This window comes from Pseudomonas poae RE*1-1-14, from assembly GCF_000336465.1.
GTDB classification, from domain to species: Bacteria; Pseudomonadota; Gammaproteobacteria; order Pseudomonadales; family Pseudomonadaceae; genus Aquipseudomonas; species Aquipseudomonas poae.
In genome coordinates, this window is the sequence record NC_020209.1 from 1,774,465 (window position 1) to 1,889,807 (window position 115,343).

At 61.1% G+C, this 115,343-nt stretch carries 97 protein-coding genes, 1 tRNA gene and 5 pseudogenes (2 of these 103 only partly in view); 52 read left to right on the forward strand and 51 right to left on the reverse strand.

Features of this window, described 5'->3' with window-relative positions; all coding sequences use genetic code 11:
* Nucleotides 1-230: the 3' portion of a UvrD-helicase domain-containing protein gene (locus H045_RS08000; protein ID WP_015371983.1), read on the forward strand. The gene continues 2,218 nt to the left of window position 1, outside the view; 230 of the gene's 2,448 nt are visible here — the last part of the coding sequence; its start codon lies beyond the left edge, outside the window; its stop codon occupies nucleotides 228-230.
* A gap of 44 nt (nucleotides 231-274) precedes the next feature.
* On the opposite strand, the gene H045_RS08005 is transcribed toward H045_RS08000, so the two are convergent.
* Entirely contained in the window at nucleotides 275-547 is a 273-nt protein-coding gene (locus tag H045_RS08005; RefSeq protein WP_003230123.1) for a DUF1652 domain-containing protein, read from the reverse strand.
* Nucleotides 548-1,144: 597 nt separating this feature from the next.
* On the opposite strand from H045_RS08005, the gene H045_RS08010 reads away from it, so the two are divergent.
* The 8 genes from H045_RS08010 to H045_RS08045 all read left to right on the forward strand — a co-directional run bounded on the left by H045_RS08010 (nucleotide 1,145) and on the right by H045_RS08045 (nucleotide 15,168).
* Nucleotides 1,145-2,578 (forward strand): serralysin family metalloprotease, encoded by a 1,434-nt coding sequence (locus tag H045_RS08010; protein WP_015371984.1) that lies wholly within the window; start codon nucleotides 1,145-1,147, stop codon nucleotides 2,576-2,578.
* Between the two features lie 49 nt (nucleotides 2,579-2,627).
* Nucleotides 2,628-2,996: a protease inhibitor Inh/omp19 family protein gene (locus tag H045_RS08015; RefSeq protein WP_003230127.1), complete on the forward strand. Its 369-nt coding sequence runs from the start codon at nucleotides 2,628-2,630 to the stop codon at nucleotides 2,994-2,996.
* A gap of 101 nt (nucleotides 2,997-3,097) precedes the next feature.
* Complete coding sequence (locus tag H045_RS08020; protein WP_015371985.1) at nucleotides 3,098-4,849, forward strand: type I secretion system permease/ATPase; 1,752 nt, start codon at nucleotides 3,098-3,100, stop codon at nucleotides 4,847-4,849.
* Nucleotides 4,846-6,147, forward strand: coding sequence for an HlyD family type I secretion periplasmic adaptor subunit (locus tag H045_RS08025; protein ID WP_003230131.1), 1,302 nt, complete (start codon nucleotides 4,846-4,848; stop codon nucleotides 6,145-6,147). The genes H045_RS08020 and H045_RS08025 overlap by 4 nt, the downstream gene beginning before the upstream one ends.
* A 2-nt stretch (nucleotides 6,148-6,149) precedes the next feature.
* Entirely contained in the window at nucleotides 6,150-7,493 is a 1,344-nt protein-coding gene (locus H045_RS08030; protein ID WP_015371986.1) for a TolC family outer membrane protein, read from the forward strand.
* 22 nt (nucleotides 7,494-7,515) lie between these two features.
* Complete coding sequence (gene eprS / locus H045_RS08035) at nucleotides 7,516-10,473, forward strand: autotransporter serine peptidase EprS (RefSeq protein ID WP_015371987.1); 2,958 nt, start codon at nucleotides 7,516-7,518, stop codon at nucleotides 10,471-10,473.
* A 91-nt stretch (nucleotides 10,474-10,564) separates the two neighbouring features.
* Nucleotides 10,565-13,663, forward strand: a complete 3,099-nt coding sequence (locus H045_RS08040) for an autotransporter serine protease (protein ID WP_015371988.1) — start codon at nucleotides 10,565-10,567, stop codon at nucleotides 13,661-13,663.
* Nucleotides 13,664-13,743: 80 nt separating this feature from the next.
* Entirely contained in the window at nucleotides 13,744-15,168 is a 1,425-nt protein-coding gene (locus tag H045_RS08045) for a polyurethane esterase (protein WP_015371989.1), read from the forward strand.
* A 123-nt stretch (nucleotides 15,169-15,291) separates the two neighbouring features.
* On the opposite strand, the gene H045_RS08050 is transcribed toward H045_RS08045, so the two are convergent.
* Nucleotides 15,292-15,516, reverse strand: coding sequence for a YgdI/YgdR family lipoprotein (locus H045_RS08050; RefSeq protein WP_003230142.1), 225 nt, complete (start codon nucleotides 15,514-15,516; stop codon nucleotides 15,292-15,294).
* Between the two features lie 186 nt (nucleotides 15,517-15,702).
* Here H045_RS08050 and H045_RS08055 point away from each other — a divergent pair, with 186 nt between their 5' ends.
* Together H045_RS08055 and H045_RS08060 are read left to right on the forward strand one after the other, a co-directional pair.
* On the forward strand, nucleotides 15,703-17,352 hold the full coding sequence (locus H045_RS08055; protein ID WP_015371990.1) for a VRR-NUC domain-containing protein: 1,650 nt from the start codon (nucleotides 15,703-15,705) through the stop codon (nucleotides 17,350-17,352).
* Complete coding sequence (locus H045_RS08060) at nucleotides 17,349-19,616, forward strand: ATP-dependent DNA helicase (protein WP_015371991.1); 2,268 nt, start codon at nucleotides 17,349-17,351, stop codon at nucleotides 19,614-19,616. The genes H045_RS08055 and H045_RS08060 overlap by 4 nt, the downstream gene beginning before the upstream one ends.
* A gap of 264 nt (nucleotides 19,617-19,880) precedes the next feature.
* Here H045_RS08060 and H045_RS08065 read toward each other — a convergent pair whose 3' ends face one another.
* Nucleotides 19,881-20,831: an alpha-E domain-containing protein gene (locus H045_RS08065; RefSeq protein ID WP_003230148.1), complete on the reverse strand. Its 951-nt coding sequence runs from the start codon at nucleotides 20,829-20,831 to the stop codon at nucleotides 19,881-19,883.
* A gap of 2 nt (nucleotides 20,832-20,833) precedes the next feature.
* A complete protein-coding gene (locus H045_RS08070; RefSeq protein WP_003230151.1) occupies nucleotides 20,834-22,243 on the reverse strand; it encodes a circularly permuted type 2 ATP-grasp protein in 1,410 nt (469 codons plus the stop codon).
* A 658-nt stretch (nucleotides 22,244-22,901) separates the two neighbouring features.
* Between H045_RS08070 and H045_RS08075 the strand changes: the two genes are divergently transcribed.
* From H045_RS08075 to H045_RS25200, 3 genes are all read left to right on the forward strand, one after another.
* Complete coding sequence (locus H045_RS08075; protein ID WP_003230153.1) at nucleotides 22,902-23,447, forward strand: hypothetical protein; 546 nt, start codon at nucleotides 22,902-22,904, stop codon at nucleotides 23,445-23,447.
* Between the two features lie 84 nt (nucleotides 23,448-23,531).
* Nucleotides 23,532-23,744 (forward strand): hypothetical protein, encoded by a 213-nt coding sequence (locus H045_RS08080; RefSeq protein WP_003230154.1) that lies wholly within the window; start codon nucleotides 23,532-23,534, stop codon nucleotides 23,742-23,744.
* A gap of 11 nt (nucleotides 23,745-23,755) precedes the next feature.
* Nucleotides 23,756-23,923 (forward strand): hypothetical protein, encoded by a 168-nt coding sequence (locus H045_RS25200; RefSeq protein WP_015371992.1) that lies wholly within the window; start codon nucleotides 23,756-23,758, stop codon nucleotides 23,921-23,923.
* Here the strand turns inward: H045_RS25200 and H045_RS08085 are convergent.
* The 5 genes from H045_RS08085 to H045_RS08105 form a co-directional block, all read right to left on the reverse strand.
* The gene (locus tag H045_RS08085) at nucleotides 23,914-25,266 is read right to left on the reverse strand and encodes a cation:proton antiporter (protein WP_015371993.1); all 1,353 of its coding nucleotides are present in this window, start codon (nucleotides 25,264-25,266) and stop codon (nucleotides 23,914-23,916) included. The genes H045_RS25200 and H045_RS08085 overlap by 10 nt on opposite strands.
* A gap of 95 nt (nucleotides 25,267-25,361) precedes the next feature.
* The gene (locus tag H045_RS08090; protein WP_015371994.1) at nucleotides 25,362-29,093 is read right to left on the reverse strand and encodes a DUF8038 domain-containing protein; all 3,732 of its coding nucleotides are present in this window, start codon (nucleotides 29,091-29,093) and stop codon (nucleotides 25,362-25,364) included.
* Between the two features lie 156 nt (nucleotides 29,094-29,249).
* Nucleotides 29,250-30,497 (reverse strand): EAL domain-containing response regulator, encoded by a 1,248-nt coding sequence (locus H045_RS08095; RefSeq protein ID WP_015371995.1) that lies wholly within the window; start codon nucleotides 30,495-30,497, stop codon nucleotides 29,250-29,252.
* Between the two features lie 9 nt (nucleotides 30,498-30,506).
* Nucleotides 30,507-30,890: a response regulator gene (locus tag H045_RS08100; RefSeq protein ID WP_003230164.1), complete on the reverse strand. Its 384-nt coding sequence runs from the start codon at nucleotides 30,888-30,890 to the stop codon at nucleotides 30,507-30,509.
* Nucleotides 30,875-32,215 (reverse strand): sensor histidine kinase, encoded by a 1,341-nt coding sequence (locus tag H045_RS08105; RefSeq protein ID WP_015371996.1) that lies wholly within the window; start codon nucleotides 32,213-32,215, stop codon nucleotides 30,875-30,877. Before H045_RS08105 ends, H045_RS08100 begins: the two co-directional genes overlap by 16 nt.
* A gap of 605 nt (nucleotides 32,216-32,820) precedes the next feature.
* Between H045_RS08105 and H045_RS08110 the strand changes: the two genes are divergently transcribed.
* A complete protein-coding gene (locus H045_RS08110; RefSeq protein ID WP_015371997.1) occupies nucleotides 32,821-33,804 on the forward strand; it encodes a GlxA family transcriptional regulator in 984 nt (327 codons plus the stop codon).
* 599 nt (nucleotides 33,805-34,403) lie between these two features.
* Here H045_RS08110 and H045_RS08115 read toward each other — a convergent pair.
* The 3 genes from H045_RS08115 to H045_RS08125 are packed head-to-tail and all read right to left on the reverse strand — an operon-like array spanning nucleotide 34,404 to nucleotide 37,574.
* Entirely contained in the window at nucleotides 34,404-35,651 is a 1,248-nt protein-coding gene (locus H045_RS08115; protein WP_015371998.1) for an NAD(P)/FAD-dependent oxidoreductase, read from the reverse strand.
* Nucleotides 35,652-35,664: 13 nt separating this feature from the next.
* Complete coding sequence (locus H045_RS08120) at nucleotides 35,665-36,609, reverse strand: dihydrodipicolinate synthase family protein (protein WP_015371999.1); 945 nt, start codon at nucleotides 36,607-36,609, stop codon at nucleotides 35,665-35,667.
* A gap of 17 nt (nucleotides 36,610-36,626) precedes the next feature.
* Nucleotides 36,627-37,574 carry a 4-hydroxyproline epimerase gene (locus H045_RS08125; RefSeq protein ID WP_015372000.1) on the reverse strand — a complete coding sequence of 316 codons (948 nt, stop codon included), beginning with the start codon at nucleotides 37,572-37,574 and terminating at the stop codon, nucleotides 36,627-36,629.
* A 203-nt stretch (nucleotides 37,575-37,777) separates the two neighbouring features.
* Between H045_RS08125 and H045_RS08130 the strand changes: the two genes are divergently transcribed.
* Nucleotides 37,778-38,542, forward strand: a complete 765-nt coding sequence (locus H045_RS08130) for an AraC family transcriptional regulator (RefSeq protein WP_015372001.1) — start codon at nucleotides 37,778-37,780, stop codon at nucleotides 38,540-38,542.
* An 18-nt stretch (nucleotides 38,543-38,560) separates the two neighbouring features.
* On the opposite strand, the gene bamA is transcribed toward H045_RS08130, so the two are convergent.
* Complete coding sequence (bamA, locus tag H045_RS08135; protein WP_015372002.1) at nucleotides 38,561-40,927, reverse strand: outer membrane protein assembly factor BamA; 2,367 nt, start codon at nucleotides 40,925-40,927, stop codon at nucleotides 38,561-38,563.
* A 154-nt stretch (nucleotides 40,928-41,081) separates the two neighbouring features.
* On the opposite strand from bamA, the gene H045_RS08140 reads away from it, so the two are divergent.
* The 3 genes from H045_RS08140 to H045_RS08150 all read left to right on the forward strand — a co-directional run bounded on the left by H045_RS08140 (nucleotide 41,082) and on the right by H045_RS08150 (nucleotide 43,583).
* Entirely contained in the window at nucleotides 41,082-41,765 is a 684-nt protein-coding gene (locus H045_RS08140; protein WP_003230175.1) for a response regulator transcription factor, read from the forward strand.
* On the forward strand, nucleotides 41,762-43,045 hold the full coding sequence (locus H045_RS08145; RefSeq protein WP_041931464.1) for a HAMP domain-containing sensor histidine kinase: 1,284 nt from the start codon (nucleotides 41,762-41,764) through the stop codon (nucleotides 43,043-43,045). The genes H045_RS08140 and H045_RS08145 overlap by 4 nt, the downstream gene beginning before the upstream one ends.
* 67 nt (nucleotides 43,046-43,112) lie before the next feature.
* The gene (locus tag H045_RS08150; RefSeq protein ID WP_003230179.1) at nucleotides 43,113-43,583 is read left to right on the forward strand and encodes a hypothetical protein; all 471 of its coding nucleotides are present in this window, start codon (nucleotides 43,113-43,115) and stop codon (nucleotides 43,581-43,583) included.
* A gap of 12 nt (nucleotides 43,584-43,595) precedes the next feature.
* On the opposite strand, the gene H045_RS08155 is transcribed toward H045_RS08150, so the two are convergent.
* Nucleotides 43,596-44,504 carry a LysR family transcriptional regulator gene (locus H045_RS08155; RefSeq protein WP_003230182.1) on the reverse strand — a complete coding sequence of 303 codons (909 nt, stop codon included), beginning with the start codon at nucleotides 44,502-44,504 and terminating at the stop codon, nucleotides 43,596-43,598.
* Between the two features lie 106 nt (nucleotides 44,505-44,610).
* Here H045_RS08155 and H045_RS08160 point away from each other — a divergent pair, with 106 nt between their 5' ends.
* The 3 genes from H045_RS08160 (at nucleotide 44,611) to treS (ending at nucleotide 49,498) form a co-directional block, all read left to right on the forward strand.
* Complete coding sequence (locus tag H045_RS08160; RefSeq protein ID WP_015372005.1) at nucleotides 44,611-45,996, forward strand: MFS transporter; 1,386 nt, start codon at nucleotides 44,611-44,613, stop codon at nucleotides 45,994-45,996.
* The gene (locus tag H045_RS08165) at nucleotides 45,993-47,267 is read left to right on the forward strand and encodes a glucarate dehydratase family protein (RefSeq protein WP_015372006.1); all 1,275 of its coding nucleotides are present in this window, start codon (nucleotides 45,993-45,995) and stop codon (nucleotides 47,265-47,267) included. Before H045_RS08160 ends, H045_RS08165 begins: the two co-directional genes overlap by 4 nt.
* A gap of 164 nt (nucleotides 47,268-47,431) precedes the next feature.
* Entirely contained in the window at nucleotides 47,432-49,498 is a 2,067-nt protein-coding gene (gene treS / locus H045_RS08170) for a maltose alpha-D-glucosyltransferase (RefSeq protein ID WP_003230188.1), read from the forward strand.
* A gap of 28 nt (nucleotides 49,499-49,526) precedes the next feature.
* Here the strand turns inward: treS and H045_RS08175 are convergent, their stop codons facing one another.
* Complete coding sequence (locus H045_RS08175) at nucleotides 49,527-49,847, reverse strand: hypothetical protein (RefSeq protein ID WP_015372007.1); 321 nt, start codon at nucleotides 49,845-49,847, stop codon at nucleotides 49,527-49,529.
* Nucleotides 49,844-53,218, reverse strand: a complete 3,375-nt coding sequence (gene ligD / locus H045_RS08180) for a DNA ligase D (protein ID WP_015372008.1) — start codon at nucleotides 53,216-53,218, stop codon at nucleotides 49,844-49,846. Before ligD ends, H045_RS08175 begins: the two co-directional genes overlap by 4 nt.
* A gap of 154 nt (nucleotides 53,219-53,372) precedes the next feature.
* Between ligD and H045_RS25620 the strand changes: the two genes are divergently transcribed.
* Nucleotides 53,373-53,495, forward strand: coding sequence for a hypothetical protein (locus H045_RS25620; RefSeq protein WP_003230191.1), 123 nt, complete (start codon nucleotides 53,373-53,375; stop codon nucleotides 53,493-53,495).
* A 46-nt stretch (nucleotides 53,496-53,541) separates the two neighbouring features.
* Here H045_RS25620 and H045_RS08185 read toward each other — a convergent pair whose 3' ends face one another.
* On the reverse strand, nucleotides 53,542-54,201 hold the full coding sequence (locus H045_RS08185; protein ID WP_041931465.1) for a glutathione S-transferase family protein: 660 nt from the start codon (nucleotides 54,199-54,201) through the stop codon (nucleotides 53,542-53,544).
* A gap of 508 nt (nucleotides 54,202-54,709) precedes the next feature.
* Here H045_RS08185 and H045_RS08195 point away from each other — a divergent pair.
* The gene (locus H045_RS08195) at nucleotides 54,710-56,563 is read left to right on the forward strand and encodes an ABC transporter ATP-binding protein (protein ID WP_041931466.1); all 1,854 of its coding nucleotides are present in this window, start codon (nucleotides 54,710-54,712) and stop codon (nucleotides 56,561-56,563) included.
* A gap of 69 nt (nucleotides 56,564-56,632) precedes the next feature.
* On the opposite strand, the gene ppk2 is transcribed toward H045_RS08195, so the two are convergent.
* Nucleotides 56,633-57,550 (reverse strand): polyphosphate kinase 2, encoded by a 918-nt coding sequence (gene ppk2, locus H045_RS08200; RefSeq protein ID WP_003230195.1) that lies wholly within the window; start codon nucleotides 57,548-57,550, stop codon nucleotides 56,633-56,635.
* A 186-nt stretch (nucleotides 57,551-57,736) separates the two neighbouring features.
* Here ppk2 and pstS point away from each other — a divergent pair, with 186 nt between their 5' ends.
* From pstS to H045_RS08230, 6 genes are all read left to right on the forward strand, one after another.
* Complete coding sequence (pstS, locus tag H045_RS08205; RefSeq protein ID WP_003230196.1) at nucleotides 57,737-58,765, forward strand: phosphate ABC transporter substrate-binding protein PstS; 1,029 nt, start codon at nucleotides 57,737-57,739, stop codon at nucleotides 58,763-58,765.
* A 74-nt stretch (nucleotides 58,766-58,839) separates the two neighbouring features.
* A complete protein-coding gene (gene pstC, locus H045_RS08210) occupies nucleotides 58,840-59,808 on the forward strand; it encodes a phosphate ABC transporter permease subunit PstC (protein ID WP_003230197.1) in 969 nt (322 codons plus the stop codon).
* Nucleotides 59,805-60,698, forward strand: a complete 894-nt coding sequence (gene pstA, locus H045_RS08215) for a phosphate ABC transporter permease PstA (protein ID WP_003230198.1) — start codon at nucleotides 59,805-59,807, stop codon at nucleotides 60,696-60,698. Before pstC ends, pstA begins: the two co-directional genes overlap by 4 nt.
* A 76-nt stretch (nucleotides 60,699-60,774) precedes the next feature.
* A complete protein-coding gene (gene pstB / locus H045_RS08220; protein WP_049818560.1) occupies nucleotides 60,775-61,536 on the forward strand; it encodes a phosphate ABC transporter ATP-binding protein PstB in 762 nt (253 codons plus the stop codon).
* A gap of 97 nt (nucleotides 61,537-61,633) precedes the next feature.
* Nucleotides 61,634-62,332, forward strand: coding sequence for a hypothetical protein (locus tag H045_RS08225; protein ID WP_003230201.1), 699 nt, complete (start codon nucleotides 61,634-61,636; stop codon nucleotides 62,330-62,332).
* A complete protein-coding gene (locus H045_RS08230; protein WP_003230202.1) occupies nucleotides 62,332-62,880 on the forward strand; it encodes a hypothetical protein in 549 nt (182 codons plus the stop codon). Before H045_RS08225 ends, H045_RS08230 begins: the two co-directional genes overlap by 1 nt.
* Here H045_RS08230 and H045_RS08235 read toward each other — a convergent pair.
* Genes H045_RS08235 through H045_RS08275 form a run of 9 tightly spaced genes read right to left on the reverse strand, consistent with a single transcriptional unit; the run spans nucleotide 62,869 to nucleotide 71,497 of the window.
* Nucleotides 62,869-63,951: a protein-glutamate methylesterase/protein-glutamine glutaminase gene (locus tag H045_RS08235; RefSeq protein WP_015372012.1), complete on the reverse strand. Its 1,083-nt coding sequence runs from the start codon at nucleotides 63,949-63,951 to the stop codon at nucleotides 62,869-62,871. The genes H045_RS08230 and H045_RS08235 overlap by 12 nt on opposite strands.
* Nucleotides 63,952-64,446, reverse strand: a complete 495-nt coding sequence (cheD, locus tag H045_RS08240; RefSeq protein ID WP_015372013.1) for a chemoreceptor glutamine deamidase CheD — start codon at nucleotides 64,444-64,446, stop codon at nucleotides 63,952-63,954.
* Nucleotides 64,443-65,252 (reverse strand): CheR family methyltransferase, encoded by an 810-nt coding sequence (locus tag H045_RS08245; RefSeq protein WP_003230208.1) that lies wholly within the window; start codon nucleotides 65,250-65,252, stop codon nucleotides 64,443-64,445. The genes cheD and H045_RS08245 overlap by 4 nt, the downstream gene beginning before the upstream one ends.
* 9 nt (nucleotides 65,253-65,261) lie before the next feature.
* The gene (locus H045_RS08250; protein WP_015372014.1) at nucleotides 65,262-65,801 is read right to left on the reverse strand and encodes a chemotaxis protein CheW; all 540 of its coding nucleotides are present in this window, start codon (nucleotides 65,799-65,801) and stop codon (nucleotides 65,262-65,264) included.
* A 36-nt stretch (nucleotides 65,802-65,837) separates the two neighbouring features.
* Nucleotides 65,838-67,493, reverse strand: a complete 1,656-nt coding sequence (locus H045_RS08255) for a methyl-accepting chemotaxis protein (protein WP_003230212.1) — start codon at nucleotides 67,491-67,493, stop codon at nucleotides 65,838-65,840.
* A 29-nt stretch (nucleotides 67,494-67,522) separates the two neighbouring features.
* Complete coding sequence (locus H045_RS08260) at nucleotides 67,523-69,556, reverse strand: chemotaxis protein CheA (RefSeq protein WP_015372015.1); 2,034 nt, start codon at nucleotides 69,554-69,556, stop codon at nucleotides 67,523-67,525.
* A gap of 40 nt (nucleotides 69,557-69,596) precedes the next feature.
* Complete coding sequence (locus H045_RS08265) at nucleotides 69,597-69,884, reverse strand: STAS domain-containing protein (protein ID WP_003230216.1); 288 nt, start codon at nucleotides 69,882-69,884, stop codon at nucleotides 69,597-69,599.
* Between the two features lie 25 nt (nucleotides 69,885-69,909).
* Nucleotides 69,910-70,278, reverse strand: coding sequence for a response regulator (locus H045_RS08270; RefSeq protein WP_003230217.1), 369 nt, complete (start codon nucleotides 70,276-70,278; stop codon nucleotides 69,910-69,912).
* Between the two features lie 10 nt (nucleotides 70,279-70,288).
* Complete coding sequence (locus tag H045_RS08275) at nucleotides 70,289-71,497, reverse strand: methyl-accepting chemotaxis protein (RefSeq protein ID WP_015372016.1); 1,209 nt, start codon at nucleotides 71,495-71,497, stop codon at nucleotides 70,289-70,291.
* A gap of 450 nt (nucleotides 71,498-71,947) precedes the next feature.
* Here H045_RS08275 and H045_RS08280 point away from each other — a divergent pair, with 450 nt between their 5' ends.
* Nucleotides 71,948-72,313, forward strand: a complete 366-nt coding sequence (locus H045_RS08280; RefSeq protein WP_003230219.1) for a histone-like nucleoid-structuring protein, MvaT/MvaU family — start codon at nucleotides 71,948-71,950, stop codon at nucleotides 72,311-72,313.
* A gap of 45 nt (nucleotides 72,314-72,358) precedes the next feature.
* On the opposite strand, the gene H045_RS24415 is transcribed toward H045_RS08280, so the two are convergent.
* Nucleotides 72,359-72,490, reverse strand: coding sequence for a DUF2256 domain-containing protein (locus H045_RS24415; RefSeq protein WP_003230793.1), 132 nt, complete (start codon nucleotides 72,488-72,490; stop codon nucleotides 72,359-72,361).
* 216 nt (nucleotides 72,491-72,706) lie between these two features.
* Between H045_RS24415 and H045_RS25205 the strand changes: the two genes are divergently transcribed.
* From H045_RS25205 to H045_RS08300, 6 genes and pseudogenes are all read left to right on the forward strand, one after another.
* Nucleotides 72,707-72,865, forward strand: a complete 159-nt coding sequence (locus H045_RS25205; RefSeq protein WP_003230791.1) for a hypothetical protein — start codon at nucleotides 72,707-72,709, stop codon at nucleotides 72,863-72,865.
* Nucleotides 72,866-73,018: 153 nt separating this feature from the next.
* A pseudogene (locus H045_RS24420) lies at nucleotides 73,019-73,414 on the forward strand (POTRA domain-containing protein); the annotation flags it as partial.
* A gap of 16 nt (nucleotides 73,415-73,430) precedes the next feature.
* Nucleotides 73,431-80,588 carry a hemagglutinin repeat-containing protein gene (locus tag H045_RS25455; RefSeq protein WP_015372018.1) on the forward strand — a complete coding sequence of 2,386 codons (7,158 nt, stop codon included), beginning with the start codon at nucleotides 73,431-73,433 and terminating at the stop codon, nucleotides 80,586-80,588.
* Between the two features lie 54 nt (nucleotides 80,589-80,642).
* The gene (locus H045_RS25460) at nucleotides 80,643-82,895 is read left to right on the forward strand and encodes a DUF637 domain-containing protein (RefSeq protein ID WP_236277927.1); all 2,253 of its coding nucleotides are present in this window, start codon (nucleotides 80,643-80,645) and stop codon (nucleotides 82,893-82,895) included.
* 8 nt (nucleotides 82,896-82,903) lie between these two features.
* Nucleotides 82,904-83,296, forward strand: coding sequence for a hypothetical protein (locus H045_RS08295; RefSeq protein ID WP_041931611.1), 393 nt, complete (start codon nucleotides 82,904-82,906; stop codon nucleotides 83,294-83,296).
* Nucleotides 83,275-83,700, forward strand: a pseudogene (locus tag H045_RS08300) (DUF637 domain-containing protein); the annotation flags it as partial. The gene H045_RS08295 and the pseudogene H045_RS08300, both read left to right, overlap by 22 nt.
* A 44-nt stretch (nucleotides 83,701-83,744) precedes the next feature.
* Here the strand turns inward: H045_RS08300 and tnpC are convergent.
* On the reverse strand, nucleotides 83,745-85,256 hold the full coding sequence (gene tnpC, locus H045_RS08305; RefSeq protein ID WP_015372022.1) for an IS66 family transposase: 1,512 nt from the start codon (nucleotides 85,254-85,256) through the stop codon (nucleotides 83,745-83,747).
* 18 nt (nucleotides 85,257-85,274) lie between these two features.
* Nucleotides 85,275-85,634, reverse strand: a pseudogene (gene tnpB / locus H045_RS25465) (IS66 family insertion sequence element accessory protein TnpB).
* 84 nt (nucleotides 85,635-85,718) lie between these two features.
* Here tnpB and H045_RS08315 point away from each other — a divergent pair.
* From H045_RS08315 to H045_RS25760, 4 genes and pseudogenes are all read left to right on the forward strand, one after another.
* Nucleotides 85,719-87,431: pseudogene (locus H045_RS08315) on the forward strand (DUF637 domain-containing protein); the annotation flags it as partial.
* Complete coding sequence (locus tag H045_RS08320) at nucleotides 87,431-87,715, forward strand: hypothetical protein (RefSeq protein WP_015372025.1); 285 nt, start codon at nucleotides 87,431-87,433, stop codon at nucleotides 87,713-87,715. The pseudogene H045_RS08315 and the gene H045_RS08320, both read left to right, overlap by 1 nt.
* Nucleotides 87,716-87,763: 48 nt before the next feature.
* Nucleotides 87,764-88,015 carry a hypothetical protein gene (locus tag H045_RS25470; protein WP_176717687.1) on the forward strand — a complete coding sequence of 84 codons (252 nt, stop codon included), beginning with the start codon at nucleotides 87,764-87,766 and terminating at the stop codon, nucleotides 88,013-88,015.
* Nucleotides 88,016-88,338: 323 nt separating this feature from the next.
* Nucleotides 88,339-88,512: pseudogene (locus H045_RS25760) on the forward strand (toprim domain-containing protein); the annotation flags it as partial.
* 199 nt (nucleotides 88,513-88,711) lie between these two features.
* Here H045_RS25760 and H045_RS08325 read toward each other — a convergent pair.
* From H045_RS08325 to H045_RS08340, 4 genes are all read right to left on the reverse strand, one after another.
* A tRNA-Leu gene (locus H045_RS08325) sits at nucleotides 88,712-88,798 on the reverse strand.
* A 133-nt stretch (nucleotides 88,799-88,931) separates the two neighbouring features.
* Nucleotides 88,932-89,459 (reverse strand): DinB family protein, encoded by a 528-nt coding sequence (locus tag H045_RS08330; RefSeq protein ID WP_015372028.1) that lies wholly within the window; start codon nucleotides 89,457-89,459, stop codon nucleotides 88,932-88,934.
* A 40-nt stretch (nucleotides 89,460-89,499) separates the two neighbouring features.
* A complete protein-coding gene (locus tag H045_RS08335; protein WP_015372029.1) occupies nucleotides 89,500-90,111 on the reverse strand; it encodes a LysE family transporter in 612 nt (203 codons plus the stop codon).
* A 39-nt stretch (nucleotides 90,112-90,150) separates the two neighbouring features.
* Nucleotides 90,151-91,434, reverse strand: a complete 1,284-nt coding sequence (locus tag H045_RS08340) for an arsenic transporter (protein WP_015372030.1) — start codon at nucleotides 91,432-91,434, stop codon at nucleotides 90,151-90,153.
* Nucleotides 91,435-91,686: 252 nt separating this feature from the next.
* Here H045_RS08340 and H045_RS08345 point away from each other — a divergent pair, with 252 nt between their 5' ends.
* Complete coding sequence (locus H045_RS08345; protein ID WP_015372031.1) at nucleotides 91,687-91,902, forward strand: hypothetical protein; 216 nt, start codon at nucleotides 91,687-91,689, stop codon at nucleotides 91,900-91,902.
* Nucleotides 91,903-91,988: 86 nt separating this feature from the next.
* On the forward strand, nucleotides 91,989-92,342 hold the full coding sequence (locus H045_RS08350; protein WP_003230773.1) for a hypothetical protein: 354 nt from the start codon (nucleotides 91,989-91,991) through the stop codon (nucleotides 92,340-92,342).
* 149 nt (nucleotides 92,343-92,491) lie between these two features.
* On the opposite strand, the gene H045_RS08355 is transcribed toward H045_RS08350, so the two are convergent.
* From H045_RS08355 to H045_RS08400, 11 genes are all read right to left on the reverse strand, one after another.
* Nucleotides 92,492-93,196, reverse strand: a complete 705-nt coding sequence (locus H045_RS08355; RefSeq protein ID WP_015372032.1) for a YoaK family protein — start codon at nucleotides 93,194-93,196, stop codon at nucleotides 92,492-92,494.
* Between the two features lie 403 nt (nucleotides 93,197-93,599).
* A complete protein-coding gene (locus H045_RS08360; RefSeq protein WP_041931612.1) occupies nucleotides 93,600-95,234 on the reverse strand; it encodes an ABC-F family ATP-binding cassette domain-containing protein in 1,635 nt (544 codons plus the stop codon).
* 124 nt (nucleotides 95,235-95,358) lie between these two features.
* On the reverse strand, nucleotides 95,359-96,375 hold the full coding sequence (locus H045_RS08365) for a DNA topoisomerase IB (protein WP_015372034.1): 1,017 nt from the start codon (nucleotides 96,373-96,375) through the stop codon (nucleotides 95,359-95,361).
* 73 nt (nucleotides 96,376-96,448) lie between these two features.
* Nucleotides 96,449-97,528 carry a molybdenum ABC transporter ATP-binding protein gene (gene modC / locus H045_RS08370; RefSeq protein WP_015372035.1) on the reverse strand — a complete coding sequence of 360 codons (1,080 nt, stop codon included), beginning with the start codon at nucleotides 97,526-97,528 and terminating at the stop codon, nucleotides 96,449-96,451.
* A gap of 5 nt (nucleotides 97,529-97,533) precedes the next feature.
* Nucleotides 97,534-98,214 carry a molybdate ABC transporter permease subunit gene (gene modB / locus H045_RS08375; protein ID WP_015372036.1) on the reverse strand — a complete coding sequence of 227 codons (681 nt, stop codon included), beginning with the start codon at nucleotides 98,212-98,214 and terminating at the stop codon, nucleotides 97,534-97,536.
* The gene (gene modA, locus H045_RS08380; RefSeq protein ID WP_015372037.1) at nucleotides 98,215-98,967 is read right to left on the reverse strand and encodes a molybdate ABC transporter substrate-binding protein; all 753 of its coding nucleotides are present in this window, start codon (nucleotides 98,965-98,967) and stop codon (nucleotides 98,215-98,217) included. It abuts the gene before it with no gap.
* Nucleotides 98,968-99,063: 96 nt separating this feature from the next.
* Entirely contained in the window at nucleotides 99,064-100,122 is a 1,059-nt protein-coding gene (locus H045_RS08385; RefSeq protein WP_003230758.1) for an NAD(P)H-dependent flavin oxidoreductase, read from the reverse strand.
* A 70-nt stretch (nucleotides 100,123-100,192) separates the two neighbouring features.
* On the reverse strand, nucleotides 100,193-101,224 hold the full coding sequence (gene ada, locus H045_RS08390) for a bifunctional DNA-binding transcriptional regulator/O6-methylguanine-DNA methyltransferase Ada (RefSeq protein WP_015372038.1): 1,032 nt from the start codon (nucleotides 101,222-101,224) through the stop codon (nucleotides 100,193-100,195).
* Between the two features lie 75 nt (nucleotides 101,225-101,299).
* Nucleotides 101,300-101,965, reverse strand: a complete 666-nt coding sequence (gene alkB, locus H045_RS08395) for a DNA oxidative demethylase AlkB (RefSeq protein ID WP_015372039.1) — start codon at nucleotides 101,963-101,965, stop codon at nucleotides 101,300-101,302.
* A 4-nt stretch (nucleotides 101,966-101,969) separates the two neighbouring features.
* Nucleotides 101,970-102,137, reverse strand: coding sequence for a hypothetical protein (locus tag H045_RS25245; protein WP_015372040.1), 168 nt, complete (start codon nucleotides 102,135-102,137; stop codon nucleotides 101,970-101,972).
* Nucleotides 102,138-102,162: 25 nt separating this feature from the next.
* Nucleotides 102,163-102,465 carry a DUF1883 domain-containing protein gene (locus H045_RS08400; protein ID WP_003230751.1) on the reverse strand — a complete coding sequence of 101 codons (303 nt, stop codon included), beginning with the start codon at nucleotides 102,463-102,465 and terminating at the stop codon, nucleotides 102,163-102,165.
* A gap of 212 nt (nucleotides 102,466-102,677) precedes the next feature.
* Here H045_RS08400 and H045_RS08405 point away from each other — a divergent pair, with 212 nt between their 5' ends.
* Nucleotides 102,678-103,028: a hypothetical protein gene (locus H045_RS08405; RefSeq protein WP_003230749.1), complete on the forward strand. Its 351-nt coding sequence runs from the start codon at nucleotides 102,678-102,680 to the stop codon at nucleotides 103,026-103,028.
* A gap of 91 nt (nucleotides 103,029-103,119) precedes the next feature.
* Nucleotides 103,120-103,350: a hypothetical protein gene (locus H045_RS08410; protein ID WP_015372041.1), complete on the forward strand. Its 231-nt coding sequence runs from the start codon at nucleotides 103,120-103,122 to the stop codon at nucleotides 103,348-103,350.
* A gap of 11 nt (nucleotides 103,351-103,361) precedes the next feature.
* Here H045_RS08410 and H045_RS08415 read toward each other — a convergent pair whose 3' ends face one another.
* Together H045_RS08415 and H045_RS08420 are read right to left on the reverse strand one after the other, a co-directional pair.
* The gene (locus tag H045_RS08415) at nucleotides 103,362-103,643 is read right to left on the reverse strand and encodes a hypothetical protein (RefSeq protein ID WP_015372042.1); all 282 of its coding nucleotides are present in this window, start codon (nucleotides 103,641-103,643) and stop codon (nucleotides 103,362-103,364) included.
* Between the two features lie 143 nt (nucleotides 103,644-103,786).
* Nucleotides 103,787-103,972 carry a hypothetical protein gene (locus H045_RS08420; RefSeq protein ID WP_003230745.1) on the reverse strand — a complete coding sequence of 62 codons (186 nt, stop codon included), beginning with the start codon at nucleotides 103,970-103,972 and terminating at the stop codon, nucleotides 103,787-103,789.
* A gap of 241 nt (nucleotides 103,973-104,213) precedes the next feature.
* Between H045_RS08420 and galU the strand changes: the two genes are divergently transcribed.
* On the forward strand, nucleotides 104,214-105,053 hold the full coding sequence (gene galU / locus H045_RS08425; protein ID WP_003230743.1) for a UTP--glucose-1-phosphate uridylyltransferase GalU: 840 nt from the start codon (nucleotides 104,214-104,216) through the stop codon (nucleotides 105,051-105,053).
* Nucleotides 105,054-105,160: 107 nt separating this feature from the next.
* Nucleotides 105,161-106,519, forward strand: a complete 1,359-nt coding sequence (gorA, locus tag H045_RS08430; RefSeq protein WP_015372043.1) for a glutathione-disulfide reductase — start codon at nucleotides 105,161-105,163, stop codon at nucleotides 106,517-106,519.
* On the opposite strand, the gene H045_RS08435 is transcribed toward gorA, so the two are convergent.
* Nucleotides 106,520-107,527 carry a DNA-binding protein gene (locus H045_RS08435; protein ID WP_015372044.1) on the reverse strand — a complete coding sequence of 336 codons (1,008 nt, stop codon included), beginning with the start codon at nucleotides 107,525-107,527 and terminating at the stop codon, nucleotides 106,520-106,522.
* 170 nt (nucleotides 107,528-107,697) lie between these two features.
* Between H045_RS08435 and H045_RS08440 the strand changes: the two genes are divergently transcribed.
* From H045_RS08440 to ahpF, 3 genes are all read left to right on the forward strand, one after another.
* Nucleotides 107,698-108,630: a site-specific integrase gene (locus H045_RS08440; protein ID WP_003230740.1), complete on the forward strand. Its 933-nt coding sequence runs from the start codon at nucleotides 107,698-107,700 to the stop codon at nucleotides 108,628-108,630.
* 133 nt (nucleotides 108,631-108,763) lie between these two features.
* On the forward strand, nucleotides 108,764-109,327 hold the full coding sequence (ahpC, locus tag H045_RS08445) for an alkyl hydroperoxide reductase subunit C (RefSeq protein WP_003191303.1): 564 nt from the start codon (nucleotides 108,764-108,766) through the stop codon (nucleotides 109,325-109,327).
* Between the two features lie 124 nt (nucleotides 109,328-109,451).
* Nucleotides 109,452-111,017, forward strand: a complete 1,566-nt coding sequence (gene ahpF / locus H045_RS08450; protein ID WP_015372045.1) for an alkyl hydroperoxide reductase subunit F — start codon at nucleotides 109,452-109,454, stop codon at nucleotides 111,015-111,017.
* 50 nt (nucleotides 111,018-111,067) lie between these two features.
* Here the strand turns inward: ahpF and gloA are convergent, their stop codons facing one another.
* Entirely contained in the window at nucleotides 111,068-111,589 is a 522-nt protein-coding gene (gene gloA, locus H045_RS08455; protein WP_015372046.1) for a lactoylglutathione lyase, read from the reverse strand.
* 176 nt (nucleotides 111,590-111,765) lie between these two features.
* Between gloA and H045_RS08460 the strand changes: the two genes are divergently transcribed.
* Nucleotides 111,766-112,302: a DUF4946 domain-containing protein gene (locus tag H045_RS08460; protein ID WP_015372047.1), complete on the forward strand. Its 537-nt coding sequence runs from the start codon at nucleotides 111,766-111,768 to the stop codon at nucleotides 112,300-112,302.
* A 110-nt stretch (nucleotides 112,303-112,412) separates the two neighbouring features.
* Here the strand turns inward: H045_RS08460 and H045_RS08465 are convergent, their stop codons facing one another.
* Nucleotides 112,413-112,778, reverse strand: coding sequence for a histone-like nucleoid-structuring protein, MvaT/MvaU family (locus tag H045_RS08465; protein WP_015372048.1), 366 nt, complete (start codon nucleotides 112,776-112,778; stop codon nucleotides 112,413-112,415).
* Between the two features lie 196 nt (nucleotides 112,779-112,974).
* The gene (locus tag H045_RS08470; protein ID WP_015372049.1) at nucleotides 112,975-114,516 is read right to left on the reverse strand and encodes an EAL domain-containing protein; all 1,542 of its coding nucleotides are present in this window, start codon (nucleotides 114,514-114,516) and stop codon (nucleotides 112,975-112,977) included.
* Nucleotides 114,517-114,916: 400 nt separating this feature from the next.
* Between H045_RS08470 and hppD the strand changes: the two genes are divergently transcribed.
* A protein-coding gene (gene hppD / locus H045_RS08475) for a 4-hydroxyphenylpyruvate dioxygenase (RefSeq protein WP_003230731.1) crosses the window boundary here: on the forward strand, nucleotides 114,917-115,343 show its beginning. It continues 650 nt past the right edge of the window; only the first 427 of its 1,077 coding nucleotides appear in the window; it begins with the start codon at nucleotides 114,917-114,919; its stop codon lies off the right edge, out of view.

Here is a 115,343-nt window from a genome sequence, read left to right on the forward strand (position 1 = left end):
ACAAGAACCAGGTGTACCGCATGGCAGGCCTGGGCAAGGCAGGCGACAACGAGCCCTATGACACGGCGCAAAAAGATGAAGTGCTGCGCCTGGCGTATGTCGGCATCACCCGGGCTGTCAGCCATTGCTACTGGTACGTGGAAAAGCCCGAAGGCGCGGCGGTGAATGTGCCGAGGGCATCCGAGCGGGTAGACGGCAAAAAGGCGTTTTTCGATGATCAGCGGATTTGAAAGTAAGTTGGTCAATGTGGGAGGGGCAAGCCCCTCCCACCTGTTCACGCCCGTAAAGACTGTGGCGGCACAAACGACGCCAGCTCATCCTCGATCGCTTCGATAATGCGCTCTACATCGGCAGCGTTCATCACCGAGGCGCAGGGAATGCCGGCAATCGCAATCAGCGTCTCGCCGCTTGCGCGGTCGAACAGGCGGGCGACCATGCTGCCGGGCGCGTCCATGCTGCCCTCGAAGCCGGTTGGATGAAAATGCCAGCGCATCAGTTGACAGGCATTCGGGAACGTTACTTTGTTCATGTTGCCCACCTTGTTCATTGAGCACTTCCTTTAGCTCGCGGCAGGAGCCAGAACCCTCTGTGGTCATGGCGCAGAAGCTTAAAAATAGCATCCGTTTGCGGTGTCCAGGTGAGATTTTTCGCGCCGTTGGGCGGTTCTTCACCTTCGCATTGACCTGGGTCATGCAACGCACGCCGGGTCAGGTCTCCAGGCAGGTCCAGCACGTAAAACCGACTCAGTTAACGGGTTAAGTTATTTGTCCCGGTAATAGGGGGCAATCGCCACCATAAATAATAAGTAGTGGCTCTTTAATGTTGCCAATGACACCGTGACAATAATTGGATCCATTATTTGCCTGTGCACTGTAAGTTGATGCCCGTGCCAGCTATTTAATATTTAAATAACAGCGCGGTGTATTTTGTAGGACAAAAAACCACGTCCCCCAATAAACATTGCTCGTTACTTGTGCAGGATGAATCTTCTGCACATTCTGATTGCAGAAATAGATGTAGACGAAAGATTTCAAGTTGTGTCAGTTTTCTTACGCCTTCAAAAGAGGCGAGTGATAGGACGATCTCGCCCGCGAGGTTCCTATCGACCCAAGACTGATGCACTTGCAAACAAGGAAGTACGTTTATGTCAAAAGTAAAAGACAAAGCTATTGTCTCTGCCGCTCAGGCCAGTACCGCCTACTCGCAAATCGATAGCTTCAGCCATTTGTATGACCGTGGCGGCAACCTCACGGTCAATGGCAAACCGTCCTACACCGTGGACCAGGCAGCGACCCAGCTGCTGCGGGACGGCGCGGCATACCGCGACGCCGATGGCAACGGCAAGATCGATCTCACCTACACCTTCCTGACCTCGGCCACCACGAGCACCCTGAATAAACACGGGATCTCGGGTTTCAGCCAGTTCAGCGCCCAGCAGAAAGCACAGGCAGCGCTCGCCATGCAATCCTGGGCGGACGTGGCCAAGGTCACCTTCACCGAGAAGGCCAGCGGTGGTGATGGCCACATGACTTTCGGTAACTACAGCGGCGGCCAGGATGGCGCAGCGGCCTTCGCCTACCTGCCCGGCACCGGCGCAGGCTACGACGGCACCTCGTGGTACCTGACCAACAACAGCTACACGCAGAACAAGACGCCGGACCTGAACAATTACGGACGGCAGACCCTGACCCACGAGATCGGCCACACCCTGGGCCTGGCTCACCCTGGCGACTACAACGCCGGGAACGGCAACCCGTCCTACAAAGACGCGACCTACGGACAGGACACGCGTGGCTACAGCCTGATGAGCTACTGGAGCGAGAGCAACACCAATCAGAACTTCAGCAAAGGCGGGGTTGAAGCCTATGCCTCCGGCCCGCTGATCGACGATATCGCGGCGATCCAGAAGCTCTACGGTGCCAACTTCGCCACCCGCGCGACCGACACCACCTATGGTTTCAACTCCAACACTGGGCGTGATTTCCTCAGCGCAACCTCCAACGCCGACAAACTGGTGTTCTCGGTCTGGGACGGTGGCGGCAACGATACCCTGGACTTCTCCGGGTTCACCCAGAACCAGAAGATCAACCTCAATGAGACCTCGTTCTCTGACGTTGGCGGCCTGGTGGGCAACGTGTCCATTGCCAAGGGCGTGACCCTCGAGAACGCATTCGGTGGCGCGGGCAACGACCTGATCATCGGCAACAATGCCGCCAACCTGATCAAGGGCGGGGCCGGCAACGACCTCATCTACGGCGGTGGCGGTGCCGATCAGTTGTGGGGCGGCGCGGGCAATGACACCTTCGTGTTCGGCGCCAGTTCCGACTCCCGGCCAGGGGCTGCGGACAAGATCTTCGACTTCACCAGCGGTGTGGACAAGATCGACCTGTCCGGCATTACCAAAGGCGCGGGCCTGAGCTTCGTCAATGCGTTCTCCGGGCATGCTGGCGATGCGGTGCTGACCTACGCCTCAGGCACCAACCTGGGCACGTTGGCCGTCGACTTCGCCGGCAAGGGTGTGGCGGATTTCCTCGTCACCACCGTTGGCCAGGCCGCTGTCAGCGACATCGTGGCGTGATGCACGGGCGCGGCGCTTCGGCGCCGCGCTTGCGGGCGGGAGCGTAAAGATGCAGTGGTTTTCCAAATTGATCACCAGTGTTGTACAGGTGATGTTCGTGTCGGCAGGAGCCCACGCAATGGCGAGCAGTCTGGTTTTACCCACCCCCGCGCAGTTGGCGGGGCACTGGGAATTGAAGCAGCAGGATCAGGTATGCAGCCTGGAATTACTGGAGCAGGCCAACGCCCTGGGTGGCGATGTGGCGTGTGTGGCTCGTTGGCTGGGCGACAAGCCCTTGAGCTGGTCACCCACCCCGGACGGGATCTGGTTGATGAATGCCGAAGGCAGCGGTATTACCCACTTGAATCGTCAGCGCGAAGGTGAGTACGAAGGCCGCACTCAATCCGGCGGCGTTGTGGTATTGCAGCGCAAACCTTAGTTACCGTTATAAGCCTATAACTTGATTGATTAGTTGACTGGCCCTGATGAAGGGTTGCGCCAACTAGTGCGCGTAGTTTGCTTCAAGGAAGATAAGAAGATATGGCCAGGCCCCTTACCGTTGCACCCTTGTTCAAGGCGCTGGGTGAATACAAGAGCATCTTGATCAGTATCGGTTGTTTCACCGCCTTGATTAACCTGTTGATGCTGGTGCCGTCGATTTACATGCTGCAAGTCTATGACCGCGTGCTGTCCTCCCAGAATGAAACCACGCTGGTGATGTTGACGCTGATGGTGGTCGGCTTCTTCGCGTTTATTGGTCTGCTCGAAGTCATTCGCAGTTTTATCGTGATCCGCATTGGCAGTCATCTGGAGCGGCGTTTCAACTTGCGCGTCTACAAGGCCGCCTTTGAACGCAACCTGCACAGCGGGCAGGGCCATGCCGGGCAATCCCTGGGTGATCTGACCCATATCCGCCAGTTCATCACCGGGCCTGCGTTGTTCGCGTTTTTCGATGCGCCGTGGTTTCCCATCTACCTGTTCGTGATTTTCCTGTTCAACGTGTGGCTGGGGGTGCTGGCTACGGCCGGTGCGGCGTTGCTGATTGGCCTGGCCTGCCTCAACGAATACCTGACCAAAAAGCCGCTGGGCGAGGCCAGTGGCTTCTCCCAGCAGTCGACCCAACTGGCCACCAGCCATTTACACAATGCCGAAACCATTCAGGCCATGGGCATGCTCGGTGCGTTGCGCACCCGTTGGTTTGCCGTGCATTCGCAATTTCTCGGCCTGCAAAACCAGGCCAGCGACACCGGTTCGGTGATCACCTCCCTGAGCAAATCCCTGCGCCTGTGCCTGCAATCGCTGGTGCTGGGACTGGGCGCGTTGTTGGTGATCAAGGGCGATATGACCGCCGGCATGATGATCGCCGGTTCCATCCTGATGGGCCGCGTACTCAGCCCCATCGACCAGTTGATCGCGGTGTGGAAGCAGTGGAGTTCGGCCAAGTTGGCCTATCAGCGTCTTGATGAGCTGTTGCGCGCCTTCCCGCCGGAGGGCGAGCAGATGGCCTTGCCGGCGCCCAACGGTCAGGTGAGCTTCGAAGACGTCAGCGCCGGCCCGCCGGGGCTGCGTCTGGCAACGCTGCAGCACGTCAGTTTCACCCTTGGCGCCGGTGACGTGCTGGGCGTGCTGGGCGCCTCGGGTTCCGGCAAGTCCACCCTGGCGCGGGTGCTGGTGGGGGTGTGGCCGACCCTGGCCGGCACGGTGCGCCTGGACGGCGCGGATATTCACCGCTGGGACCGTGACGACCTTGGCCCGCACATTGGCTACCTGCCCCAGGACATCGAGCTGTTCAGCGGCAGCATTGCCGACAATATCGCGCGTTTTCGCGAGGCCGACCCGGCGTTGGTGGTGAAGGCGGCGCAACAGGCCGGCGTGCATGAGCTGATCCTGCGCCTGCCTCAGGGTTACGACACGGTGCTGGGGGATCACGGCGGCGGCCTGTCCGGCGGCCAGAAACAGCGGGTCGCCCTGGCCCGCGCGCTGTACGGCGGGCCGCGCCTGATCGTGCTGGATGAACCCAACTCCAACCTCGACACCGTCGGTGAAGCCGCGCTGGCCAGCGCCATCGTGCAGATGAAAGCCCAGGGCAGCAGCGTGATTCTGGTCACGCACCGTTCCTCGGTGCTGGCCCAGGCCGACAAACTGCTGGTGCTCAACGAAGGGCGCCTGCAGGCGTTCGGGCCTAGCCAGGACGTGTTGCGCGCGTTGTCCGGCCAGCAGGAAGCGCCGAAGGAAAAACCCGGTGTCAGTTTCAGCCGCCAGTATCAAGCCGGAAGGAATCCAGGCGCATGAGCAGTATTACGTTCGAACAACGCGACGCCCGCTTTTTCACCCGCATGGGGTGGCTGCTGACAGTAGTCGGCGCGGGAGGGTTCTTCCTCTGGGCGAGCCTGGCACCCCTCGATCAGGGCATCCCCGTGCAGGGCACGGTGGTGGTGTCCGGCAAGCGCAAGGCGGTGCAAAGCGTCAGCCCCGGCGTGGTCAGCCGGATTCTGGTGCGCGAAGGCGAGACGGTCAAACAGGGCCAGCCGCTGTTTCGGCTCGACCAGACCCGCAACCAGGCCGACGTACAGTCACTGCAAGCCCAGTACCGCATGGCCTGGGCCAGCGTGGCGCGCTGGCAGAGCGAGCGCGACAACCGAGCGGCGATCACCTTTCCCGCTGAGCTGAGCGCCAACCCCGACCCGGCGCTGGCCCTGGTACTGGAAGGCCAGCGTCAACTGTTCAGCAGCCGCCGCGAAGCCTTCGCCCGTGAACAGGCCGGCATCCGCGCCAACATCGAGGGCGCCAGCGCGCAGTTGAACGGTATGCGCCGCGCTCGCACCGACCTGACCGCCCAGGCCCAATCCCTGCGCGACCAACTGGCCAACCTGCAACCGTTGGCCGACAACGGCTACATCCCGCGCAACCGGCTGATGGACTACCAGCGCCAGCTCTCCCAGGTGCAACAGGACCTGGCGCAGAACAGCGGCGAAAGCGGCCGGGTGGAGCAGGGCATCCTTGAATCCAGGCTCAAACTGCAGCAGCACAGCGAGGAGTACCAGAAGGAGGTGCGCAGCCAGCTGGCCGACGCGCAATTGCGCAGCCTCACCCTGGAACAGCAATTGACCTCCGCCGGTTTCGACCTGCAACACAGCGAGATCAACGCGCCGGCCGATGGCATCGCGGTCAACCTCGGCGTGCACACCGAAGGCGCCGTGGTGCGGGCCGGCGAAACCCTGCTGGAAATCGTGCCCCAGGGCACGCGTCTGGAAGTGGAAGGGCACTTGCCGGTGCACCTGGTGGACAAGGTCGGCACCCACCTGCCGGTGGATATTCTGTTCACCGCCTTCAACCAGAGCCGCACCCCGCGCGTGCCGGGGGAGGTGAGCCTGATTTCCGCCGATCAGATGCTCGATGAAAAGACTGGCGCGCCGTATTACGTGCTGCGCACCACCGTCAGCGAGGCTGCGCTGGAAACACTCCACGGCCTGGTGATCAAGCCCGGCATGCCCGCCGAGATGTTCGTGCGCACCGGCGAGCGTTCGTTGCTCAATTATCTGTTCAAGCCGCTGCTGGACCGCGCCGGCTCCGCGTTGACCGAGGAATGAGCATGAAGCCCGTATGCCTCGCTTTGCTGTTGAGCTGCGCCAGTGCCCAGGCCGCGATGGGCCCGTTCGATGTGTACGAGCAGGCCCTGCGCAACGATCCGGTGTTCCTCGGCGCGATCAAGGAGCGCGACGCCGGCCTGGAAAACCGCACCATTGGCCGCGCCGGCCTGCTGCCTCGGCTGTCCTACACCTACAACAAGGGCCGCAACAACTCCGAAGCGCACCTGCCTGACGGGCGCGGCGGCAGTTATCGCGACGACCGCAACTACAACAGTTACGGCTCCACCTTCAGCCTGCAACAGCCGCTGTTCGACTATGAAGCCTATGCCAACTACCGCAAGGGCGTGGCCCAGGCGCTGTTTGCCGACGAAAGTTTTCGCGAAAAGAGCCAGGCGCTGTTGGTGCGTGTGCTGAGCTACTACACCCAGGCGCTGTTTGCCCAGGACCAGATCGACATTGCCCGCGCCAAGAAGAAAGCCTTCGAGCAACAGTTCCAGCAGAACCAGCACCTGTTCCAGCAGGGCGAAGGCACACGCACGGACATTCTCGAAGCCGAATCCCGTTACGAATTGGCCACCGCCGAAGAAATCCAGGCGCTGGACGAACAGGACGCGTCCCTGCGCGAGCTGGGCGCGCTGATCGGCGTGCAGAGTGTCGACATCCACGACCTGGCGCCGTTGAATCAGGGTTTTGGCGCCTTCACCCTCACGCCCGCCAACTACGACACCTGGCACGAACTGGCCCTGAGCAACAACCCCACGCTCGCGTCCCAGCGCCAGTCCCTGGAAGTGGCGCGCTACGAAGTGGAGCGCAACCGCGCCGGGCACTTGCCCAAGGTCACCGCGTATGCCAGCTCGCGTCAGCAGGAGTCCGACAGCGGCAACACCTACAACCAGCGCTACGACACCAACACCATCGGCGTCGAAATCAGTGTGCCGTTGTATGCCGGCGGCGGCGTGTCGGCATCCACCCGTCAGGCCAGCCGTGCCATGGAACAGGCCGAGTACGAGCTGGAAGGCAAGACCCGCGAAACCCTGATCGAACTGCGGCGCCAGTTCAGTGCGTGCCTGTCGGGGGTGAGCAAGCTGCGCGCCTATCAAAAGGCCCTGGCGTCGGCCGAAGCGCTGGTGGTCTCGACCAAGCACAGCATCCTCGGCGGCGAGCGGGTCAACCTCGACGCGCTCAACGCCGAGCAACAGCTCTACAGCACCCGCCGCGACCTGGCCCAGGCGCGTTACGACTACCTGATGGCCTGGACCAAGTTGCATTACTACGCGGGCAATTTGCGTGACACCGACCTTGCGAAAGTGGATGAGGCCTTCGGCCCTGTGAACCAACGCCCATAACAACACACACAGGATGGCTCTGATGATCACCGATTCGTCGCGTTTCAAACCCTTTACCGCAGGCTCCCTGCTGCTGTTGTCCGTTGCGGCGCAGGCGCAATACACCGAGACCGGCCAGCCCGGCAACCCCGCCAGCTGGCGCTCCGCCGAGTTCCAGAGTGACTGGGGCCTGGGGCGCATGAAGGCCGATGAAGCCTACGCCGCCGGCATCAACGGCAGCGGGGTAAAGATCGGCGCGCTGGATTCGGGCTTCGATGCCAGTCATCCAGAGGCTTCCACCGATCGCTTTCACCCGGTCACCGCCACCGGCACGTACCTGGACGGCAGCGCATTCAGCACCACCGGCGCGCTCAACCCCAACAACGATTCCCATGGCACCCACGTCACCGGCACCATGGGCGCCGCCCGTGACGGCGTCGGCATGCACGGCGTGGCTTACAACGCGCAGGTCTATGTGGGCAACACCAACGCCAACGACAGTTTCCTGTTCGGCCCCACGCCCGACCCCAGGTATTTCAAGACCGTGTACAGCGCCCTGGTGGACTCGGGCGTGCGCGCCATCAACAACAGCTGGGGCAGTCAGCCCAAGGACGTCAGCTACCAGACCCTCGGCGACCTGCACGCCGCCTATGCCCAACACTACAACCGTGGCACCTGGCTGGACGCGGCGGCCGATGTGGCCAGGGCTGGGGTGATCAATGTGTTCAGCGCCGGCAACAGCGGCTACGCAAACGCCAGCGTGCGTGCCGCGCTGCCGTACTTCCAGCCAGACCTGGAAGGACACTGGCTGGCCGTATCAGGCCTGGATATCGCCAATAACCAGAAGTACAACAAATGCGGAGTCGCCAAGTACTGGTGTATTTCCACCCCCGGTGCGCTGATCAACAGCACCATTCCCGGTGGCGGTTACGGGATCAAATCCGGCACCTCGATGTCAGCGCCCCATGCCACCGGCGCGCTGGCGCTGGTGATGCAGCGCTACCCCTACATGAGCAACGAGCAGGCCCTGCAGGTGCTGCTGACCACCGCCACCCAGCTCGACGGTTCGCTCACCCAGGCGCCCAACACCACCGTAGGCTGGGGTGTGCCCGACCTGGGCCGGGCAATGCACGGACCGGGGCAGTTGCTTGGCGCGATGAATGTGAGCCTCGCCGCCGGGCAGGGCGATGTGTGGAGCAATGGCATCTCCGACCAGGCGCTGATCCAGCGCCAGGCCGAGGACCGCGCCGAACAGGCGGCCTGGCAGCAAACCTTGCGCGACAAGGGCTGGCAAAACAGCGTGGGCGCCAATGCCAGCCAGCAGGACCAGACCGATTACGCGGTAGGCACGGCACGCGATCAGGCCGCCGCGCGGCGCCTGTATGAAGGCAGCCTGATCAAGTCTGGCGCGGGCACGCTGGTGCTCAGCGGCGACAGCACCTATCGCGGCGCAACCGTCGTCAACGGCGGGCTGCTGGCGGTCAATGGCTCGCTCACCTCGGCGGTCACCGTCAACGACAGCGGCACCCTCGGCGGCTCCGGGCGTATCGCTGCGCTGTCCGTGAACAGCAGCGGGCGCGTGGCGCCGGGCAATTCCGTGGGCACCTTGCAGGTGGCGGGCGACGTCAACCTGGCGGCGGGCTCCACCTATGCAGTGGAACTGACCCCCAGCAGCAGCGACCGCATCGTCGCTGGCGGCCGCGCGATCCTTGGCGGTGGCAACGTGACCCTGGCCCTGGAAAACAGCCCGACCCTGCTCAGCGCGGCGCAGGCTCAAAGCCTGGTTGGCCGCCAATACGACATCCTGCAAGCAGCCGGCGGCATTCAGGGGCAGTTTGGCCAGGTGTTGCCCGATTATCTGTTCCTCGGTGGGCGTCTCGATTACGCCGCCACGGGCGTACAGCTGAACGTGGTGCGTAACGACGCAACCTTCGCCAGCGTCGCCGCCAACCGCAACCAGCGCGCCGTGGCCACGGCCGCCGAGCAGCTTGGCGCGGGCAACCCGGTGTATGAAAGCGTGCTGCGCTCCGACTCCCAGGCAGGCGCGCAACAAGGCTTGCAGCAGTTGTCCGGAGAAATCTACCCGGCAGTGGGTGCCATGCTCATCAACGACAGCCGCCAGGTGCGCGACGCTGTGGGTGAGCGCCTGCGCCATGTGCCGGTCACCGGCGAGCGCAACCTGTGGCTCAAGGCCCTGGGCGCCTGGGGCAAGAGCGACAACCGTAGCGAAACCGCCGGCTCCACCACCTCCCTCGGCGGTCTGCTGCTGGGCGTGGACGGCGCGCTGGATGAGCAGACCCGCGTCGGCGTGGTCGCCGGCTACAGCGACAGTTCGCTGAACCTGGGCAACGGCAGCCATGGCTCCGCCGCTGTCGACAGCTATCACCTCGGCGCCTATGCCGGGCGTGAAATCGGCGCCTGGCGCCTGAGCCTCGGCGGCGCGTACGGCTGGCACCGTGGCGACGTGAAGCGTGACCTGCAATACGGCGACGTCACCGGCAAGCAAAAGGCCAAGGTGGACGCGCGCAGTGCCCAGCTGTTTACCGAAGCCGCGTACCGCCTGCAACTGCAACCGCTGGCACTGGAACCGTTCGCCAACCTGGCCTACGTGCATCTGGACAGCGATTCCTTCCACGAAAAAGGCGATGCGGCGGCGCTGGAGCGTGGCAGTGACCGACGTGATGCGGTGCTGAGCACCCTGGGGCTGCGTGCGCTGAAAACCCTCGCGCTCAACGACCACCAGCAGCTTGAGCTGTCTGGATCGCTGGGCTGGCAACACAGCCTGACCGCCGTCGAATCCGAAGAACATCTGGCGTTCGTGGCCGGCGGCCCGTCGTTCGCCGTGCGCAGCGCGCCGTTGCTGCGCGATGCAGCGCTGGTGGGCGTGCAGGCCAGCCTGGCACTGAACAACGCGACCCGGGTCAACCTCGACTACAACGGGCAGTTGGGCGGCAGGGCGAAAACCCAGGGCGTAGGCCTGAGCCTGAACTGGCAGTTCTAAGGCACAGCATGAAGCCAGTTCCCACAGGGATCGGCGCTGTTATGGAAAAGCGATTTACACATTGGCAATAAGAAAACTAAGGAAGGTCACCGTGAACACACGCAAGTCAGGGTTAACAACCGCCATTCACGCAGCCTTGCGCCACCCGCGCAGCGCGCCCTATGGCGCATTGCTGTGCTGCCTGGCCAGCCTGGGCACCGCCCACGCCGCCCCCTATGTGGAAACCGGCAAGCCAGGCGATGCCGCCAGTTGGCGCAGCGCTGAGTTCAAGGCCGACTGGGGCCTGGGCGCGGTGCATGCCGATACCGCGTATGCCGCCGGCTACAGCGGCAAGGGCGTGAAACTGGGCATTTTCGACCAGCCGGTGTACGCCGCGCACCCGGAGTTTGCCAGCCCCGACAAAGTGGTGACGATTGTCACCGAGGGCATCCGCCAGTACACCGACCCGTATATCCCGGTAAAAGCCGGCGATGCGTTCCGCTATGACGGCACGCCGTCACTGGGTTCCAACGGCAAACTGGGCAACCACGGCACCCACGTCGGCGGGATCGCCGCAGGCAACCGCGACGGTGGGCCGATGCACGGCGTGGCGTACGGTGCGCAGATCATCAGCGCCGAGAACGGCGACCCGGGCCCCGAAGACGGCATCATCCTTGGCAACGATGGCGCCGTGTACAAGGCCGGCTGGGACGCCCTGGTGGCCAGCGGCGCGCGCATCATCAACAACAGCTGGGGGATTGGCATTGGCGATCAATACGCCAAGGGCGGACGGGATCCGGCGTTTCCCAATTTCACCGTGAATGAAGCCCAGGCGCAGTTCAATAACATCCGCCCGATCCTCGGCACCATCGCCGGCGGTGCCTACCAGGGCGCGATCGATGCCGCGCGCAGCGGCGTGCTGACGATCTTCGCCGCCGGCAACGACTACAACCGCAACAACCCGGATGCGATTTCGGGCCTGGCGTACTTCGTGCCGGAGATTGCGCCCAACTGGCTGTCGGTGGCCGCCTTGCAGCAAAACCCGGACACCGCGAGCGCCAACCCCTATGTGATCAGCACCTTTTCTTCGCGCTGCGGCTATGCGGCGAGCTTCTGCGTGTCGGCCCCCGGCACGAAAATCTTCAGCTCGGTGATCAACGGCACCAACCTGGACAACCTCACCACCGACTACGCCAACTTCAACGGCACCTCCATGGCCGCGCCCCATGTGGCGGGGAGTGCGGCGGTGCTGATGGAGCGCTTCCCGTACATGAGCGGCGATCAGATCGCCACGCTGCTCAAGACCACCGCCACCGACCTCGGCGCGCCGGGCATCGATTCGCTGTACGGCTGGGGCATGATCAACCTGGGCAAGGCCATCAACGGGCCGGGCATGCTGGTGACCGCCGAGGATATTCCGGCCGAGTTTCGCATCGACGGCGCCTACGGCAGCGGGCAGTTCGTCGCCGACCTGCCGGGTATCGGCGCGGTGGTGGATGCCGGCAAACCCACGCAGCGGGTGTGCACCGATGTGCATTGCGGGCTGGACGTGTGGAGCAATGACATTGCCGGCCATGGCGGCCTGACCAAGCTGGGCATCGGCACCCTGGTGCTGAGCGGCACCAACACCTACAGCGGCCCGACCCTGGTCAATCAGGGGCGGCTGGCAATCAACGGCTCGCTGACCTCGGACGTCACCGTCAGCCAGAGCGGCGTGGTTGGCGGCTCCGGGCGCATCGGTTCGCTGCTGGCCAAAAGCGGTGGCACCGTGGCGCCGGGCAACTCCATTGGCACGCTGAACGTGGCCGGTGATGTGACCTTCGACGCAGGCTCCACCTACGCCGTGGAACTGTCACCCACCCGCAGCGACCGCATTGTGGCCGGAGGCACCGCCACGCTCAACGGCGGCACCGTGACCCTGGCCCTGGAAAACAGCCCGACGCTGCTCAGCACAGCGCAGGCGCAAAGCCTGATCGGGCGCCAGTACAACATCCTGCAAGCGGCCGGTGGCATCAATGGCCGTTTTGCGGCGGTACTGCCCGACTACCTGTTTATCGGCGGCAACCTGAACTACGGCGCCAACGGCGTGCAACTGGATGTAGCGCGCAACGCCAACAGCTTTGCCAGCGTGGGTGTCACCGATAATCAGCGTGCCGTGGCCGCAGCGGCCGAGCAGTTGGGCGCGGGCAATGCCGTGTACGAAAGCCTGCTGCTGTCGCCAACCGCCGCGTCGGCCCAGGGCGCTTTTCAGCAACTGTCGGGGGAAATCTACCCGGCGTTGGAGACGGCCCTGGTCAACGACAGCCGTTACGTGCGTGAGGCCGTGGGCGAGCGCTTGCGCAACGGTGAGATGGGCGCCTCCAGCGACACCGTCGACAGCCGTGGCAACGTCTGGGTCAAGGCCCTCGGTGCCTGGGGCAAGACCGACAGCCGCAGCGACACAGCGGGTTACACCACGTCCATCGGCGGCATGCTCGCCGGGGTTGACGGGGCACTGGATGAGTCCACCCGCATCGGCCTGGTGGCGGGCTACAGCGACACGTCACTGAACATGGGCAGCGACACCCATTCGCGCGCGTCGGTCGACAGCTACCACTTCGGTGCCTATGCCGGGCATGAGATCGGCGCCTGGCGCTTGAGCGGCGGCGCGACCTACAGCTGGCACCGCGCCGACGTGAAGCGCGACCTGCAATACGGCGACGTTGCCGGCAAGCAGAAAGCCAAGGTCGATGCCCGCAGCACGCAAGTGTTCACCGAGGCAGCCTACCGCGTGAATCTGCCGGCGCTGGCGCTGGAGCCCTTTGGCAACCTGGCCTACGTGCACCTGGACAGCGACGGTTTTACCGAGAAGGGCGATGCCGCCGCATTGAAAAGCGCTGACGACACCCGCGACCAGGTGCTGAGCACTCTGGGCCTGCGTGCGTTGAAGACCTTCAATGTCAATGATCACCAGCAACTGGAGGTGTCCGGCACCCTGGGCTGGCAGCACAACCTCAGCAGCACCGATTCCGAGCAGCACCTGGCATTTGCCTCGGGCGGCCCCTCGTTTGCGGTGCAGAGTGCGCCGATGGTGCGTGATGCAGCGCTGGTTGGCGCACGAGTGAGCCTGGCGCTGAGCAAGGATGCGCGGGTGAACTTCGACTACAACGGCCTGTTGGCCAGCAAGGAGAAGGTCCACGGGGTGGGGTTGAGCCTCGACTGGGCGTTCTGACGCGTGAAGCGTTCCCGCGCCTGGCGCGGGAGCGATCGATTGGCTTTCTCGACAACATCAACAAAAGAGAGGCACGAGCGATGGGTATCTTTGACTATAAAAACCTCGGCACCGAGGGCTCCAAGGTGTTGTTCGCCGATGCGATGGCGATCACGTTGTACACGTATCACAATCTGGACAACGGCTTTGCCGTGGGCTATCAGCACAATGGCCTGGGCCTCGGCTTGCCCGCCACGCTGGTGGGTGCGTTGCTCGGCAGCACCGATTCCCAGGGAGTGATTCCCGGCATCCCGTGGAATCCGGACTCGGAAAAAGCGGCCCTGGACGCGGTGCACGAGGCCGGCTGGACGCCGATCAGTGCCGCGGCCCTGGGCTACGCCGGCAAGGTCGACGCCCGAGGCACTTTCTATGGCGAAAAGGCCGGCTACACCACGGCGCAGGTCGAGGTGCTGGGCAAGCACGATGATGCTGGCAAGCTGCTGGAAATCGGCATCGGTTTTCGCGGCACCTCCGGCCCTCGGGAAAGCCTGATCAGCGACTCCATCGGCGACCTGGTCAGCGACCTGCTGGCGGCGCTGGGTCCCAAGGATTATGCAAAAAACTATGTGGGTGAAGCCTTCGGCGGTTTGCTCAAGAACGTCGCCGACTATGCCGGCGCCCATGGCCTGACCGGCAACGATGTGCTGGTCAGTGGCCACAGCCTGGGCGGGTTGGCGGTCAACAGCATGGCCGACCTGAGCAGCAATAAATGGTCAGGTTTCTACAAGGACGCCCACTACGTGGCCTATGCGTCACCGACCCAGAGTGCCGGCGATAAGGTGCTCAATGTCGGTTTTGAGAACGACCCGGTCTTCCGCGCGCTGGACGGTTCATCGGTCAACTTCGCGTCCCTGGGCGTGCACGACAAACCCCATGAGTCGACCACCGACAATATCGTCAACTTCAATGATCACTACGCCTCGACGCTGTGGAACGTGCTGCCGTTTTCCATCGCCAACCTGCCCACCTGGTTCGCGCACTTGCCCAGCGGCTATGGCGACGGCATGACGCGCATCCTGGAGTCCGGGTTCTACGAGCAGATGACGCGCGACTCCACAGTGATCGTCGCCAACCTGTCGGACCCGGCACGGGCCAACACCTGGGTGCAGGACCTCAACCGCAATGCCGAACCGCACAAGGGCAACACCTTCATCCTCGGCAGCGACGGCAACGACCTCATCCAGGGTGGCAAGGGCGCGGACTTTATCGAGGGGGGTAAAGGCAATGACACAATCCGCGACACCAGCGGGCATAACACCTTTCTGTTCAGCGGGTCGTTCGGCCATGACCGGGTCATCGGCTATCAGCCCAGTGACACGCTGGTGTTCAGCGGTGTGCAGGGCAGCACGGATTACCGCGATCACGCCAGGGTGGTCGGCGCCGATACGGTGCTCAGCTTTGGGGGGGATTCGGTGACGCTGGTGGGGGTGGCGAGTTTGTCGGGGGAGGGGATTGTGATCAGCTAAGGACTGAATGCGGTTGAAACGGTATGAAGAGCTTTGAACGCAATGCTTAAAGCAATGAGAATCAAAGGTGGGAGGGGGCTTGCCCCCTCCCACAAAGTGCCGCGCTTCCACAGCATCTAGAGGCTAGTCTTCCTTGCGCACCGTGGCCACGTCATCAGCCTTGATGCGCATGCGCTTGCCGGCAATATCCGTGAACTCGTAAAAACCGTCGGCGGTCTTGGCGTTGGGGGCGTCCTTGGTCAGGTATTGCGTGCCGTTTTGCAGCGTGACGACCGTTTGCGTGGCGCAACCGGCCAGCAGCAGAAAAGTGAGTGCAACCAGTGGCAGACCCAAATTCTTCATGTTCATAACCCTTACCTTAACTCTGAAAAGTCCCGCAACAGCTGGCTGCGGGCCATAAATGCTACGCCATGGATCCCCCTATCTGATCACTTTTATACAAAAAGTTGCGTGCGCCATTTATCTATTACCGATTGCAACAACGCCTGTGTAGCGGCACTCTGTATGCATAACCAGTATTTGATTGTTTGCGCCATGGCCAACCCCCTCGACGATCCCCTGTATTACCTGCACAACTTCCGCCAAGTGCTGCATTGGCTGGGGCAACGCTATGCCGATCTGCTGGATGCCGACGAACAGCATTTCATTCAGCAATTCGACAGGTTGCCGCAGCCGTCCCAGGCGTTGTTGGTGCGCATGGTGATGCGCAAGGGCGTGCATTTTCGCGCGGGCAAGCTCAATTACGTGGAAATCGGTTGCCCCCATGCGGCGGCTGCGCCATTGCTCGGGCTGGGCTGGGTGCAAGACCGAAGCCCGTTGGGGTTTGAGGTGCTGTTCAGCCTGCTGCAAAAAAGCGAACTGCTCGCGGCGTTCAAGCCGTGGATCGAACACCCCAGGGGCAACAAGGCCGATTGGCTGGAACACCTGGCCGAGCAGTTCCCCGATAGCCGCAGTTTTGCCCAGTGGTGCCCGGCGCTGCCCGACACCCTCTACAGCCTCACCGTGATGCACCTGTGCGACCGCCTGCGCCTGATGTTCTTCGGCAATTTGCATCAGGACTGGTCCGAGTTCGTGCTCGCCGACCTGGGCATTCATACCTACGAAAAAGTTGCCTTCTGCGACGAATCACGAGGCCTGCGCAGCCGTGATGACGTGCATGGCTATTTGTTTTTGCAGCAATGCCTGGAGGCTTTCGAGACGGGCGAAGCGGTGGAAGAGGTGCTAGAGCAGATCGCCACGCTGAAAACCGATAATCCCTGGCTGGAAAAACGCCGCGCCAAGCTGCTGTTCCAGATCGGTCAACTGTGCGAGCGCAGCGCCGAACTGGTATTGGCCGAGCAGATCTACCGGGCGTGCAGCCACCCCGGCGCCCGTGCACGGCTGATCCGCGTGCTGGAACGCCAGGAGGCCTATGCTCAGGCCATGGCCCTGGCATGCCTGGCGCAGCAGGCTCCGCACAGCGCGGCCGAGCAGCAACACCTGCTGCGGGTGCTGCCGCGCCTGCGCCGCAAACTGGGCGAGCCGGCGATGCCCAAGGCCAGGCCGCGTCCGGTCACGCGGCTGGACCTGGCGCTGGCGGTGCCGACGCCTGTGATGTCGGTGGAATACTGCGTGCAGGCGCACCTCAGCGAGCCAGACGCCCCGGTGCATTACGTGGAAAACGGGTTGATCAATTCACTGTTCGGCTTGCTCTGCTGGGACGTGATTTTCGCGCCGCTGCCGGGGTCGTTTTTTCACCCGTTCCAGCGTGGGCCTGCGGATTTGCACAGCGAAGATTTCCATCAGCGCCGTGCGCCGCTGTTTTCCGCGTGTTTCGAGCAACTGCAGGATGAGCGCTACAAGGCCAGTATCCGCCAACGCTATGTGGAGAAGTGGGGCATCCAGTCGCCGTTCGTGTTCTGGAACCTGCTCAGCGAAGAGTTGCTGGAACAGGCGCTGACCTGCCTGCCCGCCGAGCACCTGCGCTACTGGTTCGAACGCCTGCTGCTGGATATTCGCGCCAACCGCACCGGGATGCCGGACCTGATCCAGTTCTGGCCGGCGCAGAAGACCTACCGCATGATCGAGGTCAAGGGCCCCGGCGACCGCTTGCAGGACAATCAATTGCGCTGGCTGGAATTCTGCGGCGAGTACCAGATGCCGGTCACCGTCTGCTACGTGCGCTGGGCGGAGCAACCCGCTTGAGCTACAGCGTGGCCGTGCGGGCGCTGTGTGAGTTCACGGCCAAGGTCGGTGACCTCGACCTGCGCTTTACCCCGTCGCCCAGTGCCCAGGAAGGCATTATCGGCCACCGCACGGTGGCGTCCCGGCGCAGTGCGCATTACCAGAACGAAGTGGCCCTGGAGGGCGAATACCAGCAGCTCAGGGTACGGGGCAGGGCGGACGGCTACGACCCCGACAGCAATCGCCTGGAAGAGGTAAAGACCTATCGCGGCGACCTCGATGCCCAGCCTGCCAACCATCGGCTGCTGCATTGGGCGCAGGTCAAGGTGTACGGCTGGCTGATGTGCCAGAAGCTGGGGCTGAGCGAGATCAACCTGGCGCTGGTGTATTTCGATATCGTCGGCGAGGGCGAAACCCTGCTCAGCCAGCCCTTCCAGGCGGTGCAGCTCGAAGCGTTCTTCAATCAGCAATGTGCCGTGTTCCTCGACTGGGCACACCTGGAAATGCAACACCGCCAGGCCCGTAACCAGGCTGCGCAAGCCCTGGCATTTCCCCATGCAGCGTTTCGCCCCGGTCAGCGCGTGCTGGCCGAGACGGTGTACAAGGCGGTGAGCACCGGCCGCTGCCTGATGGCCCAGGCGCCGACCGGCATCGGCAAGACCGTCGGCACGATTTTCCCGCTGCTCAAGGCCCTGGCGCCCCAGCAATTGGACAAATTGTTCTTCCTCACCGCCAAGACGCCCGGGCGCAAGCTGGCCCTGGATGCCGCGCAGGTCTTGTACGACAGCCATCCGGAGTTACCGTTGCGTGTGCTGGAACTGGTCGCGCGGGACAAGGCCTGCGAGCACCTGGACAAGGCCTGCCACGGCCAATCGTGCCCATTGGCGAAGGGCTTTTATGATCGCCTGCCAGACGCCCGCGCCGCTGCATCCAGGGTGCGCCTGCTCGACCAGCGCAACCTGCGCGAGGTGGCCCTGGCCCATGACGTGTGCCCTTATTACCTGAGCCAGGAAATGGCGCGCTGGAGCGACCTGGTCGTCGCCGACTACAACTACTATTTCGATTTTGGCGCCATGCTCTTTGGCCTGGCCCAGCTCAACCAATGGCGCGCCGCCGTGCTGGTTGACGAAGCCCACAATCTGGTCGAACGGGCCCGTGCGATGTACAGCGCGAGCCTCGATCAGTACAGCCTCAAGACCTTGCGCGACACGGCGCCGGAGCCCCTGAAGAAACCCTTGCAGCGCCTCAACCGTGAATGGAATGCGCTGCACAAGGACCAGGTCGCGCCGTATCAGGCCTATGCAGCGCGGCCGGAAAAGCTGCTGCAGGCACTGAGCCTGTGCGTCGGCGCCATGGGCGACTATTTCAACGAGCGCCCCGAGGCCCTCAGCGGTGAGCTGCAGACCTTCTATTTCGCGGCGTTGCAATTTGCCAAGGTGGCTGAGCTGTTCAATGAACACTTCATCTTCGACATCAGCAAGCGTCAGCTCACCGGCAAGCGCAGCAGCTCGACCCTGTGCCTGCGCAACGTGGTGCCCGCCCCATTCATTGGCCCCAGGCTGACCGCCGCGCGCAGCAGCGTGCTGTTTTCCGCGACCCTGAGCCCCAGGCATTACTACGCCGACCTGCTGGGCCTGCCAGCGGACACCGCTTGGGTGGATGTGGAGTCGCCGTTCAAGGCCGAGCAGTTGCAGGTGCACATTGTCGAGCGCATCTCCACGCGCTTTGTGCATCGCAAGGCGTCGCTGGAGCCCATCGTCGAACTGATCGCGCGGCAGTTCACCGCGCAACCGGGCAACTACCTGGCGTTTTTTTCAAGCTTCGATTACCTGCAACAGGTCGCCCAACTGCTGGCCGAACGGCATCCGCAGATAGCCCTGTGGCTGCAGTCGCGCGGCATGGCCGAGGCCGAGCGCCAGGCATTTCTCGACCAGTTCACCCAGCACAGCCAGGGCATCGGCTTTGCCGTGCTGGGCGGCGCGTTCGGCGAAGGTATCGACCTGCCTGGCGCGCGCTTGATCGGCGCGTTCGTGGCGACCCTGGGCCTGCCTCAACTGAACCCGGTCAATGAGCAGATGAAGCTGCGCATGGGTGCGATCTTCGGCGCCGGTTATGACTACACCTATCTGTACCCCGGGCTTCAGAAAGTGGTGCAGGCGGCGGGCAGGGTGATTCGCAGCCAGCAGGATCGCGGCGTGGTGATGCTGATCGACGACCGCTTTGGCGAGGCGCGGGTGCGGCAGTTGTTGCCCAAGTGGTGGGCAGTGCAGTCCACCGGCGTCTGATGGTTTCAGGCAGCCACATTCCTGTGGTGGGTGGGCTTGTTGTGGCGAGCGGGCTTGCCCCAATGCCGTTCAGTTAAGCGCAGATTCCCTGTGGCGAGCAGGCTTGTCCTGCGTTGGGCTGCGCAGCAGCCCCAAAACCAGGCGCTGAGCCGTATCAGGTACACCGCGTTTTGCTGGATTGGGGGCGCTGCGCACCCCAACGCGGGGCAAGCCCGCTCGCCACGGAGCGCTGCGCAACCTCCCTCATTGAGTTCGAGGTGGGCGTCAGACCACTTCCAGGTAGGAACTCTGGATGGCGCGGGCCAGTTCGCGCACGGTGTCGATGAACTCGATCAAGCGTGTGTGCAGGCCGTCTTCCAGAATCTCGTCGATGCCGGTGTAGCGCAGCCGCGCCTCGAACTCCGCCGCCAGGCGCTGCGCGGTGCGGCCGTAGCTGCCGGGCAGGTCGGCGAGGATCTGGCTGAGTTCCTCGATACAGGCGTGCAATGAGCGCGGGACATCGCTGCGCAACAGCAGCAGTTCGGACACCGAGCGCGCGTTGAGGGCGTTCGGGTACAGCTCGGTATAGGCCTCGAAAGACGACAAGGCGCGCAGCAGGGCGCTCCACTGGTAGTAACCACGTGCCGACAGGTCGCTGACTTCTTCGGACTCTTCGCCGAACATCTCGTAGCGCGCATCCAGCAGGCGCAGGGTGTTGTCGGCGCGCTCGACAAAGGTGCCCAGGCGAATGAAGCGGTAGGCGTCATTGCGCATGATGGTGCCCGAAGTGGCGCCGCGAAACAGGTGCGAACGCTGCTTGACCCAGTCGCAGAAGTGGCTGATGCCATGCCGCGCCAGGCCGCCTGCGGCGATGCTGCGCATTTCCAGCCAGGTGGCGTTGAGGTTTTCCCACATGTCGGCGGTGATGCGCCCGCGTACCGCATGGGCATTGCCGCGTGCGGCGCGCAGGCAGTTATAGATGCTGGCCGGGTTTTCTTCGTCGAGGGCGAAGAAGTGCAGCATGCGCTCGGCGTCCAGGGTCTGGTGGCGCTCCAGGTAATTCTCCAGCGTGCCGCTGCTGAGCAGCGACATGGCCAGTTCGTCGAGGCCGTCGCTGCGCCCGGCCTGGGGCATCAGCGACAACGAATAACTGACTTCGAGCATGCGCGCCAGGTTTTCGGCGCGCTCCAGGTAACGTGACATCCAGTACAGATCTGCGGCGGTTCTACTCAGCATATTCAGTCCTCCACCACCCAGGTGTCCTTGGTTCCGCCGCCCTGCGACGAGTTGACGATCAGCGAGCCTTCACGCAGCGCCACCCGCGTGAGACCACCGGGCACCAAGCGGGTTTCCTTGCCCGAGAGCACAAAGGGTCGCAAGTCGATGTGCCTTGGCGCGATGCCGTTTTCGACGAACGTGGGGCAGGTGGACAGGCTCAGGGTCGGTTGCGCGATGTAGGCGTGAGGGCGCGCCTTGATGCGTTGGCGGAAGTCCTCGATCTCGGCGGCTGTGGAGGCCGGGCCCACCAGCATGCCGTAGCCGCCGGAGCCCTGGGTTTCCTTGACTACCAGCTCGCCGAGGTTGGCCAGTACGTGGGACAGTTCTTCGGGTTTGCGGCACTGGAAGGTCGGTACGTTCTGCAGGATCGGTTCTTCGTCCAGGTAAAACCTGATCATCGCCGGCACGTAGGGGTAGATCGACTTGTCATCGGCCACGCCAGTGCCGATGGCGTTGGCCAGCACCACATTGCCCGCGCAATAGGCAGCCACCAGGCCGGGCACGCCGAGCATGGATTCGGCATTGAACGCCTGCGGGTCGAGGAATGCGTCGTCGATGCGGCGGTAGATCACGTCGACGGCCTTGGGCCCGTCGGTGGTGCGCATGAACACCTTGAGGTCGTGCACGAACAGGTCGGCGCCTTCCACCAGTTCCACGCCCATTTCCCGGGCCAGAAAGGCGTGCTCGAAAAACGCACTGTTGAAGCGGCCAGGGGTCAGCACCACCACGTTGGGGTTGTCGAGGCGGCTGGAACTCTTGAGCGTCTTGAGCAGCAGGTTGGGGTAATGGTCCACCGGCGCGATGCGCTGTCGGGCGAACACTTCAGGGAACAGGCGCATCATCATCTTGCGGTCTTCGAGCATATAGCTCACGCCGCTGGGGGTGCGCAGGTTGTCTTCGAGCACGTAGTAGGTGCCGTCGCCGTCGCGCACCAGATCGACGCCGGAGATGTGCGAGTAGATGTCGCGGTGCAGGTCCAGCCCGACCATTGCCTTTTGATAGCCTTCGTTGCCCAGCACCTGGTCCGCCGGAATGATGCCGGCCTTGATGATGCGCTGGTCGTGGTAGATATCGGCGAGGAACATGTTCAGCGCGTTGACGCGCTGGATACAGCCGCGCTCGATCACGCTCCATTCGCTGGCGGGAATGCTGCGCGGGATGATGTCGAAGGGGATCAGGCGCTCGGTGTCCTGTTCATCGCCGTACAGGGTGAACGTGATCCCGGCGCGGTGAAACAGCAAGTCAGCCTCACGGCGACGCTGGGCCAGCAGTTCCGGCGGCGTATTGGCCAGCCAGCGGGAGAAATCCTGGTAGTGCGCACGGCACTCGCCGTTCGCGTCATTCATTTCGTCAAAGAAAGATCGAGCCATTCCGGTACCTTGTCAGTGCCCAGGGGTGCATGGGTGGCACTGCCGCTTTTAAAAACGCAATTTTTTATGAGCCCGTGGCGCAGGGTGCCAACAGGCCTGGTCCTTTCTTTCTTGTGGGGGTGGCTCTGGGTCGGGGGGTAACGCTTGCTCCTGTTTACGGGCAGATGAAAGGGTTAAGCAATGCATGTGCCGCAATGGCCTCAAGGCGCTGATTACTTGTGGCGAGCGGGCTTGCCCCGCGTTGGAGTGCGCAGCGCTCCCGTTTTTTTGGGGCCGCTACGCAGCCCAACGCGGGGCAAGCCCCAACGCCGTTCAGTTAAGCGCAGATTCCCTGTGGCGAGCAGGCTTGCCCTGCGTTGGGCTGCGCAGCAGCCCCAAAACCAGGCGCTGAGCCGTATCAGGTACACCGCGTTTTGCTGGATTGGGGGCGCTGTGCACCCCAACGCGGGGCAAGCCCGCTCGCCACAATAAGCCCACACATTTTCCTTAACTGAACGGCATTACGGCTTGCCCGCTCGCCACGGAATCCCGTTCGCCACGATGGGGCGTTCCACTCTCACATCGCTCGCGCAGTGCTCTTTAATGGTGCGTAACTAACTTGAACTTCGCACACGCCCGATTCTTCTAATTGGCATTCGACCATCTGCGGAGTACCTTCGTGCCAACCATCATCTCGCCCGATACCCCGGAATCGGCCCTGACCGACCACAGCGAGCACAACGCCAAGATCTTCGGTTCGCCCAAGGACCGCCTGGACTTCTATCGCCGCGAAATCCAGTACGAAACCAGTATCCTCGCCAACCGCACCGATGCTTACCTCACCGCGCAGTCATTCCTAGTGATTGCCTTTGTCTCCGGCATGGGCAACCTCAACCCGGAGTGGGGCAAGCTGTTTACCCTGGTGGTGCCGGTGTTTCTGGTGGCGCTGGGCATCCTGAGTTCGCTGAACGCCTGGCCGGGCATCCGCGCGGCGTATGAAATCATCGACCACTGGCACTACAAGCAGAGCGAACTGCTGCGCAGCGAACCGGTGATGGGCATGGCCTACGATGATTCGCCGCTGTTTTCCGAAATGGAGTCGTCCCACAAGGGCTATCGCAAGTCGTTGCTGTTCTCCATGCGGGCGCCGTGGCTGTTCATGGTGTTCTGGCTGGTGCTGGGCATTTATGCGTTCTACATCCAGGTCGATAATCCGATCCGCTGAGCAATCGGAAGGAACTTCGCGCGCCGCTGCGGCACCTTAGTTTTACGCAGCAAAGATTTTCCCAAACCTGCGAAGAGGTGCCCCATGAACACCAGTAACGACCCGCAAATCAGCAACCGTAACGACCCGGCCATCGATGGCGGCGAGCCGGCCCCCGGCAGCGCTGTCAATGCGCCCAAGGACCCAACGCCCGACAGCGACCCCAAGGCGCAGGAGAATGAGTTCAGCCCGGATTTCGAGCCTGAGCCCGAAGCCAAGCCTGAAACCGATGCCGATATCGACACCCAGGGCGGTTAGAGGAGAAGGCCATGTCAAAAGAATTGGATGTGGAAGAAGACGAACCCAACGATCCGGGCAATGAAGACCCGGGCTCGTTGATGGACGATGCCACCGTGCCGCTCAATGATGATGCCACCGTGCCTCTCAACGATCTGGATGACGCGGCAGACGTCGGCAATATTGAGAATCAGGACTGACCCTTCGCCCTGGCGCGTCGTTCATACCAAGCCAGCATCGGCTGGGTACTCAGGCCATGAACGACGATGCTCAGGGCAATCACCGACACGGTAAGGTTCACCGCCACGGCGCTGCCGGTGCCGATCAGCCCATGGTTGAGGGCGTAGAACAGGTAGTAGATGCTGCCGATGCCGCGAATCCCGAACCAGCCCATCAGGCTGCGTTGCTGACGGTCGACCAGGCTGCCCCATGGCATGGCGAATACGCTGACCGGGCGAATCACGCAGAACAGCAATGCCGCGACCAACAGCGCGCGCCAGTCCCAATGGCTGACCAGCACAATGCCCAGGACGGTCACCAAAAACACTTCCATCGAGCGTTCCACCAGGCTGCCGAACGAGAGCATGTCACCCATCATCACGCCTGCTGCAATCTGCGTGTCGGCCAGGTCGCTGACGTCACCTTGCAGGGCGCGGTCCGGCTCCACCTCCAGATGACCCACCACGGGCAGTGCCAGGTGCTCGGCGGGTGTTTTGGCGTTGCCAGTGGATTTGAATTCAGCCTGGCGCAGCCCGAGGCCGGCGGCAAACACCGACAGAAAACCATAGCCGCCTATTGCTTCGGCGGCCACGTAGGCCAGTGCGATCAGCGCCAGGGTCAGGTAATCATTGGGCGACAGGGTGCTGTCGTCATTAGTGATGCGCAGCCACAAGGTGACGCGGCCAATGCCTCGGCCCATCCAGTAACCCACCAGCAATCCTGCCGGCACTGCCCAGATCAGGTTTTTCAGGACCCAGCCGCCGAGCCAGTCGCCGTCGAAACCACCATGCTGCATGAACAGCAGGCTGAAGATCACGAAAGGGAAGGCGGTGCCGTCATTCAAGCCGGCCTCGCCCGAGAGGCCAAAGCGCAGCGCGTCATAGTCCTGGGCGTTGTTGACCTGCACCAGGCCTGCCAGCACCGGGTCGGTGGGCGCCAGGATCGCCCCCACCAGCAGTGACACGCCCCACGACAATTGCAGCAGGTAATGCAGCGCCAGGCAGGTGCCGAGGATCGTCAGCAGCATCACCGGCCCGGCCATGCCGAACGCAATGCGCCACAGCCGATGGGTGAGTGGCAGGCGTAACTTGAGGCCGCTGACAAACAGCGAAAACAGCACGGCGACTTCGGTCAGGTGCTCCATCCAGCGCGCGGAACCCTTGATGTTCAGGTGCAACAGGTCGACTCCCAGCGGACCAATCGCGACGCCCAGCAACAGGCACACCGCCGAGGTGGTCACCGGCATCCAGCGCAGGTAGGAGGAGGTGAGGGCGAGGGTGAGCAATACGGCGCCGAGTACGGCCAACCATAGAATGAATGTCATTGAGCGTGTACCGGGCGTTGGTGTATGCAAGTTGGAGGGCTGCGCCCGGGTGCGGGTTCAAAGTGATTCCATTCACTTTGAGGGATGAGGCAGGCTCAGGCGGCGCGACGCCTGATGCTGGACTCCAGGGTGCTGGAAGGAGTGAACACCATGTCGTAGCCGCCGCCGTCATCCATGAAGCGTTGAATGCCGGCCTGCTGTTCGCGACCCAACGCATAGACGTTAGCCGTGCCTGCGGTGGCAGGCTGCAGCCTGGTGCCACCTAAGGCGTGGTCCAGCGACAGAGAGTTGGAGTGGTACAGGTACAATTGGCCGTCCGGGGCTTTTTGAATATAGGCAGCGTGCACGATTTTGTCCTTGTTATAGCCGCGCCGGCTGACAAAGGTAACGATGCCTGATTCGGTAATGTCGGCCGCATCAAAACTGCTCTTCAGGGTGTCCGGGCGGATTTTCATCATGCGGTTATAGGTCTGTGATCCGCCATTGAGTACTTCGGGAATGATCATTTTGAACGCCGTGTCAGTGATCTTTCTATCGGCCTGGGCGGTGCGTAACGCGGTCGCATAACAAATGTCCAGCTGGGTGTTCTTATCCAGTTTTTTATACAACGTCTTCATGTTTTCGCTGAGTTCACCGCTGGAAAGCACCTTGTCCTGAAAGTTCTGTAGCGGCGGCCCGAAGGGTTTTTGCGTGGCTGGGTTGATGGCGTGCCATTGACCGGTCACTTCATCCAGCTTCGCGAGTGCGCCAACATCACTTGCGCCGTTGACGCCCTTGAGTGTGCCTTGGGCGATATTCGGTTTTTTCGTCAGTGCGGCGATATCAACCTTCGTCAACGCTGCACGCGCGCGGGAAACGCCATGGCGGCCTAGCTTGAAAGCCCCTCGCGCCAGGTCATCAAGACCGCTCAAAGGGTTAAGCGCGCCTACCGTCGCACGGCCGAGGATTTTGCCCGCATGGACGACCCTGGATAATGCCGAAGCGCCGACTGACAGAGCTTTTGCTCCCTTCAAGGCCGAGCCCAGGCCGACCGCAAAACCGAAGATGTCGAAGGCCAGGTCCACAAAGCCTTCAAGGGTTTTTCCGTCGATGAAGTTCTTGATCGCCGACCGGAACGGGATCAGGTTGAGCACAATCTCTTCGACAATTCTGTAAGTGGGCACTTGCGTTTCAAAGGTTGTCGCGCCTTTGGCGTAGCGCTTTACCGCAGGCAGCTCCATGTCTGCGATGACCGCTTCGGCGAGGTAGCGGGTGCGTTCACTGCCGTAGCTGTAGGGCGCGCCGTGTTCGCCCTTTTTTTCATCCGTCTGCCCGGATGCAAACTCCCCGCCAGGCGTTACAGCGTCGTATCTTTTTCCTTTGGAGGGAAACCAACCGTCGGTGGGTTGGTGTTCCTTGTAGACCATGCCCGGTCGCTTGGTGATGCTGCCCCTCAATCGGTTGATGGCATACGTCACCGATTTGCCGTTGCGCACGGTTTCGACAAGTACAGTGCCTTTTTCAACCGGGAGTGGATGATCGTTTCGCCAGTAGTCGATTTCCGTACGGACGGTTATTTTTCCAAACTCCAGATTTTTTCGGTCTTCCAATGGCAGGTTTGAAACCAGGGTTTTTATTTGCGCCGCGGTCGTCTTTTTTACCGCGTTCTCGTAATCGGCAAATGCTGTTTCGAACGGCTGCCGTGGGGAGGGTAAATCCTTGATTTTTGCCAGCACATCTTTGATGTCGATCCCTTTTGACAGGGTGTTCCAAGTGCCGGGCGTAAATTTGTCGCCGACCGGTAATGAGATCAACCCGGGTATGAGTGTCAGCCAATACACCCCATCACTCAGATTTCCATCCGGCGCGTGCCGCAGAAAGCGGCCATCGATAAACAGATCCAATATCGAGTAGGGCCCCGGGAAGTCCTTGTTGGAGGGTTTGAGCTCAATGCATTTTGCTTCGAACAGTTTCGGGTCCATGTCCGGCAGGGCTGTCTTTAACTGTTCCAGTGCGAGCGCGCTGGTGGTGGGCATGGGCGGAATCTGCGTTTCTGCGGCTTCGCGCAGTTCGCGTATCTGGTTGTTGAAGGCGTTACAGACTTCGGTTATCGCACGTTCGGTCGACGGATAGCGCATGCCGTTTGCGACAGCCCAGTCCTTGATCGCAGCTTGCTGGGCTGCGTACTCGACCTGGCGTTCGTGATCGTTAATAGGGGCGACGCTGGCATGCAGCATGACCTGCGCATAGCTCATCGTGGCCGTCGCTCCGGGCGCTTTTGCTTCGATGCGGGCGACAGCGGTGGTAAAGCTGACCCAACTGTGGGAGCCGACCTTCACCTGTTCGGGGATGTCCTTGACGAGAAACTGCGGCGCTCGGCTGGCCAGCATCAGGTGAGCCCGGAGCATTGCCGTGTCGGCGGACTCGGCGTTGCCATTGGCGAGCAAGTGCTCAGCGAGTTCCGTGACGATGATCGAGGGCGTCTTGTCGGCGTTTTTCGCGGTGACCAGTGTGTAGCCTTCGATATGGGGCTGTGGCGAGTGAGTGGTTTCGCCTTCAATCTCGGTGCTGCTCTCCAGGTTCATGGCTGCCAGCAGCCAGTCTTCGGGGCTGCCCTTGATGGCGAGCCGCTCAAAAAACGCCTGAATGGCCTCGCCCAGTGCCTTGCCTCTGGGAGAATTGAGCAGGTTATCAATCAACCGTCCTGGATCGCGCAGTTCTGCCGGGGAAACGGATTGGCCACCCAGCAGGTGAGTGAGGACAGTTTCATCGGCAGGCACTTTCGCAGTGCCGAGTCGGGCCGAGTGTATGACTTGCTTGAGTTGACGCTGTCTGTCTTGCTCAAGGGGGGCGGGCCAGGCCAGTGCGCCACCCAGATTACCCTGGGCCGGTGAGGTGAGGGCGGGTGTGGCCAGGGCTGTCGCCAGGTTCTCCAATTGCTCATGATTGTTTGGAATGTCCCAGCCATGGTCCTTGAGCAGTTGCAAAAGGCTGACCTGGTTCCATGTGCCGGTTTTATCCGGGTAGTAGGAGGCGTTCCTGGACAGATGAACAGGCTCTTTCAATTTTTTCGCGATGTGCCCGTCATCGTCGATGCCATTTTTTTTCACGGTGTCCGCCAGGTGTTGCAACGTGGTGGCGGCAACGTGGCGGGTATGGATATCGGCGAGCACTGACTTCTGTGTCTGCAATGCATCTTCACTGCGCGCACCGATCAACGCTTGGCGGGTGCTCGGGTCAAGTGGTTTGAAGCCCTTTTCACGCTCGAGGGTTTGCGCGCGTTGGTGTTTTTCGAATGGCGTCAGCCCCTGGGCCTCTTGATAAAAGCGGCCGACGATCCACCACGGCACCGGTTGATCGACCTGGGTAACAGGCGGCTTGAAGGCGGTACCCACGTCGAGCACGCGCGTGGCGTCGATAATGGGTCTGCTGATCGCGCGCCAATGAGCATCGTCCTGTCCTACCGTGTGCAGTTTGCCCTTGACCATGAAGGCGATTTCGCCTTTCTGTGGATCAAGCGTAATCGTGGCCGGGTTGATGCGGTTGTCCTTGATCCACTGGCGCACATCGGTGGATTGAAACGCATCACGTAATTGGCCCCACCACTGGCCGAAGGTGGAGTGGGGAGGCACGTAATTAATGGTGGGCATTGTGCTGCTTTGGGCTGCAACAAGCAGCGCCGTGCGGTAGCGCATGGCCAGTTCGCGGTCACCATTGGCGCGAGAAATGCTCGTTTCGGGCGGCGCCTGGGTGTTGTGCCATGGTTTGGAAAGTGGCTGCGAGAGGGAGGGTGTAGACGTTGGCAACGGCTGACTGAACACCTGGTTATGGTAGGAGAGTCTTTGCATGAAGGGCGCCTTCAGATTGAGTGGTATCAATCCTCTGTAGTGTCCGCCGCGCCATTGATTCCCTCGCTGGACCGCGCGTTAATGACCTTGTGTTTCGATTCGAACATGAGCCTGCTTCAGGCGGTCGCATTGCTGCGACAAGCAGACCTGCTGTGCTTACTTGATCCGGTCCAGCAACAGTCGCTCCAGCGTTTCCACCGGCAACGGCCGGCTGAACAGATACCCCTGAATCTGGTCGCAGCCGGCTTCTTTCAGAAACGTCAACTGCGCCTGGGTTTCGACCCCTTCGGCGACGACCCGCAGATTGAGGCTGTGGGCCAGTTCGATGATCGTGCGCGTGATTGCCGCATCCTGCGGGTTGGTGGTGACTTCGCGGATGAACGCGATGTCGATCTTCAGCGTGTCGATGGGGAAACGTCGCAGGTACGCCAGGCTCGAGTAGCCCGTGCCGAAGTCATCGATGGAAATTTTCACGCCCAGGGTGCGCAGCCGTTGCAGGCTGGCGATGGTGTGCTCGGTGTTTTCCATCAGTGAGCTTTCGGTGAGCTCTACTTCCAGCCAGTGTGCCTCGACCCCGGTGGTGTCCAGAATGCGCTCGATATCGGCGATCAGGTTGCCCTCGATCACTTGATGCCCCGACACGTTGACCGACACTTCCACCGCACCAATGCCGTTGAGCTGCCAGGTGGCGATCTGTTGGCACACACGCTCGATCACCCAGCGGCCCACCGGCACGATCAGGCCAAGGTCTTCCAGTACCGGCACGAACACGGCGGGTGAAACCGGGCCATAGCCGGGTCGATCCCAACGCAGCAACGCCTCAAGGGCGCAGACTTCGCCGCTGGCCAGCTCGACCTTGGGCTGGTAGTGCAGGGCAAACTCGTTGCGTTCAACCGCCGCACGCAAGGCGTATTCCAGGTCTTGACGGGCCAGGTCGTGCACGTTCATCTGCGCGCTTGGACTGGTGTGTTTCAACAATTGCTGTTCAAGCATCAGGCTGTGCTGTTTGAGCAGGTCACCGTGGGCTTTGAGTCGCAGCAGGTTGCGCACCCGCAGCCACAGCTCCAGGCGCTCCACCGGCTTGGTGATGAACTCCTCGGCGCCGCTTTCCAGGCCGCTGACCCGGGCCTCGGATTCACTGAGCGCCGAGAGCATGATGATGGGGATATTCGCGGTGGCGGGATTGCCCTTGAGCTGGCTGGCCACTTCGTAGCCGTCCATGCCGGGCATCATGACGTCCAGCAACACCAGGTCAGGCGGGCTGCTGGCCACCAGGTGCAGGGCCTCTTCGCCGCTGGCGGCGCTCAGGGTCAGGTAGCCCTCGTGGTGCAGCAGGGTTTCCAGGAGTTTGCGTATGTGAGCGTCGTCGTCAACTATCAACAGCGTTGCGGGTGAGCTGGCCATGGAGAGGACTCATGCTAGAGGTGTAATGGACGGGTTCAGCAGGGTGTCGATCACCTGGTACAGCTCCTTGTAGCGCAGGGGTTTGATCACATAGGCGTCGCAACCGGCCAGGCGGGTTTTTTCCCGATCCTCTTTCATGGCCATGGCGGTGAGGGCGATCACCGGGATATGCGCGGTATGTGGGTCTTGCTTGAGCAAGCGTGTGGCAGCCAGGCCGTCCATGCCAGGCAGTTGAATGTCCATCAGAATCAGCGCCGGTTGTTGCTCGCGCGCCATGGTCAGCCCGCTTTCGGCGTCGGCGGCCCACACCACGCTGTGGCCGGCATTCACCAACAGCAGGCGAGCCAGACGCATATTGGCTTCGTTGTCTTCGACGATCAGGATTGCGGCCATGTGGCCTCCAGAGTTCGGTGCAGCGGCAGCCACACCACAAAACGCGCGCCGAGGCCTGCGTGGCTGGCCACGGCGACGCTGCCGCCATGCAGGTCGGTCAACTGCTTGACCATCGCCAGACCAAGACCTGTGCCTTCGAATTTGCGCGCCAGGCTGCTGTCGATCTGGCTGAAGGCCTTGAACAGCTTGCCCATGTCATCCCTGGCAATACCGATGCCGGTATCGCTGACGCTCAATTCGAGGAACTCTGTGTGCGTACTGGGCGGCAGTGCAAAACCGTGCACCGGCCAGTCGCCGGGCACCAGGCCGACTTGAGCGCGGCTGACTTCGCGCACGGCCAGGGTTACCGAGCTGCCGTGCTCGCTGAATTTGACCGCGTTGGCCAGCAGGTTGTAGACGATCTGCTTGGTCTTGCGCAGGTCCAGCTCCAGCCAGCCGAAATCGTCCGGGCTGTCGAGTTTCAACTGGATACGCTGCAGCGCGGCTTTTTCGCGCACGATCAACAGGCTGTTGGCCAGCAGGCCCGACAGTTCAACTGCTTCCAGCTCCAGGTCCATCATCCCGGCCTCGACTTTGGACAGGTCGAGAATGTCGTTGATCAGCGACAGCAGGTGCTGGCCGCTGGTAAAAATGTCGCCGATGTATTCGCGCTGGGTGTCGCTCATGTCGCCCACCAGCCCATCCTTGAGCGCTTCGGAAAAACCGATCACCGCGTTCAGCGGCGTGCGCAGTTCATGGGACATGGTGGCGAGGAATTCGGATTTCATGTGGCTGGCGTGTTCCAGCTCCAGGTTCTTTTCTTCGAGGGCGCGTTCGAAACCCTTGCGCTCGGCTTCTTCCTGTTTGCGTGCGGTGTTGTCGGTGCCGATCAGCAGGTAGCCGATGATCATGTCGCTGCGGTTGCGCAGCGCTGTCACCGAGACCATGGCCGACAGGCGACTGCCATCCTTGCGGATATACGTCAGCTCGTAGATGTCTTCGATACCGCGCGAGGCCTTGAACACCAGCGCCTCAAAGCCCGGTGTGATAGGCGTGTCGAGTTCCAGGCTGAGCGCGGCGGCGCGGGTGATCAGCTCAACGGGGTCGGAAATATCGGCCGGGGTGATGCGGTTGACCACATCGGCGGCGGCATAACCGAGCATGCGTTCGGCGCCGACGTTGAAGATCTGGATCACACCCTTTTCGTCGGTGGCGATGCTGGAGAAATACGCGCTGTTGAAGATGGCGTCCTGCAGCGCGCCGGTCTTGAGCAGGGTTTTCTGGCGTTTGAACTCGACGATCTTTTCCGCGCGCGATTGCGGCGGTGTGGGTAGCGGTGTGTCCATCGCTTGTGCGTTCCGTGCTATTCAGGCCCGACATCGAAAAGGCCGACGCCGCAGAGCATGCTCACAGAAGATCGCGTGCGGGCGATGATGAGGAGATGAGGTCTTTGGACAATAGCAGAGATTATGGCGTTTTGATGGCCGAATACGCACTGGCGGCATTTTTTCGCCCTCAATTGAATGTCGCCACCGCCCCCAACGTGTAATGACTGCCAGGGTTGGAAGATGTCGGCAAGAGAGTAGGCCGACGATCCTTACACCGGCGATATGGTCGCCAGCAGGCCAATGCCAATAGTCAGTACCAAAAAGCCGAACAGGAACAGTGCCATCTTGGTCATGAGGCCTCCGAAAAGTTGGATGACAGAAATGTCGGGTTGGCGCCATTGTCGGTCCGCTGCGGCTTTCAGTACAGAGGCAGGTAGCGAATAAAAAACCATATCAGATTGTGGTTTGTTGAATGACGCAAGGCGTTGAGCTGGGGCCTGTTTACCGGCAAGCTGCAGGTTCCGGTTGAGACAGCCGGCCCATTTGCCCCTAAGATGGCGCCCACGGGATCAACAATAAAAGTGGGCCACCCCTCGATGGAAAGACGTCAATTCAGCGGCGGCATGAAAGGCAAGAATCTGCGTTACCTCAACGAAAACCCTGGGCAACTGGCATCGGTCACTCGCGTCGGCTTTTTGTTGCTTGAACACTTCTCCCTGCCGGCATTCACCCAGACGCTCGATACCCTGGTCACGGCCAACCTGCTGCGCCCCGAGCTGTTCGCCTCGCGCACCTTCGGCTGGGGTGAGGGCGAAGTCATCAGTGACCTGGGCCTGGTGATTCGTCCCGACGCCGCACTCGACGCGGCGGCGTTGCATGACGTGGACCTGCTGGTGATATGCGGCGGTTTTCGCACGGAGCTCAAGGCCAGCGAAGACTTCATCCATCTGCTGCGCAGCGCCGCTGAACAAGGCATCAGTCTTGCCGGGTTGTGGAACGGCTCCTGGTTCCTGGGGCGCGCCGGGTTGTTGCAGGGTTATCGCTGCGCAATCCATCCAGAGCATCGGCCGGCACTTGCCGAAGTGTCCAAGGCAGCCCAGGTCACCAGTGAACCCTTCGTCATCGACCGCGACCGGCTCACCGCCTCCAGCCCTTCGGGCGCCTTCCACATGGCGCTGGACTGGATCAAGAGCCTGCATGGCAAGGCGTTGGTTGAAGGCATCGAAGATATTCTGGCTTTCGAGGAATCACGCTATCGGCGCATCAAACCGACCGAGAACGTCTGCGTCAGCGCGCCGCTGCGCGAAGTGGTCAAGTTGATGGATGCCAACCTTGAGGAACCCCTCGAACTCGACCAGCTTGCCGTCTACGCCGGCCGTTCCCGGCGCCAGCTCGAACGGCTGTTCAAGGAGCAACTGGGCACCACGCCGCAGCGCTATTACATGGAGCTGCGTGTCACCGAGGCGCGACGGTTGTTGCAGCACACCGAGTTGTCCCAGGTGGATGTGCTGGTGGCGTGCGGGTTTGTATCGCCGAGTCATTTCAGCAAGTGTTACAGCGCGTATTTCGGATATCGCCCCTCCAAAGAGAAGCGGTTGGTGAAGTAGGGCGGACCTACTGGTAGAAGGGCTCTGGTTGCGAATTTCACTTGGTCCAAATGTGGGAGGTGGCTTGCTCCCGATAGCGGTGTGACGGTGTACATATCCGTTCCTGCGGTAACGGCGGCGTAGGGTTCCGCCCTTACGGCGGGTCACTTTTGTAAAGGCACAAAAGTAACCAAAAAGCCTCCGCCCCACCACTCGGCACCTCGCCTGGGCTCGGTGTACCCGAATACAGGTTTGAATCCGTGGGCCGCCGCCACGCGCCATCCATGGCGCGGGGCGGCTAACCCGGCGTCCTGCCGGGTTACCCACGGATTCAAACCTGCATTCGGCCAGCGTGGTTGAAGGGGCGCCCCAGATCAAGATCAAGAGCGCGGCGGCCTGAAAGCCGACCGGTATGGGGTGTGAACGCGATCAAATGTGGGAGCTGGCTTGCCTGCGAAGGCGCCGGTCCAGCACACATTGATGTTGACTGACCCACCGCTTTCGCGGGCAACTCGCACCGCCGCTCCTACAGGGAATCTGCGCTTAACTGAACGGCATTGGGGCAAGCCTGCTCACCACAGTAAGGCCCGCTTCCAGAGTTTAACTGTGATTTTTATCCCTCAGAACCTTGAAAGACGGTACGACGCCCATTGCGGCGTGTTCCGGTGCGACACCATTTGCCCAATCATCTGCGCTGTCACCGCCGCCTGGGTCAACCCCAGATGCTGGTGGCCGAACGCAAGCAGTACCTTGCCCTCGCAGACTTGATCAATGATCGGCAGCGAGTCCGGCAGTGACGGCCGAAATCCCATCCAGGGGGTGGCGTCGTGGCGATTCAAGTCTTCGCGAAACAGGCCCTGGCTCAGACGGTGAAGTTGCCATGCGCGCTCCATGTTGGCGGGGCGGTCGAGTCCGGCGAACTCCACCGTGCCGGCCAGGCGCAGGCCGCTGCTCATGGGGGTCATGATGAATTTGCGTTCCAGCGAGGTGACAGCAAACGGCAGCCGGTTATGTTCGTTGGGCAGCATCAGGTGGTAGCCGCGTTCCGTGTCCAGTGGCACTTTCTTGCCGGTCAGGGCCGCCGTCAGTTTGGCGGAGTGGGCGCCGCAAGCAATCAGCACCTGCCGTGCGGTGAGGGTGCCCTGGTCGGTCGTCAGTGTGACGCTATCGCCTTCGACGCGTCCATCGAGCACCTTGCGCTGGATAAATCGCACGCCGCCGGCCTTGGCGGCGTTGACCAGCGCGAGGACCACTTGGTAGGGGTCGATAACGTGCCCGGTACCAGGAAAAAACAAACCGCCCTGAATGCGCTCACTCAACTGCGGCGCACCGGCTCGGACTGCATTGCCTGACCAGAACGTCACCGGCACGCCTTGCTGTTGCATGCGCTGCTGCAAGGCATCGATGACGTTTCGCGAGGCGGTTCGCTCGAATACCAATAATGAGCCGTCGTTGCGCAGCAGTTGTGGCTGTTCAATGGATTCAAGCAGGCGGCGCCATGCGTCAAGGCTGCCTTCATTCAGGGCCCGAAGGCCTTCTACGGTGCGTTGATAACGGTCCGTTTGCAGGTTGAGCAGTAGCCGGGTGAACCAGGGCAGGGCACGTGGCAGGTATTTCCAGTCCAGACGCAGCGGGCCCGTGGGGTCCAGCAACATGGCGGGCAGTTTTTTGAGGATTGCCAGGTCGGCGATGGGAAACACCTGCTCGGTGGCCAGGTGACCGGCGTTGCCGTATGAGGCGCCCATGCCCGGTTGCTGCGAGTCGATCACCAGCACCTGGCGTCCTTGTCGCGAGAGTTGCAGGGCGCAGGCAACGCCGATAATGCCGGCTCCGACGATGGCGATGTCTGGCGGCGTGTGGTCGCACATGGCCTGCTCGCTCCTACACCGACACCTCGGTCGACCAATTGGCATACCAGCGGCGAAACAACCTGTATTGCTGTTCGGCATAGTGTCGCTGGGCATTGCTGAGCTCATCGGTCTCGTTGAAGTGCAACGCGTAACCCTGATCCCCGTTGAGTACCATCAGGTGCTTGTAATACAGCACCAGGTCGCAGCCTTCATCGAAGGACGACAGCACCGCCAGCGCTGTTTCGAGCTCGCGGGCCAGGCGAGCGGCCTTGGCGTCGCCCAGGGCGGCCTTCTTGCTCAGCGCCACCAGTTGCAGCACTTCTCGCGGCAAGGCGTTGCCGACGCCGGTGATGGCACCGGTGGCGTTGCAATTGACGAATCCATGCACCACTTGGGTGTCGACGCCGACCATCAGCGACACGTTGTCGTCCTGGGACGTGATGTTTTCTGCGGCGTAGCGCAGGTCGGCGGCGCCGCCGAACTCCTTGAAGCCGATCAGGTTTGGGTGTTGCCGGCGCAGTTCGAAGAACAGCTCGGCACGCGTTGCGAAGCCGTAGTAAGGGCTGTTGTAGATCACCGCCGGCAGGTTCGGCGCCGCATCGAGAATGGCTGCGAAGTGAGCCTTTTGCGCGGTGGCAGAGGCTCCGCGGGACAGTACGCGGGGAATCACCATCAGGCCATGGGCGCCGACCTTGGCGGCATGGGCTGCATGGGCCACGGCCTCACGGCTGTTCACCGCGCCAGTGCCGACGATGGTTGGCACACCGGCGGCCACCAGGCGCGCCACGCCTTCCTGACGCTGGGCTTCACTCAGCAGCGGCCAGTCCCCCATCGAGCCGCAATACACCACGGCGCTCATGCCGATATCGATCAGCTCGCGGCCCTTGGCGACCAGTGCGTCGAAGTCGGGCGTGCGCGCCGGGGTGCAGGGCGTCATGAGTGCAGGCATGCAGCCGCTGAAGATGTTGTGGGTCATTGTCGCAACTCCTTGTGTCAGACGAGTAGGGTCGGGGCGCAGATGCCCCAGGCAAAAGGGTCTTGCTCGTCGATCAGCAGCACGCTGTCGGCGGTCACATAAGCGCGGCCAGTGATGAACGGGCGCACCTGTTCGCCGTCCCATTGATAACGGCCTTCGAATTGGCTGCCGGTAATGCCGGCCTGCAACCAGATGTCGCCCTCAGCGAGTTTGCCGTCGGCGGCCAGGCAAGCGAGCTTGGCGCTGGTGCCGGTGCCACAGGGCGAGCGGTCGTAGGCTTTGCCTGGGCACATGACGAAGTTGCGGCTGTCGGCCTGGGGGTCATCGGCAAACAATTCGACATGGTCGATCAGCGCACCCTCCGCCCCGTGAATGCCTTGGTCCTGGAGGGCCTTGAGCAGCGTCCAGGTGTAGTGGCTGAGCGCCTCGACATTGCTCATATGCAACGCCTGGCCGTGGTCCGATACCAGGAAAAACCAGTTGCCGCCCCAGGCGATATCGCCATGTACCACGCCATGGCCGGGAACCTGCACTGCAACCTGTTTGCGGTAGCGCCAGGCAGGCACATTGCGCAGGGTGACGGTGCCATCGGTGTGCAGCGTGGCGGTTACGGTTCCGACTGGCGTGTCGATAAGGTGGTCGCCGGGGCCGATATGCCCGAGAAAATGCAAAGAAGCTACCAGGCCGATTGTGCCGTGGCCGCACATGCCGAGGTAACCGGCATTGTTGAAGAAAATCACCCCGCAGGTGGCACCTGGCGTCACCGGCTGGCAATACAGCGCCCCCACCAGTACATCGTTGCCGCGCGGCTCCAGCAGGCAGGCGCGGCGCCATTGATCGTGGTGCGTGCGCAGGCTGTCGAGCTGGGCGGCGAGGGTGCTGCCGGCCAGTGCAGGAAAACCGTTGAGGACCAGGCGTGTGGGTTCGCCGCCGGTGTGGGAGTCGATGACATGCAGTCGTTTCATGGAGCGCTCCGTCAGTGCACGTTGCCGGTAGAAGTCATGGCAGCGTTTTCTTGTGACTGGCATAGCCTGAACGCGTTGACCGCATGTCGATTGATGTTTTGCTCAACTGCGCATGACGATTTCGGCACAATGGCCGTGCTCGACAAGGCCACTGGCATGGGGCAATCTGCTGGACGTCGACGTATGAAGGGGCGGTCAAAGTCATGTTGCACAGCGCGTTTACGACCTTTCTCCAGAGCAGTCGCCCCAAGAGCATCGAACACTTGCTGGCCGGCGTGGCGCAGTTGTTACCGCTGCTGGATGTGATCCCCAATGCGACGATTTTCATCAAGGACAGCGACGCCCGCTACTTACTCGCCAACCGCACGCTGGTGCAGCGTTGCGGCCTCAAGCAGATGCAGGCGCTGTTGGGCAAGACCAGCGCCGAAGTGTTTCCCGTACAACTGGGGCCTGGCTACACCGAGCAGGATCGGCGCGTATTGCAAGCGGGCGTTGTGCTTGAAGACCAGCTCGAATTGCACCTCTATGGCACTCACGAACCCGGCTGGTGCCTTACCCACAAATGGCCTCTGTACAACGATGTCGGCCAGATCATGGGCCTGGCGGGTATTTCGGTCGACCTGCAATCAGCCAGCGAATCCCATCCGGCCTACCAGCGGCTGGCGGCGGTTGACGAACACATTCGCGCACATTTTCACCGCCGTGTACCTCTCGTGGAACTGACGCGCATCGCCGGAATTTCCGTGGCGCAACTGGAGCGCTACTGCAAGCGCGTGTTCCAGCTCACGCCCCGGCAGATGATCCAGAAGGTGCGTCTGGAGCATGCTCATCGACTGTTGCTGCACTCCGAGCTGCCGATCACCGAGGTAGCGTTGCAGTGCGGGTACACCGATCACAGTGCTTTTACCCGCCAGTTCAAATCCTCCACCGGGTTCACCCCGAGTCAGTATCGACAAGCCTCCAGGTGAGCTTTTCAATAAGTGCGTTCAGAAACTCTGTCCCAGAGAGAACTGGAATATCTGCGTATCTGCGTTTTCAGGGGTGCGAATCGGATAGGCAAGGTTGACGCTCAGCGGGCCCAGGGGGCTGTACCAGGTCACGCCGACACCCACCGAGCTGGCCATCTGGCCGAGCCCGATGGTGCCGCATCCCTGGGTCGTACTCACGTAGCATTTGTCTGCATAGACGCTGCCCACGTCCCAGAACACCGAGGTGCGCAAGGATTTGGTGTCTTTGACGAAGGGGACGGGGAACAGGTATTCCATGCCGCCCGTGATCAGGACATTGCCGCCCAGCGCATCGCGGTCGCGGTCGGTGTAGTACGCCTGACCCTGGCGGGAATAGGCTCCGGTCGCCGGTGTGCTGCGGGGGCCAAGGGTGCCGCTTTTGAAACCGCGCACAGAGCCTTCGCCACCGGCGGTGTAGTTTTCATAGAAGGGCAGACCGTCGGTGGAACCGTAGCCATTGGCATAGCCGAGCTTGGTATGCAGTCGCAGGGCGGTCTGAGCGCTCAGCGGCACGAAGGTCTGGCCGGCATAGTCGAGTTTGTAGAAGCTCAGGTCGCTGCCGGGCACCGTCACCGTCATGTTCAAGCTCTGCGAATGCCCGCGTGTCGCCAGGATGCCTTTGTTCAGGGTCGATTCAGACCAGCCGAGTTCCGCCTTGAAGTTGGTGAACGCTTTGCCCTCACGGCCAATGAATTCATAGATTTCATCGGCGCTGTAGGTCCCCGGCTCGATACTGTCGCGTTGTGCCGTAAGGCCGAAACTCAAACGTGACGTTTCGCTGATCGGGTAGCCGATTTTCGTGCCCAGGCCAAAACTGTTGAGCGCGTAATAGGAGCGTCCATTGTCGTAGTAATTGTTGTAATCGGTCTTGCTGTAGAAACCGTTGTAACCCAGGCTGACCCCGTCCCTGGTGAAGTAGGGGTCGGTAAAGCCAAGGTTGTATTTGCTCTGATAAGTGGAACGGGTCAAGCCCAGGCTGGCGTAATTCCCGGTGCCTAGAAAGTTGCGCTGGCTGATCGAGCCGCTCAGGATCAGCCCGGCGCTTTGGGCGAACCCGACACTGGCGGTGATGGAACCGGACGATTGCTCCTCCACGCTGTAGTTCACGTCCAACTGGTCGTCCGTGCCCGGTACTGGCGGCGTCTCGACATTGACTTCCTTGAAGAATCCCAGGCGCTCAAGACGCACCTTGGACTGGTCGATGAGGAACGTGGATGCCCATCCTCCTTCCATCTGGCGCATTTCGCGACGCAGCACCTGATCCTGGGTTTTGGTATTGCCGCGAAAATTGATGCGATTCACGTAGGCGCGCTTGCCGGGGTCGATGGCAAACACCAGGCTCACCGTGTGATCGTCCTCGTGCACCTGGGGTACGCCATTGACGTTGGCGAATGTGTAGCCTTCATTGCCGAGGCGGCGGGTGATCAGCTCGGACGTGGTGGTCATCAGTTGCCGTGAAAACACCTGGCCCTTGCGCACCAGCAGCAGTGACTGCACCTGGTCCTCGGGGATTTTCAGGTCGCCGCTGAGTGTGACGTCGCGAATCCTGTAGCGGCTGCCCTCGTGGATGTTGACCGTGATGTAGACGTGCTTTTTGTCCGGCGTGAGGGAGACCTGGGTGGAGCTGATATCCATGTTGATATAGCCACGGTCCAGGTAATAGGAGCGAAGCCGTTCAAGGTCGCCGGAGAGCTTCTCGCGGGCGTATTTGTCATCGTTCCTGAAGAACGACAGCCAGTTGCTGGTCTTCAGGGTGAATTGATCGGCCAGTTCTTCGTCGTTGAATACCGTGTTGCCGACCACGTTGATATGGCTGATGGCGGCCACCGCGCCTTCATCGATGGTGACCTTGAGCTCGACCCGGTTGCGTGGCAGGGTGACCACTTGCGCCTCGACCGAGGCCGAGTATCGCCCTTGTGCAACGTACTGGCGGGCCAGCTCGTTGCGCAGGCCTTCGAGGGTGGCGCGTTGGAAAATCTCTCCTTCGCCCAGGCCGGCCTGTTTCATGCCTTTGAGCAGATCGTCGGTGGCGATTGCCTTGTTGCCTTCAATCGTGATGCTGGAAACCGTTGGTCGTTCAACGACATTGATGATCAGCACGTCGTTTTCCCGTGCCAGCTGGATGTCCTGAAACAATCCGGTCTTGAACAGCGCGCGCGTGGCCTGCGCCAGCTGGCGGGCGTCCGCCTCCTCACCTATGTTTAGTGGCAGTGCGCCGAAAACGCTGCCTGCCGAGACCCGTTGCAGGCCGTTGATACGGATATCCGAAATCGTCAGGGTTTGGGCCTGTAGCAATGAAATATCAAGCAATAGCGCAACCGTGCAGAGCAAGCGCGAAGAAATCATCAAAATCTTTCCAGAACACATCGACGGCGCAGCATAAGAGCGCCGTGGGTATGGTGCGGTTAACCCAATGTCAAGTTAGGTAAAGGTTGCATTGAGGTCATGACGCTGGTCAGCGAAAACCGATAATGTGCGCACCCTGACCCGGGAGCTGGCGATGATTTCAGTACTGTTGGTTGATGACGATGAAGACCTCACCGCAATGCTCAGGCAGTACCTGGCGCGTGAAGGCTTTGACGCGACCGCCGTGCATACCGGCGAGGAGGGTGAGGAGCAGGCGCTGTCGGGCCGTTACAGCATTGTGGTACTGGACGTGATGTTGCCGCAGTTGTCCGGGATAGAGGTACTGCGGCGCATTCGCGCCGTCAGCCAGGTACCGATCGTGCTGCTCACGGCCCGTGGCGACAATATCGACCGCATTGCCGGCCTGGAGCTTGGCGCGGACGACTATGTACCCAAACCCAGTTCCCCCGGAGAGCTGGTGGCGCGTCTGCGCGCCATCATGCGGCGAGTGCAGCCGGCGGAAAGCCCGACGGTGGACGTCATTCGCAGCGGTGAACTGGTGTTGTGGCCGGCCAGGCGCGAAGCCCGGTGGCAAGGCGCTGAGCTGGGTGTTACCAGCACCGAGTTCAGCCTGCTGGAGGAACTGGCCCGATGCGCGGGTCAGGTCGTGAGCAAGACCGACCTGTCGCTCAATGCCCTGGGATGCCCGCTGAAGCGCTATGACCGACGTATCGACGTGCACATCAGCAGCATTCGCCAAAAGCTGGGGCCGCGCAGCGACGGCAAGGCCTGGATCCAGAGCGTGCGCGGTCTCGGCTATCAGTTGATTGTCGAATGATGAAGCCCAGCCGGCTGTTCTGGAAACTGTTCCTGGCGTTCTGGCTGGCAACGAGCCTGACCTTTTTTGCCGGGGTCGGGGTGCATGAGGTGGAAACCTTCGAGCCGGACGACCCTCACTTGAAGGTCATCATGGCCAGCGAGGCCGCGCTGCTGCGCCAATTCGGCGTCGAATCGGGGGCCGAGCTGCTGTCGACCTGGCGACGTCCGCCCGATCAGGCCATTGGCGTGTATGACAATGCCGGGCAACTGTTGGCCGGCGCGGCTGTGCTGTCGCCCGCCTATGAGCAGACGGTGATCAGCAAGGAAGGTCTCATCCTGTCGCTGCGCTCCACCCACCCGATCAGCTATGAACACAGCGGCCTCGGCCTGCAGGTGCCGCTGATCATCGGCACCTTGATGAGCGCATTGTTCAGCGGGTTTCTGGCCTACTACCTGGCATGGCCCCTGGCCAGTTTGCGTCGCGCGATGGGTGAGGTGGCCCAGGGCCGTTTCGATGTTCGGGTCAAACCGATGATGGGCAATCGTCGTGACGAAATTGTCGACCTGGCCGGCGACTGCGACCGCATGGCCAACCAGCTCAAGCTGCTGGTGCAAGCCCAGCAACGCCTGCTTCACGATATTTCCCACGAGCTGCGTTCACCACTGACGCGCATGCGCGCGGCCATCGGGCTGCTGCGCCAGGACAGCGAGCGCGTGGCCATGCTTGAGCGTATCGAGCGAGAGTCCGAGCGCATGGATGCCCTGATCGAAGCGCTACTGACCCTGGCGCGCCTGCAAGGGCGGCCCGAGAGCATCCATCGCGAACCTTTCGACATCAGTGAGTTGCTGGCGATGATCGTTGAAGATGCGCAATTCGAGGCCGACATCAAAGGTTGTAGCGTTGAGCTACAGGGAGGCCCGCCGTTTGTTGCCTGCGTCAATGGCGAGCTGATGTACCGCTGCTTCGAGAACGTGATACGCAACGCCGTGCGCTACACCCGGCCGGAGACCACGGTGCAGGTATCCACCCGGCTCAGTGCCGATGCGCAGCAACTGTGCGTGCGCATCACCGATCAGGGGCCGGGCGTGGACGAGAGCCGACTGCAGAGCATCTTTGAGCCGTTCGAACGCGGCAGCGACGACACCAGCGTCGGCTTTGGCCTGGGTTTGGCGATTGCCTACAGCGCCCTGGAAATGCACCAGGGCAGCATCGTCGCGCGCAATGAGCAGAGGGGTGGCTTGACCGTGGAAATCTGCCTGCCCAGGGCACGATCTTTACGCGAAATTACACTCGCTTGACGGCTCTGTACTTGCCACCTCATTAGACTCTGCGCTCGGCAACGCCATTGGTTGAGTAGAGGCAGCGATGTTCCAGGTACATAAAAAAGGATTTGTTTCTGGCAAAAAAATGATCGATGGGCTGGTGCCCTATGACTTTTTTTGCGAAGACAATCCGACGATCAATCTATTCGTGTTCACCGGTGCCGCCGGTCAAGGCAAAACCATCGAGGCGCCGACACTGTGGGGGTTTACCCGCCTGGAACGCTTTGAGGCAATGGCCAGCGCATTGTTGGCCAACAAACGCGACGACGGCTGGTTTCAAAGTGTCAATGTACTCACCGGCCCCGTCCAGAACGGCACCCTGGGGGTGAAATTCCAGCGCGTGCACAAGATCATCAAGCATGCCGACACTGCAGTGCCTTCTGCGCGCAAAGTGGATTACGAAATCCATACCGACGACGGCGACATCTATTTCACCCGACGGCCACTGTCGGCCGACCTTGCGCAAACCGTCATTTACGCGGCGGACCACACCAGTGCGCAACCGCCCGCCTGATCAAGCTCAAGCTCAGTGGCCACTTTCCCATCCGCCATGCACTGCCTTGCGAATAGCCTCCAGCAGCATGGCAAACGCCGGATTGTCATTGTGTTCGCGCCAGATCAGGTGCAGTTCGCTCTGCACACCTTCCCCAAGATCGATCTCGCGAAAGACCACATTCTTGAACACCACACTGCTGGCGCAACGCGGCACCAGCGCCAGGCCCATGCCGGCGTTGACCAGCGCCAGAATGGTCAGGGAGGAACCCAGCCATTGCACGTACTCCGGCGCCACGCGGGCTGAGCGCAGCATGCCCGTGAGCAGTTCGTTGAACGGCGGATAGGCCGAGTGGGCATACATCAGGAAGGGCTGGGCATCCAGGTCCTGCACCGAGACGTGCTCGGCCTGGGCCAATGGATGCCGGCAGTGCACGGCCAACACGAAGGGTTCGCGCACCAGGCATTCGGTGGCGTAGCCGGGCTCCAGCAGGGGCGCGCGCACGATACCCAGGTCAATGCGGCGCGCGCGCAGGGCTTCATGCTGCTGATAGGTATTCATCTCGGCCAGGTCAATGCGCACATGGGGCTGCTTGAGCCGCGCTTCGGCGATGACCTTGGGCAGGAATTCATACACCGCGCTGCCCACGAAGCTGATGTTCACTGTGCCGATATCCCCTTCGGCGAAGCGCCGGGCGGTCACGGCGGCTTGTTGGGCGCGTTCGAGCAGGTTCTGCGCTTCGACGAAAAAAGCCCGGCCTGCGGCGGTGAGCGTGACGCTGCGGGTAGTGCGGGTGAACAGCTCCACCCCAAGGTGATGCTCCAGCAACTGGATCTGCCGGCTCAAGGGCGGCTGGGTCATGTTCAAGCGCTCCGCGGCACGGCGAAAGTTGAGTTCGGTGGCCACGGTGGTGAAGCAACGTAATTGAGTCAGCTCGAACATTGATCTAATCCAGGTATCAATCGAATGCCAAGTTAGATTAGACGGGATCAATATCGGGCGTCCATCATCCCTGCGTCCCTATAAAAATAATCAACGGGAGTCGCCCTTGAATACCGTTCAGAGTTCGCCCGACCCAACCGTGCTTGCCCGCGCGGCGGCCAAGGTCAAGCGTCACGTCCTGCCGCTGTTTGTGGTGATGTTCATCGTCAACTACATCGACCGGGTCAACATCGGTTTTGTGCGCAGCCACCTGGAAACCGACCTGGGCATTGGTGCCGCCGCCTACGGCCTGGGCGCGGGTTTGTTCTTTATCGGCTACGCGCTGTTCGAAGTGCCGTCCAATCTGCTGTTGCAGCGCTACGGCGCCCGCGCCTGGTTGACCCGCATCATGTTCACCTGGGGCGCGGCCGCCATGGCCTTTGTGCAGGGCGAAACCAGTTTCTATGTGCTGCGCTTTATTCTCGGCGCCGCCGAAGCCGGGTTCTTCCCCGGCATCATCTACTACTTCACCCAGTGGCTGCCGGCCAGTGAGCGCGGCAAGGCCATGGCGATTTTCCTCAGCGGTTCGGCCATCGCCTCGGTGATTTCCGGTCCGGTTTCAGGCGCGCTGTTGAGTGTGAGTGGCCTGAGCCTGCATGGCTGGCAGTGGATGTTCCTCATTGAAGGTTTCGCCTCGATCGTGCTCTGCGGGTTTGTGTGGTTCTGGTTGCAGTCCCATCCCCGTCAGGCCAGTTGGCTCAGCGACGAAGAAAAACAGGCACTGGTCGGTGCCATTGCGCTCGAACAGCTGGCACGTGAGGCCGCGCAGGCGAGCCGGCCGTCGATGTTCAAATTGCTGGCCGACAAACAGATCGCATTGTTCTGCTTTATCTACTTTTCCATTGCCCTGACCATTTACGGCGCGACCTTCTGGCTGCCAAGCATGATCAAGCAGATGGGCAGTCTCGGCGACTTTCAGGTCGGCCTGTTCAACTCGATCCCCTGGCTGATTTCCATTGTCGCCATGTACGGCTTTGCCGCTCTGGCCAGCAAGTGGAAACACCAGCAGGCCTGGGTGTCGCTGATGCTGGTGATTGCCGCCTTCGGCATGTTCATGTCCACCACGGGTGGCCCGGTGTTTGCGTTTGTCGCCATCTGTTTTGCTGCGATAGGTTTCAAGGCGGCCTCGGCGCTGTTCTGGCCGATTCCCCAGGGTTACCTGGATGCGCGTATCGCTGCGGCGGTGATTGCCTTGATCAACTCGGTCGGCAATCTGGGTGGATTCGTCGCGCCAACCACTTTTGGCTTTCTGGAGCAGACCACCGGCTCCATCCAGGGCGGGCTTTATGGCCTGGCGGCCACCTCGCTGGTGGCGGCAGTGGTGGTGTTTTTTGCCCGCACCGCGCCACGCGGCGGCGTCCCCGCCGGCACCGCGCCCGTCGAACCGCCCATCAGCCAACCTCGCGACGCTCACCACACCTTGCGTTCAGGCCAACAGGGAGCCCTCTCTTGAAAATCATCCGCGTCAGCGTCACCCCGATTGCCTTCCGCGACCCGCCATTGCTCAACGCCAGCGGCATTCATGAACCCTTCGCTTTACGCTCGATCATCGAGATCGAGAGCGACACCGGCTATATCGGGCTGGGTGAAAGCTATGGCGATGCGCCAGCGCTGGCGATTCAGCAGCAGGTCGCGCCACAGTTGATCGGCCTTGATCCGCTGCACCTCAACCAACTGCGCTCTATCGTGCAGGCCACCGTGGCCGCGCAAAAGACCATCAGCCTGCCCGGCGCCGAGCTGGCGCCGGGTTCCCATGCCAGCAAGGCGGTGAGTAATGCCTATTCTGCCTTTGAGGTGGCCTTTCTCGACTTGCAGGCCCACGCGCTGAACGTGCCGTTGGTTGATTTGCTGGGCGGGGCGATCCGCGACCGCATTCCCTTCAGCGCCTACCTGTTTTTCAAGTACGCCCAGCACATCGACGCGCCCTACAAGCCCGACAGCTGGGGCGAGGCGCTGAGCGCGCAACAAATCGTCGCCCAGGCGCGGCGGATGATCGAAAGCCATGGCTTCAAAAGCATCAAGCTCAAAGCTGGCGCCCTGGACCCCGAACACGAAGTGGCCTGCATCAAGGCCCTGAAAGAGGCTTTTCCCGGGGTTCCTTTGCGCATTGACCCGAATGGCAACTGGTCCCTGGCAACCTCGGTGCGCATGGCGCAACTGCTCGGCGATGACCTGCAATATTACGAAGACCCCACCCCAGGCCTGGACGGCATGGCCGAGCTGCACGCGCACACCGGGCTGCCCCTGGCCACCAATATGGTGGTCACCGACTTCGATGAATTTCGCCGCAGCGTGGCGCTCAAAAGCGTGCAGATCGTACTGGCCGATCATCATTACTGGGGTGGACTGCGCGACACCCAGGTGCTGGCCAAAATGTGCGACACCTTTGGCCTGGGCGTGTCGATGCATTCCAACTCACACCTGGGCATCAGCCTGATGGCCATGGCCCATGTGGCCGCCGCGGTGCCCAATCTCGATTACGCCTGCGACACCCACTACCCGTGGCAGGAACCGGACGAGGAAGTGATCAAGGGCGGCAAGCTGCCCATTGTCGACGGCTGCGTGACAATTACCCGCGCCCCGGGACTGGGGCTTGAGCTGGACCACGATCAACTGGGCAAGCTCCATGACCAATACTTGAGTTGCGGTATTCGCCAACGCGACGACGTGAAACAGATGCAGCGCTACCAGCCTGAGTGGACAAGCGTGAAACCGCGTTTTTAAAAGGGTCGCTTGAGTTGCCCGGTCGCACCTTCGCGGTGCCGCCGGGATTTTTTTTGCGCGCATTTACGCAGAATCCCGGCTGTTGGGTATCGCGATGCAACGAATCGGCGCCGTTGCCCCTCCTATGTCTACGAATAACCTTTCACGAGACAGGTAGTGGGCTTATGACGGCGGCAGACAAGGATCATGTGAACTGGCTGGTACAACAATCGATGCTGAACGCGGCGCGCCAGCGCGCCCGGCTGTATTCGGGGCAGGGCCGGTTGTGGCAGCAGCCATACGCCCAGACGCGGCCGCGTGATGCTTCCGCCTTGTCGTCGGTGTGGTTCACCGCGTACCCGGCCTCGATCGTGACCCGTGAAGACGGCACCGTGCTGGAGGCTTTGGGCGATGAAGCGCTGTGGCATGCGCTGTCGAAAATCGGCATTCAAGGCATTCACAACGGTCCGCTGAAAAAATCCGGTGGTCTGTCCGGCACCCGCCATACGCCCACCATCGACGGCAACTTCGACCGCATCAGCTTCGAAATCGACCCTCAACTGGGCACCGAAGCGCAGTTGCAGGCGCTGACCCGCATGGCCGCCGCGCATAATGCGGTGATCATCGACGACGTGATCCCGTCGCACACCGGCAAGGGCGCGGATTTCCGCCTGGCCGAGATGGGGTATGAGGACTACCCAGGGCTCTACCACATGGTGGAAATCCGCGAGGAAGACTGGTCCTTGCTGCCCGACGTCGCCGAAGGGCGTGATGCGCAGAACCTCAGCCCGCTGCAGGTGGATGCCCTGCGCGACAAGCACTACATCGTTGGCCAACTGCAACGGGTGATCTTCTTCGAGCCCGGCGTAAAGGAAACCGACTGGAGCGCCACGCCGGTAGTGCTGGGCGTCGACGGCAAACCACGGCGCTGGGTGTACCTGCATTACTTCAAGGAAGGCCAGCCATCGCTCAACTGGCTTGACCCGTCATTCGCCGCGCAGCAGATGATCATCGGCGACGCCCTGCATGCCATCGATGTGATGGGGGCGAAGATCCTGCGCCTGGATGCCAACGGCTTCCTCGGTGTCGAGCGCAAGCTGGACGGCACTGCCTGGTCGGAAAGCCATCCGCTGTCCATCACCGGTAACCAGTTGATCGGCGGCGCGATTCGCAAGGCCGGCGGCTTCAGCTTTCAGGAATTGAACCTCACGGTGGACGACATCGCGTCGATGTCCCACGGCGGTGCGGACCTGTCCTACGACTTCATCACGCGACCGGCCTACCAGCACGCCTTGCTGATGGGCGATGCGGAGTTCCTGCGCCTGATGCTGCGCCAGATGCACAGCCTGGGCATCGACCCCGGCTCGCTGATTCACGCGCTGCAGAACCACGACGAACTGACCCTGGAGCTGGTGCACTTCTGGACGCTGCACGCCCACGACAGCTACCTGTACCAGGGCCAGACGTTTCCCGGCAATATCCTGCGCGAGCACATCCGCGAGCAGATGTACGAGCGCCTGACCGGCGAGCATGCGCCCTACAACCTCAAGTTCGTCACCAATGGGGTGTCGTGCACCACCGCCAGCATCATCACGGCGGCGCTGGGCATTCGTGACCTGGACGCGATCACGCCGGCCGATGTCCAGCAGATTCGTCAGATCCACTTGCTGCTGGTGATGTACAACGCCATGCAGCCTGGGGTGTTTGCGTTGTCTGGCTGGGACCTGGTGGGCGCGTTGCCGCTGGCGGCCGATGAGGTCGCTCACCTGATGCAGGATGGCGACACCCGCTGGATCCATCGCGGTGCGTACGACCTGGTGGACCTGAATCCCGAGGCTGAGCTGTCGGCAGGGCAGATGCCACGCTCCAAATCCCTGTATGGCAGTTTGAACAGCCAGTTGCAGGACCCGGAGTCGTTCGCCTGCCAACTGCAAAAAATTCTCGCCGTGCGCCGCGCCTATGACATTGCCGCGAGCCGCCAGATCCTGGTGCCGGACGTCGAGCATCCAGGCTTGCTGGTGATGGTCCACGAGCTGCCAGCCGGCAAGGGCACGCAGATCACCGCGCTGAACTTCGGCGCCACGCCGATCACTGAAACCCTGCACTTGCCCAATATCGCGCCGGGGCCGGTGGTGGACATCATCAATGAGCGGGTCGAGGGCGACTTGACGGCCGAGGGTGAGTTCACCATCACGCTGGATGCCTATGAAGGGCTGGCGCTGCGGGTGGTGAGCAGCACCCCGATGCTGTGATGAAGTGGCCTGGGGTGCCAGTGGCACCTCAGGCAGTCAGCGATGCATGCCACTGTGCATAGGGCGTGTTGTCGACCTTGTGCCGGTTGAAGTCCGGCGCACCATCGTCCCACCACACCGGGCCGCGTTCGCCCAACGCGACCTTGGCCTTCTGCACGTTTGCCCTCGCAGCCTTCAACTCACCCGAATCACCCGAGGCCTTGGCGGCCTTCACGTCGCGGCGCGCCACCATCAATTGGTTGACCAGCGCCTGCCTGACGTCGTCAGGCAAGGACGGGTTACTGCACCGCCACAACGTGCCCTTGACCACGAAGTAGCGACCGTCCGGTGTGCCGGGATACGCACTCACGTCAAACCGATGCGCTTACGCATCTGCGCCGTGATGGTTTGCCGGGTCCCAGGCAGATCGGCCCACGGGTCGGCGTCCAGTTCGCCCAGGCGTTCATGCAGATTGCGCACAGTCCATTGGTTGGCGCCCTTGAGGTCTTTCAACTCCTCCTTGAAGATCGGCACTGACACCGGCAGCCCCTCGCGGCTGCGTGCTGCGTAGGCGCAGATGGTGGTGGCGCCCATGCCATTGCGCAGGTAGTCGATGAAAATTTTCCCCACCCGGTTTTTCGGCCCGGAAACCGCCGAAAACCGATCCGGCAGCAGGTTGGCGATGTGCTTGACCACGGCATGGCTGAAGCTTTTGACCGCATCCCAGTCGGCCTTCGGCGTCAGCGGCACGACGATGTGAATACCCTTGCCGCCGCTGGTTTTGAGAAAGGATTTGAGCCCCAGTTCGTCCAGTACCGTCAAGGTCAGCTGGGTAGCCTCGATCATGCTTTTCCAGGGCAGCGCCGGGTCCGGGTCCAGGTCGAGAATGAAGCGATCGGGCTTTTTCAGGTTTTTGGACAGCGCATTCCAGGTGTGCAGCTCGATGCTGTTCATCTGCACCGCGCCCACCAGCGCCTCGATGTTGTTGATCAGCATCACTGGGTGGCCAGTCTCTTCCTTGCCAATGATCTCAATGCCGGGAATCGCCAGGTGTTCTGCGTTTTTCTGAAAAAACAGCTCGCCGCCAATGCCATCCGGCGCACGCACCAAGGCGACAGGTCGATTGAGCAACTGCGGCAGGATCCATTCGCTGATGCTGATGTAATAGTTCGCCAGGTCACGCTTGGTCGCGCCGCTGGCGGGGTCGATCACGCGCTGGGGATGGGTGAGCCTGAGCGTGGTCGAGCCCTTTTTGTCGGGTTCAGTCTGGGTCATCGCCTTGGTCTTCCTGGCGGTTTTGGGTTTGACGGCAGGGGCAGGGCGCTCCTCGGTAATCGATTCGGCGGGTTTATCGTTACGCAGCCCGTGAAACACCGCCTGCCTGACGGCGCCGTCTTGGGTGATTTCGGCGAATGCGACTTCTGCCAGCAGTGCGGGTTTGAGCCAATGCACGCCCTTGGCCTCGAACCCCGTTGGCGGGTTGACCACCGCAGGTTTTTTGACTTCAAGCGGGGTCAATTGCGCAAAGATCGTCGCCAGTGTCGCCAGGGTGAAGCCGGTACCCACCTTGCCCGCGTAGCGCAGCTCACCGCTGTCGTCATCATGCAACCCCAGCAACAGCGCACCGAACTTGCTGCGCGAGCCCTTGGGTTCGGTATAGCCGATGATGACGAATTCCTGACGCCGCTTGCATTTGAGTTTGATCCAGTCGCCGCTGCGCCGTGACTGGTACGCACTGCCCACACGCTTGCCGATCAGACCTTCCATGTGCATGTCGCAGGCGCTGTTGAGCAGTGCCTCGGGCGTTTCGGCGAAGTCTGCCGAGTACTTGAGTACTTCGCTGTCGCTGCGCTCGAGCACCTTGGCCAGGGCGCCCCGGCGTTGCTCCACCGGCACGTCACGCAGGTCCATGCCGTTGAGAAAGGGCAGGTCGAACAGGTAGTAAACGATGTTGCCACTACGCGCCTGCTCGAACGCATTCTGCAAGGCCTGGAAATCCGGCACGCCGTGTTCGTTGGCTACCACCACTTCGCCATCGAGCCAGGCGGAGGTGAGGCCAAGGCTGGCAATCGCCTCGGCCTGGCGCGGCAGCTTATGCGTCCAGTCGTTGCCGTTTCGCGTAAACAATTGCACCTTGCCGTCCTCCACCCGAGCCAGGATACGGTAGCCGTCGAACTTGATTTCATAGCGCCATTCACCCTCCGGCGCAGAATCCACCAACGTGGCCAGCTCAGGCTTGAGGCTTTGCGGCAGCGCGGACGCAACGGCATTCTCCAGCTTCTTCGCGCGCGTGGGCGTGGGCGTGGCGCGCCTGGCGGGGGCCTTGTCGACAGGTTTGGCCTGCGCCGCCCTGGTCTTTTTCGGCACGATGGTGCGCTCGCTCAGCACACTGTGGGGCTCGGCCTTCACCACGTCGTAATCGCTCTCGGCGCGGGCGAACTCGTCCTGATGCTTGATCAGAAACCATTGCTCCTGCTTGCCCGGCATATGCGTCTTGACCAGGTTCCACACGCCCCCGAGCTTTTCGCCCTGCAACTCGAATTTGAGGCGGCCTTTGGCGTAAGCTTGCGCCGGATCCGACAGCGGTTTCCAGAGGCCGCGGTCCCAAACGATAACGTCGCCGGCGCCGTAATGACCTTCGGGTATGCTGCCTTCAAAGGTCGCGTAGTCCAGCGGATGATCTTCGACATGCACGGCCAGGCGCTTGTTTTTCGGGTCCAGCGAGGGCCCCTTGGGCACCGCCCAGCTTTTGAGGGTGCCGTCGAGTTCCAGGCGAAAGTCGTAATGCAGACGGCTGGCGTCGTGCTTTTGAATGCAGAACTGCAGGGCGTTCGGCTCGGTACGTTTCTTGCCCTTGGACGCGCCGCCTGCGGGTTCGGAAGTCGTGTCGAAATCACGTTTGTGGTGGTACTCGTCCAGAGCCTTGTTCGCCTTTGGTGTCTTCTTTGCGCGTGTTTTGCGCGATGAAAGCTCGATCCAGGTGGGCGCATGATCACTGGCGTGCTCCTCGCCGCGCACCCAGGCGTCGACACCGGCGTTTTTGAGATGCGGGGCGAGTACCGGGTTAAGCAGGAGATGGTCGATACGCAGGCCGGAATTCTTCTGCCAGTGTTGCCGGAAATAATCCCAGAACGTGTAGACCCGCTCCTCGGGATACAGGTGACGCACCGAGTCGACCCAACCCTGGTCCAGCAACCGTTGATAACACTCGCGGCTCTGCGGCTGAAGCAGCGCATCCTTGAGCCATGAGCGGGTGCTGTAGATGTCGAAGTCGGTGGGCACCACATTGAAATCTCCCGCCAGCACCACCGGGTGTTCGCTTGCTTGCAGCGTGCGTGCATGTTCGATCAGGTGTTCGAACCACTTGAGCTTGTAGTCGAACTTGGGCCCCGGCTGCGGGTTACCGTTGGGCAGGTACAGGCAACCGACCACCACCCCGTGCACGGCCGCTTCGAGGTAGCGCGACTGCGAATCGTCTTCCGCGCCGGGCAAGCCTTTGTGAATCAACAATGGTTCGGAGTCGCGGGCGAGAATCGCCACGCCATTCCAAGCCGCTTGCCCATGGTGCAGGCAACCGTAGCCGGCCGCCTCAAGCTCGGCAGCCGGGAAGGCTTTGTCCTGTGCCTTGAGCTCCTGCAGGCAGACAATGTCCGGCTGCTCTTTGTCCAGCCACTGCAACAGGTTGGGCAACCGCGCGCCGATGCCGTTGACGTTGAATGTGGCGATCTTGAGGTTCTGCATGGCCTCGATCCTTCAATGTTCTCGGTGCTTTCTTATCCGAGTGTCGAAGAACGGAGCGAGTTCTAAATTTGTTGCCTGGGCACGGCGCCCGTATCCAGTTGAACTGCCAGCGGCTCAGGCTGCCGAAACGCAGACAACCCCAGAGGACACCGCGATGACCGAAGAAAAGAAGAAGCAGCCGGAACAGGAACAGCAAACACCCGCGCATTCAACCGAGCAGGAGCGTGAGCGACTGAAGGACTTCAACAAGGACGGTATTCCGCCGGGGGCCTGCTGACGAGTTTTGACAGCCCCTGCGGACCTTTGCGGGGGCTATCACTGTTTTATTTGAAGGTGGTTATGGCAATACCCTCGGTGATCAACGCCCTTTGCACGGCCGGCCTCTCGATAATGGATTGAATGCGTTGAGTCCAGTGCGGGAAATGCAGACTCATGTCTATATCGATCCACTTTCCCCACATCCAGAAAACCAGCAGCACTGGATGAACAATGTTGTAAGTCGCGCCATCAGCTCGCGCTGCAAGGCGCTGCTCGATAAACCGGTAGTTCTCCATCACATTGCTGCGGCCTTTTTCAATGACCTCAGGGAATAGACGTTCATCGTCGACAAATCGTTGCGGCCGCCACACCTGCCCATACGCAAGGCCGTGCACTGTCCCTGATAACCAGTTCAGCCACTCAAGGCATCGTGCCGACTCACCTGGCGTGTCCGGGATGAATCGCAGCGGTGAAGACTGGCTTGCCAGGTAGAACAAAATGGCGGGCAACTCGGTTAGCACGCCGGCTTGTTCGCCTATGAAGCCGTCCCGGCAGAGCAGAGCGGGCACACGACCTTTCGGGTTGATACTCAAGTATTGCGCAGTTTGTGTGCCGATGCCTTTCACTGCCGAGCGCAACTGCAGCTCGAACGGCACGCCCAGTTCCTCAAGAAGAATATGGGCCGCAAGTGAGCAGGCACCGGGTGAGTAATAAAGAAGGTACATACAGGCCTATTAAACGCTTGTGGGTGGCTTTTATTGATGCGGTCAATACCGTTCAGATTGTAATGAAACGACTCAGCCCCCGGTTGCTCCCCCCTGTGGTGAGCGGGCAAGCCCAATGCCGTTCAGTTAAGCGCAGATTCCCTGTGGCGAGCAGGCTTGTCCTGCGTTGGGCTGCGCAGCAGCCCCAAAACCAGGCCCTGAGCCGTGTCAGGTACACCGCGCTTTCCTTGATTGGGGGCGCTTCGCACCCCAACGCGGGGCAAGCCCGCTCGCCACAGATGTCCGACACCAAAGTCGACATCATCGTCACGTTTCTCGCAATAAACTCTATCAGCCCCACCCATCAAGGCGAGCGGGCGACGGCCGAAACTGAAGCGGCAATGTACGAGCGACACGCAACGCAGCGGTTCAGCACGCAGGTCTGAACGCTACGAACCCGCATGCTGATCCCCCAAAGCAATCGTTAACTGGCAAAATCCCCTCCAACTTGATTGCCTTGGAGACCACCATGCTTCGTGCGTTTGAACGAAGACTCGACCCATTCCCCCCTGACGAAGTCCCCCCGCCACCGGAGGGCCTGGTGCGCTTTTTGTGGGCCTGCACCCGTGGGGCGCGGGGTTATATTCTGGCGTTTGCGCTGCTGAGCGCCGCGGTGTCGATCTACGAAGCCTGGCTGTTTTCCTTCCTGGGTCAGGTCGTTGATCTGCTGTCGACCTGGCAGGCCGGCGGTGATGCGGCCGCGCAGGAAAGCCGCGTGCTGTGGGGCATGAGCATCGTGATGGTGTTGAGTGTCGCCCTGGTGGCGCTGCGCACGATGGTGCAGCACCAGATATTGGCGATCAACCTGCCGTTGCGGCTGCGTTGGGACTTCCATCGCTTGATGTTGCGGCAAAGCCTGTCGTTCTTTTCCGATGAGTTTTCCGGGCGGGTCACCACCAAGGTGATGCAGACGGCGCTGGCGGTGCGCGATGTGCTGTTCACGATGATCGAAATCCTGCCCGGCATCGGCGTGTATTTCATCGCGATCATCGCGCTGGCCGGCGGCTTTGCGCTCAAGCTGATGCTGCCTTTTGTTGCCTGGATCCTGTTGTTCGGCTTGGCCATGCGCTACTTCGTGCCCCGTCTGGGCAAAGTGGGGCAGGAGCAGGCCAACGCGCGCTCGTCGATGACCGGCCGTATTTCCGATGCCTACACCAACATCACCACCGTGAAACTGTTCTCCCATTCCAACCGCGAAGCGCACTTTGCGCGGGCGGCCATGGAAGATTTCAAGCAGACCGGTTTTCGCCAGATGCGCCTGGTCAGCCAGTTCGAAATCGTCAACCAGGCGCTGGTGGTGGCTTTGATCATGGCTGCCGGAGGCTATGCGCTGTGGCTCTGGCACCAGGGCGAAATCGGCGCAGGCGCCGTGGCCGCGATCACCGCCATGGCGTTGCGCATCAATGGCATGTCCCACTGGATCATGTGGCAGATGACCTCGCTGTTCGAGAGCATCGGCACCGTGCAGGACGGCATGGGCACCCTGACTCGCGGCGCCAAGGTGCAGGACGCGCCGGACGCGGGTGAGCTGGTCACCTCCGGCGGCGCCGTCACCTTCGACAACGTGCGTTTCAACTACAACGGCGAACGCCAGGTGCTCGATGGCCTGAGCCTGGACATTCGCCCGGGCGAAAAAATCGGCCTGGTCGGCCGCTCCGGCGCGGGTAAGTCCACGCTGATCAACCTGCTGCTGCGTTTCTATGACGTCGACAGCGGCGAGATCCGGATTGACGGGCAAAACATCGCGCAGGTGACCCAGGACAGCCTGCGCAGCGCCATCGGCATGGTCACCCAGGATACGTCGCTGTTGCACCGCTCCATTCGCGACAACATCGCCTACGGCCGTCCCGATGCGAGCGACGCGCAAATCCGCACGGCAGCCGCCAACGCCCAGGCCGATGAGTTCATCAGCCGCCTGAGTGACCGCCAGGGCCACACCGGCTACGACACCCTGGTGGGCGAGCGCGGCATCAAGTTGTCCGGCGGCCAGCGCCAGCGTGTCGCGATTGCCCGGGTGATGCTCAAGAACGCGCCGATCCTGCTGCTCGATGAGGCCACCAGCGCGCTGGACTCCGAAGTCGAAGTGGCGATCCAGGAAAGCCTCGACGAGATGATGCAGGGCAAGACTGTGATCGCCATCGCCCATCGGCTGTCGACGATTGCCGCCATGGATCGACTGATCGTCATGGATGACGGCCGCATTCTGGAGCAGGGCACCCACACCGAACTGCTCGCGAAAAACGGCATCTATGCGCGGCTGTGGCACCACCAGAGTGGCGGGTTTCTGGGTGAGGATCGCGGCGTGGCGCAGGTGATGGACTAAAGCCGGGAAGGGCAAACCGACTCGCCGCGGGCGAGTCGGGATCACGCAATCGCGGGCACTTGAACGCTCTCAGTAAACCTGTGGAATGACGATGTCCGGCGGCGTGGGGCTGCGCAGGTAATCCTCCTGCCTGACACGCTCGGGCAGCTCGATCATCGGCACCTCGACTTCTTCGTAGGGCATTTGCTTGAGCAAATGATGGATGCAATTGAGCCTGGCTTTCTTCTTGTTGTCCGCCTGTACCACCCACCAGGGCGCTTCAGGGATATGGGTGCGTTCCAGCATGATTTCCTTCGCCTTGGTATAGGCCTCCCAGCGGCGGCGCGACTCCAGGTCCATGGGGCTCAGTTTCCATTGTTTGAGCGGATCGTGAATGCGGCTGAGAAAGCGCAGGTGCTGTTCCTGATCTGAAATCGAAAACCAGTATTTGATCAACTGGATACCGGAGCGCGCGAGCATGCGTTCGAACTCCGGCACAGTGCGAAAGAACTCTTCGTACTGCGCCTCGTTGCAAAACCCCATCACCTGTTCGACGCCGGCGCGGTTGTACCAGCTGCGGTCGAACAGCACGATTTCGCCCGCCGCCGGCAGGTGTGACACATAGCGCTGGAAGTACCACTGCGTGCGTTCGCGATCATTCGGCGCGGGCAGGGCGGCGACCCGGCACACCCTGGGGTTGAGCCGCTGAGTGATGCGCTTGATGACGCCGCCCTTGCCGGCGGCGTCGCGGCCTTCGAACAGGATCACCACCTTGGCCCCGGTCTTGACTACCCAGCTTTGCAGCTTCACCAGTTCGCCCTGCAGGCGGAACAGTTCGCTGAAATAAACCCTGCGCTCGGTTTTCTCGGGGCTTTCCTCAATGTGTTCATCCAGCAGTGCATTGAGGTCATGGCCGTCTTCGGTCAATTCCAGTTCCAGCTCTTCGTCACTGTGATCGAGCAGTTCACGGCGGATGCGCTGGATCAGGGCGTCGTCTGTTGCAGGCATGGGGGACACTCGCGTGGTGAGGATGATCGAGTGTTAGTCGCATCTTGTTACGAAGTAATGACATGAAAATAAGCGTTTGACGCCGTAAAACGGGACAAAACCGCGCCTGCCATTCATTTTTCATAAAAACGTAACAAAGCTGCTGCAAAGTCCCGGGAGCCCGAAAAACAACACGGAGTTCCTTGAATGAAAAGCTTGATGAAGTCAGCTGCACTCGCCGTCGCGGTCTCGCTAAGTGCCACTTCGGTGTTTGCTGCCGAAAGCATCCGCCTGACCGGTTCCGGCGCCAGTTTCCCGGCCCCGATCTACCTCACCTGGTTCAAGGATTTCAGCAAGAAAAGCGCTGGCGTGACGGTGGACTACCAGTCCAAGGGGAGCGGGGCGGGCGTACAGGACTTCCTCAACAAGACCGTGGACTTCGCCGCCAGTGACTCGGCCATGAAAGACGAAGACATCGCCAAGGTCGCCGAAGGGGTGCAATTGCTGCCGATGACCGCCGGCGAAATCGTGCTGGCCTACAACCTGCCGGGCAACCCCAAAGGGCTGAAGCTGCCGCGCGATGTGTACTCCGACATCTTCCTGGGCAAGATCACCAAGTGGAACGACCCCAAGATCGTTGCCGCCAACCCGGACCTGAAACTCAGCGATACGCCGATCACCGTGGTGGTGCGTGCGGACTCCAGCGGCACCACCGCCGTGTTCACCAAGCACCTGGCGGCCATTAACCCTGCGTTCAAGGACGCGCTGGGTGAAGGCAACACCGTCAACTGGCCGGCCACCGACAAGTTCATCAAGTCGCCCAAGAACGATGGCGTGACCGCCACCGTACGCCAGACCCCGGGTGCGATTGGCTACATCGAATACGGCTTCGCCAAACTGGCCAAGGTTGACTTCGCCCAGTTGCAGAACAAGGCCGGCCAGTACGTGGTGCCGAATGCCGAAAGCGGTGCAGAAGCCCTGGCGGCGGTAAAAATGCCGGAAAGCCTGGTGGCCTGGCTGCCGGACCCGGATGGCGCCAAGTCCTACCCGATCACTTCCTACACCTGGATGATCTTCCGCAAGGACAACGGCAACCCGGCCAAGGCCAAGGCCATGCGTGAAATGGTCGAGTACAGCCTCACCGAAGGTCAGAAAATCGCTGACTCGATGGGCTACATCCCGCTGCCGGCTTCGGTGGTCGAACAGGTTCGCAAAGCGTCGGCCAACATCCAGTAAGGCTTGCCAGCTCACTCCCGGCGCAGGCGCTCAGCCACGCCGGGAGCGCGTCCTCCCTGTTGCGGAATCAACCCATGAACTCACCTTTTGTCGTACCGGTTAACCCGGACTCTGCGTGTCAGCCACCGTCCACCAAGGATTTCGTGGTTGACCGCACCTTCCGTGCGCTTGCACGCATCGGCGTAGTGCTGGTGCTGGCGCTGGTGTTCGCGCTGGTGTTCGAAGTAGGGCGCAAGGCGCTCCCCGGCATGGAAAAGCACGGTTTTGACGTGCTGCTGGGCAGCGTCTGGGATGTCAATCAGGGCAAATACGGCATTCTGCCAGCGATCTGGGGCACGCTGTACAGCGCCTTCATCGCGTTACTGATCGCCGGCGTTTTCGGCGTCAGCATGGCCATTTTTCTTACCCAGGATTTCCTCCCGGCCAAGCTGGCTGCGGTGTTTCGTACCATCGTCGAACTGCTCGCCGCCATTCCCAGCGTGGTGTATGGCCTGTGGGGAATCTACGTGGTCATCCCCGCCATCCGGCCGCTGACTGCATGGCTGAACACGGAGCTTGGCTGGATTCCTTTTTTTGGCACGTCCTTGAGCGGCCCGGGCCTGCTCCCGGCCGCGCTGGTACTGGCCATCATGATCCTGCCGACCATTGCCGCCGTGTCCCAGGACGCGCTCACCGCCGTGCCGATGAAAACCAAGCAGGCGGCCTATGGCATGGGCACCACGCACTGGGAAGCGATTCTCAAGGTGATGGTGCCGTCGGCGGCCACCGGTATTTTCGGCTCCCTGGTGCTGGGTCTCGGTCGCGCCCTGGGTGAAACCATGGCGCTGGCGATGCTGGTGGGTAACGCGAACAACATTTCCCTGTCGCTGTTCGCCCCGGCCAATACCCTGGCGGCCTTGCTGGCGCTGAACTTTCCTGAAGCCGGGCCGAACGAGATCGAGGTGTTGATGTATGCAGCACTGGTGCTGATGTTCATCACGCTGCTGGTCAACGTGGCAGGCTCGATGCTCATGCTTTATGCCCAGCGGGGGACCAAGCAATGACCAACCTCACTCTGCCCGACGCCGCGCTGCCCAGCCTGCAACGCCGCTTCGAAGGCCGCGCCCTGCGCAGCCTGGTGTTGACCACGCTGGTCTGGCTGGGCGCGCTGCTGGCCAGCGTGCCGCTGATTTCCGTGCTGTATATGCTGATCACCCGGGGCGGCGCGCGCCTGAGCCTTGAACTCTTCACCGAGCTGCCACCCACCGGTTTCGAGACCGGCGGCGGTTTCGGCAACGCCATGGCCGGCACCCTGGTGATGGTCGGTATCGCGGCGGCCATCGCCGTGCCGGTCGGCATCCTTGCGGCGGTATTCCTTGCCGAGCTGGGGCCAGACAGCAAGCTGGCGAGCGCGGCGCGCTTTGCCGCAAAAATGCTCACCGGCCTGCCGTCGATCCTGGCCGGGGTGTTTGCCTACGCGTTGGTGGTGATGACCACCGGCACCTACTCGGCCCCGGCCGGTGGCGTGGCGCTGGCGGTGCTGATGCTGCCGATCGTGGTACTCACGGCCGAAGAGTCGATGAGAATGGTGCCCAAGATCATGAAGGACGCCGCGTACGGCATGGGCTGCACCCGTTCCCAGGTGATCTGGAAAATCGTCTTGCCCACCGGCATGCCGGCGATCCTTACCGGCGTGATGCTGGCCGTGGCGCGCGCGGCGGGCGAAACCGCGCCGCTGCTGTTTACCGCGCTGTTCAGCAACTACTGGATCTACCACGACGGCAACCTGGCCGTCATGAACCCGACAGCCTCGTTGGCCGTGCTGATCTACAACTTCTCCGGCATGCCCTTTGACAACCAGCTCGAACTCGCCTGGGCGGCCTCGCTGGTGCTGGTGATGATCGTGCTGGTTGTGAATGTCGTGAGCCGTATTTTCGGCAAACCCAAGTACTAAGAGCGGGAGCATCTGAATTTTGAACGTATCAACTGCGCAAATTGCTGCTCCGTTTGTGACCGACTCGCCTGTGGTCATGGACTGCAAGCTGGACAAGATTTTCTACGGCAACTTCATGGCCGTGCGTGACAGCCATGTGCCGATCGAAAAAAACAAGATCACCGGCTTCATCGGGCCGTCGGGCTGTGGCAAAAGCACCGTGCTGCGCAGCCTCAACCGCATGAATGACCTGGTCAAGGGCTTCCGTTTCGAGGGCCATGTGCATTTTCTTGGCCAGGACGTGTACGGCAAGGGCGTCGACCCGGTGGTGGTGCGTCGTTACATCGGCATGGTGTTCCAGCAGCCGAACCCGTTCTCGATGAGCATCTTCGACAACGTGGCCTTTGGCCTGCGTTTGAACCGCTACAAGGGCGACCTGGGCGACCGTGTGAAACACGCACTGCAGGGCGCGGCGCTGTGGGACGAGGTCAAGGACAAGCTCAAGGTCAGCGGCCTGTCGCTCTCCGGCGGCCAGCAGCAACGGCTGTGCATCGCGCGCGCCATCGCCACCGAACCTGAAGTGCTGCTCCTGGACGAGCCGTGCTCGGCGCTCGACCCGATTGCCACGCGCCGTGTCGAAGAGTTGATGGTGGAATTGAAGAAGGACTACACCATCGCGCTGGTCACCCACAACATGCAGCAGGCAATACGCGTGGCGGATACCACCGCGTTTTTCTCGGTGGATATTTCCCAGGGCACACGCACCGGCTATCTGGTGGAGATGGGCGCCACCGCGCAGATCTTCGGCAAACCCCGCGAGCAAATGACCGAAGACTACATCAGCGGCAAGTTCAGCTGAGCATCACCGCCCCATCAACACCGCATACCTGCAAACGCCAAAGGGAATTGGCGGGCATCCGGTAGATTTTCTTACCTCGCGTTTTCAAGGAGTTTCAATGTTTGCAACGCATCGCCTGGACCTGCCGGCCATTGAGCGCGCACTGCGTGAAGTGCAGGATCGCTTCGCCGAACTGAGCCGGCACTTCACCGAGCCGCGCGATCCGCTGACCGACGAAGTGCTGCACAATGTGCTTGAAGGCTATGCGTTGATTGACGACTATGTCGCACGCGGCGTTGACCTGTTCGATCTGCATCAACTGAACCTGATGCTGGAGATCAACGCCGTGGTGCTGTGCGGCAAGGACCCGGCGCGCCGGCTGGAATACGCGCAGCACCTGGCGGCCACCGAGGAACACTTCTTCAACAACGTTGAAGGCGGGATCAAGGACCTGTTCAACTGGTATTGTGCGTATCGCAGCGAATCGGTGTGGAAGCGCGCGGCCGGTGTCTATGTACGCATTCTCAGCAAGCCGCAGCTATTCATTGAAGGCAACAACCGCAGCGGTTCGCTGATTGTCAGCTATTTGCTCATGCGCGCAGGTTTACCGCCCTTCGTGCTGACGCTGGAGAACGCCGAGGGCTATTTCAACCCGTCCTCGGTGATCCGCAACTCTGCAAAACATGGAGTCAAGGCGTTGTACGAATTGCCCAAGATCAAGAAAAAATACGCGGCCTTTCTGGAACATCAGGCACCCGACCCAGGCAAGTTTTTCCTGGGCGACCGCCCCCGGCCGCTGCATCAGGGAGGCCATTGATGCGCGCCTTTCCACGCATGCGTATTTCCTTCGATATTGACGACACCCTGGCCTGCCAGGCACATCACTGCGCGGTGGAAAGCAGTCGGCTGCCGGCCTGCGTGCATCGCTGGCTGGGCGAGCCGCTGCGCGTGGGCACACGCGCGCTGATCCGCGAGTTGCGTCGCCAGGGCTGCAGCGTGTGGGTCTACACATCGTCCGGCCGCACGCCGTCCTACATCCGCCGCTGGCTGTTGCTGTATGGCATCCATGTCGACGGTGTGGTTAACAGTGTGCTGCACAACCGCGCCCTGACGGTGCATGGGCTGTCGAATGCCCCGTCGAAGTACCCGCCGGCCTTCGACATTGACCTGCACGTCGATGATTCCGAGGGGGTGCGGATTGAAGGTGAGGATCACGGCTTCCGCGTGGTGGTGGTTGACCCGCAGGATGCACGCTGGACACACAAGGTCTTGCATGCCGCTGCCCTGGTGCAGGGGCAGCTCGTCTGGCAGCAGCTGATCAGACGCCCGCAGGCAGCCCGCCAGCGCATCCGCTCACTTGTATAAAATCGCCTGATGAATGTCCTGCAGCGCCATGATGCGCTGGGCGGCATTGAGCTTGATCGCCTCCTTGGGCATGCCGAACACCACGCAGCTGGCCTCGTCCTGAGCCACCGTGGCGGCACCGGCGTCGAGCATTTCCTTGAGGCCGCGCGCGCCGTCATCGCCCATGCCGGTCATGATGATGCCGGTGGCGTTCTTGCCGGCAAACCGCGCCACGGAGCGAAACAGCACATCCACTGACGGGCGATGGCGGTTGACCAGTGGGCCTTCGATCACCTGCGCGTGATAGTAGGCACCGCTGCGGGTCACCATCAGGTGCTTGCCACCGGGGGCGATCAGCGCCAGGCCCGGCAGAATGCGGTCATTGTTGCGCGCCTCGCGCACTTCGATCTGGCACACACTGTTCAGGCGTTCGGCAAAGGACGCGGTGAATTTTTCCGGCATGTGTTGCACGATCACCATCCCCGGGCACACCCTCGGCAACGCCGTCAGCACAGCCTCCAGCGCCTGGGTGCCGCCGGTTGAGGTGCCGATGGCGACGATGCGTTCGGTGGTCTGGGCCATGGCATGGCCGTTGGCGGCGGGCAAAATCGCGTCGGCGCTGAGCTTGCCGGCAGGAGCGGGCGCGGGGGGCGGCCTGACGGCGCGTTTGCCGAGGTTCTTGACGTTGGAGTTGGCCGCGGCGCGGATCGCCGCCACCAGTTCGGCCGCCGAGTCGATCAGGAAGTTCTTCAGCCCGGTGGTGGGCTTGGTGATGATTTCCACGGCGCCGGCCGACAGCGCCTGCAGCGAGGTTTCTGCGCCTTTCTGGGTCAGCGAGGAGCAGATCACCACCGGCGTCGGGCGCTCGCTCATGATTTTGCGCAGAAACGTGATGCCGTCCATGCGCGGCATCTCCACATCCAGCACGATTACGTCGGGCCATTCGCGGGCGAGCTTGTCCATGGCGAAAATCGGGTCGGACGCCGCACCCATCACATGAATGTCCGGCGTGTCGTTGAGGATCGCCAGCAGCACCTGGCGCACCACGGCCGAATCATCGACCAGCAGCACGCTGATTTTTTTAATAGGCATTTATTGGAGTGTTCCCATTGGTTGATGCCGGACCCAGACGTTGCCGTTCCACAGGTCGAACACAATCGTGCGATAGCCGGTGCTGCCCATGTCCTGCGCGGTCAGGTGCAGATGATGACGCTCGGTCAGGGCCAGCGCCGCGCGGATATTCAGGCTCGCCACGTCCTGGGCCGGCAGGCGGCGCGGCTGTTCGGGGAACATCTCGCCACCGCCGAACAGTTTGACCTGATAGTCATGCGCCCGCGTGCCGTTGGCGTGGGCGTGACGCAGCAGCAGCTCAAGTGCTTCATCGCCGTATTTGCCATCCAGCGGCTGGCCCTTGCGCAAGCGTGCCGGCAACATGAAATGGCACATGCCGCCGATGCGCCGTTGCGGGTGCCAGAAGGTGAATGCCACGCAGGAGCCGAGCAGGGTGCGCAGGCGCGTGGGCCGCGTCGCAAAGCTCACCTGGCCTGGCGCCAATACCACTTCGTGGGCATCGATGGGCTTTTTCATGGCTTGCGGTAAATCGACGGGGCCACCAGTTTCAACGTGTCATTGACGCCGTTGAGGCTTTCCGAGTGGCTGATGATGAAATGACCGCCGGGCCTGAGCAGCGGCAGCAGGCGTGCGACCACCTGGCTCTTGGTCTGCTGATCGAAATAGATCATCACGTTGCGCAGGAAGATCACGTCAAACTCACCCAGGCCGGGCAGCGGCTCGTTGAGGTTGACCTGCACGAAATTGACCCGGCTGCGCAGGCTCTTGTCGATCAGGAACGTGCCCTCCTGGCGTCCGATGCCCTTGAGGCAGTATTTGCTCAACAGCGGCTGGGGCAGGGTGCCGGCGCGCTCCATGGCGTAATGCCCGCTGCGTGCCTTGGCCAGCACCTGGGTGCTGATGTCCGAGCCGATCACTTCCCACGGGGTAGTGCCCAGGCCTTCGGCCAGGGTCATCGCCAGGCTGTAGGGTTCTTCGCCGGAGGAACTGGCCGCGCTCCACACGCGAAACAGCTTGCCCGGCGGCGCCTTGGGCAGCACCTGCTGACGCAGGAAGTCGAAATGCTTGGGCTCGCGAAAAAAATAGGTTTCGTTGGTGGTCAGCAAATCCAGCGCGACCTGCAGTTCGCCCTTGCGCTGGTCGCTCATGATCAGCTTGAAGTACTCCCCATAGCTCTCCAACTCGTAGTGTTTGAGGCGTTTGAACAGGCGTCCGGCCACCAGCGCCTTTTTTGCCGGCGACAGGTTGATGCCGGCCGCGCGGTACAGCCAGGACTGGAACTGACCGAACTCGCGGTCATCAAGTGATGAAGTATCTGCCATGACCGGGCCTCACCGCGCATCGGCATCGAGCGCCGGCATCTGGCCGGCCTCGGCGAGGCTGGACATCTCATCGATGGACAGCACCTTGTCCACCTCCAGCACGATCACGAACTTGCCCTCCACCTTGGCCATGCCGCTGATGAAATCGGCGCGAATCCGCGCGCCGAAGCTGGGCGGCGGCTCGATCTGTGCCGCCGGGATTTCCTGCACCGCCGACACGGTGTCCACCAGCAGCCCGATGTCCTGGGGCTGACCATCGTCGGCGCGGGCTTCGATGATGACCACGCAGGAGCGCCGGGTAATGGCCGAGTTCTGCCGGCCAAAGCGTGCCGACAGGTCCACCACCGGCACCACGGCGCCGCGCAGGTTGATCACGCCACGCACGAAGGCGGGCATCATCGGCACGACCGTCAGGCTGCCGTATTCGATGATTTCCTTGATGCCCAGAATGCCGATGGCGAACATCTCGCCGCCGAGCATGAAGGTCAGGTATTGCGCATCCTCGTCGGCCATAACGGCGGTGTGACGGGAAGGGGTAACTGCGCCCATGTGATTCTCCCTGTGAGCCCGTAGCGTCGCGTGCGATCAGAAACGGGTGAATTCCGATTCGTCCGGAGCGCTGGCCATGTTGTAGGCAAATGCCTTGCGCGGCGCCGGTGCAGCCGGGCGTGGCGGCTGGCGGTTGGGCTTGTTGCCGGTGTCCACCGCGCTGCTTTGCACGGTGGCCCTGGGAGATGCATCAAGCACGAAAAAGCTCATGGCCTGTTGCAGCTGTTCAGCCTGGCTGCTCATTTCTTCGGCGGTGGCGGCCAGCTCCTCGCTGCTCGAGGCGTTCTGCTGCGTCACCTGGTTGAGTTGGGTCATCGCCGTGTTGATCTGCGCGACGCCGGCGGCTTGCTCCTCGGAGGCGGCGCTGATTTCCTGCACCAGGTCGGAGGTCTTGTTGATCGACGGCACCATTTCGCCGAGCAGCTTGCCGGCGGTCTCGGCCATTTCCACGCTGCTGGACGACAATTCGCCGATTTCCTGCGCGGCCACCTGGCTGCGTTCAGCCAGCTTGCGCACCTCGGCGGCCACCACCGCGAAGCCCTTGCCATGCTCGCCGGCCCGGGCCGCCTCGATGGCCGCGTTAAGGGCCAGCAGGTTGGTCTGATAGGCGATGTCATCGATGATGCTGATGCGTTGGGCGATTTTCTTCATCGCCACCACGGTCTGCTGCACCGATTCGCCGCCTTCGGTGGCCTCCTTGGCGGCCTTGCTGGCCATGCCATCGGTGACCTTGGCGTTCTCGGTGTTCTGGTTGATGCTGGCGCTCATCTGTTCCACCGACGCGCTGGTTTCCTCGACGCTGGCGGCCTGCTCGCTGGTGGCCTGGCTCATCGATTGCGCGGTGGCGCTGACCTGTTCCGACGCGCTGGCCAAGTTATCGGCGGCGTTGCGCACTTCGCCGATGATGTGCGCCAGTTTGCCGACCATGTTGCGCATGGCATTGAGCACCATGCCGGTTTCGTCCTTGGCGCCGCTGTCGATGTGGGCGTTGAGGTTGCCCTCGGCCAGTTGTTCGGCGGCGGCGGCGGCCTGGCGCAGCGGGTGCGAGATGATCCGGGCGATAAACAGCGCGAGGCACAGGCCGATCAGCAGCGCCACGACCAGCACAGCGATGATCGACAGGCGTGCATTCTCGTACAGCGCGGTGCCGTGGTCGCCGGCAACCGTGGCGCCGGCGTCGTTGAGTTCGATCATTTTCTGCAGACGGTTGGTCAGTTCATCGAAGTGCACCTTGGATTCGCCGCGCAGCAGGCTGCGCGCCTGGGCTTCCTGGTTCTGCCGGGACAGCTCGAACAGTTGCTGGCTGGCCGCGAGATAAGCGCTCCAGGCGCTCTTCACATCCGCCAGCAGTTGACGGTCTGCTTCGTTGGACAGCTGTTGCTCGTAGGTGCCCAGCCGGGTTTCGAATTGCTGGCGCGACTCCACGGCTTCGCGCTCGGCCTGGGCTTTTTCCTCGACCACGTCGGTGCTGATATTGCGGTTTTCCTTCAAGCGATAGTTGGCGGCGAAAAATCGCATGCCGGCGGCCGCGCGCATCGACGGCATCCAGTTGCCACGGATGTCCTGGGCCGCCTGATTGACGGAGCCCAACTGGAGGATGGCGAAAACGCCCATGCCCGCCGTCAGCGCGAGGACCACCAGAAACGAGCTGATCAGCTTGGTGGAAATTTTAAGATCGTAGAACCATTTCATCGGGGAACCTCCATGGAATTGCAGATACATCAGCGAACGACGACCGAGGGCGACTGAGGCGCCTGGGCCGTGCGGGCTTCCAGTTGTACGATTTGGCTGAGCAGGGCGGGCACGTCCAGAATCAACGCGACGGCACCGCTGCCCAGGATGGTTGAGCCGCTGATGCCGCGCAGTGCGCCAAACAGCTTGCCCAGGGGTTTGATCACGGTCTGGAATTCGCCAAGCAGGTCATCCACCACCAGCCCGGCCTTGTGCTCGGCGTAACGCACCACCACCACATTCTGGCGCCGCGCCGGCGGGCCTTCGTGGCTGAAGTGCTCACGCAGGTCCACCAGCGGCAACACCTCGCCACGCAGGTCCAGATAACCCTGGTCGCGGCTTGACTGGCGCTGGGGTTCGTCCAGCTCGATGCATTCCTGCACCATGTCCAGCGGAATCACGTAGGTGGACTGATCGATCCCGACCAGAAAACCGTTGATGATCGCCAGGGTCAGCGGCAGGCGAATGCGCACCACCGTGCCCTGGCCGGGGCGGCTGTCCAGATCGACGGTGCCGCGCAGCAACGTGATGTTGCGCTTGACCACGTCCATGCCGACGCCGCGCCCGGACAGGTTGGTGACCGCCTCGGCGGTGGAAAAGCCGGGCTCGAAGATCAGGTTGTAAATTTCCTGATCGGTGAGCTGCGCACCCGTGGAGACCAGCCCGCGCTCCTGGGCTTTTGCGAGGATGCGCTCGCGGTTGAGCCCTGCGCCGTCGTCGGCGATTTCGATGACGATGCTGCCGGAGTCGTGGTAGGCATTCAGGCTCAGGTGGCCCTTGCTCGGTTTGCCCGCCTCGCGCCGCGCCGTGGCATTTTCGATGCCGTGGTCCATGGCATTGCGCAGCAGGTGCATCAGCGGGTCGCCGATCTTTTCCACCACCGTTTTGTCGAGCTCGGTTTCCGCACCACTGATGAGCAGGTCGATGTCCTTGCCCAGTTCCTGGCTGACGTCGCGCACCACGCGGCGAAAGCGGTTGAAGGTATCGCCAATGGGGATCATGCGCAGGTGCAGGGCGCCATCGAGGATCTCTTCCACCAGCCCGGACACGGTGGATGTGGCCTCCTGCAGCGGGTCGTTGTTGCACGAGCGCGCCAGCAGGCTGGCACCGGCGCTGGCAATCACCAGTTCGCCAACCAGGTTGATCAGTTCGTCGAGTTTGTCGGCGTTGACCCTCACGTAGTTGCCATCGCGGGGTTTTGCCTCGCTGTTCGTCGCCACGCGCTGAGGCGCCGGCGCCAACTGCTCGGGTTGCGCGACCAGCTCGGTGCCGCCGGGCGCTGCCTCAAGCGGTGTGTCGTCGACGGCGCTGATGTGCACCTCACAGTCGTCGCGCACGAAGTCGAAGACTTCATTGAGCGTGGCGTGGCTGGCCGACGAGCGCAGGTCGATCTCAAAACCCAGGTAGCAGCTTTCGGCATCCCAACTGTCCAGGGCAGGGAGGCGATCGGTCAGGGTGGTGACCTGCAGGATCCGGCCCAGGGTGTCGAGGTAGCGCAGAAAGGACAGCGGGTCCATGCCGTTGCGGAACACGTCCACGCCAAATCGCAGGGATAGGTGCCACAGCATGTCGCCTTGGGTGTCGTTGACCACGGAAGTCATCGGCACGCCGGCCACCGCATGGTCACCGCCCTGATAGGCACTCAGCGCCTGGCGCAGCGCCGCTTCGCGTTCCAGCGCCGGCGCTTGCAGTGCTTCACCTCGGCTGGCCACCACGTCGATCAATTCGAGCATGTGATCGCCGGACTTGAGCAGCACCGCGATCAGCGTGGCGTCCACCGCCACACTGGCATCGCGCAGGCGGTCGAGCACGTCTTCGACGATATGGGTGAAGCTCACGATCGGCTCCAGGCCGAACAGGCCGGCCGAACCCTTGATCGTGTGTGCGGCGCGGAACACCGCGCCGATGGCATCCTGATCGCCAGGCTCGCTTTCCAGTTGCAGCAGGGATTGCTCCATGGCCTGCAACAGTTCGCGTGCCTCGACGATGAACGTCTGTTGTGCCTGATCGAGATTGATACTCACCTGGACACTCCTTGTCGCGTATTGAACGGGGCGGCGGGCGCTAGAAAGCGACGCCACCGCACAACGTGAAGGTTTGCTCGACCACCGGGCTCTGGCCGACCAGGCTCAGGGCCGTGCCGCGGTGGTCGGCTTCGCGGTGAAGCACCGCGAGCAATTGCAGGCCGGCGCCGTCCATTTCGGTGACCTGGGATAGGTCGAGCGCCAGGCGCGGCGCCGTGCCCAGCTGCGGCAGCAGCGCGGCGGCCAGCTCGGCCACGGTGTAGATCGTCAGTTCACCGTCGATGCCCACGCACGGGGTGCCGTCGACGGTTTCGCAGGTAATCGGCATGGCAAGGCCCTCCATGGTCAGGTGGTCAGGGCAGGATCAGTTTGGACACCGCTGCCAGCATCTGCGCGGGCTGGAACGGCTTGACCACCCAGGCTTTGGCACCCGCCGCCTGGCCTTCGGCCTTTTTCGATTCCTGGGACTCGGTGGTCAGCATGATGATCGGCGTGAACTTGTAGCTGGCCAGCTTCTTGACCTCCTTGACGAAGGTGATGCCATCCATGTTCGGCATGTTCACGTCACTGATGATCAAGTGAACCTTCTGCCCGGTGAGCTTGCCCAGCGCATCCCGGCCATCGCAGGCCTCGATCACGTCGTAACCGGCGCTTTTCAAGGCGATGCCGACCACTTGCCGCACGCTGCTGGAGTCGTCGACCACTAATACATTCTTTGCCATGGTGTGCTCCTTAAAAGAAGGTGATGTCTTGAGAATTCTGTGACGCGGCCGCTTCACCATGGTGGGTGCGGCGTTGTTCGTCGGTGGCGTAGGTGGCCTCCATGCTCGCCAGCCATTGGCGCGCATCCACAGCCAGCGCCTGTTCCGGCGCCTGGCTGGCCTGCAGCAGGTGTTCGTGCAGGGCGTGCATGTTGTCGCGCACGTGGCTGAGTATCTGGCTGACCCGGTCCTGGAACTGCAGGTTGACCAGCACTTCGGTCATCTCGTCGCGAATGCCGTAGCTTTCCTGCTTGAGCAGGTCGGCGGAGTCGGTCAGGCGACCGGTGATGTTCTGGAAGCGTTCGAGCACCTGCTGGATGCTCTGCTCGGATGCGGCGACGGAGTGGCTGTCCTGGTCGGCACTGCTGGACGCCGCCTGCACCAGTTGGGTAATGGCGTTGTTAATGATGTCGACCTTGGCCGACATCTGCTGGCCGGTCTCGCTGGATTTGCTCGACAGACTGCGCACCGCATCGGCCACCACCGCAAAGCCGCGACCGGCTTCTCCGGCCCGCGCGGCTTCAATGGCGGCGTTGAGCGCCAGCAGGTTGGTCTGCGCGGCAATGGCCGCGACATCGGCGGCCATGGTGCGCAGCTCGCCGGTATAGGCAGTGAGGCTGCGCACCTGGGTAAGCGTCTGGTCACGGCTGGTTTGGGTGGCCTTGAGCGAATCGATCACTTGGCTCAGCTCGCTGTCGCTGCTGGCCAGCACCTTGAGCGCACCGTCGGCGGCGTGCCCATCCAGCTCGCCAGCGGCTTGCTGCGAGGCTTGCACGGTGTCCTGCAAACGCGCGGAAATCCCGGTGAACCGATTGGCCAGGCTCACAATCGCGTCTTCGGTCTGCTGCCGCGAGCTCTCCACCTGCTTGGCCCAGATCGGCATGGCGCCGAGCAGGACTTCATCGAGCTGGGCGCGCGAATCCAGACCCTGCAGGCCGGTTTGTGCGGTTGAATCTTCTGCCAGCGCGACGGCGCGCTGCACCGACCCGCGCTGGGCACGTGCGCTCCAGGCACAGGCAGCGAGGCCGAGCAACACCAATAAGGCGCATGCCGCAAGGTTTGCCGGGGTGGTGGACTGCGAAAGTATCCAGATGACAGCGGGGATAACCGGGATGAAAGCGAACCAACGAAAACGCGGATGACCGGAAAGGGCAGTACGGATGGGTTGACTCGGGGTCATGAGTTCGGTCCTTGAACGTTGTTGCGGATGTAAACGACATAGGGGTTATCTGCGCGGTGCGTCACAACTTTAGACATCCGCGTGTGCCTTCCGTCTGGTTTATGACTGTCGTGTGACCGGTCAGTGTCAAACCCTCACTGTGGCGAGCCCTAATGCGTCCAGTCATGCACAGATTCCCCGTGGCGAGCAGGCTTGCCCTGCGTTGGGCTGCGCAGCAGCCCCAAAACCAGGCGCTGAGCCGCATCAGTTACACCGCGTTTGCTGGATTGGGGGCGCTTCGCACCCCAACGCGGGGCAAGCCCGCTCGCCACAAGAAGCCGCTCGCTACAACAAAGTCAGCTTGCCGCAAATAAACGCTGTTGCTGCGCGCTACATTCGATTGATACTTCTGCCTTATTCAAGTGTCCATTTGAATGTGCCGCACCATTATTCACTCTCCAGGAAATACCCATGTCCAAGCTCGCCGAATTCCGTCAACTCGAAAAACATCTCGCTGAACAACTTCAAGCGCTGGAGAACTTAAAAGGCGATGCCGGCCTTAAGAAAGAAATTGAATTCGAAACCAAACTTCGCGATTTGCTCGCCAAGTACAGCTATAGCCTCAAGGATGTGATCAACCTGCTGGATCCGCAAAGCAGCCGACGTGCTCCGGTGGCTGCGCCCAAGGCCGGCACGCGCAAAGCCCGCCAAGTGAAGGTCTACAAGAACCCGCACACAGGGGAAACGATTGAAACCAAGGGTGGCAATCACAAAGGCTTGAAAGAATGGAAAGCTGAACATGGCGCCGACACTGTCGAGTCATGGCTGAGCAAGTAAGACTCACGTGTGCAAAGGGGCCTTCAACGGCCCCTTTTTTTGGCTTCAATTTTTATTACGTCGGCAGCGCTCCGAGCAATAACGCACGTCGTTCCAGCAACGTGCCCACTTTTTTCGCCATGTAAAGGGAAGGCCGCAAGTCAGGCAGGTTTTGACGGGGAGCTCGCTTTTCTTCATGGGGTTTTACCTACGTTTATCCGTCCATCTTTGATTAATGGGTCCAAGGGTACAGCAACGCTTTTCGACGACTGACACGTCTGGATCAAGGGTTCTGGCGATGTCAGGGTTGTCACGTGCGGTTTTGGCGTCTACTCTGGAAATGTATGAATTGTTACAAACAATTTCGGAGGCGCCCGTTTTTGCGGCGCGATACTTCAGGACGAGGAACGAAAGATGTTTTCACATGAAGGTCCCGCGATAGAGCTGTTGCTGTTTATTTTTGGTGTGGCCGGTCTGGTGCTGGTCGCGTGGTTTATCCACCATCAATACGAGCGAAAGAACGGGAAAGGCGTTAAAAAACAACAAAACCGCAGCGAGGGTCGCTCAACGTAGGTATCTGGCAGCCTTTGCCGCCGAGCCAGTCGCGTGCGACTGGCTCTCAGGTAAATCAATGGAACAAATTTGTACATTTAATTGACGCCACTATATTGCCACCCTAAGATCGCCGCCCATTGATGGCATAGAGCCATGTAGAGGGACCTAGCGATGTGGCGTCTGTTACGCCGGACCGGGCTCAGCCTGCTGTCCGTTTTCTTCTGGCTCACTGCAGCCGCAGCCCCGCAGGACACGCCCGGTGTCACCGACCTGATTCGTGACCGCCAGGACCGTCTGCTCGAAGAACAGCAACGACGCCTCGAAGACCTCAAGGACCTGCCCGGTAAATCCGCAGCGTCCGGCACGCCGACAACCCCTGTCGACAGCCGTTGCTTCCCGATCAAAACCATCGAACTGACCGGCGCCGACGCGTTGTCCGAAGGCGAGCGCGCTGAGTTGATCAAACCTTACATCGGCCAATGCCTGGGCGTGCCGCAACTGAACGCGGTGCTCAAGGTCATTACCGACCGCTACCTCGCCAAGGGCCTGGTCACCAGCCGCGCCTACCGCGCTGGAGTTGACGGTGGCCGACGTCATCAACCAGGCCAAGGGACTGGTGTTTGCCCAGCAGGTAAACCTCAAGGCTGCGCGCCTGGACAACCGCGACGGCACACTGGCCGCCCAGCGGGCGCTGGCGCTGCAACTGTCGGGCGCGCTGGACAACAGGCGCGGCAAGCTCAGCAGCGAAGGCGTCCTGCAACTGCGCGCGCAGCAGATCGACAACAGCGTCGGCAACCTGTCCAGTGCCGGCGATCTGACCCTCACCAGCGACGGCGAACTGCTCAACGTGGGCGGCGTGGTGGAATCCGCCCAGGCGCTCACGCTGGGCAGCGCCAGCCTGGACAACAGCGCCCAGGGCCTGCTGAAAAGCCAGGGCGCCGCCAGCCTGACCACCGGGCAACTCAACAACGGCCAGGGCGGGCGCGTGATCAGCGCCAACAGCCTCGACCTTACGGCCACCGACCTGAGCAACGGCGGGCGCATTGCCAGCGGCGGCGTATTGACCGCGAACCTGGCCAGCCTGACCCAGGCCAGCGGCAGCGAGCTGTTCAGCAGCAGCGAGTTGAACCTGGACCTGCATCAGGGCCAGTTGACCAACGCCGGGGTGATCAACGCACCGCTGCTGGTGCTGAAAAACCTCGCCAGCGTGGATAACCGCAACGGTGAAATCTCCAGCCAGAACGCCTTCACCCTCGCGGCCCGCAGCCTCGACAACAGCAGCGGCAAGCTGATCAGCAACCAGGCGCTGACGCTGCGCATCGAGCAGGCGCTGGCCAACATCAAAGGCAGCATCAGTGCAGTCGGCCTCACGGCCCATAGCGCCAGCCTGGACAACACTGACGGCCTGCTCAGCAGCCGTGGCGGCCTGGACGTCAGCGCCGACGGCCTGATCGACAACCAGCGTGGCAGCCTGATCGGCGACGCCAGCGTGCTGTTGACGGCGTCGACCCTGGACAATCGCGCGGGCGAAATGGCGGGCAAGGCCAAGGTCACCGTCAACGCCGACCGCATCGACAACCAGCAGGGCCAGTTGCTCAGCACCGACACCCTGTTGATGACCGCTGCCAGCCTCGACAACCGCAAGGGCCTGCTGGGCGCAAGCAAAACCCTGACGCTGAAGGTGGGTGACGTCGACAACCGCAGCGGTGAGCTGACCAGCAACGCCGACCTTGACCTCACCGGCCAGCGCCTGGACAACAGCGACGGCGGCAAAGTATTCGCCGCCGCAGGCCTGAGCCTGGTGGTGGAGCAGGTGCTCAACCGCCTGCGCGGCCAACTGAACGGTCAGCGCCTCAACCTGACCGGCACGGCGCTGGATAACAGCGGCGGCAAGATGCTCAGTCAGCAGCCGCTGGTGGTGAACCTCACCGGTGACCTGACTAACCAACAAGGCCTGCTGAGCAGCGAAGGCTCGCTGGACGTCAAGGCACACAGCCTCGACAACACCCAAGGCAGCCTCTCCAGCGCCCAGGCCCTTAACGTCACCACCCGCGCCGATCTGAACAACCAAGGCGGCGAGCTGGTGACGGACGCCGGCCTGATACTGCGCAGCGCCAACCTGGGCAACCAGCAAGGCAGCATCAGCGGTAAAGGCCCGGTCAGCGTCACCACCGGCACCCTGAACAACCAGGCTGGGCACCTCACCAGCGGCGACACCTTGAGCCTGGCCACCGGCCAATTGAACAACGGCGGCAGTATCGGCAGCGTCAAAACGCTGAGCGCCACGGTGAGCGGCCTCGACCAGCAGGCCGGCAAGCTGTTCAGCCAGGCCGGCCTGAGCCTCGACCTGAGCAACGGGCAATTGATTAACCGGGGAGGCCTGATCAATGCCAGTGGCGCACTGCTGCTGAGCAACCTCAGCGGCGTCGACAACCAGAGCGGTGAAATTTCCAGCGACCAGGCCTTCACCCTGGCCGCGCAAAGCCTGGACAACAGCAGCGGCAGGCTGCTGAGCAATGGCGACCTGACGCTGCGCATCAGCCAGGCGCTGGCCAACATCAAGGGCCTGGTCGGCGCCGCCAACCTCAACCTGCGCGCCGGTGCCCTGAATAACCAGGGCGGTACCCTCAACGGCCGGGGCGAGTTGCAACTGACCAGTGACGGCCTGCTCAACAACCAGGGCGGCACGCTGTTGGGCGGCAGCCGCGCGGTGCTCACTGCGGCGACCCTGGACAACACCGCCCGCGGCCTGATCAACAGCCAAGGCACTCTGGACCTCGCGGCAGGCACCCTCGGCACCGGCAGCGGCGGCGAAGTGTCGGCCAAGCGCACAATGGACCTGAAACTCAGCGGCTTGACCCTGGACGGCGGACAAATCGTCGGCGGCGCGGGCGTGACCCTGGACTTGAACAACACCGATCTGGATAACCGCAATGGCCTGATCGCCGCCCAGGGCGCGCTGGTGCTGAATCGCGTTGGCGAAATCAACAACCAGAACGGCGAACTGTCGACCCGGCAAAACCTCACGCTGAACCTCAATACCCTGAACAACACCGGCGGCAAGTTGATCAGCAGCCAGTTGCTGTCGGTGAACGCCGCGGCGCTGCTCAACCAGGGCGGTCTGCTGTCCGGCTGGCAGGGCTTGAGCGTGACGGGCGGCAGCCTCGACAACCGCAATAACGGCACGCTGTCGAGCCGCAACGGCGCAGTGGATGTGCGTCTCACCGGCGCACTGCTCAACACTGGCGCAGGTGCGCTGGTCAGCCAGGGGCGGTTGGACCTTACCGCTGCCAGCCTGGATAACAGCGGCGGCATTCTTTCCAGCGGCGCAGGGCAACGCCTTGGCGTGAGTGGCGCGTTGAACAACGGCAGCGGCGGCCTGATCGACAGCGGCGCCGAACTGGACCTGCAAGCGCTGAGCCTGGGCAACCAGGCCGGCACGATCAATGCGCAAAAAGCCATGGCCGTCACGGCCTCGGACCTCGACAACAGCGGCGGCACCGTCGCCGGCAACGACCGCCTGACCGTCGACCTGCTGGGCGCGCTGACCAACACCAACGGCAAACTGGCCAGCGCCGGCCCGCTGTTGTTGCAGCGCGCGACGCAGGTCAACAACCAGGGCGGGCAGATAGTCAGCCAAGGCCTGCTGACCCTGCTGGCCGGCGGCCTCGACAACCGCCAGCGCGGCACCATCGCCGCGAGAAATCGCGTGGCGATTAGCAGCACCGGCGTGCTGCAAAACGATGCCGACGGGTTGATCTACAGCCAGGAAGCCGACCTGAACATCAATACCGCAGGCCTCACCAATGCCGGCGGCGCCGTGCAAGGCCAAAGCGGCCTGAGCCTCGATATCAACGGCGACATCGACAACCAGCGCGGCAAACTGCTGGCGCAAACCGGCGACACCGTGATCAAGGCTAATACCCTGAGCAACCAGGGCGGTAGCGTGGCCAGCCTGACCGGGCTGGTGGACGCCAACTTGAATGCCAGCCTGCTCAACGGCCTGGCGCAGAACACGGCCGGTGTGGTGCAGGGCCAACGCGTCAACCTGGTCGCGCTCACCGTCGACAACGGGCAAGGCCGCATCGCTGCGCAGAACGGCGACGCCGTCATCCGCGCCACGCGGATGCTCAATGCCTACGGCGGGCTGTACGCCAAAGGTGCGGTGCTCGTGCGCAGCGCCTCGCTGGACAACGGCAACGGGCAAATCGCCGGCCAGCGCATCGACCTTGGCCTCACCGGGCAACTGAACAACCAGTCAGGGGTGATCGAAAGCGATGAAACCCTGACCCTGCAGGCCAGTGATCTGGTCAACCAGGGCGGCAAACTGCGTGCCCTGGCGCGCAGCGGCAAGACCCAGTTCCAGATCGGCAACCTGTTCGACAACCGCAACGGCCTCGTTGAAATCGCCAACACCGACCTGAGCCTCGCGGCTGCCTCGTTCCAGAACAACGGCGGCCAGTTGTTGCACAGCGGGGAGGGCGAGTTTGATATCTCCCTGCCCAACGTCACCGCCGTCGGCGGCAACATCGTCACCCGTGGCGGCCTGACTCTCAACGCTGACACCTGGACCAACAGCAGCGTGATCCAGGCCGGGCGCCTCTACGTCAACGTCGGCACCTTTACCCAGACCGCCACCGGCCAGTTGCTGGCCTCATCGCGCCTGGAAGGCAAGGGCGGCCAGTGGACCAACCACGGCCTGATCGCCAGCGATGGCAGCCTCGGGTTGCAGTTGACCGGTGGCTACGGGGGCAGCGGGCGTATCAGCAGCATGGGCGCGCTGGACCTCACCGCTGCGCAGTTGACCGTTGCGCAACAGGCAAGCATCGCCAGTGGCGGCAGCAGCCGTATCAGCGTGGGCGACACCCTGGCCAATGAAGGCCGGATCACCTCGGCCACCGACTTGACCGTCAGCGCAGGCACGATCAACAACAGCGGCACCGTGGGCAGCACCGGCAACCTGCGTCTGGCCGGCTCGACCCTGTTGAACCAGAACGGCTTGATTTTCAGCGGCGGCGACATGGCGCTGCGCATCGACACCTTCACCAACCGCTTTGCCGACGTTTACGGTCTGGGCAACGTGAGCATCGCCAGGGATGACAACGACGGTCAGAGCAGCGCAATCAACAACCTGTCGGCGACGATCGAGAGTGGCGGCGACCTGAAGCTGGCGGCGGCGCGTATCGAGAACCGCAAGGATGTGTTCACCACCGCCGGCGGGTTGGTATCCAGTTATATCGGCGTGCAGTGCAGCAGTTGTGCGTCGATTGACACCAACCGCACCGCCGACAGTTACCTGGTGTGGGCGCAGAACTTCAAGTCGCAGATCGTTGCAGACTCGGCCTCGGCCAGCATGACGGCCGGGCGAAATTTCACGGTCGCAGGTGGCGACTTCAGCAACACGAACTCAACTCTCACCGCCGGCGGCAACATCAACTTTGCCTTGCAGAACTTCACCAACGAAGGGGCCTCGGTCGGCGAATACACGCTGCGCCGTTCTTACACCTACGGCGATGTGAACCCCTACGATCTGTCGCGTTTCATGGTGACAGTGATGAACTACAACCGTGGTCATGATCCTTTCTACAACGCATCTGCACCCACTATCCACGTGTGGACCAGCAACGGCACGGAGTCCATAGTACGTGTGGTCAACCGGCGCAATGGTCGTGACGATACCAACGGCACCACTCAGTACGGCCCGCTGAGCGTCGCGACCGCTCGATCGGTGGATCCAAGCATCGGCGCCGCCGACGGCCCTTGGGAAATGGTCGGCGCCCGACCCTTCAACAGCACCACCGTCGGCGCCTCGACTGCCGCCAATGCCGTGGTTCAAGCCGGCGGCGCTGTGAGCATCAACGCCACGCAAAACCTTACCAACAGCGTGGTGCGCCAAAACGTCGCCGTCAGCGGCAATGCATCGCGGGTCGGCGCCACCCAGGTCAGCGGCAACACAGCGGTCATGGTCACCATCAACCGTGAACTGCCGCCCGGCCTTGCCCTGCAACAGGTCAACCCGATTGCCTTGCCTGGCTTCAGCCTGCCCACCGGCAAAAACGGCCTGTTCCGTCTCAGCGGCCAGGCCGCCAACGACAGCCAGGTGAGCGGCGCTACCGGCCCGCAGAGCTGGACCCTGGGCGGCGCCAGCGTCGGCGTGGCGCAACGTCAGCAATCTGCGCCCGCCACATCGGGCCGCAGCTTCCAGATCGCCGATGCCGCGCAAACCGCCGCCGGCGTGCATCAGGTCGTGCTGACCGCCCGCGAAGCAGGTGGCATCAACGCCAACGCCAGCGCGATCAACGTTGCGGGCAACACCGACAGCAGCGCCTGGCAACCGGGGCGTACCCCGGACGTTGCAATCAACCACGGCAATGGCGACACCACCCAGGTGTCTCGCCCGGACCTCAACGTGTCTGGCCTGACGCCTGCCGCGCGTGACGCCAGCACACCGATCACCGCGCCTGCGACCACCGCTCAGCCCGGCTTGTCGAACGCGTCTCGCGATACAACCGTCGCCACCACCCGCAGCGCGGCCGTCAACATCCCCGGCGTCACCCCGCAGGCCGTGGACAGCAGCACGTCCGTCGCTACCCAAATCATCAACCGCGTGCAAGGCCTGCCCACCCCGCAAGCGGCCTCGCAACCCCACAAATACGTGATCGAAACCAATCCGGTTCTCACCGACCTCAAGCAATTCGTCAGCTCGGACTACCTGCTCGCCGGCCTCGGCTACAACCCCGACGACAGCGCCAAGCGCCTCGGCGACGGCCTCTACGAACAGCGCCTGATCCAACAGGCCGTGGTCGCCCGCACAGGTCAACGCTTCCTCGATGGCCAGACCTCCGACGACGCACTGTTCCGCTACCTGATGGACAACGCCATCCACAGCAAACAGAGCCTCGGCCTCTCGGTGGGCGTGTCGCTGACCGGCGAACAGGTCGCCGCGCTGACCCACGACATCGTGTGGCTGGAAGAGCACGAAGTGAACGGCGAAAAAGTCCTGGTGCCGGTGCTCTACCTCGCCAACGCAGACCAGCGCCTGGCCTCCAATGGCGCGCTCATCGCCGGCCAGGACGTCAACCTGATCGCTGGCAAAGACCTGACCAACGCCGGCACCCTGCGCGCCAGCAACAACCTCTCGGCCGCCGCCGGCAACGACCTGATCAACAGCGGTCGCATCGAAGCGGGCAACCGCCTCGACCTGCTGGCCGGCAACAACCTGGTCAACCAGTCCGGCGGCGTGATCGCCGGGCGGGACGTGACGCTGACGGCCGTGAAGGGCGATGTGATCAACGAACGCAGCCTCACCGGGCTGGGCATGGGCGAGGACAACCGCAGCTACTTCGGCGACGCGGCCCGCGTGGAAGCGGCCAACGACCTGACGATCAAGGCGGGCCGCGATTTCACCAACAGCGGCAGTGTGCTGAAGAGTGGTGCGGATACGCTGATCAATGTTGGGCGGGATATCAATATTGTCGCCACGCAAACCCTCGACTCCGGCGACGGGGGCATGTGGAAACATACCTCCAACACCACGCAAAGCGGTTCGACCGTCAGCGCCGGCCGCGATGTGCAGATGAACGCAGGGCGCGACCTCAACGCCATCGCCAGCGTGATCGACGCCAAGCGCGATATCGGCCTGTCGGCCCGAGAAGACATGAACCTGGCCTCGGCAGCGGACGAGGACCACTCGCTGGCCAAGAGCAAAAAGAAAACCACTCAGGAAGATCACGTCAGCTAGGTCGGCACTGTCGTGAGCGCCGGGGCGGATATCCGCCTGAGCGCGGGGAATGACATGGCGCTGATTTCCAGCCGCGTGACGGCGGGGGATGAGGCGTATCTGGTGGCGGGTGATCGACTGGATGTGCTGGCGGCGCAGGACAGTGATTATTCGTTGTATGACATGAAGAAGAAGGGGAGTTGGGGGAGTAAGCAGACCAAGCACGATGAAGTGACCAAGGTCGTCAATGTGGGAAGCGAGGTCAAGGGCGGTGGCACCGTCGCGCTGGTTAGCGGCGGCGATCAACGCTATCAAGCGGCCAGGCTGGAAAGCGGTGAAGACCTGACCCTGCAAAGTGGTGGAGGAATCAACTTCGAGGGCGTGAAGGACCTGGATCAGGAGAACCATTCAAAAAGCAAATCGAGCCTCGCCTGGAACAGCATGAGCGGTAAGGGCAATACCGACGAAACGTTCAGGCAAACGCAGATGGCGGCTAAAGGTGACGTTGTCATCAAAGCATTGGATGGGCTGCATATTGATGTGAAGCAGGTGAATCAGCAGACGGTTAGCCAGGCCATTGATGCGATGGTGCAGGCTGATCCGCAGATGGCGTGGTTGAAAGACGCCGAGAAGCGTGGCGATTTTGACTGGAAGCTGATCAAGGAGACGCACGACTCTTACAAGTACAGTAACTCCAGCCTTGGGCAGGGAGCGATGCTGGCGATCATGATTATCGTAACTGCGTTGACGGCTGGTGCCGCTAGCGGAGCCTTGGGTGCAACATTCGCAGGTGCCGGTACCGCAGGCTCTGGCACGGCTATGGCAGCGGCCGGCAGTTCAGCCATGGTGACGGCGGGTACGGCAGTCGGGACTGCGGCGGCGGGGTGGGCCAATATTGCCGCAACAGCAGTGATTACTTCCGCCACCAGTGGTGCGGTGATCAGCACGATTAATAACAAGGGAAACCTGGGGGCTGTTTTTAAGGATGTGACTTCCAGCCAAGCCCTGAAGGGGTACGCCGTTGCAGGTATTAGTGGTGGTTATGTGCCAGACAGTCTCGGCGCTCAACTCGCTGTACGCTCAGCATTGAATACAGTGGCCAACGGCGGGAAGTTTAAAGATAACGTGGTGCAGGCCGCTCTCGGAATGGCAGCGGATGGCCTGAGCGGTGCAATATACAATAAGGTAGGTGATGCACTCCTTGGTACCAATCTCTCCACAAAAGTAGCGGTACACGCAATCGTCGGTGGATTGATTGGCGAGGCAGCGGGTGGGGATTTCCGTACCGCTGCCTTGGCAGCCGGTGCCAACAAAGCATTAATTAGCCTGGTTGGGGATAAAATCTTCCCTGGTGATCAACATGAGCGTCTGTTGGCAATGACGTCTCAGCTACTAGGTATGACGGTCGCTGCGGCAGCAGGTGGCGATGCGAAGGCCCAAGAAAAGGCTGCGTGGGTCGCTCAACAGGCCACGGTCTATAACAATCTCAAGCACGTTGAAGCCGAAGCTCTGCTCAAGGAAATCAAGGACTGCCGCGCAACTAACACCTGCGGCGAAGACGAGCTCAAAGGCATTCTGGGTAAGTACGAGAAACTGTCTGCTAAAAACTCAGCCCCTATCGGGTCATGCAAGGTCCGTGGTTGCGTAGACGACATCGTCAATGGCTCCATTCGCATGGACGATCCTATTGCCCAGGAACTGCAGAAATTACTGCGGCAAACTACATACGATGTTCCTGGCTTGCTTCAAGGTGACCCCAGCAATCCCATGTCGAGATCCCCTAATCCGAGCGGATGGGGCGATATGTTTGCGATGGATAAGCAGGTGGCGTTTGCCAAGAACCTGAAAGAGGGTTGGCTGACGGCTGAGGAGACTGCCGATCTTGATCGGTGGAACGCCTCCACCTCTTGGGTGGATCGGATGTATGGGTATAAGCTGGAGCTGGGGGAAAAGGCCGGAATTCTCACTGATTTGGGTGTGGCGGGTGCTGCGGCACTCATAGGCGGGAGAGGGAGTGTTGGGGGGGACGGTGCAAAAGGCATTAATAAGATTTTTGAACCCGGTCGAACGCCAAAAGCTAGCGAGTTGAAGCAATATGCGGAAGCTCAAGGTTGGAAGCCTACTCAGACTGACGGTGGCCCTCTCAAATATCTTGACGAGAATGGCATTCCTCGTGTGACAATCAAACAAGGCAGTTCGCGGGCGCCAGGAAGTGCTGATCCACATGTTGAGTTTAAAAGCGCGACAGGTCAAAGAACAGACGCCTTTGGTAATCCGGTAACAAGAAAAAGTCCGGATAATCACACGTCAATTGACTTTGATTTGTGAGGATGAATATGAACTACTATGAAATTCCCTCGCTTTCAAATATTTATTTCGAAGATAGCTATGTTTTATCTATTCGTGAGGGGAAGAGCTCTCTAGTCTTTGAATTAGAGGCAGTTCTTACTGAAAATCATCCGAAATATAAAAAGCCACAAGAAGGAGAGATGTATTGCTATAGAAACATTTTTTTGTGCTTTCTAAATGTAGATTCTTTCGAATGGTTTGATAGGAGGTTTATGGTATATGCAGATGCATCGGACGAGTTCGATTATGGAAATATAGACAGCTTTGTTGGTTGTGATGGTGGCTATGAACTGACCGGCGACTGGGGGCGAGTAGCTATCAAGGGGCAAGCTGTAGATGTAATTATCGAAGATTCGCCATTCACGCAGTCAACGGGCTGAAAATCGACGTTACTCAAGTCAATCAACAGACCGTAAGCCAGTCGATTAATGCAATGGTAAAGGCTGACCCGCAGTTGGCCTGGCTTAAGGACGCGGAACAGCGAGGAGATGTTGACTGGAGGCAGGTCAAGGAGATCCACGATAGCTTCAAGTACAGCAACTCAGGGCTGGGGCCGGCTTCGCAGCTGATTATCGCGATCGTCATGGCGACTGTGCTTGGGCCATTGGCTGCCGGTGCGATGGGCACTGCCACGGAAGGGCTGGTTACTGCAGGAACGCTATCGGCAGGAACCGCTGCCGGGATATCAGCCGCGACAGGCGCTGTTGCCGCGGGTGCGGCGACCAACGCCACGGTCAGTGTCATTAACAACCGTGGCAACCTGGGGGCAGTATTCAAAGATGTGTAAGCGATCCATGAACCCCACCGAACCCAATATAGGTAGCGTGCTCAGCTAGGCGTTGCGGGAGAGCAGTTCCACGGCAGCAAGGCTTCGTAATCCTCTACCGATGTCGCCGTTGGCAAACGTTCAAGTGCGTGGCGCAGCCACGCATAAGGTTCCTGGCCGTTGGCTTTGGCAGTCTCGACCAAGCTGTAAAGTTGAGCACTGGCCGTGGCGCCCTTGGGCGTGTCGCTAAACAGCCAGTTCTTTCTTCCGATCACGAAGGGGCGGATCGCGCGTTCTGCCGCGTTGTTGTCCATCGGCAAATACCCTTCCTCGACGTATCGCTCCAGCTTGCTCCAGTTACTTGCGAGGTAACTGATGGCTTTGCCCAAGGCATTCTGAGCGGTGACCTGGGGCTGCGTCTTTTCGATCCAGCTTTTCAACTGAGCCAGTATCGGCAGGCTATGTTCGTGACGGCCGTTTTTACGGTCAGCATCACTACTGGCCTTCAAGTCGCGCTCGATGCCGTAAAGCTTGTTGATCAGATTCAGCGCGATATCCGCGCGCCCCGTCTTGCCTTTGGGTTGCACTTTCTGTGCTTCAACAAACTTGCGTCGAGCATGCGCCCAGCATCCTAAACGTTCGACTCCGTCCTGCGCGCCCAAGGCGTTGTAACCAGCGTAATCGTCGGTCATCACGTAACCGCGATAACCTTCGAGCAGGCGCGTTGGCACCTCCTGTGCCCGGCTGGTGGAGTAGTCAAAAAGGATGACCGGCCTATCCGGTGGGCCGCCGGTTTGCACCCACATCCATGACTGGCTGCTTGGCTCACGGTCAGGCTCTTTCAATACCTGCACCCGCGTTTCATCGCAATGGATGATCCGGCTGGCCAATAGGCTGTCGTGCATTAAGTTCAGCAGCGGCTGGAAGTGTTCGCCGCACTGGATAACCCAGCGAGCCAGGGTTTGGCGGGGGATATCAATACCGTGGCGGCCCAGCACTTTTTCAAAACGGTGCAGCGGTAATCCGTCTACATATTTGGTCGTCAGCAACATCGCGAGAACGCTGGGACTGGCCATGCTCTTTTCAATCAGTTGAGCTGGCTTGTCTGCTGTGACGGGTGCCGTTTCGCAGTCGCGGCAGCCATAGACTTTACGAACATGCTTGATGACCCGGATCTGCATCGGCACGATTTCAAGCTGCTCGCTGACTTCCTCGCCGATGGCGTGTTTGCGGCAGCCGCAGACGCAAGTCAGTTCATGCTCGGGAAGTTCGTGGATGACTTTAATGCGCGGCAGATCGGCAGGCAGTGGCTTGCGCTTGCCACGACGTTTGGCGGGGGCGGCAACCTCTTCTTCAGCGTTCTCGTCGATAGCTTCGACGACGCTTTCGGCTTCGTTGAAGAGCGCCAACTGCGGTGTGGCCGGATCGGCTGTTTGCTCGGACTTGCGTCCGAACAAGCGCTGGCGCAGCAATGCGTTCTCTTCTTCTAGAAAACCGACCCGCGACTGCATCTTCGCAAGCATTTGCTTGAGCAGTTGGAGATCGTCGGGAAGGTTGTCGGGCATGGATTTCATGCCCTGGATTATACCGAATCAGGCCACGAATCGCGGCGTCAGAACCTGATGGGGACGGTTACGCCAGAGGTCAAAACCGTCGAGCAGCCAGTTCAGTTCCTGAACGGTCAGGACAATCGCCTCGTCGGTGGCATCGGGCGATGTTTTGAATCGCTCCGATTCCAGGCGTTTGAGTCAAAGGCAGAAGCCGTTGCGCTCCCAGTACAAGATTTTCACTCGGTTGCGCGGCTTGTTGAGGAAAACGAAAAGTACCGGGTCGAACACGGCAACCTTGATATCCAGTTCGACCAGCGCAGCTAGGCCGTCGATGGATTTTCGAAAGTCCACAGGTTTGGGGTAGAGGTACACTTTTTCGACTTTGGCGTCGGGTCGCATCATGGCGCGCGGGCTCCTGAGAGTATCGGGAGCCCAGCATCTGGCATTAGCTTAGTGCTTTGAATGTGGGGTTAATGGAGCGGTTACAAAGATGTGACGTCTTCGGATGCGATCAAGGGTTACTTCATTTCGGGCGTGACGGCAGGTTTGACGGCAGGCCTGTTCGATGGCTGGACCGGAACCGAAACCGTCAATGCCACTGGCAAAATTGTTACCGTGCCTGGCGCCCTTGGAACCTGGGCCGGCGTTGGACAGTTCGCCGCGAACCAAGTCTTGCAAAACACCACGTCAACGCTGTTGGGCAAGGCATTGGGGCAAGGCGGAGATCTGGGTGATGCGCTCAAGGGCGCGCTGTTCAACACACTGGCGGCGGCAAGCTTTAACGCTATTGGCGACTATACCCAAGGCGTGCTGACGGAAGGGTATCCGCCCAAGGTGATCGTGCACGCCATGGTGGGAGGATTGCTTTCCAAAGCCACAGGCGGCGATTTCAAGACCGGTGCGCTGGCGGCGGGTATTAACGAAGCGCTAGTCGTTCAGCTCGATACATTGGTTAAAGGCGATAAAGACCTGCTGTCGATGAGTTCCCAGATCGTGGGCGTGCTGGCCGCTGCGTCGCAGAAGGATGCGGATGCGAAATCCATGGAGCAGGGTGGGTGGGTTGCGAAGAATGCTACGCAATATAACTTTTTGGGAGGTCACTCTTCATCTGAGCGGGATAAAGCGCGTAACGCGTTTGCAAAGGATCAACGTATCGACTCAGCCAAAACCCTTATAACACTGGAGGGCGCGGATCAACGCAGCGATAACTTGTTAGCGGCTTACAAGAACGATCCCGGGTCTTTATCCGCCGCCGAAGTAGCCGAGCTGACCGCCTATCTGCAGGTCTACACATACGAGCAAGTTGCAGCCAAGGGCGAGACACAAGCGCGTGCAGAATTGGCTAATTTACTTGAAAAGGGACCTGTACCGTCATCAGACTTTTATTATGCAGGCACCTCCGATGCGAAGAACGCATACGCTGATGCAGCGCGCGCTGAACTCAGTTGGGGGGAGCAATTTTTCTGGACTAGAGACAAGAGCGCTAACGAGCTTGTTTACAGAGATGCCGAAGGCATTTTGCGTATCAACAATGAGCAGCAAGGTCTCGCGAATATCGGTAGCCCAGCAATCTATGGACTTTCGGGGCCGTTAGGCGCTAGTGTTCGAATTGCTGCAGCGGCTAATGGGGTGCTCCAGGCTGGTCAAGGTGCCAAGCAGGCCTTCAATGGGGATGGATGGAACGCGGCAGGTAATCTGCTGGCTGGCGCGTTGGCGATTGCGGGGTTGGGATTTCCAGGGAGCAAGCCAAGCGTTGCGGTTGGGGCAAAAGCAACTGGTGGCGCTGCCGGAAAGGTAGATGATCTAGCTGCTAGTGGCTTAAGTTCAGCGTCAAGCCTTCCAAGTGGAACAGGTCTTGGTGGTTTCAAGGTCGGCTTAAGTGCAGACGACATCACTGCTATAAATTCACAGTTTGGCGGTTCGGTTTCATTCAGAGAGGTTGATACGGCTATTGCAAATGCTGCCAATTATGATGGTTTTTATAATAAGGCTGGCTCAATGATCAGGGATATTGCTGGCGGGCATCTGTTTGATAATGGAAATAAACGGACTGCTGTTGAAGTGGTTGAACAGTTGATTATAAAAAACGGCGTGGATGGCCCGCCAAAACAAATTATTTGGAATGTTGTGGATAAGGTTGCGACGGGGAAGCTAACTAATGTCCAAGATATTTCAAAAGCATTAAGAGGGCTGGATTAATGTCTTTCAATGAGCTTTCTGAAAAGTATGCAGCCCGTTTCGGTTCACCAAGTATGGATAGCGTTGGGCTAGAGGAATTTATTCAAATATTAGAGTTGGTGGCGATGAAAAATAAGGGTTTTTTCATATTCAAGGTTGATGGTGAAAGAGAGCGTAATATTTATACTTTTATTTTAAATATGCCGACAAGTAACGATGTTATAATAAGAAAAGATACAGATAGCATACGGGAAGGTATGGAATTCTTTTTCTCTGAGCTTGAGCGGGTCGGCATATATCCATAACCTGATATGTAGATATGTTGCTTGGTCCCGATAGCAGAACTCGCACTGGTGTTTTCTGTAAATGTGATTGGAATTGCACCGGCCTCGCGCCGGTGTTGTTTTATCTGCTTACTGCAAAACCTCCCTTCCTTAGCTGCGGGCTCTTCTGCTGTTTCAACCTCCGCGGTCGAAGACGCCGCGCTATTGCGTTCGGTGGTCGAGTTCTACTACGCCAATTTCAAGCAATCGCCCGAAGCACTGGCCTATCTGGAATCTCGCGGCTTGAACCATCCCGAGCTGATCGAGCATTTAAAACCCTGACCTATCGCTTGCCTGCCGGGCACACCCAGGCGGGTCGCCAAATGCGTCAGCAGTTGCAAACCTTGGGTGTTTTGCGGTCCACCGGGCATGAACATTTGAACGGTTGCCTGGTCGTGCCGGTGTTGGGTCTGGAAGACGGCGCCCAGCCGGAGCAGTCCGGGCGGGTGATGCAGCTTTACGGACGGCGGATGCAGCCGAACAACAAAATTCCGGCCAACCAGTCCCGGCATATGTACCTGGCCACGCCGTTGCGCGGTGTCTGGAACGAAGCGGCGTTGCTAGCCAGCCTGGAAATTATTCTCTGTGAGTCGCTGATCGACGCCATGACCTTTTGGTGTGCGGGTTTTCGTAACGTCATCAGCGCTTACGGTGTGAACGGTTTTTCTCAAGATCACTGGCAGGCCCTGAAACACCAAGGCACGCAGCGGGTAATTATTGCTTTCGACCGCGACTCAGCGGGAGGCGCAGCAGCCGAAAAACTGGCCGAGGAACTACGCTCTGCCGGCATCGAAGTATTTCGTTTGTTGTTCCCACAAGGTATGGCCGCTAACGCTTTCGCCTTGCAGGTAGAAAATCCGGCCCAGGCGCTGGGCGAACTACCTAATGTTCGTTCGGCAGAATGCCGCTGGAGGGAAATTACGGAACAAAAAAGACAAGGGCCTGCCCAGGTTTCCCTGGCAAGCCCTTTGATATCTATGGTGCCCGAACCCGGAATCGAACCGGGACGCCCTTACGAGCGGGGGATTTTAAGTCCCATGCGTCTACCAGTTTCGCCATTCGGGCGGTAGCGCGGTGCAGCAGGGTTGGGAATATATAGTCCCAGGCGTTTCGATGCAAGGTCGAAGGGGCTTTTATCGATCCTCTGCGCGGGCTAAAAACCTTGGTAGATCAGTTATCTACAGAAAAATCCGACGATTCAATCCATGAGCGCCAGCAGGTCTGTATCACCCACATCCTGTCCAGCCTGGCTCAACAACGTTGTCACCTGGCCGCGGTGGTGAGTCTGGTGATTGAAAAAGTGCACCAGCAGGCTGAAGAACGGCTTGCTGGCCGCGTCACCCGCCATGGTGTGGTAGCTCAATTGCTGGTTGAGGTTGTCGTCGTGCAAGGTCGCAGCCCAGTCGATGACCATCTGGTCCATCCACACGCGTAGGGCGGTCAGTTCCTGCAGGTCGGCGAATGCCAGTTGTTTCAGATTGGCGGGGGTGGCGAGGGGATTCAAGGGGGCCAGTGCCGAGAACCCGGCTGGATGCGTGGCAAAGCGCTTGAGCCAGACGATATCGCCCAGGGCCAGGTGGTTCAAGGTGCCGAAGATCGAGGCAAAGAACGCCTGGCGGTCCCTGCGCAGGGCTTCATCGGTCAGTTGGGCGGCCGCGTGGTAGACCTTGCGGTTCATCCATTGGTTGTAGTTCGCCATCAGCGCAATCTGTTCGATACGGTTCATGGGTCAGCGTCCATTCAGATAACGATTGGTATACATCGCGTCATATACCCTGCGCCGCGAGCACGGCCAGATAAATCAGTACCAGCCCGCACACTGCATAGCTGACGCGCTGCCAGGTGGGCGAAGCATTTTGGCGCAGCAGGTTCACCAGTCCCGCCACCAGAAAGCACGACAGCACCGACGCGACCATGAAGCCTGCAAAAAACATCAGGGTTTGCCCGTGGCTGGGGGTGGCGCCGACGATGCCGGACAACGCGCTGCCCAGGGCGCCCCAGTAAACGATGTTCTTGGGGTTGGCCAGGGAAATTGCCGCGCCCACCGCGAGCGCATTTTGCCGAGAGCTGGCGGGGGCGTTATCGGCTGCCGGCAGGTGCCAGGCATCGATCAGGCTGCGTACGCCAAGCCAGGCCAGGTAGAGCGCGAAAACCACGGTCAGCGGGATGCGGACAGTGTCGTGCTGGATGAGCAGCGCGATGCCGGTCAGGCCGATGACGGCCCATACCGCGTCGCCCACCAGCGAGCCGACTTGCACCAGCAGCGCCGGGGTGAAGCCGTGGAGCAGGCCACGGCGCAGGGTTTCTGCCAGCACGGCGCCGGGCGAGAGGCAAAACACGAAGCCGAATACCAGCGCGTAGACAAAGATCGACAGCATGCCCAGGTCCTTTTGACAAAGGCGCAGAGCATAGAGCGGTCAGAGACTCAGGCGCAAGGCGAGGGCGGCGAGGGTGATCAACAACACCGGCAGGGTCAGCACGATGCCGACCTTGAAGTAGTAGCCCCAACTGATGGTGATGCCTTTGCGCGCAAGGATATGCAGCCACAGCAGGGTGGCCAGGCTGCCAATGGGCGTGATCTTCGGGCCCAGGTCGCTGCCGATGACGTTGGCGTAGATCATCGCGTCCTTGACCACGCCCACGGCATGGCTGGACTCGATGGACAGCGCGCCGATCAGCACGGTCGGCAGGTTGTTCATCACCGACGACAGCAGCGCCGTGAGCACGCCGGTGCCCATGGCCGCGCCCCACACGCCGTGGGTGGCGAAGGTGTCGAGCCAGGTGGCCAGGTAGTCGGTCAACCCGGCGTTACGCAGGCCATAGACCACCAGGTACATGCCCAGGGAAAAGATCACGATCTGCCACGGCGCGTCCTTCAACACCTTGCGCGTGGAAATCGTGTGGCCCTTGGCAGCAATCACCAGCAGAAGCACCGCGCACACGGCGGAAATCGCGCTGATGGGAATGCCCAGGGGTTCCAGGGCAAAACAGCCTACCAGAAGAATACCCAGTACCCACCAGCCGGCGCGGAACGTGCCACGGTCACGGATCGCGCTGGCCGGGTCGTCCAGGTCGGCGGGGTCGTAGGTCTGCGGGATGTCGCGGCGGAAAAACCACAGCAGCACCGCCAGGGTTGCGGCCACGCTGACGACGTTCACTGGCACCATCACGGCGGCATATTCGTTGAAGCCGATTTTGAAGTAGTCGGCGGAGACGATGTTGACCAGGTTCGACACCACCAGCGGCAGGCTCGCCGTGTCGGCGATAAAGCCGGCGCCCATTACGAACGCCAGGGTCGCCGCCGGCGAAAAGCGTAGAGCCAGCAGCATCGACATCACGATGGGCGTGAGGATCAACGCCGCGCCATCATTGGCGAACAGCGCCGACACCAGCGCACCCAGCAGCACCATGTAGGCAAACAATCGCCGGCCACGACCACGGCCCCAGCGTGCCACGTGCAGCGCGGCCCAGGCGAAGAACCCGGCCTCGTCCAGCAGCAGGCTGATCACGATCAAGGCAACGAAGGTGCCGGTGGCATTCCAGATGATGTGCCACACCACCGGAATATCCGCCAGGCTGATCACACCGAAGGCCAGGGCCAGGATCGCGCCCAGCGTCGCGCTCCAGCCGACCCCGAGGCCCTTGGGCTGCCAGATGACGAGCACGATGGTGAAGATAAAAATGCCAATTGCGACAAGCATGTATGAACGCTCCAGGGGACCAACAGCCAATGCGCAGGCCTGCGGCGGCCTGACGTGCAGAGCATGGATCAGTTCGCCAACATAAAGTTCGCCGGCGCCGTCAACCGCTAGCATATTGCCAGATATTTCTGACAAAGCCTGTTGCGATTGATCTGGATCAAAGGTCGGCGAATGGGCCACAACTGTTTGAAATTAAAATGAAACATCCATGTCCTACAGTGCCTGCCCATTGCTGAAGAAGGAAAAATCCGTGTGACCCGTGCCACTCGTAACCTGCGCAAGACCCTCGATGCCGTCGCCGATAACAACGAAACGGCGGCGTACGAGCTGATGCGCGCCGTCGAACAGCTTGGCGATGAAGTGCTGCGCCAGCGCCTGCTCAACACCATTCACCGGCTTAATCAGGATGCCTGCGACTTGCGCGTGGCGCGCGACGCAGTGGAACTGGTGTCGGTCAAGCTCGCTTGAGCGGGATCCTTCAGCACAACGCTCCGATCAGGCGAAAAAAGCCCGCAGCAATGGTAGAGTCGCCTTTTTTCCAAGGAAGCTATGGCATGCGCAAGGTGGTAGCAGCTGCATTGGTACTGACAGCCCTGACGGGGTGCGCCGGTTCGAAGATGAAAGAGGCGCGCACGGGCAGCCCTTACAAGACACTGGCGTCGGACAAGGCCACGCTAGTGGTTGCCCAATGCATTCAGTACGGCTGGCAGGATGAAAGCGTGTTCGGCGTGGATGCCGGCGGTTTCAAGGAGCCGAGCGGGGCGGGCGGCTTCACGGTCTACACCACCGGCGGGGATTACTTCGTGGACGTGCAAAGCGCGGGGGCCGGCTCCAGCGTCAAGTATTACGCCGCCGCCGACAGCATGCCTGCCAAGCGTCGCCTGGCCGCACTGGCGACCTGCCTGTAATCCTTGCCTCAGCGGTTTTCGGAAATGCCCTGCGGGACGGTCCGGTGGGCATTGACCTATGATTCGCCCGCCCGCTCGGCGTAACGGCTCTTTACCGGTACAGGGATGTCGAGGCCTGAACGTCGAGCGGGTCTCGCACTCACGGCTGTTCAACGTGGCATGAAGCTCAATTGCCAGCGCCGTGGAATCTTCAGCGACACCAGCCCCAACACTCCCGCCAGCGCGCCGCTGACCCACAATGCGCGCATGCCCATCTGCTGTTCCAGCAACGCACCGATCACCGCGCCGACAAACATGCCCGCCCACGGGATCAATTGCACGCGCCAGCCATTGCGGCGTTCCCCCAGCACCCAGCGACCCAGCCCGCGACCAAATCGCGAGAGCGCTCCCGTCACATAAGTGAGCCCCACCGGCAGTCCGTTCACTTCTTCGACGGCCGCGTTGAGCATGCCCATGGCCACAATTGCCGCCAGCAGCGCGGGCAGCGTATCGGCCAACGGCCAGAGCGCAGCGGCGCAGAGCAGGGCGGCGACGCACAGCAGCAACGGCAGTGCGCGGCGTTTGCCCAGCCGGCTGACGACCACGCCCAGGGCATTACCCAGAATAAAGGTGGCCACCAGCAGCGACAGGCGCGCAGTCAAACCCAGGTCACCCGCGCTGATCGCCACTGCCAGGCGCGTTGTGTTACCGCTCATGAACGACACAAAATCGCCGCTGGCCATAAAACCAATGGCATCGGTCATCCCCGCCAGCACCGACAGCCCGGCCACCAGCATCAGTCCCACACGCCCGCGCCACAGCCGCCGATGGGCGAGCGCAGCACTGGCGTAAGGTTTGCGGGATGAGGGCAGCATGGCGCGAGGCTCCTGGGTGAGATTAATCGGCCATTACCGTAGATCGCTTTGCACGGCGGCGCAATGCACGGGTAGCCCACAGCCCATTCCAACTGAACACGCCCTCGTGGCGAGCGGGCTTGCCCCGCATTGGGGTGCGGAGCGCCCCCGGTCAAGGAAAACGCAGTGTGCCAGGCACTGCGCAGAGCCTGGTTGTGGGTCTGCTGCGCAGCCCCACGCAGGACAAGCCTGCTCGCCACAGGGAATCTGCGCTTAACTGAACGGCACTTGCCCCGCGTTGGGGTGCGAAGCGCCCCCAATTCAGCAAAACGCGGTGTACCTGATACGGCTCAGCGCCTGGTTTTGGGGCTGCTGCGCAGCCCAACGCAGGACAAGCCTGCTCGCCACAGGGGCGGTGTGGGACTCAGCTACGCACTAGCTGCCAACGTTCCTCTTGCCAGATCAACAGATGAGTCGGCTGGATCGCCTGCAGGAAGGCGTCGTCATGGGAAACCACCACCATTGCCCCGGTGAAGTGCTTCAAGGCTTGCTCAAACGCCACGACCGACTCCAGGTCCAGGTGATTGGTCGGCTCGTCCAACAGCAGCAATTGTGCCGGCGTCCCACGCCACAAGGCGATCGCCATCGCGGCTTTCAGGCGTTCGCCGCCGCTGAGTTGCCCGGCCGGTTGCGTCACTCGCGCAGCATCCAGTGGCAGCAACGCCAGGCGGGTGCGCAGTTCGGCTTCGGCCAGCGGCGTGGCGAGCAGGTTGAGCTGTTCGACCACGGAACGCCCGTTATCCAGCAGCGCCAGATGCTGGTCGATATACGCGGTCGGCAGAGGCACCGAGCAGACCCCACTGGCGACCTGCAATTGACCGGCCAGCAGCTTGAGCAACGTGGATTTGCCGCAGCCGTTCGGTCCCTTTACGGCAACGCGTACGGGCCCGGCCAGGTTGAGCGTGAGCCACGTTGAGGGTGCCAGTGGATCAAGCCACGGCAGTTGCGCGTGCGCCAGGCTCATCACCTGGCGGCCGTTGGGCACAGTCGAGGCCGGCAAGACGAGCAGGGTGGGTATCTCGGACGCCACGTGTTGGGACGCCTGGCGCACCTGCGCATCGAGTTGGCCCTTGTGGGCCTGCTGCGCACCGCGCACCTTACTGACCACCTCGGTGGCGGCACCTTTCCAGCGCGACCGGGTAAACCGGTCAACGTTGGCATTCTGCGCATGCTGGCGCGAGCGGGCGGCGTGGCGTTGCAGGTCATCGTTCTGGCGTTGCAGGCGCTGTCGTTCGCGGCTGCGTTCGAGGCGCATGCGCTCCAGCTCGGCCACCGCCGCGTGCTGCTGCGCCTCGCGCTGTTGGCGATAGTCATCATAGTTGCCGCCATACAGCCGGGCGCCGAGGGGTGACAGCTCAATGATGCGGCCCATGGCATTGAGCAACTGCCGATCATGACTGACCACCACCAGCCCACCTCGCCAGAGGTGTAGCGCGTGCAGCAGCCAGGCGCGTCCTGCGCTGTCGAGGTGGTTGCTCGGCTCATCGAGAATCAGCAAGTGTGGCGCCGCCAGCAACGCACCGATAATCGCGACCCGCGCCAGCTGACCGCCGCTCAGATGTTCGGCCGGCGTCTGAGCGTCGACGTCAGGCAAGCCGGCGGCATCGAGCGCAGCGCGCAAGCGCTCGGCCAGGTCCCAGCGATCATCGATCAATTCGACATCGGCGCCGTCGGCTGTGCCGGCAGTCATGCGCTCAAGCGCCGCCAGGATGGATACGGTTGCGGTGAGATGAGCGACGGTGTCACCCGCTTGAATGTCCACCGTCTGCGCAACGTACTTCACGCTGACAGACCTTTTCATGCTGCCGGAAGACGGCGTCAGCACCCCGGCGAGCAGTTTGGCCAGCAGGCTTTTGCCGCAGCCATTGCGGCCGACGATGCCGGTCGGGGTGTGATCGATGGACAGGTTGAGATCTTCCAGCAGGGTTTCGCCGTTGGCGAACTGGAAACACAGGTGTTGCAGGGAAACCAATACCGGTAGCCGCTTGACGTGAGTCACAGGCACCTCCAGAAAATGTCGAACAGGCCAACAGGCACGCAAGGTGGCCTGTTGCAGATACATTTTTGAAAGGCTCAGTTGTTCACGTCGGCAGTCGTCCGGTCAGTGGTCAAGGGGCAGGAGCCTAGCTCGCCTCGGCCAGTTGTTCAAGGAACATGGCCAACGCCACTTCCTCGGCCTTGAGCCCTTTGCGCAGTCGTGGCGGGGGCAATTTGGACAGTTCGCCCAGGCTGAAATGCTCAAGCACCGCCGGGTGGATGTAGCACTTGCGGCACACCGCCGGGGTGTTGCCCAACTGCCTGGCCACGTCTTTGACCATGGTCACCACATGGCGCTTGGCGTCGGATTCGGGCTGCCATTCCAGTTCGCGCAACACCGCCAGCGCCATCGCGGTGCCGGCCCAGGTGCGGTAGTCCTTGGCGGTGAAGTCTGCGCCGGTGAGGCTGTGCAGGTAGGCGTTCACATCGTGGGAGCTGACGGTATGGCGCTCGCCGTCCTCGTCCAGGTACTGGAACAGGTCCTGCCCCGGTAATTCCATGCAGCGCTTGACCACGGTAGCCAAGCGCCGGTCCTTCACGCTGATCTGGTGCTCAACGCCGCTTTTGCCACGGAACTGGAACTTAATTTCGCTGCCTTTGACGTCTACGTGGCGGTTACGCAACGTCGTCAGTCCGTAGGATTTGTTGTCGCGGGCGTACTGCGTATTGCCGACGCGAATCAAGGTGGCATCGAGCAACATCACCACGGTCGCCAGCACCTTTTCGCGGGTGAAGCCAGGTTCGGCCAGTTGCGCCTCCAGCTGTTTGCGCAACTTGGGCAGAGCCTTGCCGAAGGCCTGCAGGCGTGAGTACTTGTCGGTGTCGCGTACCTCGCGCCAGCGGGTGTGGTAGCGGTATTGCTTGCGCCCACGCGCATCGCGGCCGGTGGCTTGCAGATGGCCGCGCGGGTCGGCGCAGATCCAGACATCCGTGTACGCCGGCGGCACAGCCAGGGCATTCAGGCGCTTGATGTCGTCGGCGTCGGTGATGCGCTCGCCTCTGGCATCGAAATACTGGAATTTGCCGCGCAGCTTTTTGCGGGTGATGCCGGGTTGGGTGTCATCGACGTAGTGCAAATCGCGGGGCAGGTCGGAATCGGGCATGGGCAACTTCCTTGGCAACAGATCAGGCCGGTATGTCTGATTGACCGCAGCGATGGTCGGTCGTGCCAAATGGTTACGCCAGCACCGCGACCGCCTTGATCTGCGCCCATAACGCCTGCCCGGTGTGCAGTTGCAACTGGTCGCGGGAGTACCGCGTGATCCGTGCCAGCAACGGTGTGCCGCCAGCGTCCAGGCGCACCAGCACGTGGGCGCTGTTGTCCGCGGGGATTTCCTCGGTGACTGTCACCGGCAGGCGGTTGAGGATGCTGCTGTGCTCCTGCGCCTGCAGGCTCAGGCTCACATCCCGTGCCTGTACTTTCACCCGCAGCGCACGGCCCATTGCCAGCGGCGCATGGGCGACACGCATGTGCAGGGCGCTGTCAGGCAGTTGCAGGGTGAGCAGCTGGTAGGCCGCGTCATAGGCGCTGACGGTGCCATGGATCACCACGCCAGCATCGTCGCCCCGCGCCAGAGGCAGGTCCAGACGCGCCAGGGTTTCGCCGATCGAGCCGCTGGCCAGCGCCTTGCCGTCGCTGAGCAATACGATGTGATCGGCCAGGCGCGCAACCTCATCCTGGGCGTGGCTGACGTAGAGCAGCGGAATATCCAGTTCGTCGTGCAAACGTTCCAGATACGGCAGGATTTCGCCCTTGCGCTGGCTGTCGAGGGCGGCCAGCGGTTCGTCCATCAGCAACAACTTCGGGCTGGTGAGCAAGGCGCGGGCGATGCCGATGCGCTGGCGTTCGCCACCGGAAAGATGCTCGGGATTACGCTCGAGCAGATGACCGATGCCGAGTAATTGGGTGGCCTGGTTCATATCCACACGGCGCGCCGAGCGCGGAATGCGCTTGAGGCCGAATTCGAGATTGGCCCGTACCGACAGGTGAGGAAACAGGCTGGCTTCTTGAAACACGTAGCCCAATGCGCGTTTATGGGGCGGTACGAACAGCCCGATGCGGCTGTCCTGCCAGACCTCGTCGTTGACCTGGATAAATCCGTCCTCGGCGCGCTCCAGCCCGGCGATGCAGCGCAGACAGGTGGTCTTGCCGGAGCCGGAGTGTCCGTACAGTGCCGTCACACCACGCCCGGGCAGGTGCAGGTCCACCTTCAGCGCAAACCCCGAGTACTTTCTGTGCAGGCGCACCTGGATCATCGACATCAGCTCCAGCCCATGCGGGTTTTACGGCTGGAGTACAGCGCCAGCAGCACAACGAACGCAAACACCACCATGGCGCCTGCCAGCCAATGGGCCTGGGCATATTCCATGGCTTCGACATGATCGTAGATCTGCACCGACACCACCCGGGTCTTGTCCGGAATATTGCCGCCGATCATCAGTACCACGCCGAACTCACCCACGGTATGGGCAAAGCCGAGGATGGCGGCAGTGATGAATCCCGGGCGTGCGAGGGGCAGGGTCACGGTGAAAAACGTATCCCAGGGATTGGCGCGCAAGGTGGCAGCAACTTCCAGTGGACGCGTGCCAATGGCAGCAAAGGCGTTCTGCAACGGCTGCACCACGAAGGGCATGGAATAGATGACCGAGCCAATCACCAGCCCGGCGAAGCTGAAGGTCAGGGTGCCCAGCCCCAGCCATTGGGTGAACTGACCCACATAACCGTTGGGCCCCATGGCCAGCAGCAGGTAGAAGCCGATCACCGTGGGCGGCAGCACCAACGGCAGTGCGACAATCGCGCCGATGGGCCCGCGCCACCATGAGCGCGTGCGCGACAGCCACAAGGCAATCGGCGTGCCGATCAGCAGCAGGATCACGGTGGTCAGTGACGCCAGTTTGACGGTCAACCAGATCGCGGAAAAATCGGCACTCGACAGCGGCATTTACAGCTCGTAACCGTAGGACTTGATGACCGCTGCGGCTTTTGGCCCTTTGAGGTAGTCAACGAAGGCCTTGGCCGCCGCATTGTCTTTACCCTTGTTGAGGATCACCGCGTCCTGTTTGATCGGATCATGCAGTGAGGCAGGAACGATCCACGCCGAACCGTGCGTGACCTTGCCGTCCTTATAGATCTGCGACAAGGCGACAAACCCCAATTCGGCGTTGCCGGTGGACACGAACTGATAGGCCTGGGTGATGTTCTGGCCTTCAACGAGCTTGTCCTTGACCTGCTCGGTCAGGCCTTGTCTGGCCAGCACCTGGGTAGCGGCCAGGCCGTAGGGCGCAGCTTTCGGGTTGGCGATGGACAGGTGTTTGAATTGGTTGCCCTTCAACACCTCGCCCTTGGCGTCCACATAACCGTCCTTGGCCGACCACAGCGCGAGGGTGCCCACGGCGTAGGTGAAGCGCGACCCCTTGACGGTGTCGCCTTCGTTCTCGAGTTTTTTGGCGGTGGTGTCGTCGGCGCTCAGGAACACTTCGAACGGCGCGCCGTTCTTGATCTGGGTGTAGAACTGCCCGGTTGCCCCGTAGGACGCCACCAGCTTGTGGCCGGTGTCTTTCTCGAAGTCGGCGGCAATCGTCTGGATCGGCGCGGTGAAGTTGGCGGCCACGGCCACCTGGACTTCATCGGCCTGGGCTGAGCCGAAGGCGAGGGCCGCGACCAGGACGGCCAGGCGCGGGGCGTGAATCTTCATGCAGCAGCTCCTTTGAGGGTGGACGGCGCGTCATGGCGCAATCGCTGTGTACGCAAATATATAGCGCTTGGCTATTGTCGGTACAGCGCGAAGTCTCTACTGCAGTTTTGCCAGGGCGTGTTCGGCCAGCTCACAGGTGAGTGCGTAGGTTGAAATGTCTTTGCCCAGGCGCACTGCCTGGCCGGCCCACAAGTTGCTGAAGCCCGCTTCATCCCTGGCCTTGAGCGGCATCAACGCACCACCGGCCCTGGGAAAGGCCGGTGTCGCCGGGTTCATCGCGCCGAGTTCGCGCATGACCCGGTTGACAATGCCGCGCGCCGGCCGCCCTGTGAACAGGTTGGTGAGAGCGGTCTCGCTGGCCTGGGCATGGCGCAGCGCATGGTGATGGGAGGCCGTCACCGTGGCCTGTGGCGTAAACAGATAGGCCGTGCCGATCTGCACCGCTGACGCGCCGAGGGCGAAGGCCGCGACGATGCCCCGCGCGTCAGCGATGCCACCGGCGGCAATCACCGGCACGCTGACGGCGTCGACCACTTGCGGCAACAGCGCAAACAGGCCGATCTGGCTATTGATATCCTCACTCAGGAACATCCCCCGGTGCCCGCCGGCCTCAATGCCCATGGCGATGATAGCGTCGCAGCCGTGTTGCTCCAGCCACAGCGCTTCCTCAACGGTGGTGGCCGAGGACAGCACCTTGGCACCGCTGGCTTTTACCCGGTCGAGCAGGGATTTTTCCGGCAAGCCAAAGTGAAAGCTCACCACTTCGGGGCGAAATTCCTCGACCACACGACACGCTTCGTCGTTGAACGGTGCGCGGTTGGACATGGGCGTTGGCGCGTCAAAGTCGGCACCCAGTTCGCGGTAGTAGGGTTCGAGCAACGCTTTCCAATGGGTATCGCGTGCTTCATCCGGGGCCGGCGGTTGATGGCAGAAAAAGTTGACGTTGATTGGCCGGTTGCTGGCCTGACGAATCGTGGTCAGCGCTTCACGAAGTTGCTCGATGCTCAGCGCCGCGGCGGGCATTGAGCCAAGCGCGCCGGCCTCGTTGGCGGCGATCACCATGGCAGTGGTTGTAGCGCCGGCCATGGGGGCCTGAATGATGGGCACTTCAATGCCCAGCAGGTCAAGAATGCGAGTGTCTGGCCAGGTGCTCATGGGACAGGTCTCCAGCAAGGGTAAGACGGTTCGCTGTTTTAACAGGCCCATGGTCATCCGGCCAGTCCGTTCAGCCCTCGCGTTCTCGCTCCAGCAACTGCCGCTTGCGTTCTACGCCCCAGCGATAACCGCTCAAATCACCATTGCTGCGCACCACACGGTGACAGGGAATCGCCACCGCCAGGCTGTTGGCGCCACAGGCTTGCGCCACCGCACGGGATGAGGTGGGCGCGCCGATGCGCTGGGCGATCTGCGCGTAGCTGGCGGTGCGGCCCGCAGGAATATCGCGCAGGGCCTGCCACACCCGTTCCTGAAACGCCGTGCCGCGCAGGTCCAGCGGCAGGTTCAGGCCCAGGCCAGGCGCTTCGATAAAACCCACCACCTGAGCGATCAGCTGTTCGAAGTCGTGATCCGCGCCCACCAGTTCGGCCTTGGGGAACTTGTCCTGCAGGTCGTGTACCAGTGCGTTTGGATCGTCGCCCAGCAGGATCGCGCACACACCTCGCAGACTTTGCGCCACCAGAATCGCACCCAACGAGCATTCACCCACGGCAAAACGGATTTCGCTGTTGGTGCCGCCGGCCTTGTAGTCACTGGGTTTCATGCCCAGCATTTGCCCGGCCGACTCATAAAAGCGGCTGTTGGAGTTGAAGCCTGCGTCGTACAGCGCGTCCGTTACGGTGCCTGGCTGCGTGAGCCCATCGCGCACCCTGCGTGAGCGCTCGGCGCGAGCGTAGCCCTTGGGCGTGAGGCCGGTGATCGATTTGAATACCCGGTGAAAATGGAAGGGGCTCAGCCCGGCCTGCATGGCCAGGGTTTCAAGGCTGGGTTCGGTTTCGGCCTGTTCGATCTGGCGACAGGCGCTTGCCACGAGTCGCGCCTGTTGGGTGGTGCCCTCGGCGCGTTTATTCGGTCGATAACCGGCCGCTTCGGCTTGTTGAGGCGTGTCAAAAAACTCGACGTTCTCCGGGCGCGGCCGGCGTGCGCTACTGCTGGGCCGGCAGTAGACGCCGGTGGTTCTGACGCCGTAGACAAACAGGCTGTCGGCCTTCGGGTCTCGGGCGAGGACAGCCGCCCAGCGTGGGTCTTGTTCAGTGTTCATGGCCTGGACTCTTGACGGTTCACGGGCAGATTAGCTGCACGGTTGAGCCGTGGCACTCTGAAGCTTGCGGTCAAATCAGCCGGCGGTACGCAAGGTGAGGTTGATGCGTTGTGGCCCCATGATCGGGTGCTTGCCGTCCTTGATCGGCATCACGCCATGAAAGCGCAAGCGATCAACGCCGCCCCACACCACCACGTCGCCATGGAATAGCGAAACTTTTTGCGGCTTGTCACTGCGCGCGTGGCCGCCGAACAGAAAGATCGCCGGCAGCCCGAGGGACACTGACACCACTGGCGCAGCGTAGTGACGTTCGTTTTTGTCCTGGTGCAGGGACATCTTGGCGCCGGGCACGTAGCGGTTGATCAGGCACGCATCCGGCGCGAAGTCACTGAACCCCGCATTCGCCGCAGCCTGCTCCGCCAGTTGGCGCAAGGCGTCGGGCAGGGCAGGCCAGGGTTGTTGGTTATTCGGATCAATCGGGCTGTAGCGGTAACCGGTGCTGTCGGTGGTCCAGCCCAATGCGCCGCAACTGCTCAGCGCAGCCGACATCGTAAAGCCGCCGGGGGTGACCATTCTGCGAAAGGGGGACCGGGCCAGCACGCTTCTCAGCTCGGGCAGCAGGCGATCAATCCACGGCAAGGCAAAGCCTCTGAGCACAAAGGATTGTTCACCGATCTGCTCGCGGCTCGCCGGTTGCCGCAAGGCCTCGTCGGCAAACAGATCGGCAGTGGGGCCGGCCATGGGTTTACAGCGCCTTACTCACGGTGATGTCGCTGATTTCATCGCTGGAATCGTGAATTTTGGCCAGCGCTTGCCTGGCCTCTTCAATGCTATTGGACTCAAGCTGGGCGAATTCAAAGCGGCGTTCGCCGTTGAGCTTGTACTTGATGACGTATTTGGTGGTGGTGATCACAGCTTTATTCCTGTCGAGGCGAGGGTCAGCTCAGCTTGCTGCTGGTACGGCGGACGATGCGGATCTTGTGGGACAGCGCCGGTTTGCGGGTAACGCTGATGGCACGGCGGGTGACCACGTCCAGGGTGATGTTCCAGAAACCGGTGCTGGGCGCGGTGATTTTGGCCGGGAATTGATCGAACGCGCCGCCGTGGTAAGTGTGGCGACCGCCGTTCTTGAAGCTGCGAAAGTTCGCATCGCTCATCAGACGGATATTACAAGTTTGCGAGCATTCGATGACGACGATGTCTCCTTCATTGAGGTGCTCACGCTGGTGGATGAATTTCATGAGGTGTCTCCAGAAGGGCTTTTTCTGAAAAATCAGAACGATACGTAGGTTAAGATGGAGTTTATCAGCCCCAGCGCGTTTATTATCGGGCCGTCGTTGACGACTTCGACAATTTAAAACAGTTTATCTACCCAGTTATCAGAGATAAATCCTACTTTGCGGGAGAAAATTCCTACGCCCGCTGTCGTAGGGTCTTTATCGGAGGTTTTTGTATGAAGTGGAGTGTGTTGGTTCTGGCGTTGGCGATCGGCGGGTGTGCTTCGGTTGCAGACATCAAGCAGACCCCGCCCACACTGGCGGTCATTTCTGGAAAGAAGCCGCAGGATTATGCGGCGTGCATTGTGCAGAAGTTGTCCAGTACGCGTCGGCCGTCGCAGATAGAGCCGCACAAGAATGGGGTGCAGGTGATCGTGCCACAGAAATTCTCGGCTGATCCTTCGGCGATTTTCGAGATTGAAGACCGCTCCAGCGGCAGCAGCATCAAGCTCTACGAGAGCATGTCCAATGTGCCGATCCGGCCAGGTGACGTGAAAAAAGCCGGGGAAGATTGCATTTCCGGTTGAGCGCTTTAACAGGCCTAACCTTTTGAATCCGATAAAAATGCCGCTCGGCCTTTGAGGCCAAGCGGCATTTGTGTGTTTTTGGAACGCCGTCATGAAACGTGAACACGTCACAAGCTGCCAGGCCGAGGGTCTGATTTCGGCCACCCACATTATCCAGAACCCCGCCGACCTGGGTGAATGGATCGTCTTCTTCAAAAAAAGCGGCGGGCGCAGTTTTTTCCTGGTGGATGATCAGGATGAAGTGGAGTCCTTCGCGAGTCTGGATAGCTTGATCGAGACGCTGCGGGGCCTGAGCATCCGTTTTGCCGATATTCAGCTTTAGGCGCGCGGCGCCTATTTGCAGACCACCACAACGCTGCGGCCTTTGAAATTGCCAACGTCCTTACCGAGCGTCTTGTCTTCCTCGCTCAATGCGGGCGTGCCCTCGGTGCCGATAATGCGGTAACCGGTGCCGGCGCAGGAGGCATCGGCCTTCTCGTAGCAACTGGCCCAGGAGTTGACTTCGCCTGAGCAATCGATGGTCAGTCCCTGTTCGCCATTTTTGAGGACCACGTCAGAGGTGGTGGTGCAACCGGCCAGCGCCAGTAAGGCAGTCAGTGTCAGGATCTTGTTCATGGTGGGATCGTCGTCAAAGGAGATGTAAGGGCGCTGACACTGTCGTGGGGCGTTTGCGCAAGATTATAGCGATCTGCCATCTTGGTACAGACAAACACAAAAAAGCCCCGATTATCGGGGCTGTGTAAGCAGGGCAGTAAGGCTTATTTGCCTTTGGGCCGCTTGCTGGACGCATGGCCTGCTTCATCCACGAAGACTTCGGCAACCGCAATTGCCATGCTTTCGCTGGCAAATACGCCTGCGACGCTGTCACCGTGGAAGTTGATCAAGTGCCAGCCGTCTGCTCGCTTCGTGATCAGATAGCCATTTACGCCTTTGGGTTCTGACATCTATTAACCGTCTCGTGATGTGATTCAAGGCCGCAATGATAGCGCCAAATGTTGCGCTGCGGCCCAAGTTATTGCATACCCATGGAGTGGGTGAGGGCATTTGTCGCAAGATAAGTGGAACTTACACAGAAATTTTTTCTCTATGTTGCTATCGCAACGCCAGCAGGACCCATTGTAAGGTGACTGCTGCCTCATTAGACTGCGCCGAATTCCGTACGCACAGCCCTTTGTAAGGACTCATATGATCAAGAAATGCTTGTTCCCAGCAGCCGGTTACGGCACTCGCTTCTTGCCAGCGACCAAGGCCATGCCCAAAGAGATGCTGCCGGTGGTAAACAAGCCACTGATCCAGTATGGCGTCGAAGAGGCACTGGATGCCGGTCTGAATGAAATTTCCATCGTCACCGGTCGCGGCAAGCGCGCGCTGGAAGACCACTTCGACATCAGCTACGAGCTGGAAAATCAGATCAAGGGCACCGACAAGGAAAAATACCTGGTCGGTATCCGCAAGCTGCTGGACGAGTGCTCGTTCTCCTACACCCGTCAAACCCAGATGAAAGGCCTTGGCCATGCCATCCTCACCGGCCGCCCACTGATCGGCGACGAGCCCTTCGCCGTGGTCCTGGCTGATGACCTGTGCGTCAACCTGGAAGGCGACGGCGTGCTGACCCAGATGGTCAAGCTCTATCAGAAATACCGTTGCACCATCGTGGCGGTGATGGAGGTCAACCCGGCCGAGACCAACAAGTACGGCGTTATCGCCGGCGACGACATTGGTGATGGCCTGATCCGCGTCCGCGACATGGTCGAGAAGCCTGCGCCGGAAGACGCACCCTCGAACCTGGCGATTATCGGCCGTTACATCCTGACGCCGGACATCTTCAAATTGATCGAAGAAACCGAGCCAGGCAAAGGTGGCGAAATCCAGATCACCGACGCTCTGCTCAAGCAAGCCAAAGACGGTTGCGTGATTGCCTACAAATTCAAGGGCCAACGCTTTGACTGCGGTGGCGCTGAAGGCTACATCGAAGCCACCAACTTCTGCTACGAGCACTTCTACAAGACTGGCAAGGCCTACTGATTCACGCCTGCGTCGTCATGTTTAAAGAGAAGGCCACCTTAGGGTGGCTTTTTCGTTTTTCCGCCCCATCTAAGTCGGTATGCTGATGCGCTGCCGAGGAGAGTGAAATGGCCTACGATTTTGACCTGTACGTAATTGGCGCCGGTTCCGGCGGTGTTCGCGCGGCCCGCTTTGCCGCGGGCTTTGGTGCCAAAGTGGCCGTGGCCGAGAGCCGCTACCTGGGCGGTACCTGCGTCAATGTCGGTTGCGTGCCGAAAAAGCTGTTGGTGTACGGCGCGCATTTTGCCGAAGACTTCGAGCAGGCCAGCGGTTTTGGCTGGTCCTTGGGCGAAGCGAACTTCGATTGGGCGACGTTGATTGCCAACAAGGATCGCGAGATCAATCGCCTCAATGGTATCTACCGCAAGTTGCTTGTCGACAGCGGCGTCACGCTGCACGAAGGGCATGCGCGGTTGGTCGACCCTCATCAGGTGGAAATCAATGGCGAGCGGTTCACCGCCAAGCACATTCTGATCGCTACCGGTGGCTGGCCGCAGATTCCGGAGATTCCGGGGCGCGAACACGCGATTGGCTCCAATGAGGCGTTCTTCCTCAAGGACCTGCCCAAGCGCGTACTGGTGGTGGGTGGCGGCTACATTGCGGTCGAGTTTGCCGGGATCTTCCATGGCCTGGGCGCCAATACCTCGCTGTTGTATCGCGGTGACCTGTTTCTGCGCGGATTCGACGGCTCGGTGCGCACGCACTTGAAAGAAGAGCTGACCAAGCGCGGCCTGGACCTGCAGTTCAATGCCGATATCGCGCGTATCGACAAGCAGGCTGACGGCAGCCTCAAGGCGACGCTCAAGGATGGACGTGTGCTGGAAGCCGATTGCGTATTCTACGCGACTGGCCGTAGGCCGATGCTGGACAATCTCGGCCTGGAAAATACTGGCGTCAAACTGGACAAGCGCGGCTTTGTCGAAGTGGACGACCTGTACCAGACCGCTGAAGCATCAATCCTGGCGATTGGCGATGTGATCGGCCGTGTGCAGCTGACCCCGGTGGCCCTGGCCGAGGGCATGGCGGTAGCGCGTCGTCTGTTCAAGCCCGAGCAGTATCGCCCGGTGGATTACGCGATGATTCCGACGGCGGTGTTCAGCCTGCCGAATATCGGCACTGTTGGCCTGACCGAAGAAGACGCAAAAGAGCAAGGCCACACGGTGAAGGTATTTGAAAGCCGCTTCCGGCCGATGAAACTCACCCTCACCGAATGCCAGGAAAAGACCTTGATGAAGCTAGTGGTCGACGCCGACACCGATAGGGTGCTGGGCTGCCACATGGTCGGCCCTGATGCCGGCGAAATCGTGCAGGGGCTGGCGATCGCGCTCAAAGCGGGCGCGACCAAGCAGCATTTCGATGAAACCATCGGCGTGCACCCGACGGCGGCGGAAGAGTTCGTCACCATGCGCACGCCGGTAGCCGACTGATCAGGTGTCAGGCGCTGCCTCTGGCGTCGTCGCAATGACAGCCGCCAGGCGCAGCGCTTCAATGCTGGCCTGGGCCTTGATCAGGTCCAGTTCCAGCGTCTTGTTCTGCTGTTGATGCTCGGCCAGCGCCTCCTGGCGTGACTGGTTCTCCAGCATGGCCACGCGCAAACGCTCCTGCAGCAGCGTGCGTTCGCTTTCAATTCGGTTTGCCTGTTCGCTCAATGCGAGTTGCTGGGCTTGGTCCTTGCGCGTCTGTTCCTGCAGCGCATTCAACTCCTTGGCCGTGACGCGGTGCTCGATCAGCAGGCGCTCGTTGTCACGGTGCAGCTGGGTGATCTCGTCCTGACGCACCATCGCGCTTTGCTGGGCCTGGCGCAGTTCAGCCTGCAGTTGCTGCAACTGACCCTCATGTCGGCGCTGTTCCTGCTCGCGCTGTTCCTTGATCGCGTTGCGGTAATGCTCAAGCGCGTCGCGGGCATGCAGGTGCTTGTCTTCCAGCGAACGAATCTGTTCGTCCTTGTCGTTGATCCTCAACACGTAATCGCTGCACGCCTGGCTGAGCCCGGCGTTGCGCGTCTGCTCGGTTTGCAGGCTGGCGCTGGCGGTTTGCAGTGCAGCGCTTTCTTCTGCAAGCGCTGCGGCCTGGATATCGAACTGCTGCTTGAGCTGGCTATGGGCAAGCTCAAGCGCTTCCAGCTGGCCGAGCAGGGCGGCCTTGTCCTGTTCGAACTGCGCCTGGGCCAGGTCGATCGGTTCTTGGGCCTTCTCTTTGAGGCGCTGGGCCAGCCGTGACACCAGTTCGCCGAGTTCGTCGTCGATGGGCGCCTGGGTGATGGTTGCCCGAGTTTCGCTTTCGTCCAACTCCTTTAGATACCGATGAATAGTGGTCTTCGAACCGGTATTGCCCATCTCGATGCGTACCGCGTCGATGCTGGGGTTTTCGCCACGGGCAATGATCGCCATGCGCGCCGTCTGGACTACTGCTTTATTGATGCCGCCACGAGCCATGGGGTCTCCGTCGATTTCGTACCGTGGTACAGGGTATGTATTTACATACCGTATCACATATCGAAAATCCTTTACATTCATGATTTAACAGATGGGATATTGGCGTATTATCCCGTGTAATGCGCATTGTGAGCGCGAACACCCCTGCCATCAGTACGAAAAGGCCTGCCATGAGCGATCTGGAGCGGTATCTCAACGCGGCCACCCGCGATAACACGCGCCGCAGCTATCGCGCGGCCGTCGAGCATTTCGAGGTGAATTGGGGTGGATTCCTGCCCGCCACCAGCGACAGCGTGGCGCGCTATCTGGTGGCGCACGCAGGCGTGCTGGCGGTGAATACGTTAAAGCTGCGGCTGTCGGCGTTGGCGCAGTGGCACATCAGCCAGGGCTTTCCCGACCCGACGAAGGCGCCGGTGGTGCGCAAGGTACTCAAGGGCATTCGGGCCGTGCACCCGCTTCAGGAGAAGCAGGCAGAGCCGTTGCAACTCATTCACCTGGAGCGGGTGGTGGCCTCTCTGCAGGCAGAGGCGCAAGACGCGAGTGAGCAGCAGGATCAGCCGCGATTACTGCGCGCAAGGCGCGACACGGCGTTGATCCTGCTGGGATTCTGGCGCGGGTTTCGCAGTGATGAGCTGTGTCGCCTGCAGATCGAACATGTGCAGGCCACGCCCGGCGCGGGTATCAGCCTGTATCTGGCGCGCAGCAAAAGTGATCGCGACAATCTCGGCAAGACCTACCAAACGCCTGCGCTCTTGAGGCTGTGCCCAGTACAGGCCTACAGCGAATGGCTCAGCGCCTCGGCTCTGGTACGCGGCCCGGTGTTTCGCGGCATTGACCGCTGGGGCAATCTGGGCGAGGAGGGCTTGCACCCCAACAGCGTGATTCCGTTGTTGCGTCAGGCGCTCCAGCGCGCGGGGATAGCCGCCGAGCAATACACCAGCCACTCATTGCGCCGGGGCTTTGCGACCTGGGCCCACCGCAGTGGCTGGGACTTGAAATCGCTGATGAGTTACGTCGGCTGGCGCGACATGAAATCGGCCATGCGCTATGTTGAGGCGACGCCCTTTACTGGCATGACCCTGGCCAGCCAACCGTTGCTGTGAGATTTCTTCTATTAATACAGCTACCTGATAGGGAAAACCAATCACCAGCATCAGGTTTGCCAATGAGCCATCGACGTAAAGAGTGGTTAGGATTCACCCCATCAACTTCATAACCCCTGACGGAGAGTCAACGATGCCTATCATCAACAGCCAAGTAAAACCGTTCAAAGCCACCGCATTCAAAAACGGCAGCTTCGTAGATGTGACCGACGCTGACCTGAAAGGCAAATGGTCCGTTGTGTTCTTCTACCCAGCCGACTTCACCTTCGTTTGCCCAACCGAACTGGAAGACCTGGCTGACAACTACGCCGAATTCCAGAAACTGGGCGTCGAGATCTACAGCGTTTCCACCGACACCCACTTCGCCCACGCTGCCTGGCACAACACTTCGCCAGCCATCGGCAAGATCCAGTACACCATGATCGGCGACCCGACCCTGACCATCTCCCGCAACTTCGATGTGCTCATCGAAGAAGCAGGTTTGGCTGACCGTGGCACCTTCGTGATCAACCCTGAAGGCCAGATCAAGATCGTCGAGCTCAACGACGGCGGTGTTGGCCGTGACGCTTCCGAGCTGCTGCGCAAAATCAAGGCTGCCCAGTACGTCGCTGCCCACCCGGGCGAAGTGTGCCCAGCCAAGTGGAAAGAAGGCGAGGCCACTCTGGCTCCGTCCCTGGACCTGGTCGGCAAGATCTAAGTCTGTGAAGCACCCAGGGCGGGTATCCGCACCTACTCAGTAAGCCGCAACCGCCCTCAAAAAACGCCCGGGCGAGATTCGCTCGGGCGTTTTTTTATACCCAGAATTAAAGGAAATCGCCCTCATGTTGGACGCCACTCTTAAAGCTCAGTTGAAGTCATACCTGGAACGGGTCACCCAGCCGATTGAGATCGTCGCCTCCCTCGATGACGGCGCGAAATCCCAGGAAATGCTTGCCCTCTTGCAGGACGTGACCAGCCTCACCACGCTGATCACCCTGAACACCGATGGCAATGATGCGCGCAAGCCGTCGTTCTCCATCAACCGCCCGGGTGCCGATATCAGCCTGCGCTTTGCCGGCATCCCCATGGGCCATGAATTTACTTCGTTGGTGCTGGCCCTGCTGCAAGTCGGCGGTCACCCCTCCAAAGCCAGTGTCGACGTGATTGAACAGATTCGCGCCCTTAAAGGCGAGTTCAGCTTCGAGACTTACTTCTCGCTGTCCTGCCAGAACTGCCCGGATGTCGTCCAGGCGCTGAACCTGATGGCGGTGCTCAACCCGAACATCCGTCACGTCGCCATCGACGGCGCGCTGTTCCAGGCAGAAGTCGATGAGCGCCAGGTCATGGCAGTGCCCAGCGTCTACTTGAACGGCGTGAACTTCGGCCAGGGCCGCATGGGTCTGGAAGAGATCCTCGCCAAACTCGACACCAGCGGCATCGAAAAAGCCGCCGAAAAAATCAGCGCCAAGGACGCCTTTGATGTCCTGGTGGTTGGCGGTGGCCCGGCCGGTTCTTCGGCCGCCATCTACGCTGCCCGCAAAGGCATTCGTACCGGTGTGGCTGCCGAGCGTTTTGGCGGCCAGGTGCTGGACACCATGTCCATCGAGAACTTCATCTCGGTGCAGGAAACCGAAGGGCCGAAGCTGGTCAGTGCCCTGGAAGCCCATGTGCGTCAGTACGACGTTGACATCATGAATCTGCAGCGCGCCAGCAGCCTGATCCCGGCAAAAAATGCCGGCGACCTGCACGAAATTCGCTTCGAAAGCGGTGCGACCCTCAAATCCAAAACCGTGATTCTCGCCACTGGTGCCCGCTGGCGTGAAATGGGCGTGCCGGGCGAGCAGCAATACAAAGCCAAGGGTGTGTGCTTTTGCCCCCACTGCGACGGTCCGCTGTTCAAGGGCAAGCGCGTGGCGGTGATCGGCGGCGGTAACTCCGGCGTGGAAGCGGCCATCGACCTGGCCGGGATCGTCAGCCACGTCACCTTGCTCGAGTTTGACAGCAAACTGCGCGCTGACGCCGTGTTGCAGCGCAAGTTGCACAGCCTGCCGAACGTGGACGTGATCACCAGTGCGTTGACCAGCGAAGTCAAAGGTGACGGTCAGAAAGTCACTGGCCTGGTGTACAAGGATCGCGACAGTGGCGAGTTCAACACCCTCGACCTGGAAGGCATCTTTGTGCAGATCGGCTTGCTGCCTAATACTGACTGGCTCAAAGGCACTGTGGAGCTGACACCGCGCGGTGAGATCATCGTCGACGCCCGTGGCGAAACGTCACTGCCTGGTGTGTTCGCTGCAGGCGACGTGACGACCGTGCCGTACAAGCAGATCGTGATTGCGGTGGGCGAGGGCGCGAAGGCCTCCCTGAGTGCTTTCGATCACTTGATCCGCTCTTCGGCGCCGGCTTGATACAGGGCCCGTAAATGAAAAACCCCATGAGCGATCATGGGGTTTTTTCGTTACAGCGGTGCGGGCTGAATGATCTCGACCCAGTACCCGTCCGGGTCCTTGATAAAGGCCAGGCTCTTCATGCGACCATCCGTCAGACGCTTTTGAAAGTCGCAGCCCAGGGCTTCGAAACGTTCGCAGGCAGCCACGATATCCGGCACCGAGATGCAGATATGGCCAAAACCGCGAGGGTCGGTATTACCGTTGTGGTAAGCAAAATCCGCGTCGTTTTCAGTGCCGTGGTTGTGGGTCAGTTCCAGAATGCCCGGAATCGACTTCATCCACTGGGTACGCGCGGCCGCGTCCGCTGGAATCTGCGCTTTATCGACAAGGGCGAGGAAATAGAGGCTGAATTCGGCTTCCGCGAAATCGCGTTTTTCTACCAGGGAAAATCCCATCACGCGCGTATAGAAGTCCAGCGACCGAGTGATGTCCTTGACCCGCAGCATGGTGTGGTTGAACACGAAGTTCGAAGTAGCGGTGTCAGGTTGGGCGGTGACGCCCGGCAAGGTGTTCAGTTCGTGCAGGCTCATGGGCCCTCCAGAAAAAATGGGGCAAAGCGGTCCCTTGGCTTGCGGCAAGCATCCGTGCTGCACGGTCATGATACGCAAGGCCCGCCGGTAGCGCCAAAAGAAAAGGTCACGCAGCCCTTGCGAGTCGCGGGTGCGGGGGCTCAAACTTTAATGCTTGAACCTTGGGCGTTTTTGCAATGATCCAGTCACGTAACCCGCTGTTGAGTGCTTTGTGTTTATTGTTGGCCAGCCCGCTGGCATGGGCGGCTGATCCGCAAGTTCACTGGCCCAGTGGCTGGCAGGTAGAGGCCGTGGCGCCTGATACGCAGGCGCCCTCGGTCGCCGCAAGCGTGTCGCGCCAACGGGCAATCAAGAACGACGAAAATGGTGCGACCTTGATGGTCATGGAGCTGACCGCCACGCCCATCGAGGCGGGGCATAAAGTCAATCTGCAAGGTGTGTTGCTGGAGATGCGCAAATCCATCCAGAAGGATTTCGCGCAGGGCGGTTATCAAAGTGTGTGCACCAAAATTCACGCCAGCACATTAAGCCGTCTCGATGCGCTGGAATCCACCTGCGTGATTACCGAGAATGGCAGGCATGTACTCTCACAAACATTAGTCGGTGCCGTCGATGCCGATAAAGCCTACGTATTTTCATTCGCGGGGCAGGCCGAGGCTTATGAAGCAAGCAAGGGTGAAGTCAGTTCAGTGCGCGACACGCTCAAACTTTAAGTGTGGGGTACTTATCGATTTTGAACAAAATGAAATAATATTTAAGTTCGATTTCGAACCCTTCAATAAAAAGCCCCGCATAAGCGGGGCTTTTTATTAGTGCAGCACGATCAGCCGCGCAACCAGGAGTCTACAGTGGCAGCGCCATACTGTTCTTTCCAGGCTTTAAGGCCGCGATGGTTGCCGCCCTTGGTTTCGATCAGTTCGCCGGTGTGCGGGTTGTGGTACACCTTGACCACGCGTGCACGGCGCTGCTTGGGAGCGGCGGCGGCTGCAGCGCCGGCCTTGCCCGGGTTAGGATCAAGGATGGAGATAATGTCGCGCAGGCCTTTGCCGTAGTGCTTCATGAGTGCCTGAAGTTTTTCTTCGAATTCGATTTCTTTCTTCAGGCCGGCGTCGTTCTTCAGGGATTCCAGCTGGGCGAGCTGCTCTTGAAGGGCTTTTTCTGCTGCGCGAAATTCGGCGAGTCTGGACAAGATCTTTACTCCAATAGTGTAAGTGGCTGACATCAACTGCAGACAAAGCTATAAGCCAAAAGCGTTAAAACGACTTAAGTAAAATGGCGTCTGCGGGTGCTGCACAGGCAGGAAAAATTGTAGTAGTTAATCCGTCTTGAGTAAATCAAGTCTTTTGTCTGAACTCTACTATTTCACATTGCTAGTCGCTGGCTATTCAATGGCGAACCAAAGATTTAATGAATTCGGGCCCGGGTAACGGCCGTCCAAACAGGTAACCCTGCAGGAAATCCACGCCGTGTGCGGCCAGGTATTCGCGTTGTTCGACCGTTTCCACGCCTTCGGCAACGATCGCCAGGTCGAGCTTTGCCGACAGTTCGATAATGCTGTCGAGGATATGGCGGGAGAGCGCATCGACGCCGATCATGGCGACGAAACTCTGATCGATCTTCAAGTAGTCAACATGGAAGTTGCGCAAGTAACCCAGGCTGGAATGCCCGGTGCCAAAGTCGTCTATGGCAATCATCACCCCCAGCTCATGCAGTGCGTTGAATAGTCGACGGGTGATGTCGGTGGGTTCGATCAACTCACGCTCGGTGAGCTCCAGCACCAGCGTGACGTGGCGTGGGGGAAAGGCGGCGAGAAACGCCCGGCAATCCTCCACCAGCTCAAGACTCCGGCAATGCCGGGCGGTGATGTTCACAGCAATGTGAAAGCCGGGTTTGAAAAGCCCTGCGTGCGGTGCCAGTTGTTCGGCAGTCTGACGCAGCAGGGCACGGGTCATCGGTACGATCAGGCCGCAATCCTCGGCCAGTGGGATAAACAGGTCGGGCCGCACCAGGCCTTCCTTGGGGTGCTGCCAGCGCATCAGCACTTCGCAGCCAGCCCATTCGCAGGTATCGCCGCGTACCACCGGCTGGAAATACGCAAGAAACTCATTGGCGCCCAGGGCGCGCCGCAGTTCATGGGTGGGCGGCGACACGCGTTTTTGCAGACCATGTGCGAGCAGGCCCGCCAGTACGCCAAAGAACAGCACCAGGCTGAACAAGGCGGGGTAGCGCGCCTGCATGTAGCGCCAGACTTCACCCGCCGGCATACCGGCGTCGACGTTGAACTGATAGCGTTCGGAAGCGAGGTGATGATGGGCCACGGCAAACGTCGGAACTGCAGTGTCGTGTACTTTGCCGTCGTTCCCCAGCCAATTGACGCCCACTTGCAGCACCAGTTGCGCATGGCGGCTGAGCAGGCGCAGCGTGTTGGTCAGGTGATAGCCATCGATTGAGGCAAAGGCGCCCCGGTCACCGTCGACCTGGCGGTACACCAATAAGGCCGTGTCGGGAGTCACCGGGTTGCCCTTCATCAACAGAAGATGTCCGCCCACGTAGTCCGCCGGATTAATGTGCGACACATGATCGCTGCCGAACAGCGACGTGCAGTACATGTTTCTCTGCCAGGACAAGGTCGTCGCCCGCACAAACGGCCCCCGTGTCACCTGTTCACGCAGCGCCAACTGCGCGGCCTGGTCGCAGGGTTGGCCGGCCAGCGGCAACAGAGCCTGGGTGGCGAGTGCGGTGTGGTCGAGCATCAGATCGACTTGACGCACGGCTTCCTGGGCGGCTTGCAACGTGTTGTGGTCCAGGGTGCGCTCGGCTTGCCAGTGCAGAATGGCCACACCCAGCGCGATGGGCACCAGCGCGCAGAAAACGCTGATCGAATGGCGGGCCAGGGGCTTGCGGGGGCCTTTGATGGTTAAGGGCATGGGCGGCCTGTCAGGCGAGTGGGCGGGCCGGTGGCCGGCGCGAATACAGCGATGATAGATGCCCGGGCTTAAATATGCTTGCAATGCAGCAGATCAACGCACGCTCGACTTGCTTCACAAACACCTTGCACCGGGCAGTGCATTGGCGATCTGATAACACTGCGGACAAACAGAGTTACGCTGTGTAGAATCGATTTACGCATACAAGAATATGGACTTGCGCTCACGCAAGCCTCTGCCGTCAGAGACTGATGACACCATGAAGCTACTCGGTTCCCCCCTCATCTTTGGTGACTTCCTCGCCCGCAGCGTGCGAGGCCTTTCCTGCGCGCCGCCCTCAACCCTCATCCCTGCTCGCAACTGACCAACCGTCAACCATTTGCATGATGAGGCGCCGACCATGGCAGACCACTACGAAAACCCGATGGGCCTGATGGGCTTTGAATTTATCGAGTTCGCATCACCCACCCCGGGCACCCTGGAGCCGATCTTCGAGATCATGGGCTTCACCAAGGTTGCCACCCACCGCTCCAAGGACGTGCACCTGTTCCGCCAGGGCGAGATCAACCTGATCCTCAACAACGAACCCGACAGCCTGGCTTCGTATTTTGCGGCCGAGCACGGCCCGTCGGTGTGCGGCATGGCGTTTCGCGTCAAGGACTCGCAAAAGGCCTACACCCGCGCGCTGGAACTGGGTGCCCAGCCGATTCATATCCAGACCGGGCCCATGGAACTCAACCTCCCGGCCATCAAGGGTATCGGCGGCGCGCCGCTGTACCTGATCGACCGCTTCGGCGAGGGCAGTTCGATCTATGACATCGACTTCG

Excerpts from the sequence above, each read along its gene's own strand:
- ligD (WP_015372008.1), bottom strand. The coding sequence starts at position 53,218 with ATGCAGAACCTCAAGATCGCCACATTCAACGTCAACGGCATCGGCGCG.
- gloA (WP_015372046.1), bottom strand. The coding sequence starts at position 111,589 with ATGAGCCTGCACGAACTGAACACCTTGCCGGGCGTCACCGCCCAACCT.
- H045_RS08085 (WP_015371993.1), bottom strand. The coding sequence starts at position 25,266 with ATGACATTCATTCTATGGTTGGCCGTACTCGGCGCCGTATTGCTCACC.
- H045_RS08105 (WP_015371996.1), bottom strand. The coding sequence starts at position 32,215 with ATGGACACACCGCTACCCACACCGCCGCAATCGCGCGCGGAAAAGATC.
- H045_RS08145 (WP_041931464.1), top strand. The coding sequence starts at position 41,762 with ATGATGAAGCCCAGCCGGCTGTTCTGGAAACTGTTCCTGGCGTTCTGG.
- H045_RS08045 (WP_015371989.1), top strand. The coding sequence starts at position 13,744 with ATGGGTATCTTTGACTATAAAAACCTCGGCACCGAGGGCTCCAAGGTG.
- H045_RS08030 (WP_015371986.1), top strand. The coding sequence starts at position 6,150 with ATGAAGCCCGTATGCCTCGCTTTGCTGTTGAGCTGCGCCAGTGCCCAG.
- eprS (WP_015371987.1), top strand. The coding sequence starts at position 7,516 with ATGATCACCGATTCGTCGCGTTTCAAACCCTTTACCGCAGGCTCCCTG.
- H045_RS08280 (WP_003230219.1), top strand. The coding sequence starts at position 71,948 with ATGTCCAAGCTCGCCGAATTCCGTCAACTCGAAAAACATCTCGCTGAA.
- H045_RS08120 (WP_015371999.1), bottom strand. The coding sequence starts at position 36,609 with ATGACCCACAACATCTTCAGCGGCTGCATGCCTGCACTCATGACGCCC.
- pstA (WP_003230198.1), top strand. The coding sequence starts at position 59,805 with ATGACCAACCTCACTCTGCCCGACGCCGCGCTGCCCAGCCTGCAACGC.
- H045_RS08320 (WP_015372025.1), top strand. The coding sequence starts at position 87,431 with ATGTCTTTCAATGAGCTTTCTGAAAAGTATGCAGCCCGTTTCGGTTCA.
- H045_RS08400 (WP_003230751.1), bottom strand. The coding sequence starts at position 102,465 with ATGAAATTCATCCACCAGCGTGAGCACCTCAATGAAGGAGACATCGTC.
- H045_RS25200 (WP_015371992.1), top strand. The coding sequence starts at position 23,756 with ATGTCAAAAGAATTGGATGTGGAAGAAGACGAACCCAACGATCCGGGC.
- pstC (WP_003230197.1), top strand. The coding sequence starts at position 58,840 with ATGAACTCACCTTTTGTCGTACCGGTTAACCCGGACTCTGCGTGTCAG.
- H045_RS08055 (WP_015371990.1), top strand. The coding sequence starts at position 15,703 with ATGGCCAACCCCCTCGACGATCCCCTGTATTACCTGCACAACTTCCGC.
- H045_RS25460 (WP_236277927.1), top strand. The coding sequence starts at position 80,643 with ATGGCGCTGATTTCCAGCCGCGTGACGGCGGGGGATGAGGCGTATCTG.
- ahpF (WP_015372045.1), top strand. The coding sequence starts at position 109,452 with ATGTTGGACGCCACTCTTAAAGCTCAGTTGAAGTCATACCTGGAACGG.
- tnpC (WP_015372022.1), bottom strand. The coding sequence starts at position 85,256 with ATGAAATCCATGCCCGACAACCTTCCCGACGATCTCCAACTGCTCAAG.
- H045_RS08405 (WP_003230749.1), top strand. The coding sequence starts at position 102,678 with ATGAAGTGGAGTGTGTTGGTTCTGGCGTTGGCGATCGGCGGGTGTGCT.
- H045_RS08230 (WP_003230202.1), top strand. The coding sequence starts at position 62,332 with ATGCGCGCCTTTCCACGCATGCGTATTTCCTTCGATATTGACGACACC.
- H045_RS08265 (WP_003230216.1), bottom strand. The coding sequence starts at position 69,884 with ATGCCGATTACCTGCGAAACCGTCGACGGCACCCCGTGCGTGGGCATC.
- H045_RS08185 (WP_041931465.1), bottom strand. The coding sequence starts at position 54,201 with ATGTACCTTCTTTATTACTCACCCGGTGCCTGCTCACTTGCGGCCCAT.
- bamA (WP_015372002.1), bottom strand. The coding sequence starts at position 40,927 with ATGATTTCTTCGCGCTTGCTCTGCACGGTTGCGCTATTGCTTGATATT.
- H045_RS08095 (WP_015371995.1), bottom strand. The coding sequence starts at position 30,497 with ATGGCCAGCTCACCCGCAACGCTGTTGATAGTTGACGACGACGCTCAC.
- galU (WP_003230743.1), top strand. The coding sequence starts at position 104,214 with ATGATCAAGAAATGCTTGTTCCCAGCAGCCGGTTACGGCACTCGCTTC.
- H045_RS25620 (WP_003230191.1), top strand. The coding sequence starts at position 53,373 with ATGACCGAAGAAAAGAAGAAGCAGCCGGAACAGGAACAGCAAACACCC.
- H045_RS08025 (WP_003230131.1), top strand. The coding sequence starts at position 4,846 with ATGAGCAGTATTACGTTCGAACAACGCGACGCCCGCTTTTTCACCCGC.
- ppk2 (WP_003230195.1), bottom strand. The coding sequence starts at position 57,550 with ATGCCTGCAACAGACGACGCCCTGATCCAGCGCATCCGCCGTGAACTG.
- H045_RS08070 (WP_003230151.1), bottom strand. The coding sequence starts at position 22,243 with ATGGCTCGATCTTTCTTTGACGAAATGAATGACGCGAACGGCGAGTGC.
- H045_RS08385 (WP_003230758.1), bottom strand. The coding sequence starts at position 100,122 with ATGAGCACCTGGCCAGACACTCGCATTCTTGACCTGCTGGGCATTGAA.
- H045_RS08275 (WP_015372016.1), bottom strand. The coding sequence starts at position 71,497 with ATGACCCCGAGTCAACCCATCCGTACTGCCCTTTCCGGTCATCCGCGT.
- H045_RS08090 (WP_015371994.1), bottom strand. The coding sequence starts at position 29,093 with ATGCAAAGACTCTCCTACCATAACCAGGTGTTCAGTCAGCCGTTGCCA.
- ahpC (WP_003191303.1), top strand. The coding sequence starts at position 108,764 with ATGCCTATCATCAACAGCCAAGTAAAACCGTTCAAAGCCACCGCATTC.
- H045_RS08365 (WP_015372034.1), bottom strand. The coding sequence starts at position 96,375 with ATGCCCGATTCCGACCTGCCCCGCGATTTGCACTACGTCGATGACACC.
- H045_RS08225 (WP_003230201.1), top strand. The coding sequence starts at position 61,634 with ATGTTTGCAACGCATCGCCTGGACCTGCCGGCCATTGAGCGCGCACTG.
- H045_RS08295 (WP_041931611.1), top strand. The coding sequence starts at position 82,904 with ATGAACTACTATGAAATTCCCTCGCTTTCAAATATTTATTTCGAAGAT.
- H045_RS08065 (WP_003230148.1), bottom strand. The coding sequence starts at position 20,831 with ATGCTGAGTAGAACCGCCGCAGATCTGTACTGGATGTCACGTTACCTG.
- H045_RS08255 (WP_003230212.1), bottom strand. The coding sequence starts at position 67,493 with ATGAAATGGTTCTACGATCTTAAAATTTCCACCAAGCTGATCAGCTCG.
- H045_RS08015 (WP_003230127.1), top strand. The coding sequence starts at position 2,628 with ATGCAGTGGTTTTCCAAATTGATCACCAGTGTTGTACAGGTGATGTTC.
- H045_RS08130 (WP_015372001.1), top strand. The coding sequence starts at position 37,778 with ATGTTGCACAGCGCGTTTACGACCTTTCTCCAGAGCAGTCGCCCCAAG.
- H045_RS08415 (WP_015372042.1), bottom strand. The coding sequence starts at position 103,643 with ATGAACAAGATCCTGACACTGACTGCCTTACTGGCGCTGGCCGGTTGC.
- H045_RS08340 (WP_015372030.1), bottom strand. The coding sequence starts at position 91,434 with ATGCTTGTCGCAATTGGCATTTTTATCTTCACCATCGTGCTCGTCATC.
- H045_RS08020 (WP_015371985.1), top strand. The coding sequence starts at position 3,098 with ATGGCCAGGCCCCTTACCGTTGCACCCTTGTTCAAGGCGCTGGGTGAA.
- H045_RS08420 (WP_003230745.1), bottom strand. The coding sequence starts at position 103,972 with ATGTCAGAACCCAAAGGCGTAAATGGCTATCTGATCACGAAGCGAGCA.
- H045_RS08435 (WP_015372044.1), bottom strand. The coding sequence starts at position 107,527 with ATGGCTCGTGGCGGCATCAATAAAGCAGTAGTCCAGACGGCGCGCATG.
- H045_RS08010 (WP_015371984.1), top strand. The coding sequence starts at position 1,145 with ATGTCAAAAGTAAAAGACAAAGCTATTGTCTCTGCCGCTCAGGCCAGT.
- H045_RS08355 (WP_015372032.1), bottom strand. The coding sequence starts at position 93,196 with ATGCTGCCCTCATCCCGCAAACCTTACGCCAGTGCTGCGCTCGCCCAT.
- H045_RS08460 (WP_015372047.1), top strand. The coding sequence starts at position 111,766 with ATGATCCAGTCACGTAACCCGCTGTTGAGTGCTTTGTGTTTATTGTTG.
- H045_RS08080 (WP_003230154.1), top strand. The coding sequence starts at position 23,532 with ATGAACACCAGTAACGACCCGCAAATCAGCAACCGTAACGACCCGGCC.
- gorA (WP_015372043.1), top strand. The coding sequence starts at position 105,161 with ATGGCCTACGATTTTGACCTGTACGTAATTGGCGCCGGTTCCGGCGGT.
- H045_RS08155 (WP_003230182.1), bottom strand. The coding sequence starts at position 44,504 with ATGTTCGAGCTGACTCAATTACGTTGCTTCACCACCGTGGCCACCGAA.
- H045_RS08100 (WP_003230164.1), bottom strand. The coding sequence starts at position 30,890 with ATGGCCGCAATCCTGATCGTCGAAGACAACGAAGCCAATATGCGTCTG.
- H045_RS08195 (WP_041931466.1), top strand. The coding sequence starts at position 54,710 with ATGCTTCGTGCGTTTGAACGAAGACTCGACCCATTCCCCCCTGACGAA.
- H045_RS08050 (WP_003230142.1), bottom strand. The coding sequence starts at position 15,516 with ATGAACATGAAGAATTTGGGTCTGCCACTGGTTGCACTCACTTTTCTG.
- H045_RS08410 (WP_015372041.1), top strand. The coding sequence starts at position 103,120 with ATGAAACGTGAACACGTCACAAGCTGCCAGGCCGAGGGTCTGATTTCG.
- modB (WP_015372036.1), bottom strand. The coding sequence starts at position 98,214 with ATGCCGCTGTCGAGTGCCGATTTTTCCGCGATCTGGTTGACCGTCAAA.
- modA (WP_015372037.1), bottom strand. The coding sequence starts at position 98,967 with ATGAAGATTCACGCCCCGCGCCTGGCCGTCCTGGTCGCGGCCCTCGCC.
- H045_RS08470 (WP_015372049.1), bottom strand. The coding sequence starts at position 114,516 with ATGCCCTTAACCATCAAAGGCCCCCGCAAGCCCCTGGCCCGCCATTCG.
- H045_RS08115 (WP_015371998.1), bottom strand. The coding sequence starts at position 35,651 with ATGTGCGACCACACGCCGCCAGACATCGCCATCGTCGGAGCCGGCATT.
- H045_RS08245 (WP_003230208.1), bottom strand. The coding sequence starts at position 65,252 with ATGGCAGATACTTCATCACTTGATGACCGCGAGTTCGGTCAGTTCCAG.
- H045_RS08440 (WP_003230740.1), top strand. The coding sequence starts at position 107,698 with ATGAGCGATCTGGAGCGGTATCTCAACGCGGCCACCCGCGATAACACG.
- H045_RS08330 (WP_015372028.1), bottom strand. The coding sequence starts at position 89,459 with ATGAACCGTATCGAACAGATTGCGCTGATGGCGAACTACAACCAATGG.
- ada (WP_015372038.1), bottom strand. The coding sequence starts at position 101,224 with ATGAACACTGAACAAGACCCACGCTGGGCGGCTGTCCTCGCCCGAGAC.
- H045_RS08150 (WP_003230179.1), top strand. The coding sequence starts at position 43,113 with ATGTTCCAGGTACATAAAAAAGGATTTGTTTCTGGCAAAAAAATGATC.
- cheD (WP_015372013.1), bottom strand. The coding sequence starts at position 64,446 with ATGAAAAAGCCCATCGATGCCCACGAAGTGGTATTGGCGCCAGGCCAG.
- H045_RS08335 (WP_015372029.1), bottom strand. The coding sequence starts at position 90,111 with ATGCTGTCGATCTTTGTCTACGCGCTGGTATTCGGCTTCGTGTTTTGC.
- treS (WP_003230188.1), top strand. The coding sequence starts at position 47,432 with ATGACGGCGGCAGACAAGGATCATGTGAACTGGCTGGTACAACAATCG.
- H045_RS08235 (WP_015372012.1), bottom strand. The coding sequence starts at position 63,951 with ATGCCTATTAAAAAAATCAGCGTGCTGCTGGTCGATGATTCGGCCGTG.
- H045_RS25205 (WP_003230791.1), top strand. The coding sequence starts at position 72,707 with ATGTTTTCACATGAAGGTCCCGCGATAGAGCTGTTGCTGTTTATTTTT.
- alkB (WP_015372039.1), bottom strand. The coding sequence starts at position 101,965 with ATGGCCGGCCCCACTGCCGATCTGTTTGCCGACGAGGCCTTGCGGCAA.
- H045_RS08350 (WP_003230773.1), top strand. The coding sequence starts at position 91,989 with ATGCGCAAGGTGGTAGCAGCTGCATTGGTACTGACAGCCCTGACGGGG.
- modC (WP_015372035.1), bottom strand. The coding sequence starts at position 97,528 with ATGATCCAGGTGCGCCTGCACAGAAAGTACTCGGGGTTTGCGCTGAAG.
- H045_RS08250 (WP_015372014.1), bottom strand. The coding sequence starts at position 65,801 with ATGGGCGCAGTTACCCCTTCCCGTCACACCGCCGTTATGGCCGACGAG.
- H045_RS08270 (WP_003230217.1), bottom strand. The coding sequence starts at position 70,278 with ATGGCAAAGAATGTATTAGTGGTCGACGACTCCAGCAGCGTGCGGCAA.
- pstB (WP_049818560.1), top strand. The coding sequence starts at position 60,775 with ATGGACTGCAAGCTGGACAAGATTTTCTACGGCAACTTCATGGCCGTG.
- pstS (WP_003230196.1), top strand. The coding sequence starts at position 57,737 with ATGAAAAGCTTGATGAAGTCAGCTGCACTCGCCGTCGCGGTCTCGCTA.
- H045_RS08125 (WP_015372000.1), bottom strand. The coding sequence starts at position 37,574 with ATGAAACGACTGCATGTCATCGACTCCCACACCGGCGGCGAACCCACA.
- H045_RS08110 (WP_015371997.1), top strand. The coding sequence starts at position 32,821 with ATGAAAGGCAAGAATCTGCGTTACCTCAACGAAAACCCTGGGCAACTG.
- H045_RS08140 (WP_003230175.1), top strand. The coding sequence starts at position 41,082 with ATGATTTCAGTACTGTTGGTTGATGACGATGAAGACCTCACCGCAATG.
- H045_RS24415 (WP_003230793.1), bottom strand. The coding sequence starts at position 72,490 with ATGAAGAAAAGCGAGCTCCCCGTCAAAACCTGCCTGACTTGCGGCCTT.
- H045_RS08005 (WP_003230123.1), bottom strand. The coding sequence starts at position 547 with ATGAACAAGGTGGGCAACATGAACAAAGTAACGTTCCCGAATGCCTGT.